Annotated in this window: 121 protein-coding genes, 1 tRNA gene and 4 pseudogenes; 42 read left to right on the top strand and 84 right to left on the bottom strand. The window is 57.4% G+C overall.

Going from position 1 to position 108,804, the window contains the following annotated elements; all coding sequences use genetic code 11:
* Window positions 1-10: 10 nt before the first annotated feature.
* From M5G20_RS22295 to M5G20_RS22275, 5 genes are all read right to left on the bottom strand, one after another.
* The gene (locus tag M5G20_RS22295; RefSeq protein ID WP_273920905.1) at window positions 11-1,000 is read right to left on the bottom strand and encodes an ABC transporter ATP-binding protein; all 990 of its coding nucleotides are present in this window, start codon (window positions 998-1,000) and stop codon (window positions 11-13) included.
* The gene (locus tag M5G20_RS22290) at window positions 997-1,797 is read right to left on the bottom strand and encodes an ABC transporter permease (RefSeq protein ID WP_075948774.1); all 801 of its coding nucleotides are present in this window, start codon (window positions 1,795-1,797) and stop codon (window positions 997-999) included. Before M5G20_RS22290 ends, M5G20_RS22295 begins: the two co-directional genes overlap by 4 nt.
* Window positions 1,784-2,629, bottom strand: a complete 846-nt coding sequence (locus M5G20_RS22285; protein ID WP_273920904.1) for an ABC transporter permease — start codon at window positions 2,627-2,629, stop codon at window positions 1,784-1,786. Before M5G20_RS22285 ends, M5G20_RS22290 begins: the two co-directional genes overlap by 14 nt.
* Window positions 2,626-3,432, bottom strand: a complete 807-nt coding sequence (locus M5G20_RS22280; protein ID WP_273920903.1) for an alkaline phosphatase family protein — start codon at window positions 3,430-3,432, stop codon at window positions 2,626-2,628. The genes M5G20_RS22285 and M5G20_RS22280 overlap by 4 nt, the downstream gene beginning before the upstream one ends.
* A gap of 127 nt (window positions 3,433-3,559) precedes the next feature.
* Window positions 3,560-4,624: an ABC transporter substrate-binding protein gene (locus tag M5G20_RS22275; protein ID WP_273920902.1), complete on the bottom strand. Its 1,065-nt coding sequence runs from the start codon at window positions 4,622-4,624 to the stop codon at window positions 3,560-3,562.
* Window positions 4,625-4,986: 362 nt separating this feature from the next.
* On the opposite strand from M5G20_RS22275, the gene M5G20_RS22270 reads away from it, so the two are divergent.
* Entirely contained in the window at window positions 4,987-5,700 is a 714-nt protein-coding gene (locus M5G20_RS22270; RefSeq protein WP_273920901.1) for a UTRA domain-containing protein, read from the top strand.
* Window positions 5,701-6,453: 753 nt separating this feature from the next.
* On the opposite strand, the gene M5G20_RS22265 is transcribed toward M5G20_RS22270, so the two are convergent.
* The 8 genes from M5G20_RS22265 to minC all read right to left on the bottom strand — a co-directional run bounded on the left by M5G20_RS22265 (window position 6,454) and on the right by minC (window position 14,243).
* Complete coding sequence (locus tag M5G20_RS22265) at window positions 6,454-8,610, bottom strand: mechanosensitive ion channel family protein (RefSeq protein ID WP_273920900.1); 2,157 nt, start codon at window positions 8,608-8,610, stop codon at window positions 6,454-6,456.
* A gap of 78 nt (window positions 8,611-8,688) precedes the next feature.
* A complete protein-coding gene (locus M5G20_RS22260; protein WP_273920899.1) occupies window positions 8,689-8,865 on the bottom strand; it encodes a hypothetical protein in 177 nt (58 codons plus the stop codon).
* Window positions 8,866-9,031: 166 nt separating this feature from the next.
* A complete protein-coding gene (locus M5G20_RS22255; protein WP_075948768.1) occupies window positions 9,032-10,321 on the bottom strand; it encodes a M18 family aminopeptidase in 1,290 nt (429 codons plus the stop codon).
* Between the two features lie 87 nt (window positions 10,322-10,408).
* On the bottom strand, window positions 10,409-11,251 hold the full coding sequence (locus M5G20_RS22250) for a lipopolysaccharide kinase InaA family protein (RefSeq protein ID WP_273920898.1): 843 nt from the start codon (window positions 11,249-11,251) through the stop codon (window positions 10,409-10,411).
* Window positions 11,252-11,406: 155 nt separating this feature from the next.
* On the bottom strand, window positions 11,407-12,042 hold the full coding sequence (locus tag M5G20_RS22245; protein WP_060541534.1) for an RluA family pseudouridine synthase: 636 nt from the start codon (window positions 12,040-12,042) through the stop codon (window positions 11,407-11,409).
* 191 nt (window positions 12,043-12,233) lie between these two features.
* Window positions 12,234-12,488, bottom strand: a complete 255-nt coding sequence (gene minE, locus M5G20_RS22240) for a cell division topological specificity factor MinE (protein WP_007974947.1) — start codon at window positions 12,486-12,488, stop codon at window positions 12,234-12,236.
* Window positions 12,489-12,491: 3 nt separating this feature from the next.
* Complete coding sequence (gene minD, locus M5G20_RS22235) at window positions 12,492-13,304, bottom strand: septum site-determining protein MinD (RefSeq protein WP_090453967.1); 813 nt, start codon at window positions 13,302-13,304, stop codon at window positions 12,492-12,494.
* A gap of 201 nt (window positions 13,305-13,505) precedes the next feature.
* Window positions 13,506-14,243, bottom strand: a complete 738-nt coding sequence (gene minC / locus M5G20_RS22230; RefSeq protein WP_075948782.1) for a septum site-determining protein MinC — start codon at window positions 14,241-14,243, stop codon at window positions 13,506-13,508.
* A 118-nt stretch (window positions 14,244-14,361) separates the two neighbouring features.
* Between minC and M5G20_RS22225 the strand changes: the two genes are divergently transcribed.
* Entirely contained in the window at window positions 14,362-15,294 is a 933-nt protein-coding gene (locus M5G20_RS22225) for a lipid A biosynthesis lauroyl acyltransferase (RefSeq protein ID WP_273920896.1), read from the top strand.
* A 35-nt stretch (window positions 15,295-15,329) separates the two neighbouring features.
* Window positions 15,330-16,484: a patatin-like phospholipase family protein gene (locus M5G20_RS22220; protein WP_273920895.1), complete on the top strand. Its 1,155-nt coding sequence runs from the start codon at window positions 15,330-15,332 to the stop codon at window positions 16,482-16,484.
* Between the two features lie 101 nt (window positions 16,485-16,585).
* Here M5G20_RS22220 and M5G20_RS22215 read toward each other — a convergent pair whose 3' ends face one another.
* The 9 genes from M5G20_RS22215 to puuE form a co-directional block, all read right to left on the bottom strand.
* Complete coding sequence (locus M5G20_RS22215; protein ID WP_273920894.1) at window positions 16,586-17,371, bottom strand: outer membrane protein OmpK; 786 nt, start codon at window positions 17,369-17,371, stop codon at window positions 16,586-16,588.
* A 39-nt stretch (window positions 17,372-17,410) separates the two neighbouring features.
* Window positions 17,411-17,746 (bottom strand): hypothetical protein, encoded by a 336-nt coding sequence (locus tag M5G20_RS22210; RefSeq protein WP_273920893.1) that lies wholly within the window; start codon window positions 17,744-17,746, stop codon window positions 17,411-17,413.
* A gap of 1 nt (window position 17,747) precedes the next feature.
* Window positions 17,748-18,533 (bottom strand): outer membrane protein OmpK, encoded by a 786-nt coding sequence (locus M5G20_RS22205; protein WP_273920892.1) that lies wholly within the window; start codon window positions 18,531-18,533, stop codon window positions 17,748-17,750.
* A gap of 158 nt (window positions 18,534-18,691) precedes the next feature.
* Window positions 18,692-20,050, bottom strand: a complete 1,359-nt coding sequence (locus M5G20_RS22200) for a nucleobase:cation symporter-2 family protein (protein ID WP_273920891.1) — start codon at window positions 20,048-20,050, stop codon at window positions 18,692-18,694.
* 150 nt (window positions 20,051-20,200) lie between these two features.
* Complete coding sequence (locus tag M5G20_RS22195) at window positions 20,201-21,505, bottom strand: urate hydroxylase PuuD (protein WP_273920890.1); 1,305 nt, start codon at window positions 21,503-21,505, stop codon at window positions 20,201-20,203.
* A gap of 50 nt (window positions 21,506-21,555) precedes the next feature.
* On the bottom strand, window positions 21,556-22,059 hold the full coding sequence (locus M5G20_RS22190) for an ureidoglycolate lyase (RefSeq protein ID WP_150735271.1): 504 nt from the start codon (window positions 22,057-22,059) through the stop codon (window positions 21,556-21,558).
* Between the two features lie 121 nt (window positions 22,060-22,180).
* Window positions 22,181-23,176, bottom strand: coding sequence for an allantoicase (alc, locus tag M5G20_RS22185; RefSeq protein WP_075948759.1), 996 nt, complete (start codon window positions 23,174-23,176; stop codon window positions 22,181-22,183).
* Window positions 23,177-23,264: 88 nt separating this feature from the next.
* Window positions 23,265-23,780 (bottom strand): 2-oxo-4-hydroxy-4-carboxy-5-ureidoimidazoline decarboxylase, encoded by a 516-nt coding sequence (gene uraD, locus M5G20_RS22180; protein ID WP_150735272.1) that lies wholly within the window; start codon window positions 23,778-23,780, stop codon window positions 23,265-23,267.
* Window positions 23,777-24,703, bottom strand: a complete 927-nt coding sequence (gene puuE, locus M5G20_RS22175; protein WP_273920889.1) for an allantoinase PuuE — start codon at window positions 24,701-24,703, stop codon at window positions 23,777-23,779. Before puuE ends, uraD begins: the two co-directional genes overlap by 4 nt.
* A gap of 435 nt (window positions 24,704-25,138) precedes the next feature.
* Here puuE and uraH point away from each other — a divergent pair, with 435 nt between their 5' ends.
* The gene (uraH, locus tag M5G20_RS22170) at window positions 25,139-25,492 is read left to right on the top strand and encodes a hydroxyisourate hydrolase (RefSeq protein WP_008031462.1); all 354 of its coding nucleotides are present in this window, start codon (window positions 25,139-25,141) and stop codon (window positions 25,490-25,492) included.
* A gap of 216 nt (window positions 25,493-25,708) precedes the next feature.
* On the opposite strand, the gene M5G20_RS22165 is transcribed toward uraH, so the two are convergent.
* From M5G20_RS22165 to M5G20_RS22155, 3 genes are all read right to left on the bottom strand, one after another.
* The gene (locus tag M5G20_RS22165; protein ID WP_273920888.1) at window positions 25,709-26,335 is read right to left on the bottom strand and encodes a LysE family translocator; all 627 of its coding nucleotides are present in this window, start codon (window positions 26,333-26,335) and stop codon (window positions 25,709-25,711) included.
* Window positions 26,336-26,407: 72 nt separating this feature from the next.
* Window positions 26,408-27,757, bottom strand: a complete 1,350-nt coding sequence (locus M5G20_RS22160) for an NCS2 family permease (protein ID WP_273920887.1) — start codon at window positions 27,755-27,757, stop codon at window positions 26,408-26,410.
* Between the two features lie 328 nt (window positions 27,758-28,085).
* A complete protein-coding gene (locus tag M5G20_RS22155) occupies window positions 28,086-28,520 on the bottom strand; it encodes a MarR family winged helix-turn-helix transcriptional regulator (protein WP_212626910.1) in 435 nt (144 codons plus the stop codon).
* Between the two features lie 82 nt (window positions 28,521-28,602).
* Between M5G20_RS22155 and M5G20_RS22150 the strand changes: the two genes are divergently transcribed.
* Window positions 28,603-29,769 carry an aminotransferase-like domain-containing protein gene (locus M5G20_RS22150; RefSeq protein WP_273920886.1) on the top strand — a complete coding sequence of 389 codons (1,167 nt, stop codon included), beginning with the start codon at window positions 28,603-28,605 and terminating at the stop codon, window positions 29,767-29,769.
* A gap of 181 nt (window positions 29,770-29,950) precedes the next feature.
* On the opposite strand, the gene M5G20_RS22145 is transcribed toward M5G20_RS22150, so the two are convergent.
* The 3 genes from M5G20_RS22145 to M5G20_RS22135 all read right to left on the bottom strand — a co-directional run bounded on the left by M5G20_RS22145 (window position 29,951) and on the right by M5G20_RS22135 (window position 31,414).
* On the bottom strand, window positions 29,951-30,322 hold the full coding sequence (locus M5G20_RS22145) for a glutathione S-transferase N-terminal domain-containing protein (protein ID WP_150735278.1): 372 nt from the start codon (window positions 30,320-30,322) through the stop codon (window positions 29,951-29,953).
* 104 nt (window positions 30,323-30,426) lie between these two features.
* Window positions 30,427-30,972, bottom strand: a complete 546-nt coding sequence (folE, locus tag M5G20_RS22140) for a GTP cyclohydrolase I FolE (protein ID WP_010456659.1) — start codon at window positions 30,970-30,972, stop codon at window positions 30,427-30,429.
* 22 nt (window positions 30,973-30,994) lie between these two features.
* Window positions 30,995-31,414 (bottom strand): hypothetical protein, encoded by a 420-nt coding sequence (locus tag M5G20_RS22135; RefSeq protein WP_443218318.1) that lies wholly within the window; start codon window positions 31,412-31,414, stop codon window positions 30,995-30,997.
* Here M5G20_RS22135 and M5G20_RS22130 point away from each other — a divergent pair.
* The 5 genes and pseudogenes from M5G20_RS22130 to M5G20_RS22110 form a co-directional block, all read left to right on the top strand.
* Window positions 31,407-31,772 (top strand): annotated as a pseudogene (locus tag M5G20_RS22130) (glycoside hydrolase family 19 protein); the annotation flags it as partial. The gene M5G20_RS22135 and the pseudogene M5G20_RS22130 sit on opposite strands and share 8 nt — an antisense overlap.
* The gene (locus tag M5G20_RS22125) at window positions 31,754-32,296 is read left to right on the top strand and encodes a lysis system i-spanin subunit Rz (RefSeq protein ID WP_273920885.1); all 543 of its coding nucleotides are present in this window, start codon (window positions 31,754-31,756) and stop codon (window positions 32,294-32,296) included. The pseudogene M5G20_RS22130 and the gene M5G20_RS22125, both read left to right, overlap by 19 nt.
* 149 nt (window positions 32,297-32,445) lie before the next feature.
* Window positions 32,446-33,240 carry a DNA adenine methylase gene (locus tag M5G20_RS22120; protein WP_273920884.1) on the top strand — a complete coding sequence of 265 codons (795 nt, stop codon included), beginning with the start codon at window positions 32,446-32,448 and terminating at the stop codon, window positions 33,238-33,240.
* Window positions 33,241-33,816: 576 nt separating this feature from the next.
* Window positions 33,817-34,032, top strand: a pseudogene (locus M5G20_RS22115) (Y-family DNA polymerase); the annotation flags it as partial.
* 666 nt (window positions 34,033-34,698) lie between these two features.
* A complete protein-coding gene (locus M5G20_RS22110) occupies window positions 34,699-35,544 on the top strand; it encodes a hypothetical protein (protein ID WP_273920883.1) in 846 nt (281 codons plus the stop codon).
* Window positions 35,545-35,965: 421 nt separating this feature from the next.
* Here M5G20_RS22110 and M5G20_RS22105 read toward each other — a convergent pair whose 3' ends face one another.
* The 8 genes and pseudogenes from M5G20_RS22105 to M5G20_RS22070 all read right to left on the bottom strand — a co-directional run bounded on the left by M5G20_RS22105 (window position 35,966) and on the right by M5G20_RS22070 (window position 42,589).
* Window positions 35,966-37,021, bottom strand: a complete 1,056-nt coding sequence (locus M5G20_RS22105) for a hypothetical protein (RefSeq protein WP_273920882.1) — start codon at window positions 37,019-37,021, stop codon at window positions 35,966-35,968.
* Window positions 37,022-37,611: 590 nt separating this feature from the next.
* Window positions 37,612-38,154, bottom strand: a complete 543-nt coding sequence (locus M5G20_RS22100; RefSeq protein WP_273920881.1) for a hypothetical protein — start codon at window positions 38,152-38,154, stop codon at window positions 37,612-37,614.
* A gap of 301 nt (window positions 38,155-38,455) precedes the next feature.
* The gene (locus M5G20_RS22095) at window positions 38,456-39,073 is read right to left on the bottom strand and encodes a hypothetical protein (RefSeq protein WP_273920880.1); all 618 of its coding nucleotides are present in this window, start codon (window positions 39,071-39,073) and stop codon (window positions 38,456-38,458) included.
* A gap of 60 nt (window positions 39,074-39,133) precedes the next feature.
* Window positions 39,134-39,336: pseudogene (locus M5G20_RS22090) on the bottom strand (hypothetical protein).
* 547 nt (window positions 39,337-39,883) lie between these two features.
* Window positions 39,884-40,591: a hypothetical protein gene (locus tag M5G20_RS22085; RefSeq protein ID WP_273920879.1), complete on the bottom strand. Its 708-nt coding sequence runs from the start codon at window positions 40,589-40,591 to the stop codon at window positions 39,884-39,886.
* A 323-nt stretch (window positions 40,592-40,914) separates the two neighbouring features.
* Complete coding sequence (locus M5G20_RS22080; protein ID WP_273920878.1) at window positions 40,915-41,472, bottom strand: Smr/MutS family protein; 558 nt, start codon at window positions 41,470-41,472, stop codon at window positions 40,915-40,917.
* A 76-nt stretch (window positions 41,473-41,548) separates the two neighbouring features.
* The gene (locus tag M5G20_RS22075) at window positions 41,549-41,869 is read right to left on the bottom strand and encodes a hypothetical protein (RefSeq protein ID WP_273920877.1); all 321 of its coding nucleotides are present in this window, start codon (window positions 41,867-41,869) and stop codon (window positions 41,549-41,551) included.
* Window positions 41,870-42,001: 132 nt separating this feature from the next.
* The gene (locus M5G20_RS22070) at window positions 42,002-42,589 is read right to left on the bottom strand and encodes a cysteine hydrolase family protein (protein WP_273920876.1); all 588 of its coding nucleotides are present in this window, start codon (window positions 42,587-42,589) and stop codon (window positions 42,002-42,004) included.
* A 239-nt stretch (window positions 42,590-42,828) separates the two neighbouring features.
* On the opposite strand from M5G20_RS22070, the gene prmB reads away from it, so the two are divergent.
* Complete coding sequence (gene prmB, locus M5G20_RS22065) at window positions 42,829-43,737, top strand: 50S ribosomal protein L3 N(5)-glutamine methyltransferase (RefSeq protein WP_273920875.1); 909 nt, start codon at window positions 42,829-42,831, stop codon at window positions 43,735-43,737.
* Between the two features lie 60 nt (window positions 43,738-43,797).
* Here the strand turns inward: prmB and M5G20_RS22060 are convergent, their stop codons facing one another.
* Together M5G20_RS22060 and M5G20_RS22055 are read right to left on the bottom strand one after the other, a co-directional pair.
* Window positions 43,798-44,589, bottom strand: coding sequence for a hypothetical protein (locus tag M5G20_RS22060; protein ID WP_273920874.1), 792 nt, complete (start codon window positions 44,587-44,589; stop codon window positions 43,798-43,800).
* A gap of 98 nt (window positions 44,590-44,687) precedes the next feature.
* Entirely contained in the window at window positions 44,688-45,641 is a 954-nt protein-coding gene (locus tag M5G20_RS22055) for an alpha/beta hydrolase (protein ID WP_273920873.1), read from the bottom strand.
* A 129-nt stretch (window positions 45,642-45,770) separates the two neighbouring features.
* Between M5G20_RS22055 and aroC the strand changes: the two genes are divergently transcribed.
* The 3 genes from aroC to M5G20_RS22040 all read left to right on the top strand — a co-directional run bounded on the left by aroC (window position 45,771) and on the right by M5G20_RS22040 (window position 48,690).
* Window positions 45,771-46,862, top strand: coding sequence for a chorismate synthase (gene aroC / locus M5G20_RS22050; protein WP_273920872.1), 1,092 nt, complete (start codon window positions 45,771-45,773; stop codon window positions 46,860-46,862).
* Between the two features lie 28 nt (window positions 46,863-46,890).
* The gene (locus M5G20_RS22045; RefSeq protein ID WP_273920871.1) at window positions 46,891-48,042 is read left to right on the top strand and encodes an MFS transporter; all 1,152 of its coding nucleotides are present in this window, start codon (window positions 46,891-46,893) and stop codon (window positions 48,040-48,042) included.
* A 102-nt stretch (window positions 48,043-48,144) separates the two neighbouring features.
* Window positions 48,145-48,690, top strand: a complete 546-nt coding sequence (locus M5G20_RS22040) for a 1,2-dihydroxy-3-keto-5-methylthiopentene dioxygenase (RefSeq protein ID WP_273920870.1) — start codon at window positions 48,145-48,147, stop codon at window positions 48,688-48,690.
* A 152-nt stretch (window positions 48,691-48,842) separates the two neighbouring features.
* Here the strand turns inward: M5G20_RS22040 and M5G20_RS22035 are convergent, their stop codons facing one another.
* On the bottom strand, window positions 48,843-49,121 hold the full coding sequence (locus M5G20_RS22035; RefSeq protein WP_075948703.1) for a DUF3509 domain-containing protein: 279 nt from the start codon (window positions 49,119-49,121) through the stop codon (window positions 48,843-48,845).
* 344 nt (window positions 49,122-49,465) lie between these two features.
* Between M5G20_RS22035 and M5G20_RS22030 the strand changes: the two genes are divergently transcribed.
* From M5G20_RS22030 to M5G20_RS21990, 9 genes are all read left to right on the top strand, one after another.
* Window positions 49,466-51,304 carry a long-chain-acyl-CoA synthetase gene (locus tag M5G20_RS22030; protein WP_273920869.1) on the top strand — a complete coding sequence of 613 codons (1,839 nt, stop codon included), beginning with the start codon at window positions 49,466-49,468 and terminating at the stop codon, window positions 51,302-51,304.
* A gap of 95 nt (window positions 51,305-51,399) precedes the next feature.
* Window positions 51,400-51,918: an ankyrin repeat domain-containing protein gene (locus tag M5G20_RS22025; RefSeq protein WP_150735339.1), complete on the top strand. Its 519-nt coding sequence runs from the start codon at window positions 51,400-51,402 to the stop codon at window positions 51,916-51,918.
* 122 nt (window positions 51,919-52,040) lie between these two features.
* Window positions 52,041-52,571, top strand: coding sequence for a hypothetical protein (locus M5G20_RS22020; RefSeq protein WP_273920868.1), 531 nt, complete (start codon window positions 52,041-52,043; stop codon window positions 52,569-52,571).
* Window positions 52,572-52,653: 82 nt separating this feature from the next.
* On the top strand, window positions 52,654-52,845 hold the full coding sequence (locus M5G20_RS22015; RefSeq protein ID WP_047531608.1) for a PLDc N-terminal domain-containing protein: 192 nt from the start codon (window positions 52,654-52,656) through the stop codon (window positions 52,843-52,845).
* Window positions 52,846-52,995: 150 nt separating this feature from the next.
* The gene (locus M5G20_RS22010; RefSeq protein WP_273920867.1) at window positions 52,996-53,229 is read left to right on the top strand and encodes a hypothetical protein; all 234 of its coding nucleotides are present in this window, start codon (window positions 52,996-52,998) and stop codon (window positions 53,227-53,229) included.
* A gap of 214 nt (window positions 53,230-53,443) precedes the next feature.
* A complete protein-coding gene (locus tag M5G20_RS22005; protein ID WP_273920866.1) occupies window positions 53,444-53,788 on the top strand; it encodes a ribonuclease E inhibitor RraB in 345 nt (114 codons plus the stop codon).
* 374 nt (window positions 53,789-54,162) lie between these two features.
* Window positions 54,163-55,572: a circularly permuted type 2 ATP-grasp protein gene (locus tag M5G20_RS22000; protein WP_075948696.1), complete on the top strand. Its 1,410-nt coding sequence runs from the start codon at window positions 54,163-54,165 to the stop codon at window positions 55,570-55,572.
* 12 nt (window positions 55,573-55,584) lie between these two features.
* On the top strand, window positions 55,585-56,535 hold the full coding sequence (locus M5G20_RS21995; RefSeq protein ID WP_075948695.1) for an alpha-E domain-containing protein: 951 nt from the start codon (window positions 55,585-55,587) through the stop codon (window positions 56,533-56,535).
* Window positions 56,532-57,341, top strand: a complete 810-nt coding sequence (locus tag M5G20_RS21990; RefSeq protein ID WP_150735342.1) for a transglutaminase family protein — start codon at window positions 56,532-56,534, stop codon at window positions 57,339-57,341. The genes M5G20_RS21995 and M5G20_RS21990 overlap by 4 nt, the downstream gene beginning before the upstream one ends.
* 123 nt (window positions 57,342-57,464) lie before the next feature.
* Here the strand turns inward: M5G20_RS21990 and M5G20_RS21985 are convergent, their stop codons facing one another.
* Both M5G20_RS21985 and M5G20_RS21980 read right to left on the bottom strand, forming a co-directional pair.
* Window positions 57,465-58,286, bottom strand: a complete 822-nt coding sequence (locus M5G20_RS21985; RefSeq protein WP_273920865.1) for a c-type cytochrome — start codon at window positions 58,284-58,286, stop codon at window positions 57,465-57,467.
* A gap of 97 nt (window positions 58,287-58,383) precedes the next feature.
* Window positions 58,384-58,587 carry a hypothetical protein gene (locus M5G20_RS21980; RefSeq protein ID WP_139315795.1) on the bottom strand — a complete coding sequence of 68 codons (204 nt, stop codon included), beginning with the start codon at window positions 58,585-58,587 and terminating at the stop codon, window positions 58,384-58,386.
* Window positions 58,588-58,880: 293 nt separating this feature from the next.
* On the opposite strand from M5G20_RS21980, the gene M5G20_RS21975 reads away from it, so the two are divergent.
* The 3 genes from M5G20_RS21975 (at window position 58,881) to M5G20_RS21965 (ending at window position 63,071) form a co-directional block, all read left to right on the top strand.
* Window positions 58,881-60,086 (top strand): acetyl-CoA C-acetyltransferase, encoded by a 1,206-nt coding sequence (locus M5G20_RS21975; RefSeq protein ID WP_273920864.1) that lies wholly within the window; start codon window positions 58,881-58,883, stop codon window positions 60,084-60,086.
* Window positions 60,087-60,109: 23 nt separating this feature from the next.
* On the top strand, window positions 60,110-62,254 hold the full coding sequence (locus tag M5G20_RS21970) for a 3-hydroxyacyl-CoA dehydrogenase NAD-binding domain-containing protein (RefSeq protein ID WP_273920863.1): 2,145 nt from the start codon (window positions 60,110-60,112) through the stop codon (window positions 62,252-62,254).
* Window positions 62,255-62,348: 94 nt separating this feature from the next.
* The gene (locus M5G20_RS21965) at window positions 62,349-63,071 is read left to right on the top strand and encodes an amidotransferase (RefSeq protein WP_273920862.1); all 723 of its coding nucleotides are present in this window, start codon (window positions 62,349-62,351) and stop codon (window positions 63,069-63,071) included.
* A gap of 84 nt (window positions 63,072-63,155) precedes the next feature.
* Here M5G20_RS21965 and M5G20_RS21960 read toward each other — a convergent pair whose 3' ends face one another.
* From M5G20_RS21960 to M5G20_RS21950, 3 genes are all read right to left on the bottom strand, one after another.
* Window positions 63,156-64,127 (bottom strand): magnesium and cobalt transport protein CorA, encoded by a 972-nt coding sequence (locus M5G20_RS21960; protein ID WP_273920861.1) that lies wholly within the window; start codon window positions 64,125-64,127, stop codon window positions 63,156-63,158.
* A gap of 173 nt (window positions 64,128-64,300) precedes the next feature.
* Complete coding sequence (locus M5G20_RS21955; protein WP_273920860.1) at window positions 64,301-65,023, bottom strand: lysophospholipid acyltransferase family protein; 723 nt, start codon at window positions 65,021-65,023, stop codon at window positions 64,301-64,303.
* A 214-nt stretch (window positions 65,024-65,237) separates the two neighbouring features.
* Complete coding sequence (locus M5G20_RS21950; protein WP_075948687.1) at window positions 65,238-65,927, bottom strand: crotonase/enoyl-CoA hydratase family protein; 690 nt, start codon at window positions 65,925-65,927, stop codon at window positions 65,238-65,240.
* Between the two features lie 308 nt (window positions 65,928-66,235).
* On the opposite strand from M5G20_RS21950, the gene M5G20_RS21945 reads away from it, so the two are divergent.
* The 3 genes from M5G20_RS21945 to M5G20_RS21935 all read left to right on the top strand — a co-directional run bounded on the left by M5G20_RS21945 (window position 66,236) and on the right by M5G20_RS21935 (window position 68,488).
* Window positions 66,236-66,325 (top strand) — tRNA-Ser (locus M5G20_RS21945).
* A 245-nt stretch (window positions 66,326-66,570) separates the two neighbouring features.
* Window positions 66,571-67,365 (top strand): endonuclease NucS domain-containing protein, encoded by a 795-nt coding sequence (locus tag M5G20_RS21940; RefSeq protein WP_273920859.1) that lies wholly within the window; start codon window positions 66,571-66,573, stop codon window positions 67,363-67,365.
* Window positions 67,366-67,426: 61 nt separating this feature from the next.
* Window positions 67,427-68,488: a hypothetical protein gene (locus M5G20_RS21935; protein ID WP_273920858.1), complete on the top strand. Its 1,062-nt coding sequence runs from the start codon at window positions 67,427-67,429 to the stop codon at window positions 68,486-68,488.
* A 47-nt stretch (window positions 68,489-68,535) separates the two neighbouring features.
* Here the strand turns inward: M5G20_RS21935 and M5G20_RS21930 are convergent, their stop codons facing one another.
* From M5G20_RS21930 to M5G20_RS21900, 7 genes are all read right to left on the bottom strand, one after another.
* The gene (locus M5G20_RS21930; RefSeq protein WP_273920918.1) at window positions 68,536-69,702 is read right to left on the bottom strand and encodes an Arm DNA-binding domain-containing protein; all 1,167 of its coding nucleotides are present in this window, start codon (window positions 69,700-69,702) and stop codon (window positions 68,536-68,538) included.
* Between the two features lie 442 nt (window positions 69,703-70,144).
* On the bottom strand, window positions 70,145-70,351 hold the full coding sequence (locus M5G20_RS21925) for a hypothetical protein (protein WP_273920857.1): 207 nt from the start codon (window positions 70,349-70,351) through the stop codon (window positions 70,145-70,147).
* On the bottom strand, window positions 70,348-70,686 hold the full coding sequence (locus M5G20_RS21920) for a DUF7673 family protein (protein WP_273920856.1): 339 nt from the start codon (window positions 70,684-70,686) through the stop codon (window positions 70,348-70,350). Before M5G20_RS21920 ends, M5G20_RS21925 begins: the two co-directional genes overlap by 4 nt.
* A gap of 48 nt (window positions 70,687-70,734) precedes the next feature.
* Window positions 70,735-73,449: a toprim domain-containing protein gene (locus M5G20_RS21915; protein ID WP_273920855.1), complete on the bottom strand. Its 2,715-nt coding sequence runs from the start codon at window positions 73,447-73,449 to the stop codon at window positions 70,735-70,737.
* A gap of 6 nt (window positions 73,450-73,455) precedes the next feature.
* Window positions 73,456-73,689, bottom strand: a complete 234-nt coding sequence (locus M5G20_RS21910) for a hypothetical protein (protein ID WP_273920854.1) — start codon at window positions 73,687-73,689, stop codon at window positions 73,456-73,458.
* Window positions 73,690-73,764: 75 nt separating this feature from the next.
* Window positions 73,765-74,136: a hypothetical protein gene (locus tag M5G20_RS21905; RefSeq protein WP_273920853.1), complete on the bottom strand. Its 372-nt coding sequence runs from the start codon at window positions 74,134-74,136 to the stop codon at window positions 73,765-73,767.
* A gap of 12 nt (window positions 74,137-74,148) precedes the next feature.
* Window positions 74,149-74,385, bottom strand: a complete 237-nt coding sequence (locus M5G20_RS21900; protein WP_273920852.1) for a hypothetical protein — start codon at window positions 74,383-74,385, stop codon at window positions 74,149-74,151.
* A gap of 22 nt (window positions 74,386-74,407) precedes the next feature.
* On the opposite strand from M5G20_RS21900, the gene M5G20_RS21895 reads away from it, so the two are divergent.
* On the top strand, window positions 74,408-74,665 hold the full coding sequence (locus tag M5G20_RS21895) for a hypothetical protein (RefSeq protein WP_273920850.1): 258 nt from the start codon (window positions 74,408-74,410) through the stop codon (window positions 74,663-74,665).
* 29 nt (window positions 74,666-74,694) lie between these two features.
* On the opposite strand, the gene M5G20_RS21890 is transcribed toward M5G20_RS21895, so the two are convergent.
* Genes M5G20_RS21890 through M5G20_RS21880 form a run of 3 tightly spaced genes read right to left on the bottom strand, consistent with a single transcriptional unit; the run spans window position 74,695 to window position 75,745 of the window.
* A complete protein-coding gene (locus M5G20_RS21890) occupies window positions 74,695-74,985 on the bottom strand; it encodes an ogr/Delta-like zinc finger family protein (RefSeq protein ID WP_273920849.1) in 291 nt (96 codons plus the stop codon).
* Complete coding sequence (locus tag M5G20_RS21885) at window positions 74,982-75,455, bottom strand: YmfL family putative regulatory protein (protein WP_273920848.1); 474 nt, start codon at window positions 75,453-75,455, stop codon at window positions 74,982-74,984. Before M5G20_RS21885 ends, M5G20_RS21890 begins: the two co-directional genes overlap by 4 nt.
* Window positions 75,456-75,484: 29 nt before the next feature.
* Complete coding sequence (locus tag M5G20_RS21880; protein WP_273920917.1) at window positions 75,485-75,745, bottom strand: hypothetical protein; 261 nt, start codon at window positions 75,743-75,745, stop codon at window positions 75,485-75,487.
* 100 nt (window positions 75,746-75,845) lie between these two features.
* Between M5G20_RS21880 and M5G20_RS21875 the strand changes: the two genes are divergently transcribed.
* The 3 genes from M5G20_RS21875 to M5G20_RS21865 all read left to right on the top strand — a co-directional run bounded on the left by M5G20_RS21875 (window position 75,846) and on the right by M5G20_RS21865 (window position 78,500).
* Window positions 75,846-76,253, top strand: coding sequence for a helix-turn-helix domain-containing protein (locus M5G20_RS21875; protein WP_273920847.1), 408 nt, complete (start codon window positions 75,846-75,848; stop codon window positions 76,251-76,253).
* 122 nt (window positions 76,254-76,375) lie between these two features.
* Window positions 76,376-77,494 carry a ParB N-terminal domain-containing protein gene (locus M5G20_RS21870; protein WP_273920844.1) on the top strand — a complete coding sequence of 373 codons (1,119 nt, stop codon included), beginning with the start codon at window positions 76,376-76,378 and terminating at the stop codon, window positions 77,492-77,494.
* Window positions 77,487-78,500, top strand: coding sequence for a hypothetical protein (locus tag M5G20_RS21865; protein WP_273920842.1), 1,014 nt, complete (start codon window positions 77,487-77,489; stop codon window positions 78,498-78,500). Before M5G20_RS21870 ends, M5G20_RS21865 begins: the two co-directional genes overlap by 8 nt.
* Here M5G20_RS21865 and M5G20_RS21860 read toward each other — a convergent pair.
* The 27 genes and pseudogenes from M5G20_RS21860 to M5G20_RS21730 all read right to left on the bottom strand — a co-directional run bounded on the left by M5G20_RS21860 (window position 78,497) and on the right by M5G20_RS21730 (window position 98,219).
* Window positions 78,497-79,438 carry a DNA cytosine methyltransferase gene (locus tag M5G20_RS21860; RefSeq protein ID WP_273920840.1) on the bottom strand — a complete coding sequence of 314 codons (942 nt, stop codon included), beginning with the start codon at window positions 79,436-79,438 and terminating at the stop codon, window positions 78,497-78,499. The two genes, M5G20_RS21865 and M5G20_RS21860, sit on opposite strands and share 4 nt — an antisense overlap.
* Window positions 79,439-79,523: 85 nt before the next feature.
* Entirely contained in the window at window positions 79,524-80,792 is a 1,269-nt protein-coding gene (locus M5G20_RS21855) for a phage late control D family protein (RefSeq protein ID WP_273920839.1), read from the bottom strand.
* The gene (locus M5G20_RS21850) at window positions 80,789-81,229 is read right to left on the bottom strand and encodes a phage tail protein (protein WP_273920837.1); all 441 of its coding nucleotides are present in this window, start codon (window positions 81,227-81,229) and stop codon (window positions 80,789-80,791) included. Before M5G20_RS21850 ends, M5G20_RS21855 begins: the two co-directional genes overlap by 4 nt.
* Window positions 81,230-81,235: 6 nt before the next feature.
* Window positions 81,236-83,959 (bottom strand): phage tail tape measure protein, encoded by a 2,724-nt coding sequence (locus M5G20_RS21845; protein ID WP_273920835.1) that lies wholly within the window; start codon window positions 83,957-83,959, stop codon window positions 81,236-81,238.
* Window positions 83,949-84,068 (bottom strand): GpE family phage tail protein, encoded by a 120-nt coding sequence (locus tag M5G20_RS21840; RefSeq protein WP_273920833.1) that lies wholly within the window; start codon window positions 84,066-84,068, stop codon window positions 83,949-83,951. The genes M5G20_RS21845 and M5G20_RS21840 overlap by 11 nt, the downstream gene beginning before the upstream one ends.
* Before the next feature lie 8 nt (window positions 84,069-84,076).
* A complete protein-coding gene (locus M5G20_RS21835; protein WP_273920831.1) occupies window positions 84,077-84,409 on the bottom strand; it encodes a phage tail assembly protein in 333 nt (110 codons plus the stop codon).
* Between the two features lie 35 nt (window positions 84,410-84,444).
* Complete coding sequence (locus tag M5G20_RS21830) at window positions 84,445-84,960, bottom strand: phage major tail tube protein (protein WP_095189078.1); 516 nt, start codon at window positions 84,958-84,960, stop codon at window positions 84,445-84,447.
* A gap of 46 nt (window positions 84,961-85,006) precedes the next feature.
* A complete protein-coding gene (locus M5G20_RS21825; protein WP_273920827.1) occupies window positions 85,007-86,176 on the bottom strand; it encodes a phage tail sheath protein in 1,170 nt (389 codons plus the stop codon).
* Window positions 86,177-86,285: 109 nt separating this feature from the next.
* Window positions 86,286-86,723, bottom strand: coding sequence for a phage tail assembly chaperone (locus M5G20_RS21820; protein WP_273920825.1), 438 nt, complete (start codon window positions 86,721-86,723; stop codon window positions 86,286-86,288).
* Between the two features lie 9 nt (window positions 86,724-86,732).
* A complete protein-coding gene (locus M5G20_RS21815) occupies window positions 86,733-88,322 on the bottom strand; it encodes a phage tail-collar fiber domain-containing protein (protein ID WP_273920823.1) in 1,590 nt (529 codons plus the stop codon).
* On the bottom strand, window positions 88,315-88,935 hold the full coding sequence (locus tag M5G20_RS21810; protein WP_273920822.1) for a phage tail protein I: 621 nt from the start codon (window positions 88,933-88,935) through the stop codon (window positions 88,315-88,317). The genes M5G20_RS21815 and M5G20_RS21810 overlap by 8 nt, the downstream gene beginning before the upstream one ends.
* Window positions 88,935-89,846 carry a baseplate J/gp47 family protein gene (locus M5G20_RS21805; protein WP_273920819.1) on the bottom strand — a complete coding sequence of 304 codons (912 nt, stop codon included), beginning with the start codon at window positions 89,844-89,846 and terminating at the stop codon, window positions 88,935-88,937. The genes M5G20_RS21810 and M5G20_RS21805 overlap by 1 nt, the downstream gene beginning before the upstream one ends.
* Window positions 89,843-90,187 (bottom strand): GPW/gp25 family protein, encoded by a 345-nt coding sequence (locus tag M5G20_RS21800; RefSeq protein WP_115989328.1) that lies wholly within the window; start codon window positions 90,185-90,187, stop codon window positions 89,843-89,845. The genes M5G20_RS21805 and M5G20_RS21800 overlap by 4 nt, the downstream gene beginning before the upstream one ends.
* Entirely contained in the window at window positions 90,184-90,756 is a 573-nt protein-coding gene (locus tag M5G20_RS21795; protein ID WP_273920816.1) for a phage baseplate assembly protein V, read from the bottom strand. The genes M5G20_RS21800 and M5G20_RS21795 overlap by 4 nt, the downstream gene beginning before the upstream one ends.
* 84 nt (window positions 90,757-90,840) lie before the next feature.
* Window positions 90,841-91,884 (bottom strand): restriction endonuclease, encoded by a 1,044-nt coding sequence (locus M5G20_RS21790; protein ID WP_273920814.1) that lies wholly within the window; start codon window positions 91,882-91,884, stop codon window positions 90,841-90,843.
* Window positions 91,885-91,951: 67 nt separating this feature from the next.
* Entirely contained in the window at window positions 91,952-92,413 is a 462-nt protein-coding gene (locus tag M5G20_RS21785; protein ID WP_273920813.1) for a phage virion morphogenesis protein, read from the bottom strand.
* Complete coding sequence (locus M5G20_RS21780; protein ID WP_273920812.1) at window positions 92,410-92,886, bottom strand: phage tail protein; 477 nt, start codon at window positions 92,884-92,886, stop codon at window positions 92,410-92,412. Before M5G20_RS21780 ends, M5G20_RS21785 begins: the two co-directional genes overlap by 4 nt.
* Window positions 92,883-93,068, bottom strand: a pseudogene (gene lysC / locus M5G20_RS21775) (Rz1-like lysis system protein LysC); the annotation flags it as partial. The gene M5G20_RS21780 and the pseudogene lysC, both read right to left, overlap by 4 nt.
* Window positions 92,983-93,426, bottom strand: a complete 444-nt coding sequence (gene lysB, locus M5G20_RS21770) for an Rz-like lysis system protein LysB (protein WP_273920809.1) — start codon at window positions 93,424-93,426, stop codon at window positions 92,983-92,985. The gene lysB and the pseudogene lysC, both read right to left, overlap by 86 nt.
* Window positions 93,423-93,629, bottom strand: a complete 207-nt coding sequence (locus tag M5G20_RS21765; protein WP_273920807.1) for a hypothetical protein — start codon at window positions 93,627-93,629, stop codon at window positions 93,423-93,425. Before M5G20_RS21765 ends, lysB begins: the two co-directional genes overlap by 4 nt.
* A complete protein-coding gene (locus M5G20_RS21760) occupies window positions 93,626-94,468 on the bottom strand; it encodes an N-acetylmuramidase family protein (RefSeq protein ID WP_273920806.1) in 843 nt (280 codons plus the stop codon). Before M5G20_RS21760 ends, M5G20_RS21765 begins: the two co-directional genes overlap by 4 nt.
* Window positions 94,465-94,788: a phage holin, lambda family gene (locus tag M5G20_RS21755; RefSeq protein WP_273920805.1), complete on the bottom strand. Its 324-nt coding sequence runs from the start codon at window positions 94,786-94,788 to the stop codon at window positions 94,465-94,467. The genes M5G20_RS21760 and M5G20_RS21755 overlap by 4 nt, the downstream gene beginning before the upstream one ends.
* Before the next feature lie 45 nt (window positions 94,789-94,833).
* The gene (locus tag M5G20_RS21750) at window positions 94,834-95,046 is read right to left on the bottom strand and encodes a tail protein X (RefSeq protein WP_257357923.1); all 213 of its coding nucleotides are present in this window, start codon (window positions 95,044-95,046) and stop codon (window positions 94,834-94,836) included.
* Entirely contained in the window at window positions 95,046-95,516 is a 471-nt protein-coding gene (locus tag M5G20_RS21745) for a head completion/stabilization protein (RefSeq protein WP_273920802.1), read from the bottom strand. Before M5G20_RS21745 ends, M5G20_RS21750 begins: the two co-directional genes overlap by 1 nt.
* A 104-nt stretch (window positions 95,517-95,620) precedes the next feature.
* Entirely contained in the window at window positions 95,621-96,322 is a 702-nt protein-coding gene (locus tag M5G20_RS21740; protein ID WP_273920801.1) for a phage terminase small subunit, read from the bottom strand.
* A 3-nt stretch (window positions 96,323-96,325) separates the two neighbouring features.
* Window positions 96,326-97,345, bottom strand: a complete 1,020-nt coding sequence (locus tag M5G20_RS21735) for a phage major capsid protein, P2 family (RefSeq protein ID WP_160769724.1) — start codon at window positions 97,343-97,345, stop codon at window positions 96,326-96,328.
* Window positions 97,346-97,388: 43 nt separating this feature from the next.
* Window positions 97,389-98,219, bottom strand: a complete 831-nt coding sequence (locus M5G20_RS21730; RefSeq protein WP_273920800.1) for a GPO family capsid scaffolding protein — start codon at window positions 98,217-98,219, stop codon at window positions 97,389-97,391.
* Between the two features lie 169 nt (window positions 98,220-98,388).
* Here M5G20_RS21730 and M5G20_RS21725 point away from each other — a divergent pair, with 169 nt between their 5' ends.
* Window positions 98,389-100,146: a terminase ATPase subunit family protein gene (locus M5G20_RS21725; RefSeq protein WP_273920798.1), complete on the top strand. Its 1,758-nt coding sequence runs from the start codon at window positions 98,389-98,391 to the stop codon at window positions 100,144-100,146.
* 11 nt (window positions 100,147-100,157) lie between these two features.
* On the top strand, window positions 100,158-101,168 hold the full coding sequence (locus M5G20_RS21720) for a phage portal protein (protein WP_273920916.1): 1,011 nt from the start codon (window positions 100,158-100,160) through the stop codon (window positions 101,166-101,168).
* Between the two features lie 24 nt (window positions 101,169-101,192).
* Here M5G20_RS21720 and M5G20_RS21715 read toward each other — a convergent pair whose 3' ends face one another.
* The gene (locus M5G20_RS21715) at window positions 101,193-101,582 is read right to left on the bottom strand and encodes a hypothetical protein (protein WP_273920796.1); all 390 of its coding nucleotides are present in this window, start codon (window positions 101,580-101,582) and stop codon (window positions 101,193-101,195) included.
* 1,304 nt (window positions 101,583-102,886) lie between these two features.
* Here M5G20_RS21715 and M5G20_RS21710 point away from each other — a divergent pair.
* The 7 genes from M5G20_RS21710 to M5G20_RS21680 all read left to right on the top strand — a co-directional run bounded on the left by M5G20_RS21710 (window position 102,887) and on the right by M5G20_RS21680 (window position 105,713).
* Window positions 102,887-103,069, top strand: a complete 183-nt coding sequence (locus tag M5G20_RS21710; RefSeq protein WP_083659350.1) for a hypothetical protein — start codon at window positions 102,887-102,889, stop codon at window positions 103,067-103,069.
* Window positions 103,070-103,157: 88 nt separating this feature from the next.
* Window positions 103,158-103,478 carry a YbjQ family protein gene (locus M5G20_RS21705; protein WP_273920794.1) on the top strand — a complete coding sequence of 107 codons (321 nt, stop codon included), beginning with the start codon at window positions 103,158-103,160 and terminating at the stop codon, window positions 103,476-103,478.
* A 145-nt stretch (window positions 103,479-103,623) separates the two neighbouring features.
* Window positions 103,624-103,812 carry a hypothetical protein gene (locus M5G20_RS21700; RefSeq protein ID WP_075948780.1) on the top strand — a complete coding sequence of 63 codons (189 nt, stop codon included), beginning with the start codon at window positions 103,624-103,626 and terminating at the stop codon, window positions 103,810-103,812.
* Window positions 103,813-104,124: 312 nt separating this feature from the next.
* A complete protein-coding gene (locus tag M5G20_RS21695; protein WP_273920793.1) occupies window positions 104,125-104,493 on the top strand; it encodes a bacteriocin in 369 nt (122 codons plus the stop codon).
* Window positions 104,494-104,605: 112 nt separating this feature from the next.
* The gene (locus M5G20_RS21690) at window positions 104,606-105,079 is read left to right on the top strand and encodes a glycine zipper domain-containing protein (protein WP_273920792.1); all 474 of its coding nucleotides are present in this window, start codon (window positions 104,606-104,608) and stop codon (window positions 105,077-105,079) included.
* A 125-nt stretch (window positions 105,080-105,204) separates the two neighbouring features.
* Window positions 105,205-105,393, top strand: coding sequence for a hypothetical protein (locus tag M5G20_RS21685; protein ID WP_056853803.1), 189 nt, complete (start codon window positions 105,205-105,207; stop codon window positions 105,391-105,393).
* A 101-nt stretch (window positions 105,394-105,494) separates the two neighbouring features.
* Window positions 105,495-105,713: a hypothetical protein gene (locus tag M5G20_RS21680; RefSeq protein WP_273920790.1), complete on the top strand. Its 219-nt coding sequence runs from the start codon at window positions 105,495-105,497 to the stop codon at window positions 105,711-105,713.
* Window positions 105,714-106,109: 396 nt separating this feature from the next.
* Here M5G20_RS21680 and M5G20_RS21675 read toward each other — a convergent pair whose 3' ends face one another.
* Window positions 106,110-106,502, bottom strand: a complete 393-nt coding sequence (locus tag M5G20_RS21675; protein WP_273920788.1) for a hypothetical protein — start codon at window positions 106,500-106,502, stop codon at window positions 106,110-106,112.
* On the bottom strand, window positions 106,503-108,804 hold a 2,302-nt coding region (locus M5G20_RS21670), incomplete at its 5' end, for an RHS repeat-associated core domain-containing protein (RefSeq protein ID WP_273920787.1).

Genomic DNA, 108,804 nt, shown 5'->3' with positions numbered 1-108,804 from the left:
AGCAAGGTTATCAGGCTACCTCACAGAGAGCCGTCGGATCGATGGAAAGTGCCAGGCGCTGACCATCGGGATGCAGATCGGAGGCCGAGCGGTTGAGTACATCCACCACGAGTTCCACGCCGCGGGCTTCGATGCGGTAGCGAATCACGTTGCCCAACAGGCTGTGGCTGCGTATTTGCGCGTCGAGTTCACCGTTGAGGCTCAGTTCGATGGCTTCCGGGCGAATTGCAATTCGATGATTGATCGGCCGCTGCAACAACTTGGTGGCGCTCTCGGCGTCCAGCAGATTGTAGTTACCGATGAACCCGGCAGCGAACACATCGACGGGCGCGGTGTAGAGGGTTTCAGCATCGCCGCTTTGTACGATTTTTCCCTGATTCATCAGGAAAATCCGGTCGGACATGGTCAGGGCTTCTTCCTGATCGTGTGTGACGAAAATCGTAGTCAGGCCCAGTTCGCGCTGGATCTGACGAATCTGTTCCCGCAGGTGTTTACGAATCCGCGCATCGAGTGCCGACAGCGGTTCATCCAGCAGCAGCAGGCGAGGCCGGGTCACCAGCGAGCGGGCAAGGGCCACCCGCTGGCATTGGCCGCCGGACAGTTGATGCGGATAGCGGGCGGCAAAATCATGCAGCTCTACCAGTTTCAAAACGTCGGCGACGCGCTTTTGGCTGTCGTCGGCATTGACCTTCTGCATGCGCAACCCGAAGGCGACGTTCTGTTCCACGGTCATGTTGGGGAACAGTGCGTAACTCTGGAACACCATGCCGATCCCGCGTTTTTGCGGGCTCAGCGGCACGATGTCGACCCCGTCGAGCAGGATCTTGCCGCCATCCACGGGCGTCAGCCCGGCGATGCAGCGCAGCAGGGTGGATTTACCGCAACCGGATGGTCCGAGCAGGGTGACGAATTCGCCTTTCTGGATTTCGCAGTTGATGTCGCTGAACACCGTGGTGCCCGCGTAGTTTTTCTGAAGATGTTGGACGCTGACATAGCTCATTCGCTTTTGTCCCTGTTCAAGATATTGGCGATCCAGGTCAAGACCAGCACAAAGAAGAAGTAGGAAATCACCAGCGCACTGGTGAAGTGACCGCTGCTGTTGCGCATGTTGTTGAGGTAGACCTGCAGGGTTTCGTAACGGGTGCCGACGAGGATGTTGGCGAACACGAACTCACCGAACAGGAATGAGAACGACAGCAGCAACGCCACCATCAAGCCCTTGCGCAGGTTCGGCAGCACCACGAGGAACGCAGCCTGAAAGGTGCTGGCGCCGAGCAGTTGGGCGGCGTCCATCAGGTCGCGCAGGTTGATCGCTTGCAGGTTGTTGGTGATCGCCCGGTACATGAAGGGCAGCGCCACGGTGAAGTAGCAACCGATCAGGATCCACGGTGTACCGACCATCGCGAACGGTCCGGAACCGTAGAGCTGCAAGAGCCCCACCGACGACACCACGGGCGGCACCGCAAAGGGCAGCAAGATCAGGATGTTCATCAACGCATCGAGTTTCGGGAAGTGGTAATGCACCACGAACAGCAGCGGCAGAATCAGCACCACCGCCAATACCAGGGCGCCGACGCACACCAGCAACGATTGACCGAATGCGCTCAGAAAGCGCGGATCGCTCCACAGCTGCGCATACCACTTGATGCTGAAACCGCTGGGCAAAATGGTTGCCGACCAACTGCTGGAAATCGAGTAGATAAACGTACCGAGCAGCGGCATCAACATAATCGCAAACAGCAGGTAAACCACCACGCGATGGTAGATGCCGGCAGGCCCCAATTCAGCGCGAGACATGGTAGCTCCTCTTCAGCAGCAGTTGATGGACGATGGTCACCAGGGTCATCAACGCCACCAGCACGACGGCCAGGGCACTGGCCAGGTTCGGGTCAAGGGAAATGTCACCCGAGACCATCGCCGCGATACGGATCGGAAGCACGTTGAAGTTGCCGGTGGTCAGGGCGTACACCGTGGCGTAGGCGCCGAGGGCGTTAGCCAGCAGGATCACGAAAGTACCGAGTAGTGCCGGGGTCAGCACCGGCAATCCGATGTGCCGCCAGAACTGCCAACCGTTGGCGCCGAGCAGCGCGGCGGACTCGCGCCAGTCTTCGCGCAGGGCATCGAAGGCGGGGTAGAGCAGCAGTACGCCCAATGGAATCTGGAAGTAGGTGTAGAGAATGATCAGCCCGGTTTTCGAGTACAGGTTGAAATCCTCAATGATCCCGGCCTGCTTGAGCATGATGGTGAAGCTGCCGTTGAAACCCAGCAAAATGATGAAAGCAAAGGCCAGGGGTACGCCGGAGAAGTTGCTGGTCATGTTGGCGAATGCGTTGACGAAGTTGCGCAGTTTCGAGTCCACCCGACGCAGGGAATAGGCGCCGAGTACCGCGATGATGATGCCGAAGAAGCTGGACCAGAAACTGATCTCGAGGCTGTACTGGATCGCCTGCAAGTAAAACTTCGAATTGAATATCTTGGTGAAGTTGGCCAGGCCCCAGCCGAACTCTTCAGACTCCAGGCTGTTGATCATGACCCACATCAGCGGGGCAATTTCGAACACGATAAAGAACAGTGCGAAGGGCACCAGGCACAAGGCCGCCAGCCATTTCCCGCGAGTGATGGAATTCACTTGAGCAGCTCCCTGCACACTGGTTTGTCGTGAGGGACGCCCAGCAGCTGGCAGACGGTGCCGCAAATTTCCGTCTGTTTCGGCGCGGCATGGGCATCGAAACTGAAGGCATCGCCGAGCACGAACAGCGGTACTTCGCGTTCCTCGGGCAGCAGGCCGTTGTGGGAGCGGTCGTTATTCATGCCGTGATCGGCGGTCACCAGCACCTGATAACCGGCGTCGAGCCAGCCTTGCAGACAGTCGGCGAGGTAAATGTCGGCAAAGCGTGCGCTGTTGCGATACTGCGGGGTATCCAGGCCATGCTTGTGCCCGGCGTCATCGATGTTCATCGGGTGGACCAGCAGGAAATTCGGCGCATGGCGCAGACGCAGGTTTTCGGCGTCGGCAAACAGATGCGAATCCGGGTAGTGATCGCTCCAGTAGAAATGCCCGTACTGGATGGGTAACTCGGGGTTGTCGGTGTGACGATCCCGGGCGTCCACGAACGGCGAACGGTTGTATAGCTCGCTGACCCAGTGATAGGCCGCCGCGGCGGTTTTCAGACCGGCATCCCTGGCGTAGTGGTAGATGCTGCGCTGGTTCGACAGGCGTGAGACGTTGTTGTGAACGATGCCGCTTTCGATGGGCGTGACGCCGGTCAGGATGCATTCGTAGAGTGGGCGGGACAGGGCGGGTAACTCGCACTCCAGTTTGTAGAGCGCTGCGCGTCCTGCGCCAACGTACGCCTGCAGGTGCCCCATGGCGTGTCGGGCGACTTCGTAGTTGAGGCCGTCGAGCACGACAAGGATGACGTTGTGTTTCATAGAGGAGGAACTCCGTGGGTTCTCTCAAACCTGCAGGAGCCGGCTTGCTGGCGATTGGATCACCATGGTGCCCAGTGGGACCGAGGTGTCTGAGATCGCCAGCAAGCCGGCTCCTACAGATGAAGCATCACTTCATTTCGACAAGGACTTCTTCGTTCCACTTCTGCGGCAAGGCCTTGGAAGTTTTCTCCCACGCATCCGCATCCTTGATCGGCGTGACCTTTTTGTACTGCTCGTTCGGCAGCAGTTTGGCTTTTACGTCATCTGGCAGCGTGATGTGCTCGGCACGGATCGGACGGGCGTTACCTTTGGCCAGGTTGATCTGGCCGGCGTCGCTGAAGATGTACTCGCGGGTCAGCTTGGCGGCGTTCGGGTTCTTGGCGTATTTATTGATGATGGTGGTGTAACCGGAGATCACCGAGCCATCGGACGGAATCAACACTACGTAGTCATCCGGGTTGGCCATCTTCGCTTTGTAGCTCAAGCCGTTGAAGTCCCAAACCACACCGACTTCGATCTCGCCTTTTTCCATGGTGGCGATGGTCGGGTTAGCCATCGACAGACGACCCTGTTTGGCGATATCGGCAAACAACAGCAACGCAGGTTGCAGGTTTTTCTCGTCGCCGCCATTGGCCAGTGCTGCTGCCAGGACACCGTTGGCCGCCTGGGCCGCGGTGCTCACGTCACCGATGGACACTTTGTATTTGCCGGACTTGAGGTCAGCCCACTTGGTTGGCACTTCGGAGCCGTGCAGCAGCTTTTTGTTGACGATGAAAGCGATGGTGCCGGTGTAAGCCAGCGCCCAGTTGCCGTCCTTGTCTTTGGCCCAGTCCGGTACTTGATCCCAGGTGGACGGTTTGTACGGTTGCACCACACCTTGCTTGACCGCGATCGGGCCGAAGGCGGCACCGACGTCGCCGATGTCGGCACTGGCGTTGTCTTTTTCCGCGGCGAACTTGGCGATTTCCTGAGCCGAGCTCATGTCGGTGTCGATGTGTTTCAGGCCGTATTTCTTGGCCAGGTCGTCCCAGGTGCCTTTCCAGTTGGCCCAGTCATCGGGCATGCCGACGCTGTTGACTGCGCCTTCCGCTTTCGCAGCGGCTTCCAGGGTTTTCAAATCATCAGCCGCCATGGCGGCGGTGCAAATGGCAATGGTCGAGCCTAACAGTGATGCCAGGAAAAACTGTTTCATTCCGAAGCTCCTTGGGTCGTGTTCAACGCTGCGATTGCGGTTTGTGTTGGTCTAGGTCAGCAATACCTGAGCCAATTTAAGGGGGCTGGATGACACTTTGATGTCGTTCGTCGCCCGACTGGCGTTTTATTTGCCCGGTACTGACGGCTGCCAAGTAAGCGTAGACCATAGGTAAAGGCCCGCAGAGCAAGGACTTGGCCGATGTATTGCAGCGTTTTTAGTGCACTGCCGAGTTGACCGTCTGGAGACTTGTCATCTATCAGTCATCTGCACTGCCTACGCTTGCAGAACGTAGATTGAGTCGATTTTCAGTGCGGCTCTGCCCTGAAACAGTGCTGGTCTAGTCCAGATAGGTAACGTTGATGCGCGACGAGGCAACAAAAGCGGTGACGGCGATTGGCCAGGTTCTTCAGGAGCAGCTCGACCATGGGTTGCTGGCCCCAGGGAGCAAGCTGCCGGCCGAGCGCAAGCTCAGTGAGTTGTTTGGAACGACGCGCATCACTGTGCGCGAGGCGTTATTGCAGTTGGAGGCTCAGGGGCAGATTTATCGCGAAGAGCGCCGGGGCTGGTTCGTGTCGCCGCCGCGACTGGCCTACAACCTGATGCAGCGCAGCCACTTTCACGCGATGGTCGGCGCGCAGGGGCGGGTGCCGTCCACTGAGGTGATTTCTGCGCGTTTGCAGCCGGCGTCGGCGGCGGTCTGTGCCTGGTTGCAGCTGCCGGCGCTGTCGAGCGTGATTCAGATCTGCCGGTCGCGGCGTATCGACGGGCGCCTGGTGTTGTATGTGGAGCATTATCTGAACCCGCAGTATTTTCCGGGGATTCTGGCGTTTGATCTGAATCAGTCGATTACCGAGTTGTATGCGCGACATTACGATTTGCACTACGGGCGGGTGCGGTTCGAGATTGTGCCGACGGCGTTGTCGGTGGATGCGGCGGCGGCTTTGCGGGTGTCGGTGGGGAGTCCGGGGTTACGGATTGCTCGGGTTAATTATGATCAGTATGAGCGGTTGATTGACTGTGATTTGGAGTTTTGGCGGCATGATGCGATTCATGTCGGGGTTGATGTGGTTTGAGCTTTTGACCTTTTGACCTTTTGACCTTTTGAGCTTTTGAGCTTTTGACCTTGGCGGCCTCTGGGCCGACCATGCGCTTGGGTGGTTGAGTACATATCCGTTGCTGCGGTAACGGCGGCTTATGGTTTCGCCCTTACGGCGACTCACTTTTTTACAAGCGCCTAAAAAAGTAAGCAAAAAACGCTCGCCCCTTTCGTACGGCCCCTCGCTGGGGCTCGGGGTTCCTTCGCTCCGGCATTCATCCGGGGGCATCGCCTCCGGTCTGCTTCGCGACGACCTCCTCTCGATGTGTGCGGCTTCGCCGCACGGCGCTGCGCGCCCACCCCCGGATAAACGCCTCCACTCAGCCTGCCGAGGGGGCGGGTGAATCAAGATCAAAAGCTGCAGGCGAGCTAACGCTCGGCCTGTTGAGTGGGGGAAAGCGGTGGGTGTGCGCCGATCATCTGTGGGAGCCGGCTTGCTGGCGATGGCGGCCTGACAGCCGACCAATTTCCCGAGTGTATGTATTCCAGCTGTAGGAGCCGGCTTGCTGGCGATGGCGGCCTGACAGCCGACCCATTTCCCGGGTGTATGTAATCCAACTGTAGGAGCCGGCTTGCTGGCGATGGCGGCCTGACAGCCGACCAATTTCCGGGGTGTATGTATTCCAGTTGTAGGAGCCGGCTTGCTGGCGATTACGCCCTCCCAACCAGTACCCACGCCTTAGGAACTGCCGAAGGCTGCGAGAGCTCCTGCAGGTAACCAGGCCGGCGCTTATTCCTTCTGCTCCCCACCCCCGGCGGTTATCACCTGCACACTCATTCGCGGCATTGCTAAATCCATCCCGGCCTCATCCAGATGCCGTTTCAGCGATAGATTGAACGCTCGGGAAACTTCCCACTGCTTGATCGGCGCGGTCTTGAAACGGGCGCGCAGGATCGCATTGCCTGACTCGAAACTTTCCACACCCTGGAATTCCAGCGGCGACCAGATATTGCGTCGTTGCAGTGGGTCGGTGCGCATTTTCTGGCCGACTTCGCGCATCAGTTTGATCGCGCTATCAATGTCCATGTTGGCGGGGACCGCGACGCGGAAGATGGCGTAGCCGAATTCCCGGGAGTAGTTCTTGATGCTTTTGATTTCACTGAACGGGATGGTGTGGACGATGCCGTCGATGTCCCGCAGGCGCACGGTACGGATGGTCAGGCCTTCGACGGTGCCGAGGTGGCCGCCGACGTCGACGTAGTCGTCGATGGCCAGGGAGTCTTCGATGATGATGAACAACCCGGTGATCAAATCGGCCACCAGCGATTGCGCGCCGAAGCCGATGGCCAGGCCGATCACGCCCGCACCGGCCAGCAGTGGCGTGACGTTCATGCCCATGTTCGCCAGCGCGACGATCAGCGCGATGATGAAAATCGTCACAAACAGCACGTTGCGGATCAGCGGCATCATCGTTTGCGCGCGGGCGTTGGCCACGCCTTTGCGGGAGCGGGTGAGGGCGTGGTGCACGGCGGTGTCGCTGAGGATCCAGATCAGCCAGGCAAAGATCAGTGTCCCCGCGAGGCTGAACAGTTTGACGCTGACTTCATGGCCTTCGCCTTCGGTGAACGCAATCAACGACATGCCCCAGACCCGCAGGCCGAGTTCGATGAAGGCCAGCCATACCAGCAGGTGGGCGAGGGTGTAGAAGAAGCTCTTCAGGCGTTCGGAATACAGCGCGTGGCGTTTGATCCCGCGTTGTGGTTTGAGTGAATGGCGGCGTACCAGTCCGTTGATCACCATACACAACACCAGCAACACCGTGCAGATCAGCGACTGGCGCAGGGCCGTGCTGGTATCGCCTGCCGAAACAAAAGTGGCGAACAGTGAAATGCCCACCAGCACCAGTGCCGGGACGTACCAGAAGGTGCCGAGGATTTCGATGGTGTCGCTGAGCGCGCGGCGGGTCAGGCGGCGGGACAATGGCTGGTTGCGAATCAGGTGGGCTATCGGGCGACGGAATCGCAGGATGAATAAGCCGGTGGACAGCGCCGCCAAGACGTTGGCCACCGTCGCGGCGGTGTGTGCCAGATGTGCACCGAGGCTTTCGATCAGGCGCGGATCGTTGAGGGCTTCACCGAAAGCGGCGAAGCTGCCGATCAGCCACAGTGGCCGAAACGCCTGATGCCGCAAGATGTACAAGGCGCGGTGGCGGTGCGGGCCGTCGAGCAGGGAGAAGGCGATCACGCAGATTGCGGAGAAGCAGGTGCCGACCACCAGCGCATAGGCCAGCACCATGGCCAGGCTTTTGCCTAATGACGACGGCAGGACGTAGCTCATGTAGACGGTGATGACCAAGGCAATCAGCCATGGCCCGAGCTTGCGCAGTGCGAAGCGCAGCATGTCCACGGCTCTGGGATGTTGTGGCAGTTCTTCGGTCAGTCCGAAGCGCATACGCACCCGGTGGCTGATCCAGATCAGCGCCGCCGCCAGCAGGCTCCAGAGCATCAGAATCACGGCGAACGCGAAGATGATCGGCAGCCATTCGTTGGCCGGCAATATCAGCGCAGTGAATTCGTCCTTGGCCTGGTCGAACTCGTTGGACCAGCGCGTGATCGGGCTGTCGGCTCCGGTAAACTGTTTTTCGAAGCTGGCGAGCGTGCCGCCAATCAAGCCCAGAACACCTTCCTCGGTGACGGGTTGCGCCTTTTTCGTGGCGTCGCGCAGCTTCTTCAGGTCCGCCAGCAACTTGGTTCGTTGCTGATCGTTTTCCAGGGACTTGATCACTTCATCCAGCGATTGCCCCAGTGGCTCTTGCGCCTCTGGTTGGGTTTTCGATGAGCTGTTGAGCAGGCTTGGCAAACCGACTGCCTGGGCAGACGCCATCGGCAGCAGCGTCATCAGGCAGACAAGGAGAAAGTACGGCAGAGCGAAAAGACGAGCGGACACTAGGCGGTCAACCTCGGAGTGAGCGGGTCGACCGAGTGTACGAGCCCGTCAAATTCAAAGCGAGTCAGGGTGAGGGATTTATTCGTTGAGTTTGGCGAGGATCTTGAAAATCACCGTGGCGAGGATCAGCAGCATGCCGAGCCACATGGCGAGTACGCCGGCGTTTTTGTCACGAAAGTTAAAGCCGACTGCCAGCATGAACATCCCGATAAGAATGGGGATCAGCATGGCGTGGAATGAGGACATCGTGATCATGGCGACTGCCTTGTCGAAAGGGATAATTAAAGTCTAGTGCGCTTTTGGACGAACGGTGGTCAGGGGGCGAAACCGTTGCAGGAGCCGACTTGCTGGCGATTGCATCAGCGCAGTATTCAGTAAAGACCGCGGTGTACCGATCGCCAGCAAGCCGGCTCCTACAGGTTTATGGCAGCTCGCGGCAGGCGTAGAACGCGCTCAGTACTTTGACCAGATGCGCCAGGTCATGGCTGCCGCACAGTTCGCGGATCGAGTGCATGGCGAACGTCGGCAGGCCGATGTCCACGGTACGCACACCCAGATGGCTGGCGGTGATCGGGCCGATGGTCGAGCCGCAGCCCATGTCGCTGCGCACCACGAAGCTCTGCACTGGCACTTCTTCGGCCATGCACAGGTGGCGGAAGAACCCGGCGGTTTCGCTGTTGGTGGCGTAGCGCTGGTTGCTGTTGACCTTGATCACCGGGCCGGCGTTGAGTTTCGGGCCGTGGTTGGCATCGTGCTTGTCGGCGTAGTTCGGGTGTACGCCGTGGGCATTGTCGGCCGAGACCAGCAGGGATTTCTGAATGGTGCGTACGAATTCATCACCCTCGGGCAGCAGGCGACGCAGGGTTTGTTCCAGCATCGGGCCGTCGGCGCCGCAGGCCGAGCACGAACCTACTTCTTCGTGATCGTTGCAAACCAGTACGCAGGTTTCATCGGTGTCGGCAGTCAGCAGCGCTTGCAGCCCGGCGTAGCACGACAGCAGGTTATCCAGGCGTGCGCCGGCGATGAAATCACCGTGCAGGCCGATGACGGCGGCGCTTTGGGTGTCGTAGAAACTCAGCTCGTAGTCGAGCACCACATCGGCGTTCAAACCGTGCTCGCGGGCGAGTTGGTCGGTGATCACGGCGCGGAAGTCCACGCGCTCGTCACCGGCAAATTGTGCCAGGACGGGCGGCAACTCGGTCTGGGCATTGATCGCCCAGCCCATGTTGGCTTCACGATTGAGGTGGATGGCAAGGTTCGGAATGATCGCGATCGGTGCCTTGAAATCGATCAGCTGGCTCTCGACCTTGCCGTCACGGCGGAAGGTCACGCGACCGGCCAGGGACAGGTCACGGTCGAACCACGGTGCCAGCAGCGCGCCGCCATAGACTTCGACACCCAACTGCCAGAAACCCTGGCGTTGCAATTCCGGTTGCGGCTTGACCCGCAGGCACGGGCTGTCGGTGTGGGCGCCGACCAGACGAATGCCGCCGTGCAGCGGCGAGTGGCGGCCCATTTTGATGGCGACGATCGAAGAGTCGTTACGGGTGACGTAGTAGCGCCCGTTGGCTTCGGTGGTCCAGGGCTCGCGCTCGTCGAGGCGCTGATAGCCCGCCGCTTCCAGTCGCTGAACAAGGCTGGCGGTGGCATGGAACGGGGTAGGGGAGGCCTTGAGGAAGTCGATCAGGCCTTGGTTCAACTCTTCGCGCATAAGTAGCTCCAGACAGCAATGGCGCCAGTTTAACGTATTGGCCCACGGCATTGCAGACACAATGCCGTTTGGCGCGCGCGTGTGGAGTCAACCGGTGATCAGTGTGCCGTTGAGAAACACTTCGCGACGTTGCTTGCGGCCAACATATTCATGCTTGCTCGCAATATAGACAGCGTCGAATTTTGCACGGGAGATGCCGCAAAGCCGTTCGACATACTCATACACCAGTCGATCGTAATCGGCTTCGGTGATGAGTTTGTAGATGTCCCGGCGGTAGAAAAAACCCAACTGGAATCCAAGGGTTTCGCTCATGTGAGCGGTTTTCCCGGCGAAGCAGTTTTCGAAGTCGATGGCTTTGAGCGGCTCGTGCGAGGCTTGCGGGATCATGATGTTGCCGATCCAGAAATCCATGTGCGTGATGTTCTTGCGGGCCAGTGAACTCAGCAGTTCGAACGCATCGAGAATGAAGGCTTCGACCTTGTCGGGATTGCGTTTGAGCCAGTGCACGCCGTCGATATGATCATCGAGCAACTGCGTGATGATGAAATATTCCTGGGTCAGCCCCAGCCGATCTCGCGTGTAGCCGAAGCCTTGCAGCGGCGGCATCTGTACGCCTCGACGTTGCGCTTCAAGGGTGTTTTTCAGCTCTTCGAGTGGCCAGTCGAATCGACCGTTGCGCTGGGGTTTGCCCAGGGTCACCCGCACTTTTGCCTTGAATGTATCCAGTGGCTGGACTTTGGCAAACAGTGGGGTAGATCCCGAGGCCAGGGGTGCGCTGGCACGGGTGAGTTTGCTCGAGCGGCGTTTCTCGATCAGCTGTTCCAGGGCCCGACGCGCTTCGACGCTTGGCTGCTCCGTCAGGTACAGGGTGGTATTGCCGACAACAAAGGTGATGGGGTAGTCGCATTGGAGCGCTTTACTGCTGAGCACGAGGGCATCCTGCCTACTATCAAAGTGCTAGCATTTTACGTTTTTTTACAAAATTGTGACAATATTTTCACGCCATTTATATGTCACATTATTTGTAACAGGAAATAAAGAGAGCCCTTCAATCGAAGGGCTTTTTGATGCAAGCCGCACGCTTATCAAAAGGGTGCAGGGCACTCGAAGCGCAGGCGCTCGCCACTTTGCGGGTGGGTGAAGCTGAGCATGCTGGCGTGCAGGCACAGGCGTGGCCAGGCGGCCAGGGCTTGCTCGTGAGCGTACAGCCCGTCGCCCAGCAGAGGATGGCCGATCGAAAGCATATGCACGCGCAACTGGTGCGAGCGTCCGGTGATCGGCGTGAGCTCGACGCGGCACCAGTCGCCGCAGCGTTCCAGTACACGCCAGAAGGTCAGGGCATTTTTGCCGAACTCATGGTCAACTACATGGCGCGGCTTGGTCGGCGGGTCATAGCGCAACGGCAAATCGATGCTGCCGCTGTCCAGCTCGGGTTGGCCCCAGCACAGTGCGGTGTAGGCTTTTTCGGTTTCGCGGTCGTGAAACTGGCGGGACAGTTCGCGGTGCGTATCGGGATCGCGGGCCAGCAGGATGATGCCGGAGGTTTCCCAGTCCAGGCGATGGACGATGCGGGCTTCCGGGTAACCGTTTTCCTGCAGGCGGGTAATCAGGCAGTCCTTGTTGTCATCGGCCCGGCCCGGGACGGAGAGCAGCAAGGTGGGTTTGTTCACCACCAGTACGGCGGCGTCCTGATGGATGATGTGGACGTTGGACAGCGGCATTAAAACAGCCTCGTAACAAACGCCAACGGCGACTCGATCACTTGATTCCCTACCTGTAGGAGCCGGCTTGCTGGTGATGTCATCAGCGCGTTGTAACAGATACAACGCGTTGCCTGCATCGCCAGCAAGCCGGCTCCTACAAAAATAGGGCGCTCAAGTGATCGAGCCGCCGTGGCTCCAGCCGGATCGACTCAGCGATCTGGCAGGGTGATATTGAGTTCCAGAATCGAGCAGCTGCCCTGGCTTTCCAGTGCGACGTGCACGTCATCGGACCCGATATTGACGTACTTGCGAATCACCTCGACCAGTTCCTTCTGCAAGGCTGGCAGGTAGTCCGGGGTACTGCGTTGGCCGCGTTCGTGCGCCACGATGATCTGTAGACGCTCTTTCGCTACCGACGCGGTGCTTTGCTTTTTGTTGGCACGAAAGAAGTCAAAAAGGTTCATTGCTTAGTTGCCTCCAAACAGGCGCTCGAAGAATCCCTTCTTCTGTACATCGAGGAATCGATGATCCACGGTCTTGCCCAGCAGGCGATCTACGGTGTCGCTGTAGGCCTGGCCGGCATCGCTCTGGTCGTCGAGGATCACGGGAACGCCCTGGTTGGATGCCTTGAGCACCGCCTGGGATTCCGGGATCACGCCGAGCAGGGTCACCGAAAGGATATCCTTGACGTCTTCTACGCCGAGCATTTCGCCTTTGCTCACACGTTCCGGGTGATAACGGGTAATCAGCAAGTGTTCCTTGATCGGGTCTTCGCCACGTTCTGCGCGACGGGACTTGCTGGCCAGCAGGCCGAGCATGCGGTCAGAATCTCGAACCGAGGACACTTCCGGGTTGGTCACGACGATCGCTTCGTCAGCGAAGTACATGGCCAGATGGGCACCTTTCTCGATGCCGGCCGGGGAGTCGCAGACCACGAACTCAAAGTCTTCCTTGAGTTGCATCAGGACTTTTTCCACGCCTTCGACGGTCAGCGCGTCTTTGTCGCGGGTCTGGCTGGCTGCCAGCACGTAGAGGTTTTCCAGGCGCTTGTCTTTGATCAGGGCCTGTTGCAGGTTGGCTTCGCCGTTGACCACGTTGACGAAGTCATACACCACGCGGCGCTCGCAACCCATGATCAGGTCAAGGTTACGCAAACCCACGTCGAAGTCGACGATCACTGTTTTGTGGCCGCGCAGAGCGAGGCCGGTACCGATAGCGGCGCTGGTGGTGGTCTTACCCACACCACCCTTGCCGGATGTAACCACGAGAATCTTGGCCAAGGTGTTTCACCCCTAAGGAAAAAGGACTTTTAGCCCCTGAAAAACATCTCTTGAAAAACTACTGCAGTCGGACAGCCTTGGCTGGAGTTCGGTTTTGAGCGGCGTTTACCCCCGGTAAACACTGCTTTCGGCCTGTTTCCTACTTCGTTTGAGCCGTATTCGCTACGTTTTAGAGATGCTTGGAAAATGCGGCAGTATCCGTTAAAGCCGAATGATGTTCAACACATCGCCCGACAGGCTGACCTGGACGCCCGAACCCCACAAAGGGTCGCGGCGCAGATCTTCGGAAACCTTGTAATGTCCTGCGATGGAGACCAGTTCAGCGCTCATTTGCTGACAGAAAATCCTGGCTTTCGTGTCGCCTTTGACCCCGGCCAACACTCGACCACGCATGGGGCCGTATACATGGATGTTGCCATCGGCGAGAAGTTCCGCCCCCGGGCTGACCGAGGAGATCACCACCAGGTCGCTGCCTTGTGCATAGATCTGCTGGCCACCACGTACTGGCGAAGTGATGATTTTCGTCGGTTTGATCGTCGGCTCCGGTGGTTTCTCCGGTTTTTTGGCGACGACGCCTTCGTTCAGATCCAGCGCGCGCTCACGGGCGCCAGACGGCGGCAGCACCGGCAGATCGACCGCAATGGCAGCGGCGATGTCTTCAATACGGCTGGCGCGGATCGCCAGGGTGCGCAGGCCATGCTGGCGGCAGACACGCATCAGGCCCGGCAGATCGACCGCGCCTTCGCTGGCCGGAAGTTTGTCCAGGGCCAGGACCAACGGCGCATTGCTGAAAAAACCAGGCGCCTGGGCGACCTTGGCGGCCAATTGCCGGTCGAGGCCTTCGAGGTCGTTACGGGCCAGTTCCAGCACCGTAATGGCGAGCATGCTGCCCTTCAGCTGGAACACGGGATCTTGGTCTAGCGGTTCGGTTTGGCTCATGGTCGGCATACAACGACTTGTCACTAAAAGTGCCGAGACTTATAACGAGAACGCCCGCAGGCCGCAAGCCGGGTCGAACGATGTAGAATGCGCGGCCATTGTCTTTACGGATGTATTAATGGATCGCCCGCGTTTTCAAAAAACCTTTCTATCTCCACGTTTCTGGCCGCTGTGGTGTGGCTTGGGGCTGTTGTGGCTGATTGTGCAGCTGCCATATCCGGCATTGCTGCGCCTTGGTCGCGTGCTCGGGGCCTTGATGTATCGCGTGGCGGGCGACCGACGGCGCATTGCCAGGCGCAATCTGGAGCTGTGTTTCCCTGAAAAGTCCGCGGCTGAGCGTAAACGCCTGCTCAAGGAAAACTTCGCCTCCACCGGTATTGCGTTTTTCGAAATGGCGATGAGCTGGTGGTGGTCCCGTGAGCGATTGGCGAAGCTGGCCCATATTGAAGGGCTCGAGCATTTGCAGCAGGCCCAGCGCGAAGGCAAGGGCGTGATCCTGATGGCGGTGCATTTCACCACCCTGGAAATCGGTGCGGCGCTGCTGGGCCAACAACACACCATCGACGGCATGTACCGCGAGCACAAGAATCCGTTGTTCGACTACGTCCAGCGCCAGGGGCGCGAGCGGCACAACCTCGATTCGCTGGCGGTGGAGCGTGAAGACGTACGCGGCATGCTCAAGTTGCTGCGTTCAGGCCGCGCGATCTGGTACGCGCCGGATCAGGACTACGGCGCCAAGCAAAGCATTTTCGTGCCGCTGTTCGGCATTCCGGCCGCGACCGTCACCGCCACCAGCAAGTTTGCACGGCTAGGCAAGGCGCTGGTGGTGCCGTTCACCCAGGAGCGTCTGGCGGACGGCAGCGGTTATCGCCTGGTGATTCATGCGCCGCTCGAAGGCTTCCCCGGCGAAACCGAAGAGGCCGACTGCCTGCGTATCAACCAGTGGATCGAAGGCGTGCTGCGCGATTGTCCGGAGCAATACCTGTGGGCGCATCGCCGTTTCAAGAGTCGTCCGCCCGGTGAGCCGAAGCTGTACGCAAAACGCGGCTGAACGGCCGATACCGACATGCACCATGGAGCGTTGCGATGAGTCCTGCTGAACCGGTAACAGGTTTGATTCTTTCCGGTGGCGGGGCTCGGGCGGCCTATCAGGTGGGCGTGCTGGCGGCGATCGCCGAGCTCTTGCCCTTGGGCGCGGACAATCCGTTTCCGGTGATTGTCGGCACCTCGGCCGGGGCGATCAACGCAGTCAGCCTCGCCAGCGGAGCCACGGACTTTCGCGCTGCCATCGAGCGGTTGACCGCTTTCTGGCAAGGCTTTCGCAGTCATCTGGTGCTGCGCAGTGACTGGCCTGGCGTGATCCGTCAGGCCAGCCGCTTTGTCAGCCACAGCTTGCTGGGCCTGGGTGCTCAAGTGCCGGTGGCGCTGCTCAACAGTTCGCCACTGCGCGGTTTGCTCAACGACAAGTTGCACATGAACGGTATCGCCGAAGCCATCGCGCAAAAGCAGTTGCAGGCGGTGGCGGTGACGGCGTTCGGTTACGACTCGGGACAGGCCGTGACCTTCTATCAGGGCGGCGGCACCATCGATGCCTGGTTGCGCCATCGCCGGATTGGCGTGCCGACGCAATTGTCCGTTGATCACCTGCTCGCCAGTTCGGCGATTCCGCTGTTGTTTGCCCCGGTAAAGATCGGCGAAGAATATTTCGGCGATGGCGCGGTGCGGCAGTCAGCACCGATCAGCCCGGCGCTGCACCTGGGCGCCAGTCGTGTGCTGGTGGTGGGCGTCAGTGGCAACCCGCGCGGCGTCGACCCCGAGCAACCGCTGCAACGCGCCTACACCGGGCAACAACCGACCCTGGCGCAAATCGGTGGGCATATGCTCAACAGTACGTTCATCGACAGCCTGGAAAGCGATATCGAATTGTTGCGACGCTTGAATCAGTTCAGCCACCTGATGCCCGACGGTACTCCGACACGCGCCTTGGGCGTGGCGCCTGTGGAGGTGTTGGTGATTTCGCCGAGTCAGCCGATCGACGAGATCGCTGCACGCCATCGCCAGGAACTGCCGGCGGCACTGCGCCTGTTCCTGCGCGGACCGGGAGCGACCAAGACCAGTGGGGCGGGGGTATTGAGTTATCTGCTGTTCGAGGCGGGGTATTGCAGCGAATTGATTGATTTGGGGCGGCGGGATGCGTTGGCCAAGAAGGAAGAGTTGAGTCGGTTTTTAGGGTTGCTGTAACAGGAGCGAGCCTGCTCGCGATGGACTCAAGGGCAACGCGTGAAATCAGGAAACACGCGTTATCGTTAACGTCCATCGCGAGCAAGCTCGCTCCTGCTAAATCAGAAGTGAACCTTGACCAGGAAGCTGGTCACGCTCTGATCAGTCTTGAAGCCCTGGCTGTCTTCGATACCGTACTTGTTTTTCCAGTAGTCATACTCGACACCGACGTACAACTGCTTGGCGCCCAGGTTCAGCGCCTTGCCCAAGTCGTATTTGATCTGCGGGTTGAAGTGCAGGTTGGCGTGGTATTCGCCTTTGTCGTTCACGTCGTTGTCGACAACCCAATCCATGAATCCGTCGATCAGCACGTCCGAGTCACCCACCGGGATGGTGTAGGACCAGGCCGGAGTGATCTGCCAGACATCGTCACCCGCGCGGCTGCCTTCGGTGTGACGGTTGTAGAAGTTGAGCTGGAAGTAGTCGAAGCCAGGAATGGCCAGGTCGAAACCCGGACCGATCAAGTAAGACTCGGTATCGTTTTCACCGAATTCATAGGTCATGGCCAGCAACACGTCTTTGATTGGGCCGAATTCCAGCTTCTGATCGAAGATCTTGTTGAACGACAAACGCGGGCTGAACTCGCCGTAGTGGGTGTTCTCCCCTGCGAAAGAGTCTTCCTTGCCGTTGTAGAAGATCTTGTCGATGAAGAAGAAGTTGTCGCCGTATTTCCAGCCATCGGCGTGTTCGAAGGTCACCGTCTGCTGAATGCGCGGATTGACCTGGAAGTCCTTGCCATAGAGGTAGGTCAGGCTGTTGTCTTGCCATAGCAGCAGATCGCCCGCCATGGCCTGGCCCCCAGCCAGCATCGAACCTGCCAGCATCAGGCTAGTGCACGTACGTTTCATTCGGTTGCTCCCAAAAAGTAGGTGTTCCACGTGTTTTTTTTAAGGTCGGCGCTCTGGTGTGGCGCCTTTTTCTGTAGCTGCAAAAAAATCATCCATTCGGTCAGCTTTCATGCTGTTAGCAAAAGCTGCGCCAAGGCATTCGAAAAACAAAAAAACTCCCGCTCGGCTGCTCAAAAACAGTCGATTGAGAGTGGTTTGGAGATGCCTTGATACCGTCCAGAGCCGGGATAAGTTGGCTTTCTGGTCAGGAATTAAATCCGGGCTTTTTTTTAAAGCGGATTCAGGCGGTCGCGGAGAATACTGACTCCTCGGCCAGGTCTCAAGTGCCCCGCAACAGCGCACCGACGACAGGTTTGGGGCACGGTTGCGGGTCATCTTAGAAATGCACCTTCACCAGCAGGCTGGTGGTGTTTTCATTGGTGTCGAGGTTGCCGTTGTTTTCAATGCCGTATTTGTCCTTCCAGTAGCTGTACTCGGCGCCGACGTACACCTGCTTCTCCCGCCAGCCGAGGGCTTTGCCCAGGTCGTATTTGATCTGCGGATTGACGTGTACGTTGGCGTGGTAGGTGCCGCGCGAATTCTCGTCGTTATCCACAACCCAGTCGATGTAGCCGTCGATCAACAGGCTCGAATTGCCCAACGGGAGGGTGTAGGACCAGGCCGGGGTGATCTGCCAGACATCGTCGCCCGGGCGCGAGCCTTCGGTCTGGCGGTTATAGAAGTTCAGGGTGAAAAAGTTGAAGCCGGGGATCGCGAGGTCGAAACCCGGGCCGATCAGGTAGGCCTCGGTGTCGTCTTCGCCATTCTCGTAGGTCATGGCCAGCAGCACGTCCTTGATCGGGCCGAATTCGAAACGGCGGTCGAGGATCTTGCCGAAGGAGAGGCGCGGGCTGAACTCGCCGTAGTAGGCGTGAGAGCCTTTGTTGCGGTCTTTGTCGCCGTTGTAGTAGGTGCTGTCGACGAACAGGAAGTTGTCGCCGTACTTCCAGCGGTCGGCGTGTTCGAAGGTTATCGTCTGCTGGATCGACGGGTTGACCGCGAAATCCTTGCCGTACAGATAGCTCAGGCTGTTGGTCTGCCACAGCAGTAAATCGCCGGCCATGGCCTGGCTCGCCGCCAGAAGTCCACCGCCCAACAGCATGCTGGTTTGTGTACGAATCATCTGTTGCTCCCTCTTGTTGTTATTTTAAAGGCGCAGGAAACCCCAACCCTTGCAGGAGCCAGCTTGCTGGCGAAGAAGCCAGAACATCCAACATGGATGTCGTCTGACACTCCGCTTCGCCAGCAAGACGGCTCCTGCAGGGGGTATGTGTTTCCGGGTTAATGTGTGTGGGCGTGGCAGTCGTTGATGGCCGCGCGTTCGGCGCCGCCAAGGATGTTGAACAGCAGGTTCAAAGTCAGCGCACTGAGGGTGGCCATGGCGATCCCGCTGTGGGTGATCGGGCTCATCCACAGGGGCAGATGGGCGAAAAACTCCGGACGCACCACCGGGATCAGGCCCATGCCGATGCTCACCGCCACCAGCAACTGGTTGCGACGGTCACCGATGTCGGCTTCCTGAAGAATCTTGATGCCGGTGGCGGCAACCATGCCGAACATCGCAATGGCTGCGCCGCCGAGTACTGCTGGCGGAATCGACGCCACCAGGAATGCAGCTTTCGGCAACAGGCTCAGGACGATCAGCAAACCACCGGCGACGATGGTCACCGAGCGGCAGCGCACGCCCGTCATCTGCACCAGACCGATGTTCTGGGCGAAGGAGGAATGAGTGAAGGTGTTGAAGAACCCGGCAAAAAACGAGGCGCCGGCATCGCACAGCAAACCGCGACGCAGCATCCGTGGGCAGACTTCCTGGCCGGTGATTTTACCGAGCGCGAGAAACATCCCGGTGGACTCGACAAAAATGATCACCACCACCAGGCACATCGAAAGGATCGGTGCGAGTTCGAACTTCGGCATGCCGAAGTGCAGCGGGGTGACGAACTGAACCCACGGTGCGTTGGCCATGCCGCTCAGGTCAACCATGCCGATAATGCCGCAGAGCACGTAGCCCAGGCACATGCCGATCAGCACGGAAATGTTGACCCAGAAGCCGCGCATGAAACGATGGACCAACAGGATGGTACCCAGCACCAGCGCGGCAATGATCAGGTAAATCGGTGAGCCGAATTGAGTGGCAGTCGCGCCGCCGCCGGCCCAGTTCACGGCCACGGGGAACAGCGACAAACCGATCGAGGTGATGACCGTGCCGGTCACCAGAGGCGGGAAGAAACGCACGACCTTGGACATGAACGGGGCGATGATCATGCCAAAAAACCCGGCGGCGATGGTTGCACCGAAGATCCCTTGCAGGCCGATGCCAGGCATTCCGGCCATGGCGACCATGCTGCCGACCGCAGCAAAACTGGCGCCCATCATCACCGGCATGCGGATGCCCATGGGGCCGATGCCGAGCGACTGAACGATGGTGGCGATGCCGGCGACCAGCAGGTCGGCGTTGATCAGGAAAGCGATTTCTTCACGACTCAGGCCAGCGGCCTGTCCGATGATCAGCGGCACCGCGATGGCGCCACCGTACATCAGCAGAACATGTTGCAGACCGACCAGGATCAGTTGCAAAAGGGGCAAACGCTGAATGGCGGGTGCGTCGGGGATGCGTGCTGGGGAGAGCTCGGACATGCAACACCTCGGATCTTTTTTATTCTTGTGATTTTGTGCATCAGGTAGACCGCGGCGCGGCCAATCGCGAGCAGGCTCGCCCCCACATTGATTTTGTGTCGATCACAAATCCCCTGTGGGAGCGAGCCTGCTCGCGATGCTTTTCAACAATTAATTGGTCTGGGCTCCCTGAACAATCCAGGCACCGATCAGGTCACGTTCCTGCTGGGTCATCTGCGTGATGTTGCCCAGTGGCATGATCTGACTGGCGACAGCTTGCGCCTGGATCCGCGCGGCGTTCTGGCGGATCTGCTCGGGGGTGTCGAGCATCACACCGGCCGGGGCTGCGCTGAACAGCGGGCTGGTCGGTTTCGCCGAGTGGCAAACCGTGCAGCGTTCCTGAATCACGTTGTGGACCTTGTCGAAACCCGGGCCTGCATTCGATGCTTGCGCCGGGGCGGCGGCAGGCGCTTGTGCAGGTTTGGCTTCGGCCGGTTTCAAGCCACCGCCCACTGCTGTTTCCGGCAGTGGCTGGTACTCGATGGCGGCAGGAGCCTTGGCTACTTCAGGGGCGCTGGACATCGGCTTCGGACCGGACACATACGCCAGGCAAATCATGCCCACCGCTGCCACCGGCAGGGTCCAGGCATACTTGTGGCTGTCGTGACGGGTGTTGAAGTAGTGACGCACCAACACCGCCAGCACCGCGATCCCGGCCAGGATCAACCAGTTGTACTGGCTGCCATAGGTGCTCGGGAAGTGGTTGCTGATCATGATGAACAGCACTGGCAAGGTGAAGTAGTTGTTGTGACGCGAACGCAGCAACCCTTTGGCTGGCAGCGCCGGATCCGGCGTGCGGTTCTCGGCAATTGCCGCCACCAGTGCACGTTGTGCCGGCATGATGATGCGGAACACGTTGCCGACCATGATGGTGCCGATGATCGCGCCGACGTGCAGGTACGCACCACGACCGCTGAACACTTTGCTGAAGCCGTAGGCCGCGCCGATGATCAGGACGAACAGGATGAAGCCGAGCAGGGCAGGGCGTTTGCCCAGGGCCGAGTCGCAGAGGAAGGAGTAGACGAACCATCCGATGAACAGCGAGCCGATACCGATGGCCACGCCTTCAGGGCCGCTCAGGGTGCTGCCCGGAGCCAGCAGGTAGAGCGTCGGGTTGGAGTAGAACACCACGCACAGCAGCGCGATCCCCGACAACCAGGTGAAGTAGGCTTCCCATTTGAACCAGTGCAGGTTGTCCGGCATGGTCGGTGGAGCCAGTTTGTATTTTTCCAGGTGGTAGATACCGCCGCCATGGATCGCCCACAAATCACCGGCCAGACCGCTTTTCGGGTTGACCCGATTGAGGTTGTTTTCCAGCCAGACGAAGTAGAACGAAGCGCCGATCCAGGCCACGCCAGTAATCATGTGAACCCAGCGCACGCTCAGGTTCAGCCATTCCAACAGATGTGCTTCCACAGTCTTTACCTCTCGCCTGTCACTCTGTTGTCGAGTGATCAGACCTTCTCTTATTGGTGGGGGGCGAGGATCAAACGCTCATCCTCTTTGAAAAAATGCTCATCGCAGTTATTGCCTGTGCCACTGCGATCAACCACCAGGAAGTCATCCCGCTTTTCGATCGTCAGCACCGGATGGTGCCAAACGCCGCGATGGTAATTAATGCCCTGCCTGCCGTTGGTGACGAAGGCGCGGACCAAGCCTGATACAGGTTCATCGCCAAGTGGCGCGACCACGATCAGAAAGGGGTTGCCGAGCAGCGGAATGAAAGCCTGGCTGCCCAGCGGGTGACGCTCCAGCATGCTCACGGTCAGCGGCATGTCCTGCGCGTCGGCGCGGAAAATGCTGATGATCGCGTTGTCTTCTGGCTTGGCGGTTTCCACCGTCGCCAGTTTATGGAAGCGCATGGTCGAACCGTTGTTGATCATGAAGTGATCGCTGCCGTCGGTTTCGATCACGTCACCGAAAGGGGCGAAGGCTTCTTTGGTCAGCGGTTCAATCTGTAGTGTGCGCATGCTGTTCTTCTTAATCTCAAATGTGTTGGTGTGTTGCTTTTGTAGGAGCCCGGCTTGCCGGCGATGGCGTCGGTGAGGGCGCCATCGCCGGCAAGCCGGCTCCTACAGGTTTCATCAACCCTTATTTAGCGACCTTGCCCAGTACGCGCAGGCGACTCACACCACCATCCGGGAACACGTTCAGGCGGATGTGGGTGATCGGGCCCAGCGCCTTGATCTGCTCGGCGAAGGTGTGTTCGGCGTGCATTTCCAGCTTCTGGCTTGGCAGCAGTTCGCGCCAGAACAGCGACTGGGTTTCGATCTGGCTGTCGGTGCCGCCCTTGACGAATGCGCCCTGGATCGAGCAAGTGTCCGGGTAGTTGCCTTTGAAGTGCAGGGTGTCGACGATGATTTTCTCGATCTCGCCCGGGTGACCCAGCGCGACGATGACCCAGTCATTGCCCGGCGTACGACGACGCGCGGTTTCCCAGCCGTCGCCCATGTTGATGCCACGACCCGGGTTGAGGATGTTGCTCATACGGCCGAAGTGTTCGTCGGAGCAGGCGAGGGCGCGGCCGCCGTTGAGGGCTGCGGCCAGGTCGACTTGCTCGTTGTCGCCAACAGCCGACCAGTCGCGGAACGGAATGCCGTACACGCGCAGACGGGCAACACCACCGTCCGGATAGATGTTGAAGCGCAGGTGGCTGAACGCCTGGTCGTTGCTGATTTCGTGGTAGTGGTGGCTGTTGCCTTGCAACTCGACGGCAGACAGTACTTCAGTCCACTGGGTGTTTTCGTTCGGTTCGCCTTCGGCCAGGAAGCAGGCTTCCAGCGAGGCCGACGGCGGGAAGTTGCCGGTGAAGAATGAAGTGTCGATGTCGACGCCCTTGATCGAGCCCGGTACGCCCAGGCGGATCACAGCGCTGTCGTAGCCTTCGAAGCGCTTGCGGCGCGACTCCCAGCCGTCCATCCACTTGCCGTTGTCATCGAACACGCCCTCCTTCCACACGGCCGGGGTCGGTTGGAACAGACGGTTGGCGTCTGCGAACCAGTCATCGGTGACCGAGATGATTTTGGTGCCCAGGCGGGCGTCGGCCAGGTTGACGAACTTCTCGAAAGGTACGGCGTAAGCTTTCATTCTTCTTGTCTGCCTTTAAATAAGTGGCTTGGGATGCTCTCAGGGCCCTGGGTGTTTTTCGCGTTCAAGGACACTCGGGCCAGGATCGCTATAGGGTCAGTAAACGGAACAGGGCGATCTTGTTGATCTCTGCCAGCGCGCATTTGAATTCGGTGTCTGCCGAGTTGTGAATGCGCGTTTCGAACGCTGCGAGGATCTGATGCCGGTTGCTGCCTTTTACCGCCATGATGAAGGGAAACTTGAACTTGGCTTTGTAGGCGTCGTTCAGCTCGGTGAAGCGCTGGAACTCTTCGGCCGTGCATTGGTGAATACCGGCGCCAGCCTGTTCATGGGTGCTGGCTTCGGTCAGTTGGCCCTGGACGGCGGCTTTGCCGGCCAGGTCCGGGTGAGCGTTGATCAGGGCCAGTTGGCTTTCATGATCGGCGCTCAACAGGATGTCGCTCATGCGCTGGTGCAGGGTTTCGATCTCGTCGATCGAAGCGTCCTGGCCCAGGTCGAAGGCCTTTTCGGCGACCCATGGCGAATGTTCATAGATGTCGGCGAAGGCTTTGACGAAGGCGTCGCGGCTCAATGTCGAGGGTTTCAATGTTTGAAAGGCGCTCATTTTGCGGCCCCTTGGTGCGGGTGGGTTTCTTGCCAGTGGCGTGCGATGTCGACGCGACGGCTGAACCACACCTGTTCGTGACTTTTAGCGTATTCGATAAAGCGCTTGAGCGAAGCCAGACGCGCCGGACGGCCGATCAAGCGGCAGTGCAGGCCGATCGACAGCATTTTCGGCGCGTCGGCGCCTTCGGCATACAGCACGTCGAACGCATCCTTGAGGTATTCGAAGAAATCGTCGCCCTTGTTGAAACCCTGGACCTGGGTGAAGCGCATGTCGTTGGTGTCCAGGGTGTACGGGATCACCAGGTGCGGCTTGCCGGTCGGGTTGTTCGGTTCCCAGTAGGGCAGGTCGTCGTCGTAGGTGTCGCTGTCGTAGAGGAAACCACCTTCTTCCATCACCAGGCGACGGGTGTTCGGGCCGGTGCGGCCGGTGTACCAGCCCAGCGGACGTTCACCGGTGATTTCGGTGAGGATGCGGATCGCTTCGAGCATGTGCTCGCGTTCCTGCGCTTCGTCCATGTACTGGTAGTCGATCCAGCGGTAGCCGTGGCTGCAGATCTCGTGGCCGGCATCGACCATCGCACGGATCACGTCCGGGTGGCGCTGGGCGGCCATGGCGACGGCGAAGACGGTCAGGGGGATGTCGAATTCCTTGAACAGCTTCAGAATCCGCCAGACGCCGGCGCGGCTGCCATACTCGTAAAGGGATTCCATGCTCATGTTGCGCGCGCCTTGCAGCGGCTGGGCGGACACCATTTCCGAGAGGAATGCTTCGGACTCTTTATCGCCATGCAGGATATTGCGCTCGCCGCCTTCTTCGTAATTGAGTACGAACGACAGGGCGATGCGGGCATTGCCCGGCCAGTGTGGGTGCGGAGGGTTACTGCCGTAACCGATCAGGTCGCGAGGGTAGTCAGCGCTCACTGCAGTCTTCCTTCTTATATGCGTGGTGACAGAGGGTGTGACGCGACTAAAAGATGGATCACTGGCTGGCGTCACAGCGATGGGATGATTGTATACAACTTTATATTCAATTTGTAAGCCTGATTTTTTGCATTTTTCGTTAACGGTCATCTTTGCGTGGTATTGACACGCACCTGCAAGAAACCTGCCTGACTGGTCAGTTAATGATTACAAGGTCCAGAGAGCATAAGGTTGCGCAGGAAACCGGCGGGATTTACTGCGATGGCGTTGTCAGTCGCAAAAATGTCGTTTTTATTGTGTACAATTTTTTTGAAAAGTGTCTTAATCAATCGCTCGCCGCAGCTTTTCGTGCTCCGAATCGGTGCGGTCTCCTTTTCACCTGACTTCGGGAGGCGCGAAGTCTGACTGCTCCACGCAGGCAGGCGCGCAGAATCAATGGGACGTTTGACTACACACGTTTTGGACGCTGCACATGGTTGCCCGGGCAGCTCGATCAAGGTCGAGCTGTACCGCGTTGAAGGCTCGCAACTGGAATTGGTCGCCAGTGCGATAACCAACAGCGATGGCCGTGTCGATGCACCGCTGCTGCAGGGCGATGATTACCGTACCGGGGTTTACCAGGTGCAGTTCCATGCGGGCGACTACTACCGTGCCCGTGGCGTTCAGCTGCCGGAGCCTGCGTTCCTCGATGTGGTGGTGCTGCGTTTTGGCATCTCCGCCGAGCAGGATCACTACCATGTTCCGCTGCTGATCTCGCCTTACAGCTACTCCACGTACCGCGGCAGCTGATCCCCCAAGCAGCTGCCACCCCCTGGAAGCGACTGCGCATATAGCTTCTTTGGTCTTTCGCCCGCTCACACTGCGGGCTTTTTTTCGTCTGGAGACAAGGGGGGCCTGTGATGACGCCATCGCTGGCAAGCGGGCTCCCGCAGGTTCAGGGTGTTCACATGTTCTGTGTACGACCCGGACACCGTGGGAGCTGGCTTGCCAGCGATGCTTTTGCTCTTAGCGGCTCAGCAGGGATGCCGCGCCCGCGCCACTGAACAACCCGGCACTGATCCGGTTAAACCAGCTCTGCCCCTTGCCACTGCGCAGATACCGCGCCGCACCATGGGCGCCGAGGCCGTAGGCCAATTTGCACAGCAGGTCCAGCACGGTCCAGGTCACAATCATCACCAGCAACTGTGGCAGGAACGGTTGTTCGGCACTCAAGAACTGCGGCAGAAACGCGGCGAAGAACAGGATGTCTTTCGGGTTGCTGGCACCGAGCATGAACGCACGACCGAACAGTGCACGAAAGCGGGGCACAGGCGCTGCCAGCGGCACTTCAGCGCCATGGGACGGTTGGCGCGATTGCTGCCAGCTCTGCCAGGCGAGGTAGAACAGGTACAGCGCGCCGACGATTTTCAAGGCGCTGAACAGCTGTTCCGATGCCAGCAACAAGGCGCCCAGACCCAGTGCCGAGGCACTCAACAGGCAGATCGAGGCAATCACGCCACCGAGAAACGCCGGGTAGGAACGGCGCAGGCCGTAGTTCAGGCTGTTGCTGATCATCAACAGCGACAGTGGCCCCGGGATCAGGATCACTACCAGCGCAGCGCCGCTGAACAGCAGCCAGGTTTCCAGACTCATCACTTTCCTCCATTTGCACAAAAGCCTCACCCGACGGGGTGAGGCTGTTTTGAAACGTGTCCCGCCTAAGGCTTACAAGAAGATGAACTTGGCGATGAAGATCGCGCAGAGCACCCACAGGCTGACGGAAATTTCCTTGTACTTGCCGGTACCGGCCTTCAGCGCCACGTAGGTGATGAAGCCCAGTGCGATGCCGTCGGCGACCGAAAAGGTCAGCGGCATCATGATGGCGGTGACGATCGCCGGAATGCTGTCAGTGGCTTCGTCCCATTCGATGTGGGCCATGCCGCCCATCATCAACATCGCTACATAAATCAGCGCGCCGGCGGTGGCATAGGCAGGGATCATGCCAGCCAGCGGAGCGAAGAACATGGCTGCAATAAATAGCACACCTACGGTCAATGCGGTAAGACCAGTCCGACCACCCGCTGCAACACCGGCAGCACTTTCCACGTAGCTGGTGACGGGTGGCACGCCGACCACGGCACCGAACACGCTGGATGCACTGTCAGCTTTCATGGCGCGGGAGAGGTTTTCGATCTTGCCATCAGCACCGACCAGATTGGCGCGTTGAGCCACGCCCATCAGGGTGCCGGCGGTGTCGAACATGTGCACGAAGAGGAACGCCAGGACCACGCTGATCATGCTCACGTTGAACACGCCGGCCACATTCATGGCCATCCAGGTCGGGGCCAGGCTCGGCGGCGCCGACATGATCCCTTCGTAATGCACCAGGCCCAGGCCCCAACCGGCGAGGGTGACGGTGACGATGCTGATGAGAATCGCGCCGAACACTCGGTGGTAGCTGAGAATGGCGATCATCAGGAAGCAGACGGCCGCCAACAGCGGGCCAGGCTCGTGCAAGGAGCCGAGTTTGATCAGGGTAGCCGGGCTATCGACAACGATGCCGGCAGTTTTCAAGCCAATCAGGCCCAGAAACAGGCCCACGCCCGCGTCCATGGCGTAGCGCAGGCTCACCGGAATGCTGTTGAGCAGCCATTCACGAATCCGGGAAAACGTCAGGATCATGAACAGAACACCGGAAACAAACACCGCGCCGAGCGCAGTTTCCCAGTTGTAGCCCATGGTGCCGACGACGGTGTAAGTGAAGAAAGCGTTCAATCCCATGCCCGGTGCCAGACCCACCGGCCAGTTGGCGTAAAGGCCCATCAGCAGGCAGCCCAGGGCGGCGGCGATGCAGGTGGCGACGAAGGCTGCGCCGTGGTCAATCCCGGCGTCGGCCATGATGTTCGGGTTGACGAAGATGATGTAGGCCATCGTGATGAAGGTAGTCAGACCGGCAATCAGCTCTGTCTTCACCGTGGTGCCATGCAAGCTGAGTTTGAACAGGCGTTCCAGCAAGCCATTACGTAGTGGCGGCGAGAGATCCAGCGTCGATGCTTCGGATTTGCGGCTTTCCACAGCGAGTACTCCTCAAGAGTTTTATTTTTATTTCCAGGGCCGGACCCATGAGGGTGGCAGCGGCCCTTTGAGGCACTTGCGAATTTGTTGACCGTATGGTCAGGAACTCGCACGAAGTGGATTATGCTTTTGTATACAAATAAAGCAAATAATGTTTTTGGTTTTGTCGACGAAAAAATTGGCTTTAGGGATATATCGCCTGTTAAGGCGCTATCGCGGGCAAGCCACGCTCCCACAGGTTCTGTGTCGTTCTCCGACACTGTGAACGACGAAGAACCTGTCGGAGCGTGGCTTGCCCGCGATGACTGACTTGAGGACAGCTAGGTTCTTACTGACTTTTCCCCAGCGCCAGATTCACCGCCAACCACCCATTCACCGCCGTCTCCCCAGCCTCGGCAAACACCCGCTCCAGCAATTTCACCTGCTCTCGCCGTAGCGACTGCTCGAACCGCGCCCCGTCATCGGTCAGCTCCAGCAAGCGTTTACGCTTGTCCGTTTCGGAAGCAACGCTGTTCACCAAATGCATTTCCACCAATTGCCGCAGCGGCATGTTCAGCGCCTGCTTGCTCACGCCGAGCAACGCCAGCAGCTCCTTGACGCTGAGGTTCGGGTACCGGGCGATGAAAAAAACGATGCGCTGATGGACCCGACTCAAGCCTCGCCGCTCAAGCATTTCATCAGCCTTGGCCGTGAACGCCTGGTAACCAAAGAAAAACGCTTCCATGGCCTGTTGCTGGGAAATCGGGTTTTTAAGGTCAATCATGTTGACGTATCCGCTTGGGCTGTCGTAATTTCGGTCAATAAGTTTGACTCATTTTCCTCAAGCCTCGCTACCGGTGACCTCCATGGCTTTTTCCGAACGTGTCTCGCGCCTTAAAAGTTCTTTGATCCGTGAAATCCTCGCTGCTGCTCAGCGTCCGCAGGTGATGTCGTTCGCCGGAGGCCTGCCGGCCGAAGCCATGCTGCCCAAGGTCGATTGGGCTGACATGCCGGTGTCTATTGGCCAATACGGCATGAGCGAAGGTGAGCCTGCGTTGCGCGAAGCGTTGGCGATGGAGGCCCGGAAGTTGGGCGTGCAGTGTGAGGCGAGCCAGGTGTTGGTGGTCAGCGGTTCCCAGCAGACGCTGGACCTGGCCGCCAAGCTGTACATCGACAAAGGCACCGAGGTGTTTCTCGAGGCGCCGACTTACCTGGCGGCCCTGCAAATCTTCCAGTTGTTCGGCGCGAACTGCATTACTGTGCCGCTGGAGGCCGATGGCCCGGACGTGGTGCAGTTGCGTACTCGCCTGGAGGCACATCGTCCGGCGTTCATCTACCTGATCCCGACTTTCCAGAATCCATCGGCCGTGCGTTACAGCGAGGCCAAGCGCGATGCCGTGGCGGCACTGCTGGATGAATTCGGTGTGACCTTGATTGAAGACGAGCCCTACCGCGAACTGACTTTCGATGGCGGCAGCGCCACGCCCATCGTCAGCCGCTTGAAAAAATCCAGCTGGATCTACACCGGTACCGTGTCAAAAACCCTGATGCCCGGTTTACGTGTCGGCTACCTGATCGCCAGCCCGGATTTGTTCCCGCATTTGCTCAAGCTCAAGCAGTCGGCGGACTTGCACACCAATCGCATCGGCCAGTGGCAAGCCTTGCAATGGATCGGCAGCGAGCGGTATCAGCAACATCGCAGTGACTTGCGGGATTTTTACCGGGTGCGTCGGGATGCGTTCCAGGTGGCGCTGCACACTCATTTTGCTGATCTGGCGGATTGGACCGAGCCGCAGGGCGGGCTGTTTTTCTGGTTGAAGCTCAAGCAGCCGCTGGACACGCGAACCTTGCTCAACGCGGCATTGGCCAATGATGTGGCATTCATGCCGGGCGAACCGTTTTTCCCTGAGCCGGACAAGCATCATGGGTATCTGCGGCTGAACTTCAGCCACATCGACCCGGCGCGACTGGATGAGGGGCTTGGGCGATTGGCAGCGGTAGTGCGAGAGGCTCAGGCGGCGCAAGCGGCCTGAAACGAATAAACCGGCTCATGGGCCGGTTTATTTTGGTCTGGGCTTTGTAGTGTCTGGACGGAGCCTATCGCCAGCAAGCCGGCTCCTACAAATAGGCAGCGCAAACAAGATCTGTTCACGCCGCACAACCTGTAGGAGCCGGCTTCTGGCGATGGCGTCCGTCAGAACGCCACAAAAAACATCAGGCTGCCGCGAACCGCTTATCCAGATAATCAATAATCACCTTGGACTCGTACATCCAGGTGGTCTCGCCATTCTCTTCAATCCGCAGGCACGGCACTTTGATCTTGCCGCCTTGCTCCAGCAAAGCCTGGCGGTCCTGCTCGTTGTTCTTCGCGTCACGCAACGCCACCGGCACATTCAGGCGGCGCAGGGTGCGGCGGGTTTTCACGCAGAACGGGCAGGCGTGGAATTGATACAGGGTCAGGCCCTTGGCGGCGGATTCGACCTGAGCCTGAGCAGCGGCGGGGCGCTTCTTTTTGCTGGGGCGGGTGATGAAGTCGATGAAGATGATCAGTTGGCCAAGGCCGACACGAAGCGCTTTTACGAACACGTTGAAAGCCTCACGGTGTGAACAAAGAAAGGCGCGCAGCTTACCTGATTTTTTTCAGGCGAAAAAAAACCGGCGATGAACGCCGGTTTTCTTTGTGTTGCCAATTACTTGATGAGGCTGAGGAATTCGCTGCGGGTCGCGGCGTTCTCGCGGAACTCACCGAGCATCACCGACGTGATCATCGACGAATTCTGCTTTTCCACACCGCGCATCATCATGCACATGTGCTTGGCCTCGATCACCACCGCAACGCCCAGGGCGCCGGTGACCTGCTGGACCGCATCGGCGATCTGGCGGCTGAGGTTTTCCTGGATCTGCAGGCGGCGAGCGTACATATCGACGATTCGCGCGACCTTCGACAGGCCCAGCACCTTGCCGCTTGGGATGTAGGCAACATGCGCCTTGCCGATGAACGGCAGCAGGTGGTGTTCGCACAACGAGTACAGCTCGATGTCCTTGACCAGCACCATTTCGCTGTTGTCGGAGCTGAACAAGGCACCGTTGGTGACTTCCTCGAGCGTCTGTTCATAACCGCGGCAGAGATACTGCATGGCTTTGGCGGCACGTTTTGGCGTGTCGAGCAGGCCTTCGCGGGACACGTCCTCGCCCAATTGGCCGAGAATCGCGGTGTAATTCTGTTCCAGTGTCACAGGGGCTGATTCCATAAGGGTTTCAGAGGGGTACTGTTTCAGTCTGTACCAATTTTGTACCAATCAGGCTGTTTTCGAGCTTCCCGAGTTCGCCCCAGTCGGTGCTGGAGTTAATCCATCGGGCGTAGGTCGATAGCAGCATCTGAACGCTATGACCGAGCTGAGTGGCAATAAATGCAGGGTTCATACCCGCCATGAGGCACATGGTAGCGTAAGTGTGCCGGCAGTTGTATTGCCGACGGGCGCGAATCTTCAGGGCGGTCAGCGCGGCCCGGAAATGTTTGTCGGTGACGCTCGATTGTTGAATGAACTCGAAGTTCTTCGTTGGTGGGAATACGTAGGTTGATTCGGTGCGTTTGCGCCGGCTCTGTGCGGCACGTTGTTGCGCCAGCAGCTCGGCCTGTTCGATAGCGTGCAAGGCGCGACTGTTGAGCATGAGCAAGTACGACACCGGGTCGCTGGCTGCAAAACTGGGCAACACCCCGGCGGCAGATGGCGATGGCCAGCGCTATCGCGGTCGCGGTCTGATCCAGGTCACCGGCCACGACAATTATCTGCGCTGCAGCTTGGCGTTGTTCGGCGACGAGCGATTGCTGCGCACCCCTGAGCTGCTGGAGCTACCGCAGTGGGCCGCTGAATCGGCCGCGTGGTTCTGGTCTGTGAATGGGCTGAACGCGCTGGCCGATCAAAACGAGTTCAACACGATCACCCGCAGGATCAATGGTGGTCTCAATGGCCTGCAGGACCGACTCGAACTATGGGAGCGGGCGAGGGCGGTGCTATGCGTATCGACGAACTGATCCCGGCACCGTATCGGCTGCTGGCAAAAGGCGTGCTGATGGTCGTCTTGGTCGGTGGTTGTGCAGCCATTACCTGGCAAGTCCAGGACTGGCGATATGGCAACCAGCTAGCCGAACAGGGCCGCCTGCACACCGAAGCGCTCAATCAGATAACCCTTGCTTCGGCCGCGCAGCAGCGTGCTGAACGAGACAAACGCCTCGCGCTCGAGCAGCGCCTGGCAACCAGTGAACAATCCCATTACCGAGCCTTGAGCGATGTCCAACGTGATCAAGGTCGCTTGCGCGACCGCCTTGCCACTGCTGATCTGCGCCTGTCAGTCCTACTCGACGCCTCCACCGGCGCCGGCAACGGATCGGTGTCAGCCACCACCGCCACCGGCCGCGTGGTTCATGGCCCCACAAGAGCCGAACTTGACCCAGCGCATGCTCAACGAATTATCGGCGTCACCGATGACGGGGACCGGGGGCTGATTGCCCTCGCGGCCTGTCAGGCCTACGCCAAAGAAGTCTCAACACCAAAGTGAAAAGAGCGGCCGGGGTGGATGCGTCAACATCCAATCCGGTCGCCGTCCCCGCAGATTGCCCCTGCAAGTCCAGCCAAGGCTCTTACTCCGTGCACGAAGCGCGGCGAGCCTAGCACCTGTCTATATATACAGTAAAGGTCTTGCTCTCTATGTCCACACCCATCATTCCTTGGATGGGCGGCAAACGCCGCCTGGCCGATCGCCTGATCCCGCTTTTTCCGCCACACGAATGCTACGTTGAAGTCTTTGCCAGCGGTGCCGCGCTCTACTTCATGAAGCCCCAGCCATCGCCGGTCGAAGTCCTCAACGACATCAACGGCGACCTGGTCACGCTTTACCGCGTCGTGCAGAACCACCTCGAAGAGTTCGTGCGCCAATTCAAATGGGCACTCAGCTCGCGGCAGGTGTTCGAATGGCAGAAAATGACCCGCCCCGAAACCCTCACCGACATCCAGCGCGCCGCCCGATTCTTCTACCTGCAGCATCATGCATTCGCCGGCAAGGTTACCGGGCAAACATTTGGCACTGCCACCACCGGCCCGGCCATCAACCTGCTGCGGATCGAGGAAAACCTCTCGGCCGCCTGGCAGCGCCTGTCCGGCACCTACGTCGAAAACCTCCCCTGGCTTGAATGCGCCGAGCGCTACGACCGGGCCCATACCTTCCACTACATGGACGCGCCGTATTGGCAGACCGCTGGTTACGGCGTGGATTTTCCGTTCGAGAACTACGAGCGCATGGCTGACTTCATGCGACGTTGCAAAGGCAAGGTGATGGTTAGCATCAATGACCATCCCGACATCCGCCGCGTGTTCGAAGGCTTTCACTTTGAGATGCTGGACATCCGCTACAGCAACACCAATCAGCGGCAAGGGAAAGCTGAGGTGAGCAGCGAGTTGGTGATCATGAATTGGATACCATCCGCCTTGGGAGGATTGTTCTGATTACCATGGAGTAAAGCCAGGACAGCCAATACCCCAGAGCTGCAATAGCTCAGTGACTTTGATAAGGAACTCTACTGTCGTCATTAGAAGAATGATCACGTTCATTTTTGTTCTCGCAAAGAAAGCTGCCGCGCTTAATGGCGCGGTAACGTGGGGTGAAGAGTAGATCTAGTTTTAAGCTGGTTGTTTGATACGGTATTCGTCAATAGTTAGTTTTGGGTAAAGCAGAAAATATGAAGGGCACTATTCGTGTGTTGCTCGAGGGCTGAATGTGTATGCCGTATGCGAACCTACTTTGTTATAGGGCTATAGGTGTATATGAAAAGAAGGGAGTAGGGCAATGGGTGTATGCGGCGGGCTCGTATTGAGCGATTTTTTGGCAGTTTCTGGTCGGTGTTATTTACACGAAAAGTGAAAGTTACGTACTTACGTGATTAATTAAGTGTGTAGGCGTTTCCTCTGGTTTTGAGCGGAGATGATTGTTCTTGATAGGTCGCCGAATTTGTAGATAGACGAACATTTAAAATGTTTGCTACACGGAAAGTGTAAGCCATACGTTAGCTGCTCAATCAGATTGAGCGTTTAATGACCATCATTGAGTCGATGGTCCCGGCAGTTGAGGTTTACAGCATCCATGAGGCGTTTGCCGATCTCACAGGTATACAAGGGCTGGACCTCCTCGGCCGGTACATTCGCAGCCAGGCGCTGCATTGCACCGATTTCCCGATCAGCTTGGGTATCGCTCCGACCAAGACTTTGGCCAAGCTTGTAAACCACACCGCAAAACGCGTCGTGCTGCGACTGTGCCGTGGGGCATGCGTCGGGAGATGATGAGTCAAAGTCACACGACCAAGCTTGATCTGCTTTGGGAGGTGGCGTGCAGGTGGGGGCTACTACTTGCCGTTAGTATGGCGTTGGGACGAATGGATTTTTGGAGGCTGACTTAGCTGTGGTGTCTGTTTCAATTGGTAGGCAGCCTATGAAAACTAGAAACAGACACCTTGACAGACACCTTGTTGAAGCGGGATAGGCTGGAGGCCTTGAAAATAGTGGAACGGGTGAAGGGAATCGAACCCTCGTTATCCGCTTGGGAAGCAGGGTGCGCGGTCGCTGGGGCGAGGCACTGTTCCTGCGTACTCATATGCGACCAACCTTGCAGGGCGGTGAGATCAATTAAGAGGCGTTCAAGTGAAGGGTAAGTCGGTCGAGCCGTGCGCATAATCAATGTACGCCATTCGACATACAGTATATCGCTACTATTCACGAATATAGCGTTGCTATTGTACAAGTGGGTGCCAGAGTAGTGAGGGCCTTACTGCGGTCGCTTTAGCGCGCAAATTTTATGGAAAATCTCTGTCAGTAGGCTATATTCTTTTTAATTAATGTGTCCTCACGCGCTCCTTTGAGAAAAAAATATGTGCGATCATTCAGGTTCGTCAGGATTAAGGGGTACTAATAATGAAGTACTTTTTCAGGCGGGGAGCTATAAGGCGAAAACTGAAGGAAATTACATTAGCTTTAATGATTTTTCTAACATTTATGTTGGTTGTAAATTACTTCGTTCCACCTAAGGCGGAATGGTATATTTACGATGATAATAATGCTGATATGTGGCCTGGCCTAGGCAGTATTGGTTATCCGCAACTTTCGAAACTTGAGGAGCCCCGCTCCGATCTGCTTTCTTACTTTCCTACTTTTCTCTTCGAGTCCGAAGCGGGTGATATGGATTTATTTTTTGATTATACTGATGAGTTGGTGATAATTGCTTACAATCCTTCATATATAGAATTGGGTAGTTCCCGTTCTTTTAGAGCGGAGGTTTATAGCCGTTCTAAGTTTAGGGAGGAGAGTGAAAAGCCTAAAGCTACGTTGAAAAAAGAAAAAGCCGCGATCGAAAAAAATAAAAGATCAACAAAAAAAGACGAAACTATAGTCGATAAAGAAATAGCGCAAATGCAAGTGAATCTTAAGAGTGGCTGGTTTCAAATCGAAGCACTTTTGCCGGAAACACAAGGACTGGATTTGGAAAGCTACTATACCAAGTGGAAGTGGGAGATAAAGCCAAGTCATCTAGGTAGTAACAAGATCAGTTTGGCGGTTAGTCGGATGCAAGCTGTCGCGGGTGGATATACTCCGGTGATCGCTTTCTCGGATGAATTTGACGTTGATGTTGGTATATCATCTTGGGCAGGAGTATGGGGGGCAATTGAAGCTTACTGGAATTACCTTGCTGCCACTATTTGTGCGATCTGGGCAGTAATTATTTCAGGGTTGTTTAAACAAGGAAAAAACAAAGTTAATTAAAGCCTAAGATAAAAATTAAGTATCGATTAAGTCTGAGGAAAGTATGCGGCAAGAAAATGTAGCGCACAGGTCGCTACCGGCAGCTATTGGTTAAAACGGCCTCATATTGGCAATCATTAGGCTTTCCGAAAGCCACCAGAAATCTCTGAAGCGGGTACGGCTCAGCGCTGCAAATGCGGGAAAGGCTTAGGGCATATTTAGGGCAAGATCAGGGCCGCCACAGGCCGCAGCATACCTACGACAGATTGCTATAACGCCGTTTTTTACGGTTTGTAGCGGACCGGCTGGAAACTTGAAGGGGTTCGAATCCCTATCCATATTGCGCAAGGCCGTACTTCCTTAACGGCCTTCGCCCAGTGGGGAGATCAGTCTATGTGAGCAAGTAGCCTATTAGTTTCCAGCAATCCTGGTAACATTTCCGCTAGAAGAGATCGGAATTATTTCGAATCGCTGTGAAAACAGCTCCATCCATTCCTTTATTCTTCGACGCGCCAAAACCCAGGTCAGACGGATTTGCGGGCCCTCCATGACGACCCGAGTGTCCCCCTTCCACACATTCAAAGGGTTTAGATCCGCCTCCACCTTCTTGTCCCCCCCCGCCTGCTGAACCTGGAAATCCTGGTGTTCCTGGAGGGGCGCTGGTCAGAATCATTTCAATCTTATCGATATCTTTCTGTTCGCTTGCTGGACCAATGAAAAACAAAGAAGCGCCGTTCCCGCCTCTGCCGGCATCTCCGCCTCTTCCTCCTGAGCCACCACGACCGCCATTCCCTCCTCTGCCTGGTCCTGAGGCACAAGAGCATATTCCAAACACGCAGTCTCGGTCCCCCGGAGTACCTCTAGATCCTTGGCCGCCTGGTCCCCCGTCTCCACCACGGCCACCATCCCCGCCTTGTACCCCCGTGCCTTCAATCCTCAAAGCCGTGACAATCGAAGGGAGGGTATTATTCAAAACGATTTCATTGTAGAAAATATAAATGTTCGGATAACTATAAGTTCTTCCATTTTGCCCCGGGTTTCCGTCTCCTCCAGTTCCCCCATCTTTGCCATCATCCTGGCCGGATGTCGTACCGGTTGCTCCAGTCGCTCCTTTAACTCCATCAATTCGATGAGCAGAGTCATCCGCTATAATCTTCAAGTTAGCCATCTCGGAGGCTTTATTTGGAAAATTTAGAACGAGGCGCTGGGCTGCAATTGCAACAAAATCACCGGTATTTTCAGTCTCAGGTAGCGTCCAATTTAGAGTGGAAAGAGGGTTGAAGACCAAGTTTTTGCATCTAATTATTTGAGTTTCAATGTTTACAGTCTGGGAAATTGGTATTACGTCCTTTAGTGGAGTTAATAGTATTTGCTCTACTATATCGTTTGGAATTAGTTGTGGGGATATTTGATAGGCTATAGTCTCTGTCAGGTTGGTGAGTTTTTGATAGTCAATTTTGTTCGCGTCAAGAATTTGTATTACCGAGCTTTTCTCCATGACAACTCCCATTCGATCGTTTGCCTAAAATGCGATCAGTATGGAGTTGGAGTTAAGACGGAGTGTGTTGGAAAGTTAGATTTTTTTGCTATAAAGGTAATTCGGATTTGGTTTTGCGTTATTTAAATAATTGGGGCTACTTGAGTGTGTTGCACAGTCGTGCGCGGTTCAGATGCAAGTTGTTATTTTGAAATTCGCCCTGGTACGTTAGGCAAAGGGCACGGCTTCTCAAGTCCCGTTTAAAGGTTTGAATGATCGAGAAAATAAATTTTCTGGTACAGGATAGGTAACGAAAAATGTAAGTGTTGAGGATAGCCATTATTTACGGGCTTGTTGAGATTGGTAGGTCGAATCCATACTCGGGTGGCCTGCCCATAGACGTGAAATGGGGCAAAAATGGGGAAGCCCGTACGCCATTCCATGCCATTTGATGCCAAGTGATCAAAAAATCCGAGATGTCAAAACAACCGTATAACCTTTTTTGGGGGGGCTATAGTACTTTTTTGCGCTAGTACTCCGACACAATCGGCGTATGTTTATAGCTGGATACGATGCGTGAAGAAAGTATGCCGGTAAGGATGACGTGGAGGCTAGTCCACACCATCATCGAAGTCATAACCACCTTCAGCGGTGCATAGGTGATCAGACTCGTGATAATCGAATAGCCCGCCGAGATAGGTCATCAGAATTCGAAATTGATCAGCTGAATCCAGAAGCCACTGAGAAGTTATTCCCTCCATGTAGCTAGGCTTCAATGTCCGATTCTTCTCACTGTGGGATCCATCGGGTTTTCCTTGCACCCATTCCCCGCAGACCCGTTCTGGTTTTCCATGAGCTAATCCATCGCGAAATTTAAAAATTTTTCCAGCAAACTGTAGCGGGCCTTGACCCCAGTTTGGCTGTGCTCCTGCGACTTTGTGTAAGATTTCTAGCTTGGTACGCCATGAAAGCCGTTCGATGTCATCCCAAAAGGCGATATTCCTAGGACCCAACGTATTCAGATAGGCCTCCAGTGAGAAAGCCATGAAGACTATAACTGTCGGATATTCCCCTTCAGATAAGTCGCCTTTTTTAAATCGACCGATCATGAGATAGAACGCTTGCAGCGCTGTCGATTGCGCTGTGAAATTCATATATGGCCGCCACTGAATTGTTCCCATAACCACTGACCTTGGTATTAAAAGGAGAAGGATAGCTGGAGCGAGGCTGGCCAGGTACTGGGCGGTGTTGGATAAGTGGGTTTATGGCAAAATTAGGGCAGATTCAGGGCAGCCATAGACCGTAGGACGCCACGTGCAAGGAGGAAAGAGCCGTAATTTGTGGCCTTAAGCGGTCTACAAAGACGCTAGAAGGGATTCGCATCGCTATCCAAATGCCCACGGAGCGCGCAAGCCGTAGGAAGTCTACTCAACGGCGGAGTCAGGCAACGCATTGTCAGACTTCTACAGAGAATAAGAATGGAAACTCTGATTGGCTCCCATTCTTTAATTTTATGAAAAGAGTGTCAGCTTCTTCTCTTAGGCCTTCCTCATGAGTGGCTAAGTCTAAATAATAGTTACTATTTTCGTATTTTGCATATATTAGCCAATCGCCTGTTAGACCTCTTTCAGCGCGGTCTGTGAAACCTCCGATGATCAGTCGGTGAGCTAGATAGCTTGGCCAAGAATTCGGATCTTCGCCATATTGAATGACAACATCACGAATCATCTTGTCTAAGTCTTTGTTGCCGCCATCTGACATATTCCAACGAATGCCAACGTTTTTTATTAAATGTTGTGCAGAAGAAAAATGCTTATGCCAAAAAGGGAAAAGTGGTGGTTTTTTGAATTGAGCCTCTGACTTCGTTCTTGAGACTTTTGATATGCCTTCTAGATAGTCAATTTCATCAAGAACGGCAAAAGGGTTAAATCTAGGGTCTGATGAATCTAGAAGCCGGCATGCTAGAGCAATACTAACTCGCTCGACATAAGGTTTTCCTCGGACTGCCTCAGCCTTTAGATTGCTTATCTGCTCTTTATCAAGACTGATTTTTACGAGCTCTGGATCGGTCATATGAGTAACCTAACGATTAAGCTAAGGGGGGCGGTATTCAGATACGGCATGCGGTCTTGCTCACTCAGGTGTAAGAAATACCGCGAGTGTCATCTTAATAAACTCTTCATTCTTGTCGATCGTCTGCAGCGCGCCGCGTACGTTTCCACCAACCTCGATCGCTCCTCTACCCAAAGCGTAAGCTCCAGGATGGCGGCCTCAAGGGCCAATTGGTTTTCGTTGATCTTGTAGAGCAGGGAAGGGAATAGGTCTGAATTTGGCATCGTGAATCCTCCGTGAAGAGTTCAGCGTAGCAGTTGTGTGGAGAGGGTACTGCAACCTTTTCCTGAGCATTGCCCGAGTCTCCACGACCAAAAGGAACCCGTAGTGCCCGTGACAGGCATGTATTAAAACTTGCTTAAAAATTGCTACAAGGTGGAGAGATAAAGCAGGGCGGGCTAGACGAGTGGGGCTGCGGTGGATTGCTACATCCAATCCATCATTGGGGGCAGCGTGTCCGGTTGAATCCACAGCTCCTAGTTGCCTTTCACGACGGGTTGCCACCGTCCGATAGCTGACGTTTGCTCAGTCACAAGAGGCCAAGGTCGACGCGTCCTAGTAATTAGCAGCTTATCGCTGAAAAAACACCGTGGGGCGGACGAGCTACGTCGAGCATAATAGGTAGTGAACTACTATCTATGCCAAGTTCTCCTAGGTCATACTCCAGATTTGCAGTTTACTGTTACGTTTCTCTGGTATTTTCGCCGTATTAAGCTGTGGAGTTTGCATTCGAATTTATTGTGATTTTGCAATTGAAAATGTGTGGTTTAATTACGCTGCGCAGTCGCGACCAAGTTCAAACTTATTCCAAATATTGTCTTCATCAGTATGGCTGTGTGGCAAGGTGTAAGCTGTGCCTTCAGCAGAAAAGATCTCGAATTCCAAGCCTGTAACATCATCTTTTTCGAGTCCTTCGCGTCGTGATTCATATCGCTCTGTCGCAAACGAAACCAAGACAAGAATTATCTCTCCGGGTTTTATAATCGCTGGTAACGTATCGGTCTCTCCAATCTTGCCATAAGTTTCGAAGGATAATACGGCTTCCTTGATAGCAAATTGCACGTTTCCGGTATTGCAAAAAACGTACTGATATTCGTCCTTCAAGCGATCTTCACTTATTCCCATAGAAATCATAGAGCCGCAAAGAGCTTCGCGCGGAACGTATTGATGATCATGAGCTCTTGTGCTTAAATTTAAATCTGCTTGAGTTACTTTCACAAGCTCCTTCTGCTGCTCTACTGAAAGATTAAGCTCTTTAACTTGAAGTTTTATGGCCTCGGTATTGAGTCTTAGCTCCTCGCCCTGTTGGTAATACCCAAAAACCAGCCACATTAAAGCGACAGGTGAAAAAAAACCTGCGAGAAAATCACCAACTTCGTTCGGTGACATTGGGCTGCTTGACTGAAAATTGAATCTAAAAAAAACCGCACTAGCTAAAACCCAGAGCAAAGTTAACGCAAGCGGTATTGTGTTTTTCATATGCGCTCAGACTTTTTATTATCGCGAGTGTAGGATGCTAATACGCTTGCTGCAGAAAAAGCCCCACGTCATGACGATTGAAGCGGAGGCTCGATGTAAAAAACTTCGTACCAATTTCCGTACCAATCCTTGCGTTTTAGTGAGAAAAATCAGGTAGCTCTGAGCGCGAAATCCTTGATTTCATTACCTCTTAGCACCAAGCAGAACCCACCCTACATAGCGGTGTAATTCTGTTCCAGGGACATGAAACTACCTGTGGGATTTTACGCAAAGGGCAAGGGTACGGTGGTGGACACGGCGCTGCAAGCGTGATGCATCAGCTTTTATTCGTCGCGACCTTCCATCATGGTGCGTTTGAGCATCACATAAACGGCTCCGGCACCGCCGTGTTTCGCCTGGCACGAAGTGAAGCCAAGCACCTGCGGATGCTGGCGCAGCCAGGTGTTGACGTGGCTTTTGATCATCGGCCGCTTGCCGTCCAGGCGCACGGCCTTGCCGTGGGTGACGCGCACGCAGCGGATTTCGAATCTGGTCGCTTCAGCGAGGAAAGCCCAGAGGGTTTCCCGGGCCTTTTCCACATTCATGCCGTGCAGGTCGAGGCTGCCTTCGAACGGAATCTGGCCAACCTTGAGCTTGCGCATCTGGCTTTCCTGCACGCCGTCACGCGCCCACATCAGTTCGTCTTCCGGGCCGACGTCGATCACGAACTGATCAGACAGCCCGTCGACGGTGGTGGCATCGGTACGCACGGTGGCGGCCTGGCGCAGCTTGGCGATCTGTGCGCGGTCAGCTTTGGGTTTGCCGGTTTCGGCGCGATCGTGCTTGATCGGCTTGACGCCTTGGATCGCGCTTTTGAACAGGGAAAAATCGTCGTCTTGCATGTCAGCCTCCGCGAAGGGCGGCCAGTTTACCCAACTCGAAGCGAATGGGCGCGCGACAAAGTGCGCAGCATTGGGCTCAGTCGTGTTTTTTCATCAGATGCGGAGACATGTTCAGCGCCCGCGACTGTCGCGAACGGCGCCGGCAGCGGCGCCACATCCACACGCCGAGGTACAGCACGAGCAGGCCAATCACCAGAATCACGGCCGCACCGACCCGGTTGGTATTCATCTCACCCAGGGCCGGGGCGTGGCCGAGCAGACTGGCGACGCCGGCCATGGCGAGCAGTACACCGCTCATTGCCAGCAGCGCAGCGAATGCTGCGCCGATTCGAAAACGCCAGTTGCTTTGGCCTTTGGGCCGCAAGCGGCGAGCGTCAAAACCATCGGATAACTTCATTCCGACCTTCCTCAATGGGTATCGGCCCTTCGACCGGGAGTTGACCGGGATGTTCCTGAGGCTAAGACAATTACGGCTAATGAGAGACTTTTGCGGATGAGCGGCGGTGCAGACCGCTCATGGACGTATTGATCAGACCAGATCGCTGGTCTGGGCGATGGCGGCAAAGTTGTCTGCCATGATCGCCATTTCGGTCTGCTGAACATGCTCGGCGCTCAGGACACCGTCTTTGTAGGGCAGATCGCGGGTAGCACAGGCGTCTTCCACCAGCGTGCAACGGAACCCCAGGTTTTTCGCGGCACGCACCGTGGTGCTGACACTGGAGTGACTCATGAAGCCGCACACCACCAGGTCCAGGCCCAGCCCTTCCAGGCGGTTTTTCAGGTCTGTACCGTGAAAGGCGCTCGGCAGCAGTTTGCCAATCACAGCTTCGTCGCCTTGCGGCTCGAGGCCCGGGATGAATTCTCCGCGCTCGCCTTGTGGGTCGAACAACCCACCGACGGTGCCGAGGTGGCGGACATGTATGACCGGCCTGCCCGCCGCACGGGCAGCAGTCACCAGTTTCTTGATGTTCGCGACAGCCGCATCCATGCCGCTCAGGGCCAGGGGACCGCTGAGGTATTCTTTCTGGGCATCGATGATGATCAGGGTCGCTTGACTCAGTCTGGCTGCTGCATAACCGCGGCCGCTGAGTTGAAACATCGTTTGTGGAACGGACATTCTGGGGCTCCTTTGAGTGGGGCTTTTGCGACATTGTCCTCTGGCTGAGCGCTTCTGTGAATCGCTACTATTGTAGGCACCGTCGTTACTGGCGTGCAGCGTTGTCAAGTGCCCCGTTTTGTTCAATACCCAGCTGATAAAAGAGATTAGTCCTACATTTGCTCCGGCGTTTTTCCCGCGTCGTCGTGGCGTCGTTTGGCTGGTAGAATCGCCAGTCGATTTTTCTGGAGTTTGCCGTCGTGATCACTTCCCGCCTTCGTACCCTGCGTGACCATATCCGTTGGGCCGTCAGCCACTTCCATGGGGAGGATCTGTTTTTCGGCCATGGGACCGACAATGCCTGGGACGAAGCCCGCCAACTGGTGTTGGGTGCGTTGCACTTGCCGTGGGAAATCGCCGACAGCTACCTCGATTGCAACCTGGAAGAAGACGAACTGGTCCACGTGCAGCGGTTGCTCAAACGCCGCATCGAAGAACGCGTGCCGACCGCTTACCTGCTGGGCGAGGCCTGGTTCTGTGGCATGTCGTTCATTGTCGACGAGCGTGTGTTAATCCCGCGTTCACCGATTGGCGAGCTGATCGAAAACCGTTTCACGCCATGGCTGGGCACCGAGCCTGCAAGGATTCTCGACCTGTGCACCGGTTCCGGTTGCATCGGTATCGCCTGCGCCTACGAGTTCCAGAACGCCGAGGTCGTGCTCGCGGATCTGTCGTTCGAGGCGCTGGAAGTGGCCAACCAGAACATCGAGCGTCACGGCGTTGATGAGCGGGTCTACGCCGTGCAGGGCGATGGATTTGATGGTTTGCCGGGCCAGCGTTTCGACCTGATCGTGTCGAACCCGCCGTATGTCGATGCCGAAGACTTCGCCGACATGCCGGATGAATACCAGCACGAACCGGAACTGGGCCTGGCCTGCGGTGACGATGGTTTGAACCTGGTGCGACGCATGCTCGCCGAAGCGGCGGACCATCTGACCGAGAAGGGCTTGCTGATTGTCGAAGTGGGCAACAGCCAGGTTCACGTCGAGGCGTTGTACCCGGAAGTGGACTTCGCCTGGCTGGAGTTCGAGCGTGGCGGGCATGGCGTGTTCATGCTGACGGCCGAGCAGTGCCGCGACCATCAGGCTCTATTCGCTTCCCGCGTCTGACCTCAAATAGTGTGGCGAGGGAGCAAGCTCCCTCACCACAGATGGGTCACTACCGGCCTATCAGCGGTGCGTAGCAATCCAGATCAACAGCCCCGCCTGAAACACCGCAAACGCCACCAGACACGTGATGGTGAACCGCAGCCCGGCGTCTTCACGCTTGTACTTGCTGACTTTCTCTTCGTGTTTCTTGAGCTTCACTTCCTGCTCGGCCAGGTTCTGTTCGGCCTGCTGGAGCATCTGCGCCGCTTCAAGAATTTCCACGATCTGCAGTTTTTCCGTGTTCCAGTCACTCAACAGGTCGCCGACCCGCACTTCTTTGACGCTACCCTTCAAATGCTGGGCGTCGGCGTAGACCACATCAAACCCGTGCACCCGTAAAAAATGATCGCGGCGCAGGCGCGTGTCTTCGTTCAGCGCGTCCTTATTGTTCAGGTCAACGCCATCGACGGTGTAGCCGGGCCAGCGTTTTTTCGCCCAAGCGATGCCTTGGGCGGCCATGAAGCGGCCGATGCCGCGGTTCATCGGCTCGATCTGCAAGCCGCTGTCCGGGCCGAAATGCACGCTTTTTTCGGTGTGATCGACCCACACGTCCAGATGATTCTGTTCCTTGCGCACACGCTGGCCGGGCAGGGTGATGCTCATGCGCATCAGGCTGCGCTGCTTGTCATTGCGTTCGGCATAGCCGAATTCGACAAAGCGCAGGGGACGGCCACCCGTACTGCGATCGGTCTGCAATGGCGCCAGACGGAGCATTTTATGGTGCTCGACGTTGACGTCCGCCCATGGCAGCTCAACCGCTGGCGGTGCGTCTTTTTCAGCGGTGTCGTCGGGTGAAGTCTGGGTATCAGTCATAACGGCGCGATCCTGTCCAAGCTCAACGTGTCACCAGTCATTGCGCTGGCGACAAAGGCTTATCGGCCGTTTTTTTCAGGACTGGAGTGCAACATCGCTCAACTGGAGCGAAGTCCGTCAATAAACTCGAGGATTTTCGCGCCCAACTCGGCCGCCAGTGGCAAATTCGGATCCTTATAGGAAGCCAATTGCCGTTTGACGTCGTTGGGCACGATGCGCAGGACGTGGTTCATGCCTTCGATCAGCGCCAGTTCGGCGTCCGGTTTGGCGGCCTTGAGCAGACGGGCGTCGTTGACGCCGACCTGAATGTCATTACTGCCCTGAATGATCAACGCCGGCATTTTTAGTTTCGCGAACGCAGCGGCCGGGTCCTGGCGGAACAGGGAAATCAGGTAGGGTTGCACACTTGGACGGAAAATCACCTGGAGTTGCGGCGGCACGTTGTCGTCGGTCTTGCCGGCCTTGAGGCTGTCGAGCAGTTCATTGCTGCGCAGCATCAGCGCTGGCGGCAGGCGATTGCTCAATTGTTGGCGAATGACCTGATCAACCGGCCGGGCGCTGCCGGACATGGAAATCACCGCCGTCGCATCGATGCTCGGCGCGGCGAGGCTGGCAATCAATGCGCCTTCGCTATGACCGAGCAGAATCAGTTTGCCGAAACGCGGATCGGACTTGAGCTTGCGGCCCCAGGCTTCGGCGTCGGAAACATAGGCATCCAGCGTCAGATTGCGCTCATCCGGCGTGGCTGCCAGGCTCGCCGCCACGCCGCGTTTGTCGTAACGCACGCTGGCGATGTTGTGTTTGGCCAGCACCCACGCCAACCGTTTAAGGCTGTCGTTGCGCCCGCCATCGGGGTTGTTTCCGTCACGATCCGTAGGACCGGAGCCGGAAATGATCAGGACAACCGGTACCGGCGTGTCGGATTTTGGCAGCAACAGCGAGCCGAAAAGCTCTCCGGTGCCGGTGTCCAACGAGATCGGCCGTTGCAGGACGCTGGCCTGGACGAAGCCTGTAAACAAGGTAAGGGTCAAGAGCAAAACTCGCAGCATCATCACGCCATCATCAACAAGATGCCGGTTGGACTAGCAGACACCCATAAGGTTCGAGGATGAACTACTTGGGTAGCCTGCGTATACTGGCGCGCATTACGTATTTGGGTTCGATTTCACGGAGCGTCCTGCATGTCCGGCAATACCTACGGCAAGCTGTTCACTGTCACCACCGCGGGCGAAAGCCATGGTCCGGCGTTGGTCGCCATTGTCGATGGCTGCCCGCCGGGCCTGGAGATCTCCCTTGAAGATCTGCAGCGCGACCTGGACCGCCGCAAGCCCGGCACCAGCCGCCACACCACCCAGCGCCAGGAAGCCGACGAAGTCGAAATCCTCTCCGGCGTGTTCGAAGGCCGCACCACCGGTTGCGCCATCGGCCTGTTGATCCGCAACACCGACCAGAAGTCCAAGGACTACTCGGCGATCAAGGACCTGTTCCGCCCGGCCCACGCCGACTACACCTACCACCACAAATACGGCGAGCGCGATTATCGCGGCGGCGGTCGCAGCTCGGCGCGGGAAACTGCGATGCGCGTGGCGGCCGGAGCGATTGCCAAGAAATACCTGGCGTCCCAAGGCATCGTCATTCGTGGCTACATGAGCCAGCTCGGCCCGATTGAAATCCCGTTCAAGACCTGGGATTCGGTCGAAGAAAACGCCTTCTTCAGCGCCGACCCGGACAAAGTGCCGGAGCTGGAAGCGTATATGGATCAGCTGCGCCGCGACCAGGATTCGGTCGGCGCGAAGATCACCGTGGTCGCCGAAGGCGTGATGCCGGGCCTCGGCGAGCCGATCTTCGACCGCCTCGACGCTGAACTGGCCCATGCGCTGATGAGCATCAACGCGGTCAAAGGCGTGGAAATCGGCGCCGGTTTCGCCAGCGTCGCCCAGCGTGGCACCGAGCATCGCGACGAAATGACCCCGCAAGGCTTCCTCAGCAACAATGCGGGCGGCATTCTCGGCGGTATTTCGTCCGGTCAGCCGATCGTTGCGCATCTGGCATTGAAGCCGACATCCAGCATCACCACGCCGGGCCGATCCATCGACATTCATGGCAACCCGGTGGACGTGATCACCAAGGGCCGGCACGACCCGTGCGTCGGCATCCGCGCCACACCAATCGCCGAAGCGATGATGGCCATTGTGCTGATGGACCATCTGCTGCGTCACCGCGGGCAGAACGCCGACGTGCGCGTGAGCACGCCGGTGCTGGGTCAGCTTTAATGGTTGACCTCACGGCCGCTGCAATCTGATGGTTGCGGCGGCGCTCCCGTACTGGCGGCTCTCCAGTTTCTATCTGTTCTATTTCGCCTTGCTCGGTTCGACAGCGCCGTTTCTGGCGCTGTACTTCGATCACCTGGGGTTTTCCGCTGCGCGCATCGGCGAACTGGTGGCGATCCCGATGCTGATGCGCTGCGTAGCGCCGAACATCTGGGGCTGGCTGGGTGACTACACCGGTCGGCGGCTGGCCATCGTGCGTTTCGGCGCGGTGTGCACATTGCTCACCTTCTCACTGATCTTCGTCAGCAAGACCTACGCCTGGCTGGCGATGGTCATGGCGCTGCACGCATTCTTCTGGCACGCGGTGCTGCCGCAGTTTGAAGTCATCACCCTGGCGCATCTGCAGGGGCAGACTTCGCGCTATAGCCAGATTCGCCTGTGGGGCTCCATCGGGTTCATCATTACGGTGGTTGCGCTGGGGCGTCTGTTCGAATGGCTGAGCCTGGACATCTACCCGGCGGCGCTGGTGTTGATCATGGCCGGCATCGTCCTGAGCAGCCTGTGGGTGCCTAACGCCCAGCCGGCACCAGGCAATCGGGTGGCGGGGGAAGGGTTTCTCAAGCAACTGCGCAGCCCCGGCGTGCTGGCCTTTTACGGCAGCGTAGCGTTGATGCAGATGAGTCACGGGCCGTATTACACCTTTTTGACCCTTCACCTTGAGCGTCTGGGCTACAGCCGCGGCGTGATCGGCATGCTGTGGGCCGTTGGTGTGGTGGCAGAAGTGTTGATGTTCATGGCCATGAGCAGAATTCTTGCGCGTTTCTCGCTGCGCCGGGTATTGCTGGCGAGTTTTCTGCTGGCGGCGCTGCGTTGGTTGCTGCTCGGCTCGCTGGCCGAGTTTCTCTGGGTGCTGCTGTTTGCCCAGGTCTTGCACGCGGCGACGTTCGGCAGCTTTCACGCCGCCGCCATTGCCTTCGTGCAACGCAGTTTCGGTGCGCGCCAGCAAGGGCAGGGCCAAGCGTTATATGCCGCGCTCGCCGGTACGGGCGGCGCCATGGGCGCGTTGTATTCCGGCTACAGCTGGAATGCCCTCGGCGCGGCATGGACCTTTAGTATTGCCAGCCTCGCCGCCGTCGCGGCAGCCGTTATCATTGCCACACGGATGCAAGAGGACAGGCCTTGAGCCGTCCTTGTGAACAGCTTGCCCGGCAAACGAGGCTTTTGAATTTTTGTTCGAGTGCGAGTTGAAGACACGCTCGCTCATAACCGTTAAGGAGTTGCCCTGATGAGCAGCCTGTCCGTCTATCACGTCTCCAGCCCCGAGATTCCCAACAAGGTGCTGACCCATCTCGAAGACATTCAGTCAACCCTGGCCGCGCACGGCGTGCATTTCGACCGCTGGCAAGCCGCTGCGAAAATCCAGCCCGGTGCGAGCCAGGAAGAGCTGATCGGCGCCTACCAGCAACCCATCGACAAGCTGATGACCGAGCGCGGCTACATCAACGTCGATGTGCTCAGCGTCAACAGCGATCACCCGCAAGTGGAAGAGCTGCGCGTGCAGTTACTCGAAGAACATCGCCTTGAGGAAGACGACGTACGATTTTTCGTCGCCGGCCGTGGCCTGTTTACTCTGCACATCGACGATTACATCTACGCCGTGCTCTGCGAGAAAAACGATCTGATTTCGGTGCCGGCCGGTACCAAGCAATGGTTCGACATGGGCGAACGCCCGCATTTCATCACGATCCACCTGTTCAACAACCCGCAAGGCCGTGTGGCCAACTTCACCGGCGACAAGATTGCCGGGCAGTTTCCGCGTCTTGAGGATTGAGACGATTCAAAGCGTGGGTGAATCCCGCTACCTTCCAGGCACCGTATAAACCTGTGGGAGCGAGCTTGCTCGCGATTGCATCGGATCAGACCACATCAATGTGTCTGACAGACCGCTATCGCGAGCAAACTCGCTCCCACAGTGTTTGATATTTACAGCGAATGATAAGTCGGCAGCGCAAACCGTTGCTGGCTCTGCAACATGGAAATTTGCGGCAGCTCACTGGCTTGTTCGGCAAGGTCACGGCGAATGGCGCTGATGACCCACGACAGTTGATCGCCATTGTGCAATTGCTGGTAGGAAATCGAGCGTTTGAACTCTCTGCCTTCACCCCCGCGCAGGGTCAGCAGAATTCCACCGTCAGGGCGAGGCTGGGTGGCGACTTCGAAGTTGGAGAACAAAGACGAAAATTTTTCTTGGATCAGGCTCATGTCTATCAGCTCCGTTAGCTCTTGAATGGCAAGCATGTACAGAGAGTTGCAGTGATTGTGCCAGTATCCGCCGCTTTATAAATTCCTTTAAAAACATATAGTTAGATATTTTCTGTTTTTTCACTTCCGTGCAATTTGCATGAAGGGCCATCGTGCATCCTGCATTTTGCAGGTTCCTCGGCAATCGGATGGAACCATTGCCCAGGCAGGTGCTCCCGCATTCGCCCGGTACGGGTGCGGATACAAAACATTTCAAAAACCGCGTGTACAGCTCAAGAACCGTTGACGTATTTTCGGGCTCAATCAACGCCGCCCGACAATAAAAAGATCGAACGGGAGCAGACATGAGCCGCACGCCAAGCGACACGATTACCTGGGGCATGATGCTCCGCAAACTGCCCTCCATAGCCAAAGCCATTCCGCGCGTGGTGAAGGGGATGAAGGTGGCCAACGTCAAGGACCCGACCCAACCGTGTGGCCTGGGGTGGAGTTTCGAGCAAGCCACCTTGCGCAACCCTGATGGCCCGGCATTGCTGCATGGCGACGTTGCGCTGACTTATGCACAGGTCAATCAATGGGCCAATCGCATTGCCCACCACCTGATCGAGCAAGGCATCGTCAAGGGCGACGTGGTGGCGGTGTTCATCGAGAATCGCCCGGAATTGCTGGTGACGATCCTGGCAGTGGCCAAGGTTGGCGCGATCACGGCATTGCTCAATACCTCGCAAACCCGTGACACCCTCGTGCACAGCATAAACCTGGTGAAACCGGCCGCCATCGTCGTTGGTGGAGAGTTGGTCCCCGCGTTCCTGACAGTGCGCGAGCAGGTGTCGATCGATTCGGCGCGCACCTGGTTTGTCGCCGATCAAGACACTTGGAGTCATCCGGGAATCGCCCCGTCGGGGTTCATCAATCTGATGGCCGCCAGCATCGACGCCAACAGTCAAAACCCCGCCAGCAGCCAGCAGATTTTTTTCGACGACCCTTGTTTCTATATCTACACCTCCGGCACCACGGGGTTGCCCAAGGCCGGGGTGTTCAAGCATGGGCGCTGGATGCGCAGTTCCGCCAGCTTCGGGATGATCGCGCTGGATATGCGTCCCGAGGATGTCGTCTATTGCACCTTGCCGCTGTATCACGCCACCGGTTTATGCGTGTGCTGGGGCTCGGCCGTCAGCGGCGCTTCGGGTTTCGCCATCCGCCGCAAATTCAGCGCCAGCCAGTTCTGGAGCGACGTGCACAAGTACCGGGCGACGACCATCGGTTACGTGGGCGAGTTGTGCCGTTACCTGGTCGATCAACCGCCCAGTGCCGACGACGGTAAACACGGGGTCAGGAAAATGATCGGCAACGGTCTGCGCCCCGGCGCATGGACCGAGTTCAAGACACGCTTCGCCGTGGATCACATCTGCGAACTGTATGCCGCCAGTGACGGCAATATCGGTTTCACCAACATTCTGAACTTCGACAACACCGTCGGTTTTTCCCTGATGTCGTGGGAATTGGCGGCGTATGACCACGACAGTGGTGCGCCGACCCGTGGCTCCAACGGCTTCATGCGCAAGGTCGGCAAGGGCGAGCAGGGCCTGTTGCTGGCCAAAATCGACGACAAGGCACCGCTGGACGGCTACACCGATCCGCAGAAAACCGAGAAAGTCGTCCTTCACGATGTGTTCGAGAAAGGCGACCGATACTTCAACACCGGAGATCTGCTGCGCAACATCGGTTTCGGGCACGCCCAGTTTGTTGATCGGTTGGGTGACACCTACCGCTGGAAGGGCGAGAACGTCTCAACCACCGAGGTCGAGAACATCCTCCTGCAGTACCCGCCTATTTCCGAAGCGGTCGCCTACGGCGTAGAAATCCGCAACACCAACGGCCGCGCCGGGATGGCCGCAATTACGCCGGCGGAGTCATTGGCAACCCTGGACTTCAGTGAACTGCTGGCTTTTGTCCGCCAACACATGCCGGCCTATGCGGTGCCGTTGTTCCTGCGGGTGAAAGTGAAAATGGAGACCACCGGGACTTTCAAGTACCAGAAAACCCGGCTCAAGGACGAAGCGTTCGACCCGGGCAGAACCGGCGATGACCCGATTTACGCCTGGCTGCCCGGCACCGACACTTACGTGCAGGTCACCGAGCAGGTGCTAGCGGACATTCAGGCTGGCAAGTATCGTTATTGAATGTGGCTATAGGCTCGCATCAGAAAAAAGAAGTGACAGTGTCGGGGCTGCTCGGGAAACTGTCGGCTTTTACGAATGACACAATGGAGTGCCCAATGTCCGACAAAAGCCGCCAGATGACCCCCGAAGAAGCTGCCGAGTTTGCCGAACAGGTATTCAACAAGGCGCGCGAGGGGGATGCGGCCATGATGGCTGCGCTGCTGAGCAAAGGCCTGCCGCCGAACCTGCGCAACCACAAGGGCGACACCTTGCTGATGCTGGCCGCGTATCACGGCCATGTCGATACCGTGAAAGTCTTGCTCGAACACAAGGCCGATCCGGAAATCCGCAATGACAACGGCCAAAGCCCGATTGCCGGCGCCGCGTTCAAGGGTGACCTGGCGGTGATCAAGGCGTTGGTTGAAGGCGGCGCGCAGGTGGAAGGCTCGTCATTCGATGGCCGCACGGCGTTGATGATGGCCGCGATGTTCAACCGCGTTGAAGTCGTCGATTACCTGATCAGCAAAGGTGCCGACCCGAAAGCCAAGGACGCCAATGGCATTACCGCGCTTGATGCCGCCAAGACATTGGGCGCAACCGACACCATCGCGCAGCTGGAAAAACTGCTGGGCTGATGTGCCTGCGAAAGATCGCAACCTTCGACAGCACCCTGTAGGCGCTGTCGAAGGCTGCGATCTTTTTGGTTTTTGCGGTTATCCTTCGCACCTCAAAATTCCCTCGCTACAGGATCTACCCAATGAAAGCCGCACTCGTCGAACTCATCAGCAAAATCAGCTCCGGGTGCATGGGCGATGACGAAATCCAGAAAGTCGCTGACGAAGCGGCCCAGGCCTACGCGGATCCAGAGGGTTTTCTGACAGCCAACCCGGACATCAACTACGATGAAACCTTCCCGATTCCGTTGGGCGAGTGGGTCGTCGTCGGCAGTCTGCCGGAAACCGTGCTGTTCCAGGCCGACACCTACGCGGACCTGTTCGCACAGATCGTCGCCTCGTTTGGCCCAGGGGTCGATTTCAACCTCAAGCCCAAGCAATTGGCCAAGACCGAAGCGCTGACCGCGCTCAATCGCATCCAGGTGCAGATGAGCAGCCTGAACAAGGAAAACGGCGGTTACACGCTGATGAACTTCAGCCAACTGCTGGACGACGAGTTGCAAGTGGTGCTGGTCTACGGCAATGACCTGCCACGGGTGCTGGAGCTGTGCGCCGAAGTCGGCATCGCAGCGGCGCCATCCCTCGAAGCGTTGAAAGTGGCCATCCACGTCTGAGGCCACAAAGCTGTCAATAAAAGGGAACCCTGGCCATGGCCGGCTATCCTAAGGGGGCATACCACTCTTCAGGAGCGTCACCATGGGTTCCACCTTTAACAGCCTGGTAGGCCTGATCATTCTTGCCCTGGATATCTGGGCCATCATCAATGTACTGAAAAGTGGCGCCGAGACCGGGATGAAAGTCCTCTGGGTGCTATTGATCCTGTTGTTGCCGGTTTTGGGCCTGATCATTTGGGCGATTGCCGGGCCGCGGGGGAATGTCAGAATCTGACCGGATTCTCAAGCCCGACGCATTTCCCCGGCAGGAGCGAGCAGGCTCGCTCCTGCATTCTGGACGCCAACTGATCCAGTGGAACGATTAGCCAGCTACCCAGGTCGAGATAGTTGTAAGCCCATTGCAGGTTTGATCGAGGAGACTCCGATGTCCAACTGGAAAGTCACTTTCGTGGATGATCACGGTGAAACCGTCGACGAAATCTTCGAGTGCGAGGAATGCCCGAGCCATGAGCAGGTTGCCAAGCTCATCAAGGAACGTTTCCTTCCTGTCGCCGCGAAGCTGGATCTGAACGATTTCGAAGGGCGAACCGCTGACGCCAGCGTGAAAAACCTGAAAGCCCAGAACAGCATTCAAATCCTCGGCATCACGCCAATCTGAACACCTCCTGTCTCATTCACAACCAGGCCTTGGCAGCAGCTCTATCTTGGGGCTAATCTGCAATCGAGATCAGCGAATGGATCGCTAAGGTCTGGTCTTGTCAGCTCCATGCTTGTTTCCCGTCGGCACATCGGTTGCCGAATCGCTCGCACCAGCGGGTCGCGTGCGTCAGGGAGTACGGAAAGTCTATCCATCAGTTTGAGGAGGACGTTTCATGAGCACAGCCCATCAAGAAGACATCAGCAGCAGTGTGCTGCGCCGCATGAAAGAAGGCGGTTTTGATTTTTCACGGTTCCATCCCATCGAGTTCTACGCCATTTTCCCGGACGAGGAGCGGGCACGCAGGGCGGCACGTCATTTTCATCATGGTGAATCGCTGAATGCGCAGATCAGTGTGCGCGACGACGGCGCATGGGCGCTCGAACTGAGCAAAGTGATGTACGCCACTTACGATGACATCGGCGATTTCGAACAGGGTTTCGAAGCGGTGGTCGAGCCATTGGGCGGCATCATTGAAGGCTGGGGTGTCAAGCAGGAGGTACGAGGGCGACTCGCATAACGCTATGAACAGTAACAAGCATCAGCAACGGCTGACCTTTGGGTTGGCCGTTTTTGTTTTTGATTCACAACATTTCAAAAAGGCAAAAAAAAGCCGCCCAAAACGGGCGGCTAAAGGGAAGTTCGGTGAGCTTTTCAGCGAATGCACGGATTATCCCCAGCGTTAACCGGGCAGTGAAATCAACTCTGACTATGCTGGTGATAGGCGACAACAACGCCTTGCAATGAAGCGGGGGCGATCAGGTTGGGGCGTTTGCCGCACAGGATTGGTGCGGTGTGTCCGCGTTGAATATCCAACCGATTGAAATCAAAGCGTTTATGCCGATGGCACGGGCCTTGCGAAGGCCTGCATGTCCGGGTGACAAGGAGTACGGCATGATCCGCACCTATTTTGATGAGATGTACGATGCCGGCGGCCAGGTCCGCCCGCATTATCGGGAGTTTGCCCGTTGGCTGGCCGAAACGCCTGACGAGCTTTTGGCACAACGGCGACGCGAGGCCGATCTGTTATTTCATCGCGCCGGGATTACATTCACGCTCTACGGTGATGAGCAGGGGACAGAGCGCCTGATTCCCTTCGACACCATCCCCCGCAGCATCCCCGCCAGCGAATGGCGAGTGGTCGAGCGCGGTTGCATCCAGCGGGTCAAGGCGTTGAACATGTTCCTCGCCGACCTTTACCACGAGCAACGCATCATCAAGGCCGGAATCATTCCAGCCGAACAGGTGCTGGCCAACGAGCAATACCAGTTGGCGATGCAGGGCCTGGATCTGCACCGCGATATCTATTCGCACATCTCCGGCGTCGATCTGGTGCGCGACGGCGACGGCACGTACTACGTGCTCGAAGACAACCTGCGGACCCCGAGCGGCGTCAGCTACATGCTCGAAGACCGCAAGATGATGATGCGCCTGTTCCCCGAGCTCTTCGCGGCGCAACGCATTGCCCCCATCGACCACTACCCGAACCTGTTGCTCGACACCCTGAAAAGCTCAAGCCCGATCGACAACCCGAGCGTGGTGGTACTGACCCCGGGACGGTTCAACAGCGCGTTCTTCGAACATGCATTCCTGGCACGGGAAATGGGTGTGGAACTGGTGGAAGGCGCGGATTTGTTCGTGCGTGACGACAAGGTCTACATGCGCACCACCGACGGCCCCAAAGCCGTCGACGTGATCTACCGTCGCCTCGACGATGCGTTCCTCGATCCGCTGGCGTTCAATCCGGATTCGATGCTCGGCGTACCGGGGCTGCTGTCGTCCTACCGTTCCGGCAATGTGGTGCTGGCCAATGCCATCGGCACGGGGGTGGCGGACGACAAATCGGTGTATCCGTTCGTGACTGACATGATTCGCTTCTACCTGGATGAAGAGCCGATTCTCAAGAACGTTCCTACGTGGCAGTGCCGTAATCCGTCTGAACTTTCTCACGTGCTGGCCAATCTTCCAGAACTGGTAGTCAAGGAAACCCAAGGCTCAGGCGGTTACGGAATGCTGGTAGGGCCGGCGGCGACGGCAGCGGAAATCGAATCCTTTCGCGCACGGATCATTGCCAAGCCACACGCCTATATCGCGCAACCGACGCTGTCGCTGTCGACCTGTCCGACGTTTGTCGAAAACGGTATCGCACCGCGGCATATCGATCTGCGTCCGTTTGTATTGTCAGGCCGTGAAACCCGGGTCGTGCCCGGCGGTTTGACCCGTGTCGCCCTGCGCGAAGGCTCCCTGGTGGTGAATTCCTCCCAGGGTGGCGGAACCAAGGACACCTGGGTGGTCGAGGATTGAAGGAAGCCTGTCATGCTAAGTAGAACTGCCTCGGATTTGTATTGGATGTCGCGTTACCTGGAGCGGGCGGAAAACCTCGCACGGATGCTCGACATCAGTTACTCGCTGTCACTGATGCCACAGGATGGCCGTGGCAACGGCTTGCACGAACTGGCCATGCCGCTGTTGATTACCGGCACGCTGGACGATTACCTCGAACGCCACGGCGAATTGCACGCCGAGCGGTTGCTGCATTTCTTCGCCCTGGACGCGGCCAACCCGGCCAGCATCTACAGTTGTCTCGGCGCGGCGCGGGCCAGTGCTCATGCGGTGCGTGGGCGAATCACCGCCGACATGTGGGAAAACATCAACGCCACCTGGCTGGAAATTCGCGGCATCGCCGAACAGGGCCTCAGCCGCTATGGCATGAGTCGTTTCTGCGAGTGGATCAAGGAACGTTCCCACCTGTTCCGGGGCGCGTCCTACGGCACCATCATGCGTAACGACGCCTTTCGCTTCATTCGTCTGGGCACGTTCATCGAAAGGGCCGACAACACGTTGCGCCTGCTCGACGCCCGTTACGAAATGGCCGGTGATCAGGCCGAAGCGGTCAGCGACGGCACGGCGCACGCCTATTACCAGTGGAGTGCGCTGCTGCGGGCCCTCTCATCCTTCGAGGCCTACACCGAGATCTACCGTGACGCTCCCGGCGCGCGGCATGTAGCGGAATTACTGTTGTTGCGGGCAGATGTCCCGCGTTCCCTGCGCGCCTGCACCGAAGAAATCGACCAGATCCTCGCCCAGTTGCCGGGGGCCAACGGCCGTCCCGCGCAACGTATGGCGGCGGAAATAGACGCGCGTCTGCGCTACACCGGCATCAACGAAATTCTCGACGAAGGCCTGCACGCCTGGCTGACCGAGTTCATCCCGCTGGTGCGCCAGTTGGGCAACGCGATTCACAGTTCTTACCTGGAGGCTGCATGAGACTTTCCATAAGCCACGAGACCACCTATCACTACGAAGATCAGGTGCGGGCGAGCATCCAGTATTTGCGACTGACGCCCCACGACAGCGAGCGCCAACATGTACTCAGCTGGCAGCTCGACCTGCCGCGTCCGGTGCGCGCGCAACTCGATCCGTTCGGCAACATTCTGCATGTGCTGACCATGGACGAGCCTCACGAGGCGATCATCATCGGCGCCCGTGGTCAGGTCGATATCGATGAGCTGCGCGAAGCCGAGCACGAGAGTCAGTCGGCGCTGCCGTTTTTGCGATTTACCCGTCTGACCGAGGCTGACCAGGCTTTGCGCGCGTTCGCCGAAAAGGAATGCAAGCAACGCCGGGACCGTACGGCGCTGATCGACTTGATGCACGGCCTCAACCAGCACATGACCTACACGCCGGGTTCCACCGAAGTGGACACCAGCGCCGCACAAGCCTTTGCCGGGCGCTCTGGCGTGTGCCAGGACCACACCCATGCATTCCTCGCCTGCACCCGCAGCCTGGGCATTCCGGCGCGGTATGTGTCGGGGTATCTGTACAGCGAGAACAGTGAACACCTGGCCAGTCACGCCTGGGCTGAAGCCTGGCTCGATGACGCCTGGTACAGCTTCGACGTGACCAACGAACTGGCGCGCCCCGAACGACACTTGAAACTGGCAGTAGGGCTTGATTACCTCGATGCCTGTCCGGTACGTGGCATGCGTCGGGGCGGCGGGTGTGAGCAGATGCACGCCAAGGTCCTGGTGACCCCGACGCCGGCACCGGTGATTTCCGTTCAGCAGCAGTAGTAACGATCACCGCACATCTCTTGTAGGAGCTGGCTTGCCAGCGATGAGGTCATCACAGTCGACATCAATGTTGGATGTCAGACCGCTATCGCTGGCAAGCCAGCTCCTACAGAGCGGAGTGTCTCAGGGCTTAACCTTGCGTCCGGCCATGTGTTTCAAATAGCCCACCAACATCCCCAGGTCCTCATCCGGCAAGACCTCGGCCGAAAACCCCGGCATCTTCGCTTGCGGCCACTGGCGCAAACTCTGCGGATCGCGGATGTAGCGCTTGAGGAAGTCCGCGCCAAAATATTCGGTCGGGTTGTACGGAATGTTCAGGTCAGGCCCGAACTGCGCGTCTCCGGCACCGTTCAATCGATGGCAGGCCAGACAGTTCTTCTGAAACAACGCGAAGCCCTTGTTGACCGGATCGTCGGCCTTTAACGCCGGGTCCGGCAGCAGGGTCGGGAAGCGCTCGGCCACCGGTGCCATGCGCTTGATGCTGGCGACTTCGAACGGCCATTGTTCCGGGCTGATGTTGCCCGCCCGTGGGTTGGTCCAGACCAGATAAAACGGCCCGGCGCTGTGCTTGCCTGCGGAGAGGGGCGGCCACGGCTTGGCGGGGTCTTCAATCGCCAGCCAGGCGCGAGCCCCCTCGGTATTAAGCAGAGGCGCAGCCGCCAGTTCAGCGGCAAAGCCATCAAGCGCCACGGCTTGCAGGTGATCGTCAGGCTTGATGCCGGTCAGCAACGCCGCCAAAGGCACGGCGCGATAGCTCATGTCACGTTTGTAGGAAACGTCATTGGCAATATTGATGGTCTGGGCTTGAGGATGCTTGAGCAACTCCTCGGTCTGCCAGGTGCGGCTGTCCGCGCCCAGCTCCAGGTTGAGCTGTGCGGCATACAGAGGCGTGCTGAGCAGCAAGGCCCCGAACAGAAGGAGCGTTTTCAAAGGATCGCCGTCCATGTCGTGGAAGTGCCGCAAAGATTGGCACAGCCACGCTGGCCCGGGTAGCGAGCCAGTCACATTTTTGATGTGGCGATAATCAACTCTGGCGCGTGAGTCAGCCGATCACCTTGGTCAGGTTCGGCACGATTAACAACAATGTGGTGGCGAAGAGAATGAGCCCGGCTTGACGAACTTTCGAATGTTTGAACATGGCTTGACCGCCTTTTTTGTTATTTCCTGATGCCTGCCTGCATATCTCCATGACGGCAGCGCGATGCACTTCCTGTAGGACGAGCGCCTCGGCAAAACCCGACGACAACTTCGTACACCTTCACCTTAGAGCCCGCGTCACGCTTGGTTTAGATCCATTTAGTATGGTGCTCTTTAAAAGAGCTATCAAAAAGGCATGAGGCCTATTGCCAGCTTCTTGGGCGGCCTTTTGCTAGACACCTGCGTGTCCTGAACCGGTTCACCCAGCCCTGGATGACCGTCCGTCTGAGCGTGTGCGTCAACGCCACTGAGCGTTGCGGTCATTGAATCCGTGCCAGCACGGAATAAGGTGGGAGCTCCTTCAAAAGATCAAAAATCGACAACAACAAGATCGAGGACGCCATGACCCAAGCTTTGATTTTCGACGCATTACGCACGCCCCGAGGCAAGGGCAAGGCCGATGGCGCCTTGCACAGCGTCAAACCGGTCAACCTGGTGGCGGGGCTGCTCACGGCGCTGCAACAGCGGACGGCCCTCGATACCCGTCAGGTCGATGACGTGGTGCTGGGCTGCGTGACGCCCATCGGCGATCAAGGCTCCGATATCGCCAAAACCGCCGCTCAAGTCGCTGATTGGGATGTCAGCGTGGCCGGTGTGCAGATCAATCGATTCTGTGCCTCCGGATTGGAAGCGGTGAACCTGGGGGCGATGAAAGTGCGTTCCGGTTTCGAAGATCTGGTGGTCGTTGGCGGTGTCGAGTCGATGTCGCGGGTGCCGATGGGCAGCGACGGCGGGGCCTGGGCGCTGGATCCTGCCACCAATCTGCACAGCCATTTCACTCCGCAAGGCGTGGGCGCCGACCTGATCGCCACCCTCGAAGGCTTCAGCCGTCAGGACGTCGATGCCTACGCTCTGCACTCGCAGCAGAAAGCCGCGCGGGCGCGGGCCGATGGTTCGTTCAACAAATCACTGGTACCGGTGCAGGACCAGAACGGCATCATCCTGCTCGATCATGATGAATTCATCCGTGCCGAATCGACCCTCGAAGGTCTGGCCAAGCTCAAGCCGAGTTTCGAGATGATCGGCCAGATGGGCTTCGACGCCACGGCGCTGCGGGTCTACAGCCATGTGGAACGGATCAACCATGTTCACACGCCGGGCAACAGCTCCGGGATCGTCGACGGCGCAGCCTTGATGCTGATCGGCTCCGAAGCCAAGGGCCGGGCGCTCGGCTTGCAGCCCCGGGCGCGGATCGTCGCCACGGCGGTCACCAGCACCGACCCGACCATCATGCTCACCGGCCCCGCGCCGGCGACGCGCAAGGCCTTGGCCAAGGCCGGGTTGCGGGTCGAAGACATCGACCTGTTCGAAGTCAACGAGGCCTTCGCCTCGGTGGTGTTGAAGTTCATCAAGGACATGGCCGTCGACCCGGACAAGGTCAACGTCAACGGCGGCTCTATCGCCATGGGTCACCCGCTGGGCGCTACCGGTTGCGCGATTCTCGGCACCTTGCTCGATGAACTGGAAACCCGGCGCCTGCGTTATGGCCTCGCGACCTTGTGTGTCGGCGGCGGCATGGGCATTGCCACCATCATCGAACGCCTCTGAGCCTGCCTTCAAGGAACCTGTTTATGAGCCAAGCCATTCGTTACGAAAAGGGTCAGGACCAGATCGTTGTCCTGACCATCGACATGCCGGGCCAGAGCGCCAACACCATGAACGCGGTGTATCGCGAAGCCATGGCCGATTGTGTCGCCCGTCTGGTGAGCGACAAGGACAACATCGCCGGTGTGATCATCACGTCCGCCAAGAAAACCTTCTTCGCCGGCGGCGACCTCAATGAGCTGATCAAGGTCGGCAAACCCGAAGCCAAAGCCTTTTACGACATGGTGCTGACCCTCAAGGGCCAGCTGCGCACCCTTGAAACCCTCGGTAAACCGGTGGTCGCCGCCATTAACGGCGCGGCGCTCGGCGGTGGTTGGGAAATCTGCCTGGCCTGCCATCACCGGGTGGCGCTGGACAATCCGGCGGTGCAACTCGGCCTGCCGGAAGTGACCCTCGGCCTATTGCCGGGTGGTGGCGGGGTGGTGCGCATGGTGCGCATGCTCGGCCTGGAAAAAGCCCTGCCGTACTTGCTTGAAGGCAAAAAAGTTCGGCCACAACAGGCGTTGCAAGCGGGGCTGATCGATGAGCTGGCCGCGGACCATGATGAACTGTTGGCCAAGGCACGGGCATGGATTGTTGCCAATCCCGGCGCGGTGCAACGCTGGGATGTGAAGGGCTATCAGATTCCCGGAGGTACGCCGTCGAACCCGAAAGTTGCGCAGATGCTGGCGATTGCGCCGTCGATCCTGCGCAGCAAAACCCAGGGCACGATGCCTGCGCCGGAGAAAATCCTCTGTGCGGCGGTTGAAGGTGCACAAGTGGATTTCGACACGGCTCACCTGATCGAGACCCGCTACTTCACCGAACTGACCACCGGCCAGGTCTCGAAAAACCTGATTGGCACCTTCTGGTTCCAGCTCAATGAAATCAATGCCGGCGGTTCCCGACCTCAGGGTTTCGCGCCCTATGCAACCAGGAAGGTCGGCGTGCTCGGCGCCGGGATGATGGGCGCCGGCATTGCGTTTGTCAGCGCGTCGGCGGGTATCGACGTGGTGCTCAAGGACATCAACCTCGCGGCCGCCGAAAAGGGCAAGGCGCACTCGGCTGCGCTGCTGGACAAGAAAGTGGCGCGCGGGCAGATGAGCGTCGAGCAACGTGAAACCGTGCTGGCGCGCATCCATCCCACTGAAAACGATGCCGACCTGGCGGGCTGCGACCTGATCATTGAAGCGGTGTTTGAAGACCGTGAACTGAAAGCCAAGGTCTCGTTGGCCGCGCAGAATGTCGTCGGCGCGGATTCGGTGATCGCGTCCAATACCTCAACCCTGCCGATCAGCGGCCTCGCCACGGCAGTGCCGGACCAGAGTAAGTTCATCGGTCTGCATTTCTTCAGCCCCGTGGAAAAAATGCCGTTGGTGGAAATCATCAAGGGCGCCAATACCAGTGACGAAACCCTGGCGCGCGGCTTCGATTTCGTCCTGCAAATCAAGAAAACCCCGATTGTGGTCAACGACAGTCGTGGTTTCTTCACGTCGCGGGTGTTCGGCACTTTCACCAATGAAGGTATCGCCATGCTTGGCGAAGGCGTCAGTGCGCCGATGATCGAGACCGAGGCGCGCAAGGCGGGCATGCCTGTCGGACCACTGGCGATCTCTGACGAAGTTTCCCTCAGCCTGATGAGCCATATCCGTCAGCAAACCGCCAAAGACCTTCAAGCAGAAGGGAAACCGCTGATTGAGCACCCGGCGTTCGCCGTGATTGACTTGCTGCTCAACGAATACAAGCGGCCAGGCAAGGCGGCCGGAGGCGGTTTCTACGAATATCCGGCCGGGGGCCAGAAACATCTGTGGCCTGAACTGAAAACACGCTTTGAAAAAACCGATGGGCAGATTTCGCCGAAGGACGTACGCGATCGCCTGCTGTTCGTGCAAGCCATCGAAACCGTGCGCTGCGTGGAGGAGGGCGTGCTGACCTCGACGGCGGATGCCAACGTCGGATCGATCTTCGGCATCGGCTTTGCCGCCTGGACCGGCGGCGCGCTGCAGTTTATCAATCAGTACGGGGTCAAGGACTTCGTTGCGCGCGCCCAGTACCTGGCCGGGCAGTACGGCGAGCGTTTCGCACCACCGGCGCTGCTGTTGGAAAAGGCTGCCAAAGGGGAGACGTTCTAAGGGGCAAGTGACGCACCGGGGGCTTGCCTTGATACCGTGTTTCAAGGCAGGCTCTGAGGTGTGCATTATTCCCATCACGTGTCAGGTATTTTTTATGTCGTTACGCATCTGCATTCTGGAAACCGACAACCTGCGTCCGGAATTGGTCGACCAGTACCAGGGCTACGGGCAGATGTTCAAGCGCCTGTTTTCGCAGCAACCGATTGCCGCTGATTTCACCATCTACAACGTGGTGCAGGGTGAATACCCGAGCGATGACCTGACCTTCGACGCTTATCTGGTCACCGGCAGCAAAGCCGATTCCTTCGGCACCGACCCGTGGATTCAAACCCTCAGGGACTATCTGCTGACCCGCTACAAGCGCGGCGACAAACTGTTGGGCGTGTGTTTCGGCCACCAGTTGCTGGCCTTGTTGCTCGGCGGCAAGAGCGAACGCGCGAGCCAGGGCTGGGGCGTCGGCACGCACAACTACAAACTCGCCGCCAAGGCCCCGTGGATGAGCCCGGTGCGTGAAGAGTTGACCCTGTTGATCAGCCATCAGGACCAGGTCACCTCATTGCCGGAGAACGCCACGGTGATCGCTTCCAGCGATTTCTGCCCGTTTGCCGCGTACCACATCAACGATCAGGTACTGTGCTTCCAGGGCCATCCGGAGTTCATTCATGATTATTCCCGAGCCTTGCTGGAGATTCGTCAGCAAGCGCTGGGTGAGCAGGTGTATTCGCAAGGCATCGCCAGCCTCGACAGCGAGCATCACGGCACCACGGTAGCCGAGTGGATGATGCGGTTTGTGGCGCACAAGCCAGAAACCGTTTAATCAGCGGCTACCTCGCTCCCACAGGCGCAAAACCTGTAGGAGCGTGGCTTGCCCGCGATCGAGTGCGAAGCACTCGCCGACGATCTAAAGCCAACCCGATTTCTTGAAACTCGCCCACAAACTCACGCAACCCACCGTAATAAACCCCAGTACGGCGAAGTACCCGTAATGCCAGGTCAGCTCGGGCATGTTCTGGAAGTTCATCCCGTAAATCCCTGCCACCGCCGTCGGGAACGCCAGAATCGCCGCCCACGCGGCAAACTTGCGCTGCACCACACTTTGCCGTGACGCCTCCAGCAACACCCCGACCTCGATGGTCTGACTGGCGATATCGGCCAGGGTCGTCAGGTCTTCCATTTGCCGTGTCACATGAATCTGCACATCGCGGAAGTACGGACGCATGTTCTTGTCGATGAACGGAAAGCTGAGCCTTTGCAGTTCCTCGCCAATTTCCACCATCGGCGCTGCATATCGGCGCAAGCGCAACACATCGCGGCGCAGGGTGTGGAGTCTTTGAATGTCGCGCTCGTTCAGCGAACCGCACATCACATTGCGTTCCAGCTCATCGATCTCGTCATGGATCGCTTCGCCCACTGGCTGATAGTTCTCAATCACGAAATCGAGGATGGCATAGAGTACGAAATCTTCCCCATGCTCCAGCAACAACGGACGCGCCTCACAACGTTGGCGGACGTAGGCGTAGGACGCCGAGTGACCATTGCGTGCGGTAATGATGTAGCCATTGCCGGCAAAAATATGGGTTTCGATGAACTTGAGTTTGCCGTCTTCGCGAATCGGCGAATAGGTGACGATGAACAGCGCATCACCAAAGGTTTCAAGTTTTGGCCGGCTGTGTTTTTCAAGGGCATCTTCAATGGCCAGTTCGTGCAGGTTGAACTGTCGTTGCAGATTGAACAGCTCTTCTGCATTCGGCTCTTCAAGGCCGATCCAGACAAAGTGACCAGGCTTTGCTGCCCAGGCCGCGCCTTCGTCGAGGGTGATGTTGGTGACTTTTTTTCCAGCGCTGTAAACCGCAGCAGCAACAACTCTACCCATGGTCTTGGTTCACTTATCGGCAGCTTTTATTGATCGCTTTCTAAAACTAAAGAAGGCCGTGGCAGGCAGTCTCCAGCTTAGCCTTGTCTACAGACTGAGAGTCAGTGAAATCTGCGGAGTTCGCCGGTAAAAATCCACAGGCAAAAGAAAACCCGCACACGGCGGGTTTTGTTTTAAGCGGCTTGCAGTTGCCGGTCCATCGAGTCGATGCACTCACGCATCTGTTCGCGACACTGGGCAATCAGCATCGGCATGTCATCAAGGCTCAAACCCGCGGTTGGAATCGCCGGCAGCGAACGGATCAGAATTTTCCCACTGCGCCAGCGGTTCAATCGCATGTGCTTGACGTAACTGCTGACACACACCGGCACGATCGGCACACCGGCGGCAATGGCCATCTGGAACGCGCCTTTCTTGAACGGCAACAACTCTTCGCCCAAATTACGTGTGCCTTCCGGGAACACCCAGATCGAGGTGTCTTCGTTTTGCAGGGTGTGGGTGGTGGTCAACATCGACTGGCGCGCCTTCTGCGCATTGCCACGGTCGATCAACACGTTACCGGCCAGCCAGAACAACTGACCGAACAGCGGCACCCATTTGAGGCTCTTCTTGCCGATGCACACGGTCCGGCGAGGCACGACGTTGCCGAAGACGAACAGGTCGTAGTTGGACTGGTGGTTGGCGATGATCACGCAGCTGGCGGGTTTATCCATCAACGGGCCGACATCGGCCTTCACTCGCAAACGCAGAATGCACATTGCCGGCCACGCATAGAGGCGTGCGCACAGTCGGCTGTTGTCCGGATTGAAGGGGCGACACAGGCCGAGAATCACACCCAGCACACCCGCCACAATAAAGTGCAGGCCCATCAATGACATACGTAAAACAAACAGCATTTTCAGGCCCCACCGGGACAAAAGGTGGCGCAGTGTACGGATGTGCACTGTTTTCGGCAATTGCCGCTATATAGGCGGAAGATGGCCGATGTTTGTGCACATGTTTCTGAATCTCGGGTAAGACGTGTTCTAGAGCGCTCGCAGGCTTTTCGCTAGCGCCTGTACGAAAAAGCCCGACACGACGGTCGGGCTTTTCGCTATCGCAGGTTTGGGCTTAACCCAGATGCTCCTGATCCTGGATGATCGCATTGTCCAGGGCCTCCAGCAAAGCTTTGCGAACTTTCAACTTGGTGTTCTTGTGGGCCGTCATGTTGATCTTCTTCAATTGACGGGCCGCCGCCAGCGCAGCGCCTTGCAATTCGTCAGCCGCAACCACCGCGTCGAGGAAACCGGCCACCACGGCTGTCTGGGGATTGAACATCTCACCATTGACCACCGAACGTTGCAGCGCTGCTTTGCTCAAGCGGTCGCGAGCAATCTCGATCCCGGCATGGTGCATGGTCATGCCGATCTGCACTTCATTCAGGCCAATGCTGAACGGACCCTCGACACCGATGCGATAGTCGGCCGACAGTAGCAGGAACGCACCCTTGGCCACAGCATGCCCAGGGCACGCCACGATCACCGGGAACGGATGCGACAACAGGCGCCGGGCCAGCGTCGAGCCGGACGTTACCAACGCCACTGCTTCTTTAGGGCCGGTCGTCATCACCTTCAAGTCGTAGCCACCGGACAGAATCCCTGGCTGACCGGTAATGATCACCACCGCACGATCAGTCACCGCCTGATCCAGCGCAGCGTTGAAGGCAGTAATCACGTCTGGAGAGATGGCATTGACCTTGCCATTGCTCAAGGTCAGGGTCGCGATACCGTCTTCGAGATGGTAGGAAATCAACTCACTCATGACGCTATTCCTTTCAATAAAGTAGGGCAGAAGTTACCCACCGCCACCGGCCAGGTAAAGCGCCGTGACTGACCCGCCAGTCACCCTTTACCCGCCCGGCAAGCGTAGCCCGCCACGCCGGCCACGCATTGCCCTCTATATAGAGGAGGGCGCGAAGCCGGAGATTGGCCGGTTTGCCCTGTCCCTGAACGATCGCAATCAACCAATCGCGTTAACCGCATGAAAATTCTGAAAAAAATGTTTGCCATCAGAAATGCTTTCGACTACATTAGCGCGCCTCGACAGACAGAACATGTTTGAAGAGATACGGTGAAGTGTCCGAGTGGCTTAAGGAGCACGCCTGGAAAGTGTGTATACAGGAAACTGTATCGAGAGTTCGAATCTCTCCTTCACCGCCACATTTAGTAAACACAAACCCCTGATTTTCCTAGAGAAAGTCGGGGGTTTGTGGTTTTTGGCGTCTGAAAAAGGGCCATATGGGAACAATATGGGAACGCGGGAAGCTTTGTCGGCCGTATCGAGAGGATAGAAATTGAATTTTGCACCGCTTTGAAGGGGTACTGGGGCAGGCCGTGTTGATGTCAGTGCGCCAGTGTTGGAGTATGCAGCGCAAACCTTCAACCTAATGCTGCAAGGACGTCTCATGGCTCGGACCATTTACGACAAACCCACTCGTGTCTTGCTTAAGGACATGCTGGTGAGCTGGAACCTCCAGCCCGGCGAAGTATTCACTGCCGCTCGTGCAATCAAGTGGTTTGAGTCGAACTATCCAAAACTGAAGCCAGGCAGTATTCGTGCTCACTTGGTTCAAGCGGCTACGAACGACCCTAGTCGCTTACATCATCCCTCAACGAATACCACTGACGATATTTTGTTCAAAGTTGCCCCTGGCGAATTCCGGCGGTATGAGGCGAGTACAGATCCGGCACCCATTCGTGAGATGGTCAAGGGCGATGTTGCTGCACAAGAAATCGAAGAGATTGAAAGCAATCGCGACGACCCTGAATTAACTAATCTTCCTGGCTCTACTGAGTTTCTGCTCGAGAAAGACCTGCAGCGTTATTTGGCGGAAAACCTAGAGTGCATCGAGCCAGGTTTGAAACTGTATGAAGACGAAGATTTACGAGGTATCGAATACGAGGCCGGTGGAGGCAGACGTATCGATATTCTCGCTGTTGACCGCAATGGTGCTTTCGTTGTGATTGAGCTCAAGGTTTCTCGCGGTTACGACCGCGTGATTGGTCAACTGCTGCGCTACATGAACTGGGTGCGTCGTGATCTCGCGGAACCAGGTCAAAAAGTGCGCGGTATCATTGTGTGTCGCAGTATGTCCGAGGATTTGCGGCTAGCCTGCTCGAGCATGACGGACGTGGAGTTGTTCGAATACAAACTTTCCGTAGAAGTATCTAAAGTGCCTACGCTTCAGCTACCGGATTGAAGTGAGCCGCCGCTTGTCCGCCTCACGCCCTGAGCATTGCCCTGCAAACAAGGAAGATTCGATGTTCGAAGTAATCACCGATCCGACCAAAATAGCCAAGCTCAACACCAAGCTAGCAAGGATTATGCGCAAGGCTTTCCCTCATGAAGAGTCACGCGAGCTGACTTACCCTGCTGGACACCACACCGGCAGCGTCCATTTTGAAGAGGACCATGGCCAGCGGGTCCGTGGTTGGTCGCCGAGGGAACACGATCCCGCCAAGCACGTGAACCAACTGCTATTTGGCGCTCCGAACAACTCAAGTTGGTTGGAGATGGCGGTGCAGTTGAACTTCCCCAAGAAAACCTACAATCGATCCTATGCGGGTGCATTCGTCCGTGACACTTCCGGAGAGGTCTTCCTTGCCCACAGAGGAAAACTCACCAAAGGCAAAGCGGGATTGCAGAAAAATCTGGTTCTTTCTCAATTCAGCACCTGCACTGAGGTTCAGGATGGCAACCAGGTGAATCGAGTGATTTTGATAGCTGGTCTAGAGCAGCCAGACATGATCGACAAGCTCTTTGCATTCGCCCAGGAGGCGCGAGAAGTCGCAACGCGAATTGCAGGTGGCATCGATGAGGATGAGAGTGAAGGCGACACAGGTAGCAGCCAAGCTACAGGTGAAACTCATAGAAAGGGCGCGGCAGCCGAAAGCGACCCCATGATGGGGTTATCTGAATATTTCGATGAGTTTTCGGGTGAGGTCAAAACCAAACCGCCTGTCTTCAATGGTATTCGCGTTGTCGAGCATGGAGCCATTGTGGCCGCGCTAGCCAAGGCATTGGGAGGTGGTGGCAATCTGAGAAAAAGCCAGGCGATTGATCTGGCGGCAATTCGCAGAGGAAAGGTAGATCTGTTCGAGGTGAAGACCTCAGCGAGTACACAGAATGTCTACACCGCTGTCGGCCAATTACTGATCCATGGAGAAGGCATCAGAGCCCGCTTGAATAAGCCGGTTCGGCGTTTTCTGGTTCTGCCTGAAATGCCCCGTAAGGACTTTCTCGAACCCATCGCCAAGACGCTTGAGGGCGCGATCATCACTTATCGGCCCGACGGTGACGGCTATTGCTTCAGCGGGCTGTAACCGCTACAGAAAGTCTGCATCAGAGCCAGGGGATTCCTTGGCTCTGGCTACAGCTTCAACACAACCTCCAACATCCCCACAACATCCGGTCCATCCTCATTAATCCACGTCCCATAATGCTGCCGGATCATATTCCCATTCGTATGCCCCATCTGCTCCGCAATCCAGTCAATCGAAGCCACCCCCGTCGTCAGCAACTGACTGGCATACGTATGCCGACACTGCCCCGGCCCGCGATACCGCACCCCAGCCGCATTCAAGTGCGCCTTAAAAAACCGATCCCGCACCACAAAATCGCTCACATGCGGCAGCCCGCTTTTACTGTTCAAAAAAACAAAGTGCAGAGTGTGCTGCCGCACTGTCTTGTTATCCCGCTCAACGACATCCACCGTATCTACGTTCTTCTTTCGATTGATCGCATCAATCTTGCGCAACGCATCCCAGGCAGGCGCCAATAGCCGCACCTTCCGCGTCGATCGCCGGGTCTTCGTTACCCGATAAGCTCCACGAACCTTCGACCTCCGAAAAATCACCGTCCCTCGCTCCAGGTCAACATCCTCCCAAGCCAGCGCAATCGCTTCTGAAACCCGTGGCCCAGCCCAAATCATGAACTGCACCATCAACAACTCTTGCGTGCGGCTGGTCGGCGTTTCCAGGATCTGCTTGATCTCCGCCCTGGTGAACGGGTCCGGCGCTTCAGGATCCGGCAGCCGCACAAACAACCCTTCGGTCGGATCATGAGCCACCTTCTTCCGCGTGCGATACAACCTAAACACCTGTCGCACATTGCTGATGATGTCGCGAATGGTCTTGTTCTTGAGCCGCTTCGACAGCGTGTCCTGCACCCATTCCTGTAAATCCAGGTGATCGATCTGGTCGATCTGCACCTTGCCCCATCGCGGCCGCACATGCACCTCAGCCTTATTGGCATACCCCCGGTAGGAGGTGGCCGCTACGCTGTTGCTCTTGATCTTCAGCCAGAGATCCAAGTAATGGCCAAAAGTGTTCTCGACCAATTTGGGCGAATTGGGAAAGTGCCGGCTGTACTCAAAAGTACCGGCCTGAATCTCGTACTCGATGATACTCACCAGGCGCGCTGCATGCTCCCGGTTGGCCGCTGTGTTGCCGCCCGGCACGAGCTCTCGGCACAACTCGCCATTGAAACGAAAATACACCCGTACCGAATTGCCCCGGGCTTCTACGCCATCTGCCATGTGCGTCCCCACGCGATGAATTGAAAAACCGAACAACCTCCGGATAGAAGAAAGGCCCGTTGCCGGGCCTTTCAGGGTCAAGTGTTGCCGATCATTCCTGGCGAAGTAACCAGAACAATCCTGCGCTTTTTCTAGGGTGCGGAGTTATCCCGGCCCTTTCTTCTTCAGCCCTGCGCCGCGCGTTGATTGCCTGGCGCGCTTTGCTGCACCGGCGGTGGTTGCCATGAGCGCGGGATCTACCGCATTGATCGCAAGTACCTGATAGCTCCAGGTTCCATGGGAAGGATTTGCCATTGTTCATGCAGCCTCCCGTTTTTCATCGCCGACCACAAAGGCGATCGTGATAGCCTCTGCCGTGCTACCGCTTCGGTGTTGTGCTTGCATGGTGCTTCTCCTTGGGGTGGTAGGTGTCGGGGAGGTGCAACTCCTCGACACCGTCTTTTCAGGCCTGTTTGGCCAAGTCCTTCTGAATGATCTCGATGACTTCATCCCGGTCTTTCGCATACGCGAAGGGCAGGGTGCCGTCGGGCCGAGTGATGGGGTATCGCATGTCCGGTAACCGGCATTCGGCAACGGTATAGCCGCCGTCAGTCACCCAGCAGTGCGGGATGATTTGTCCGTCACGGTTACGCTTCGAAGCCCACTTCATGCCCAATTCCTGCGCAAGTTCTCCCAGATGGCATCGCCGTTATGGACGTAGGTGTGCACCTCCTGCTCTGGACTGTTATCCAGCCGCAGGACCGCAATGCAGTCGTCGAACAGCCCCGCGTCCAGACTGCGCAACTCGGTCAGGTCAAACGGATGCGCCGGGCCGTTGTACAAGCCCAACAGGAAGCGGGCGACGACACCGCTTTGGCCGGTATCGCGCTGGGCAACCGGCACCAAACGCAGCAAGGCATCGATGCCTATTGCGCGAATGGCAGGGCGTTCTGCCCGGCACTGAAACAACTCATCGAAAAACTCTCGTGCAGCAGGATTGGGCATGGTGCTTCTCCTTGAAGTGCAGAATTCAGGCGTTACCGCCCTTGGTTGTTACGCGCCCTGGAACACCCAGCAGCGCACGGTTAAGGGTTTGTTGAACATCGCATTGCCCGCACCCTGCGACGCGCGAACGGCGCTGTAGGTGGGCTTGTTGGTATCCAGCAGCTTGCGGCTGCGACACTCGGTCAGCAGCGTGCGCAAGGTCTTGAGGTCAGCCAGGTTCTGCCGGTGCTCGCTGGCCTTTTCGGCGAACTCGTTGAGGTTGATCGCGATAAGTTTCGGGTCGGTGCTGTGGTTGACCTGCGGGCCTTCGCCCAGGCTTTCGAGGTACTCGTAGACTTCCCAAAACTCGGCAACCAGCGGGTGATCAGCGCTGATCGCGGCTTGCCGTTCCAGGGCCATGACCATCAACGCCTGCTGAGTCGTGGCGATATGGTTTTCATCGAGCGGGCATACCAAGCGCAGACAATCCACCAGGGCCATCAACTGGCTGTGGTTCTTGATGATCCGTTCCACGCGGATTTCTTTGAGCTTGCGCAGCTGCTGTTCGTGAACAAGCACGCGCTGGGCAAACTTCGCCATCACCTGCGCTTCCGATCGCACGGCCAGCAACAGAAAATGGCTCAGGTGTTCGACCGGGATCAGGTTCAGGTTGTCGGCCGCTGCGCGGCTCTCGGTGGTGACCTCCGGGCGCGCAAAGTGCGATTTGATAATCCGCGTAAGGATTGCCTCAGACGCGTTGACATCGGCGTTCTGGCTAATCGCAATAGCGCCGCGAAACGGCGGCTCATAGGTCTCGTTACCGCTGGTTTTCATGCCCTTGGTGCCGAGCGTGCCGCCGCCGTAGAAGTCCTTCAGCTCGTCCCAGTCAAAGCCCTTGGCGTGCGCCTTGTCCGGTTCGTTGCGGTCGCCCTCGATCAACACCACCGGCATGTTGGAGACCTGGCCCATGGCCCGCTGGCGGCCGGCGCGAGTTGATTTCGACGGGTCAAAGCCTTCGTGTTCGCGACCCAGCAGTTTCCACAGGAACATCAACAGAGTGGTCTTGCCGGCACCGGCTTCCCCGGTGACCTCAAGGAACGGAAACGACTTGTACTGCGCCCGGATCTGCTCGGCGAACAGCGCACCAAACCAGAACGCCAGGGCAACGATGCCCTTGGCGCCAAAGCACAACCACAGCATCGGCAGCCAGTCACTGCGGTACACCTTGCTGTCGCGCTGAATGTGCATGGCAATCGACTTCTGAAGCGTCTTCAGCCGCAGCTTGCCGAACTCGAAAAAGTCCTCTTGGTTCACCTGGCTGACAATGCCGTTGCGCACTGCAATGTCACCAAACACGTAGCACGTGTGCTGCTTGCTGTAGCCGATGAAGTCGATGGTCTCCACGGTTTTCAGGCCGAAGAGCTGGTCTTTCATGATCTTGTCGAGCTGCTGGCCACTGCCGGTGAATACCGCGCCGGCAGCCATGCTGAGCAGGCGTTTTTTGAATTCGCTGGCAGCAGCGACCTGGCCACCGGTGAAGGTGTTTTTGACGCTGCCGCCGTCGTGCGGGAAGTCGACGCGGAAGTAGTACCAGGATTCGTCGGTGACTTCGTTGCGCTGGAAATAGAGCGCCTGTGGATAGCAGTTGGCGATTTCCACCACGCCGCCGCATTGGCGCAGGGCTTTTTGGCGGCGCTGTTTGTCATTGAGCAGCTGGTCTTCGTGGCTGGTGGATGTCTCCAGCGACAGCATCGCCTTGTTGAATTTCTCCAGGTCCATCTTGAACCAGTACAAGCGGCTGTCGAAGCCGAAGTGAAATTCATGGCGCTCACGCCAGTCGTACATCAGCACGCCTTTCTCTGAGGCGCTTTCAGCAATCAGCAACGAGCCGTGGTATCGAGCGATGGCCAGGTCTTTTTTGACCTGATCGGTGCGCAAGTTTTCGTCATCGATAAAGGCCCAGCGCTGGTGCAGATCATTCCAGTCAACCTTGCGGCTATCGGGCTGAGGAATCTGCGCCGCCTCGCACTCATAGCCTAGGGCGCGCGCCTGGCGCACCCAACGCTTGGTGTACTTGTGCGCACCCGGCTCGTTATCCAGAGCCCACACCAGCTTGGGCAACTTGCCGCCGCGCAACCGTGACAGCTCCTTCAACGACTCTTCAGGGAAGGCGCCGGACGACATCGCCGACACCGCCGCAATGCCGTTATGCACCATGGCAATGGCGTCAAAGATGCCCTCGACAATCCACAGCTCTTTGACGTCCAGCAGCTCGACGCAGGGCGGGCACCACCACACGCCACGCGGGCTATCACCGGGTTTGAACCGCGCTTTCATCTTGCCGAAGCGGTGCGGTCGATCGATCAACCGCTCCCAGTACCCACCCTTGTCCAGGGCGAAACGCACCGTCGCGCTGCCGGCATTCAATTTGTCGTTGAAGTACGAGTCCTGAGTAAACCAGCCCTGAATCAAATCCAGGCGAAAGCCGCGCGCAAACTCCAGATACGCCCGGGCCGTCGCGTTGGGATGCTGCTCAGTCGCCGGCGCGCGCTTGCTCCAGTCGTCGAACAGGTCTTCGTAGATCTCCTTCACATGCCAGGTCTGGCCACACTTGCCCCGGCCGCAACGGATAACCCAAGGGGAATCGTGGAACGCGTACAGCTCCTTCTTCTTGCACGCCGGACATTCGCCTTCGCGCATGTATCGGCCGGCCTTGTGCTTGAGACCGTAGTCGGCCTGGAGCCGTTGCAGAATGTCGGCGCGTAAGTCGTCTTTCATGTTCATCGGGGCTTACTTCACTTCGCCGAGGCAGTGTTTGAGGGCGCCAATCAGGCGTTTTTGCGCGGCCATCACCGGGAAGGCCGTTAGCAGCGAGCCATGCCGTAAACCCTCGGGGACCAGTCGGAATCGATCGTCATACCAGTACTCGTTGAACTGCATCGCGTACTGGCTACGCAGCGTTTCGAGCAACGCCTCAGCCTGCGAACGGCTCAGTCTTGCGGTGATGGCGACATCGACTTCCATGGTCCACCTCGGATTTCGGGCAAAGTTCACCCAAACCCATGGGGTGCAGGGCAGGGCGGGCGTTTTAGAAAGGGCTTACTGAGGGTGTTGCTTGAGGACGGACTCGCGCTGGGCAAGCAAGGTTTGCGGAAGCAGCCTCGCCGGTACCGGGTAGCGCAGATCGGCGCGGGTGTCGATCAAGTGCACGACCGTGCAGCCGGGGCTGTTGCCCCAGTCCACACCGATCCACTTGCGCTGATTGATCACCTGCAATTCAGTCCAGGCGTTGTGCACTAGGCGTTCCGCCATGAAGACAGGCACTTCCAGCGACGTGGCCAAGTGGCGAACGCAGTTTTCATAGAGCAGGTCCGAGTCCACCAGGTACTGCGCTTCATGCCGTTGCAGGTAGGCAAATGCTGCTTGCTGCATGCTGCTGCGGTAGTCAGAAGTCAGGTATTGAGTATCCATTTTGTAAAGCCCTCACTGATCGAGTGAATCTGCTGGTTCTTTTTGGAGAAACAACTGACAGGCATCACTTAGCGTGTCCTGTGCTGAAAAAAGGTGCGCTCGGACTTGTGTGTAGTCCTGTGAGTCCCATGCTCTTTCCATGGCATGCTTAAGGTCGACCCGGTGATGGTCGAGTGCAATCAGCAACTCAAATACCTGCATGGCGTCGTCCCTTTTCAGGGTAATGGCGGCTTGCTGTTCAATGGACATAGAAAACCTCGGAGTTAATGGAATGGCGATTTACTACAAGCACGACATCGAAAAGCGCTTGAAGGAGTTGGAGGTGCACTACGAAAAGCTGCGCACCGTTTTGCAGGGAAAGAAGCCATCGGAGGCCTTTGCGGACCAGTTCGGAATGGACCGAAAGGTGTTTGTTGAAAGCCGAGTCTTTGTCGACTTCCCTGAAGTTCAGATTCAACTCGACCACTTCAAGTCGGAACTGGCCGGCATCAAGGCCCTTAAAACCTCCGCTGAAAAACCAATTAAATAGATCGTCGGCGATACTGGATGGAGTGAGGTTCATAACACTTGCTCCATCCCCAGCGACTCCAAAAGATCAGGCTGATCGCTGGCTGTTTTCATCGCAGCGCGGCGCAGGGCGATGTCGGCAATGGGCAAACGCACCGATGGGTTGGCCATGCCGCTGGGGCTCATTTCGTGAGTCATTTCGAACTCAGCGCGCACCGACCAGCCGCAGGCCTCGTTGGTGCATTGCAGGTAGGCCACGCGCAGGAAGATGTGTGTGCCTTCGCTGGTGCGGATGCGCATGCGGCCGAGGCAGTGCGGGCAAACCAGTTTGTATGTACTCACCCAGCGATCCCCCGACCGTGCAGTTGAATGGTTGCCAGCACTTCGGCGTAGCGGGCCGACATGTAATGCATCAGGGCGTTGATGATGGCCTGGGCTTCGCAGGACTCGATGACGCCGTCGTCCAATGCCTTGGCAATGATCTGATCCACCATGCCGCGCTTGGCAGCGGCTTTGACCGACCGGCTGTACAGCTCGACGTTGTCCAACTCGGCCAGTGCTGTGAGCGGGACAAACATGCCGCCGTATTTGGCGGCGATATAGCTCGGCAAATAGGCGGTGCCTGCAATCTGCTCAAGCCTATGAATGTGGTCGTCACTCAAGGGGCGGCTACCAGCACTCTCATAAGCCTGGTTATCAAACTTCTTCACCGGCATACCCAGTTCGGTAGCGGCATAGAGGCGACCGCCTGGGAAAGCGCAGATAACGGCGCTGACAACATCTTTCCGGCTGGCTAGAACTGGACGTTTCATCTTCTGGTTTCTCCTTGGCGCCACCGCCTCTACAGTTGATTCACAGCCTCAGTTTCATCAGTTAGCCCAGCGCAATCCACAAGGATCCCGGGCAGCACTTCTTTCCCAATCAACCTTGAAATATCGCGCAGGATGCGGAACGAGAGCCGCCCTCGTGGCAGAGAGTCGTGACCGGCCCAGCGCTGAACCACTTGCGTCACCGTGCGCGGTTCGTAGCCGTGGCTGATCGCAAACTGGCGAAAGTTGCTGCCGTTCTCGATCAGCCGCGCTTGAATCTGGCGCTTTTCCATGGCTTGGCTCATGGTTGATGTGTTCCTAGTTGGTTAATATGTACCTGTTTGTTCGCAGTATACGCACCAAAATAGGTGCGTCAACCGGATCTATGAAAAAATGAGTATAGCCACGCGTCTGCGCAGTGTTCTCGATCTGAAAGGCCTTTCGATCAAGGAGGCGTCTGAAATTGTAGGAATTCCTTACCGGACCCTACAGAACTATCTCCTAGATGAGAGGGAACCGAACGCCAAAGCAATGGGTGCGATACGCACCAATTTAGGTGTGAGTGTCGATTGGCTGCTCACGGGCGAAGGCTCAATGTTTCACGGTGTGTCGTCTGAAGGTTCAGATCCAGCAACTGAAAACATGCAGGAAAAGGCCATGCTTGAGCTGTTCCGTTCCCTGGGCGATGCGGGCAAGCGAGAGATACAAAGCGCTGCTGAGGAAAAGAAACGCTTAATGGATGTCGAGCAGCGCCTCAAGGATTTGACTGAAGCCCTTGCCGATACCAAACGGCCAGCATAATCTGTACCCATTAAGTACAAAGCGGTTTTTAAGACATCTTTCTTCATCTGATGTTGTAAGCAAAAATATAGAAAAAGCTCTAGATATTGAATGTGTCTGAGGAAATCTAAGAGGGTAGTTGTATGACCAAGGATGTAGTTAAAAGGGATATTGTCAGGGTTCCGCTTGATGAGTTGCATTTTGACCCGAATAACCCTAGGTTTTCTCGTTACTTTTCGGAGGGTGATCAACCTGTTGACAAAGTAATAGAGCGAATGATTAAAGCGGAAAATGTTCAAGAGTTAATGGGATCAATTGGCGAACAGGGTTATTTTTCCGGTGAGCCGCTTCTCGTTTCAAGAACTAATGGTGCTTTATATGTTGTGGAAGGGAATCGACGGCTTGCAGCATTAAAGTTGCTTTCCGGATTAATTAAACCTAGCCCGCCGCTGCCATCAATTGAGGCCCTAAAAGCTGATGCGAAGGAAACACCTTCGGAAGTTGAGTGCATAATCTTCGAAGATCGCAAGGATATCTTGCGTTATTTAGGTTATAGGCATATTACGGGGCCAAAGCGATGGGATTCGCTCTCCAAAGCTAGATATTTGAAACAATTGAAAGATACTTTTTACAAGGATCTTCCAGATGACGAGCAACTTAGGGCCATTGCGAAGGAAATAGGTAGCAGGAAGGATTATGTTGCTCAGATGCTAACTGGTCTGACGGTTTTTGATAAAGCAAGTCAAGCTGGTTTTTACGGTCTTCAGCGTGTACAAGAGAATGATGTAGATTTTTCGGTTTTGACTACTGCTTTGTCGTACACGAATATTTCTAAATACTTGGGTTTGGAAAGTCGTACCGACATAGATGCGCATGGCCTGAGAGAAGATCATGCACATGATGTTTTTTCTTGGATGTTTGCCCAAGATCAACAGGGCGACACTATCTTGGGAGAATCCAGGAATCTAAGGAAATTATCTTCTGTTGTTGCTAATCAAGCATCAGTGGAGGTTTTAAAGCGCGAGAAAAACCTTGCAATCGCATATCTTCATACCGAAGGACCTGCGAACGCTTTTAGCAAAACTCTTGATGGGGCGCTGAAAAAGTTGAATGAGGCGTATGATCTTCTGCCCACGGTCGATCGCTTCTCTGAAGAAAACAAAGCTGCCCTCGCCAAGATTGAGGATCAAGCTAGTGATATTAGCCTCCTCGTCACTAAAGCCCTCAGAAAGCAGAAAATGGGGGGTGACACCGATGCCTGAGGAATTGCTCCATACACTTGATGTTCCACCGAGAGAGACCAAAGGATTTCTTTGGGCCGATTATGTTGAGCTTAGATGTCTGACTAGTCAGGATGGCCTATATGGAGAAGGGCACGTAGTTGACTTGGAAACTGAGTCTGAAGAGCTAATGGTGGATGTTGATCTCGACATCGAAGAGTTTGTTAGTGCTGAGGATGGTGGTGAAAAAGGCAGTGAGGATAACGTTTTTTTTCGGAATAATGAGTCGGTTGCTCGAAAGTGGGCCGATATCTGCTCTCGATTAAATTCACGAATGATTTCCATGGAAGGTTATTGGCCATTCGAATTTCGAGAGGGCATATTATACAGAACCTTTGACTCGGGAAATTCTAAGCATGTCTTGTATGTCGCTCTTTTGATCGCATCCGCGCTTCGTTACTGTAATAAGAAACGACAAGGCGAAGTCGCCGCAAGTTTAGAAGAAATCGGCTACCATATTTTTCGTGCGATCATGCCTAAGGGGTGGGAAGTTCGACCGTTTGGGGCGCATCAGAATATTGCTAATGGGTTTGAGGGTACTCTTGCGCAAAAGTTGGCAAGTTTGGGAGAACAAATTTATCCAACGTACCTTAAACCTGCTGATGAGTTCGACGATAGGAATACTGGTGATGGCGGGCTAGACGTGGTCGCATGGCACCCATTGGGCGATGCATCCAGAGGTCATATTCCCGTTGTTTTTGCTCAGTGTGGGTGCTCTCCTGGTGACTGGGAGCATAAACAGTTTGAATCGACTCCGGTGAACATGGAGCTGAAGATATTGCCTCAGCATCCTGCGTCCAGTTTTTATATTATGCCGCATGATATGCGAAGTTTGACTGGTGGGTGGGAGCGGGGTGATCATCTGGGCAGAGTGATATTGCTGGATAGGCTTAGAATTATAAAATTAGCCGAGCAATATGAGCTTCCTGATACTTTTCCAGGCTGGCCCTTTGTGAAAGAAGCCAGCGAGTTGCGATTGGTTATTTAATCCCAGATATCTGGCAGCGCGGTCGCCACCGCCTCAAATAGCGGTGGTGGTACTGCATTTCCAACTACAGTGTAACGCTGAGTTAACGAGGCGTATTTTGTTTCTGGGAAGTTCAAATCACCAAAGCCTTGTAATCTTGCTGCCTCGCGATAGCTGAAGCGGCGAGCCGGCCCATCATGCTCAAACTTCCACACGTTGTGCTCCAGCTTAATCATTGGTGGACTCATAGGGTGCAAGGGCATGTGTCTTGGATTAGCAACTATCGTTCTAGACGTCTCATTCCAAGCGTTTCGTCTATCTCTCGACAAATAATACCAATGGAACGGTAAGTCATAGAACTCCCCGTCTGGCCAAGTGGGCATATCAGAGATTGCGTGCTCCATTGTTACAGTCGGAAAAGCGCGACTCTCTCCATGTGTCGGACTTGGAAATTCATACTCTATTCCGAAGTCGTTTCTAATGCCTACTATGAATATTCTTCGCCGTTCCTGTGCTACTCCGAACTCGGCTGCATTTAGGACGCTTGCCTTGACATTATATCCGGCCTCTTTGAATACTCTAAGTTGATCTTCAAGTAGGTGGCGAAAATTCTTACGTATCATTCCTGAAACATTTTCAACTATGAATGCTTTCGGTCGAATTTGTACGAGAGCGCGAGCGAACTCAAGATAGAGGGTATTAATCTTTTTGTCGGGATTTCTCAATCCACCTTGGCTGAAGCCTTGGCAGGGATAACATCCAACTAGAAGCTCCGCTGCTGGAAAGTGCTCAATCGTAGCAATGTTAGCGCGGATGTAGTCCGTTTCAGGGTGGTTTGCGAGGTAGACCTCGCGAGCGTAGTGCATGATGTCGTTAGCCATGAGCACGTCAAAGCCCGCGCGCAGGATTCCTGCGTCGGATCCACCACATCCCGAAAATAAAGATACTGCTGTTGGCATTCGTATTCCCCTTGAGCGCCGGCGATTATACGGATTCACGGCAGTTAATACAGGGCGCACGTCGATTATCCGTAACGGATCTCGGTTAGGTCGAACCTATTTCCAGCCTCCGCCACTCTCGGTTTACCGCGCGTTTAGCCGCTCTCTCAGACGCATACAGCCATCGCAATCGTCGTGGCTTGCTCTGATCGCCAGCCGTAACAGGCTTCTCTTGACCTGTCTTCTTGTCGCGGTAGTACGCGATGATCCCAGTGAAATCTCCCCTGTTCTCTTCCGCGAGATCTTCAACGGTAGCCTCCGGTAGCTTGCTTTCCAGCTCCAACCTCACTATGTATCCGATGTCAGCACTGAGCGTGTGCTGCACATTCACCCCATACCAGACGATCTCGTCAATCTCTTGCTTCACTCCTTCCATCGTGTAGCTCAGCTCCGGTATCAAATCCGGCCGGCCCATGGCCAGGGTGTAACTGAGCGTCGCACTCCCACGTTGCAACCGGTTGAACTCAGCCCGGGCAGCACGCAGGGCAGACTGTCGGTCGCTGTAGGTGTGGCGCAGGTCCTTGAGATTTTCCCCGCCGCCGGCAATGGCTTCTTGTTTCTTGGCGCTGTTCACATCGTAGAAGTAAGCGCGCACGCCGTCGTAGCTGTCTCGGTCTGCTTGCAGATAGCGGTGCTGGTCGCCGTCGGCTCGGGTAAGCGTGATGTGGGGCAGCTCGGCGCCGCTGGCGGTCTTGCCACCGCCGGCGGGCAGGCACAGCAGGCAACCAGCTTTGACAGTGACCACGGCGTCGAACTCTTCGCCGACGCGGCTGATCAGGTTGGCGTCGGATTCATTCGCCTGGTCTAGCTGCAGGATGGGCAGCCCGTCGAGGGCGCCGGCAATGGTGGCGGTCAGGCCGTTGCCCAAGGCGATATCGCCCAGCACGTCGCCGAGCGTGGTATTGCTCCAACTGCGTTCGCGCTTGGTCTTCAAGCCTTTGCGCAGGTCGGCCGAGCGGGCGCGGATGCTCAGCACGTCGGGCGCCCCGGAATGCTCGGTTTCATCAACGGTGTAAGTGCCCTTGTCGACCAGTCCGGTATCACTCCAGCCGAGCCACAACCGAACCACCGCGCCCTTGGGCGGGATGGCGAGCAGCCCGTCGTGGTCGCTGAGGGTGATGCTCAGTTGATCGGCCTCGATGCCGCGATTGTCGGTCAGGTCGAGGCTCATCAGGCGCGGGCTGATCAGTTGGGCTATGTCGTTGCCGTCCACTGTGATGCGGAACGCTGGCACCGGATAAGCAGCCTCGCGCTTGTAGCGCTCGATGGTTTTGTCCAGAAAACCGGTGACGCGGGAAAGGGCGGCATCAATCACAGCAGCGCCCTCATGATGCTGACGCCGGCGCTGGTACCGGCGCCGATCAGGTCGATACGGTCGTCATCGATGCGCTTGAGGCTGAGGGTGAATTCGATGCGCCGTGGTGTACCGTCGCGGAAGAAAATCGTCTTAGTTTCACTGAGGCTTTCGATGATCCACAGGCCGTAGATTCGGCCGCTGCCTTCGACTATCGGCCACGCCTTGCCGGTGTTGGCCATCAAGCGCAAAGCGTCGAGGCTGAGGGCGCTGCCGGCGAGTTCTGGCAGGATGATGCCGGGCAGGGTGATGGAGTCATCACCACGGCCAACGAACTGGCGAGCCGGCGCGGCGCCGACGCGGTTACTGCTGGCGTGGCGCCATTCGGTCTGGCGTTGCAGCTCCTGGTAGGCGGCGGTGGAAAGGCTGAAAACGAACATGCCCAGGGCAAGCATCATGGCGGGTTACTCCAGGTCGGACAGTTTGCTGCGCTGGCGGGCGCTTTTTTCGCGGGAGACGCGGGCCAGCTCGGCGCGCACGGCGCGAGCGATGGCGCGCTCATCCATGCCGGGCGTGGTGTGAATGTTGATTTCGTAGGTGTCGTGGCTGTCGTAGGCTGCGGCCGGCGCCGGGCTGATGGGCGCGCGATTGTCGATCGACACTGAAGAGGATGCGGCGGCGCCGGTCGGCAATTGCGGCAGTCCGATGGCGCCGAGCGGGCCAGCCACGGCGCCGAGCGCGCGTTGCCCGGCAGACATGAGTTGTTTGCCCATGTCAGTGATGGCGCCCAGCGGACCATCCTGGCCACCTTGCAGACCTTGGGTCAGCCCGGCCATGGTGAAGCCGCCGAGCGCGGTGAACACACGGGACGGGCTGTGGATACCGAGCTTTTCCTTGAACATGTTGATGGCGGAATCAGCAATAGAGCTGACGGCGTTCTTGATTTGCCCCAACCCCGCGAGCAGTCCGTTGACCAGGCCGTTGACCAGCATGTTGCCGAACTCGGTAAAGCGGCTCGGCAGATCCACGCCGAGGTAGCTCAGTACGCCAGCGAAGGCCTGGTAGATCAGGCCGATGGGGCTGAAGTTGGCGAGCGTGGTGAGGATGCCGCCGATACCGCCGCTGAAACCGGCTTTGATCTCAGTCCAGGCGTTGCTGAAGTAGAGTTTCACCGCGTCCCAGTTGCTGTAGATCAGGTACGCCGCACCGGCGAGCGCGGCAACGACGGCAGCGATGGCCAGCGCCACCGGGTTGGTGGCGAGGCCCCACAGGGCAATGCTGACGGTTCGCAGGGCGGTTACCAGTGCGCCGCTGAGGGTGCTGGCCAGCGTGCGAAGGCCTTGGCCCAGCATGGGGAGTGCATTGCGGGCCAGCCCCGAGATTGTCGGGGAAAGCTTCTGCATCGAACGTTGGGTACCAGCGCCTTCCTTGCTGAACATCGCCATGCCATAACGCATCACGGCGAAAGGGCCAAGAATGCCGGCCATTCCGATTGCCAGGCCACCGAATACGAACGACAGTCCGGCGACCAGCGCTACGACTTTGACCAGGCCTCCCGCCAGTTTCGGGTTCTCCCGCGCCCAGGCACCGACCTTGTTAGCCATGGCGCCCAGGCTGTCGATCAGTTCTTTCAGCTCCGGTGCGATAGCGGCGCCGAATTCTGCGAGGGCATTTGTGAAGCTACCTTCTGCCGCATCCATGACGTTGGTCAGGGTGCGAAGTTGTTCATTGACGCGTTGGCGCAGATCGGCTTGTTGTTGCAGCTTCTCCTGCACTTCCTGATAACCCGCCAATCCCTTGGTGCGCATCATGTCCAAGGCGATCATCGTTTCAGCGTCATCACCGAATAACTCTTTGGTGATTGTTCTGCGGTCTTCGTCGTTGAAGGCCTTGAGCTTTTCGACTTGGGCGTAGAGGTTTTCCAGGCCGGCGAAATTGCCTTTGTCATCGGTGAATTTGAACGACACGTCCTTGCCGGTTGCCTTTGCAACGTCGTTGGCTTTGCTGACTTTGTCCTTATTGAGTCCAGCCTGAAAGATTTTGCGGAACGCGTTGCCGGCGGCACCACCTTCCATGCTCATCTGATCCATCATGATCAGCAGCGGGGCCAGTTCCTTTGCTGCGTCCAGACCGTTCTTCTTGATGGTATCCATCACCGGGGCGATTTTGCTGAACCCTTGGAGCATGTTGTCAGGGTCTACCCCCGCATAAACGCCGCGCTGAATGGTGTCCATCAGCGACATCATGTCCTTCTCGGATGTCTGCGTGGCGTCCTGCATTTTGGCCGCGAATTCAGCAGCCGCTTCGGCGGGCATCTTGAGCTGCACGCCCAGATAAGCGGCGGCTTCACCCGTGCCGCCTAGGATGCTTTGTGCGCTGATGCCCTGGCGCCGCAGCATGGTCATCATGTTCTGAAAGTCGGCCGTGGTGCCGGGTAGCCGGTCGCCGAGTTGCGTCGCCAAATCGGTGATCTTCTGGTAGTCCTCCGCCACTTTGCCGGTGTTGTCCATCATCGACACTTTCAGCTGCGTGGCGGAGTCTTCGTTCGGCGCAAATGCGCCTACGATCTTCGCGAGCGGGCGACTTGCGGCGTAGCCCACGCCCAATCCGGCGGCACCATTGACCGCCATGTCACTGGCAAGGCTTTGCGTCTTCACCAGTTTGATGCGTTCGGCGGCCATGCGTTTTTGCTGGGCATTCAGCGCGATCAACCGTTTGCCTTGTTCGCTGATCGTGGTGTTGGTGGCGCCAATCTGCTCGCGCAGCTGGCGTTCGTGGGTACCGAGGTCTTTCGTGCTGATCCCTGCGCTGTACAGCTTCGAACGCAGGGCCTGCAACTGTTCCGACTGCTGCTGGTGTTGTGCCTTGAGCCGCTGGGCCTCACGCACGGCGGTGCGGAAGTCCTTGGCCAGTGCCTCGGTCGGAACGCCCGTGGCGGCAAACTGTTGGCTGAGCGCGCGCACTTTGTCGCGGGCCGAGGTGAGGGCGGTTTCGGTCTGTTCAGCGGCGGCGCGCTGTGTGCGCCAGGCGCTGACGTCTTTCTGCTGGGCGTTGAGTTCCTTGAGGCGGTCGCGCGCTTCCTTGAGTGCGCGGGCAGCGCCGATGCTGCCCTTGTCGATGGCCTTCAGGGGGCCGCTCGCCCGGTCAATTGCGTTGAGCAGTACCTGAAGTTTTAAGTCATTCGCCATCGGTGGAACTCCGCAACCTGGCGCGCTCGCGCCAGTCCATCAGTTCTTGCAGGCCGAGCTGGTCCATGTCAGCCGGCGCCCAATGAAAGACCACGGCCAGATCGGCCATGGCGTCCTCTACGCAACGAGGGAGGCGTCCATCTTCACCGACCTCTGCAACAAAAAATGCGCAACCTTGTTGCCGCAGGCGAGTAGATCGGCCGGGTCCATGCCCGCGGCTTCGGTGGCGGTGATGCTCGGCGAGGTGATGCGCGGCAGCACCTTGAGCAGGGCGGCGACGTCGAGGTTCAGCAGGTCCACCAGGTGCACGCCGCGCAGTTCGCCGGATGACGGTTTGCGCAAGGTGACGCTGGTGAAATACGACTTGCCGCGCACAATGGGAGTGTCGAGGTTGACGGTGTTGTCATCGGCAGCTGGCAGGGCTTCGATCGTGGTTTTTTCGGTACTCATAGGATGCTCCGGGCGGTGGGTTGACGGTGAGCGGATTAAAGGCCGATGGCGGAACGCTGCTTCTCCAGCATGTCCACGCCATTGACCTTCTCGATGAAGTTGAGCAAGTCGATTTCGATGATGTCTTCGTTGTCGACGATCAGCTTGTAGTAGCTGCAGGTGGTGGTGATGCTGTGTTCGGTGTCTTCACCAGGCGCCGCGTCGCCCATCTCGATGGTTTCGTGACGACCGCGCACAATGATTTCCACGGCGCTGATTTCACCAGTGTCGTCTTGCTGGAACGAGCCGGCGAAACGCAGTTGCACACCGGACGCGTTGACGCTGCCGAACTGCCGCAGCGCAATCAGGTCCAGCCCGCCGGTTTTCCATTCGAACTGGATACCGTCATCGGAGAAGCCGAGGTCAGCCTTGACCGGGCCGTTCATGCCGCCGCCGCGATAGCTTTCCATCTTGCGACCGAGCGGCGGTGGGGTGACGCTTTTGGCAACGCCCTGGTAGGTGTTGCCGTCGTTGAACAGGTTCATGTTTTTGAGTTTGCGAGGCATGGCCATGGCGTTGGTCTCCGGGGTACGGACTCCCCCGCAGGGGAGCGCCGATTCAGGCGTTCACTTTGCTGGCGAACTGGATCAGGTAGCGGTCGGTGATGCGCTGGCGAAGAGTCAGGTCTTCCAGCGGCGGCACGGGCGTGTAGTCGTAATCGAGGTAGAGCTTGCCGGCCTTGAGCGTGTCCTTGTCGTTGATGTCTTCCGGATACCAGCAGTCGCCGCCGATCAGGTAACCGCTGCCGACCATCTCGCGGAACTTGGCCTTGATGCTTTCGATCATGTCGCGCACCAGGGACGGGTGCATTGGCTTATCCACGGCCCACATCTGCGCTTCGGCCATGGTGTCGGCGAGGATCTGCGCGGTGCGGGTGTAGTTCTCGAAGGCAAACAGCGGATCGTCGCTGCACGTGCGGCTACCCCAGAAGCGGAAACCGCCCTCGTTGATCAGGGTGGTGACTTCGTTGCCGTTGAGGTAGTTGGCATCGGTGGCCGGGTTTTGCAGATCCCAGAACACGTCGGCGCTGATGCCGGTAACGCCGTTGACCGCGACGTTGGACAGGGTTTTGTGCCAGCCCACTTCCTGATCGATCTTGGCGCGCAGGCCAAGGGCACGGGCGACGGCCGAGGCTCTCACCGTGGCGCTGGTGACGGTGTCCCAGTTCTGGAAGTCTGGCCAGATCACCATGACTTCGCGGGCGCCGAAGTTCTCGCGATAGGCGACGGCTTCTTCCTTGGTTTTGCAGTCCCAGGCACTGACGTAGGAGAAGGCGCGCAACTGCTGGGCAATGCTCGCCAGCGCCGTGGCTACTGGTTGGCTGTCGAGACCAGGCACGCCGAGGATGCGCGGTACCATGCCGACTTTGGCCTTGGCGGATAGCAAGGCTTTCATGCCGGTGTATTTGCCGTCGGCGGTAGTGGTGCCAATCAACGCGCTGGCGGTTTCCGCCTCGGTGGCGCCTGCTTTGACACGCACGACGATGGTGTAGGGCTTGGTCTGATCGGCGATGGCTTGCAGGCTGGCGGCGAGGGTGCCGGTGGTGCCGGCCTTGCCGACGGCGGTTTGCACGTTGGTGAGCAGTACCGGCGTGTCGAGCGGGAACACGGTAGCGTCGGCATCGTCGGCCGTGCAGACCATGCCGATGACGGCGGTGGGGATGGTGCGAATGGGGCGGGTGCCGTCGTTGAGTTCGAGCACCCGCACGCCGTGAAGATAATCGGCCATGGTTTTGCCTGCGCAGTAAATGGGATGACAGTGCACAGGCTGCCGCGCGCGCGCCGGATGGGCGAGCGCATGGACTTGTAGGGCGATTGTTTACAGCGAGAGCATCAAGTTACTGCGGGTAATTGGCGATCCAGTCTGGGGCCGATGGCCGTCCAGGTTCGTCAGGGAATAACGGTGATGCCGGCCAATCGCGCAAGGCCTGAATGTACATCAGCAGCTCGCTGAATTGCTCGGGCGTCAGCGTCGTTTGCTCGCCAATGTCGAGCTGGTCGCGGTGCCGCTCACGCAGCCACTTAACACGCTCGATCTCTGCATCACGCCATGACCGCTCTCGCACCGAAAGCGCCTCGGCCGTTAGTGGTAAGGGATCGATCAGAATCGGCAGTCCCTGCGCATCGTGGCCGCGAATCTTTCCTTCGGCCGGGTTGCCAATCACCGACAGAAAACGCCCTTCATCGATCGGGACCACATCCGCCGGCATATTGTCGCCATGCAAGCTGGTTAGGTAGGTGCAGCCCGTGGTTTTACTGTAATAACGAGTGTCCATGACGAGCCCCTAGGTACCGATAGAGAGATAAGTGACTTTGGCGTTCTGGACAACCGCTGACCATTCAGTCGCCGCCCATGAGAAGCCCAGCAAAGTTTTGCTGATGAGGAACGCATTCCAATTCCCCTGGCCCGTTTCTCCACAGGACAGCAATGTCTGATAGTGAGCATTGGGAAATGCCAGCGGCAGCGAGTAGGGCACTGCGGCGTTACTGGAAATATCGCCGACCTGAATTTGACCCCACTGAATAATCAGGCTGCCCAGCCAGGTCGGAAAAGTGATGTAACCATTGGCGGCGAGGCTAATCCCGAAGCCCCAGCGCATCTTTTTCGGGGTGACGATCGTGGTGTCATCCACACCGGCATTCGTCAGCGTTTGGGTGGCGATTTTGGCTGTGCCCTGATTGATTTCCGTCGCCTGAGCGGCCAGCGTTACCAGCGCGGCAATATCAATGTTTCCCTGATTGATCGGCGCGTTCCAGGCCTTGATGCACCACATCACGGCCAAGCTACGTGGTCGGTTCTCGGCAGCAGTTGGCACTACGTCCGAAGCATCAAATTTGACATTAATGCTTATCCCCGCGATTTCCGTAGTAGTCGCCGGCTGGCCTGGACCAACGACACTGTCGACGAACGCACCTGTCGGCGCTCCGGAATCAACCCGCCTGTACACATTGGCCAAGGTACCTGTGATGTTTTGAATTGCATCACCCTGGTAGGAGCCAATAGCGCGTCCTGCATCTACGCCACGTCCATGATCCCAGCCACGCAGGAACTCGGCGCGCGATTCCGGCAGACGGAAGTTGCCCGCGCCCTCATCGCCTTTGTTGAAGGCCGTGCCCAGGAACGCGGCCAGATCCGGATACGCCGCAGTACTCTTAACGCTGCCGTCAACTTCCAGAAACCCCGGCGCGATCTTGTCGACTGGGAACGCCACCATCGTGCCGACCGGCAACGCCGAGGCCTGGGCAATCATCGACTCGATTTGCGGCTTGGTGTATGCGTCGGTGATCCCCATCCCGGCCAGCGTGCTGGGGTTATCCCCCGACACCACTACACCGCGATTGTTGACCTTAACCCGGGTGAACTCACCGGCCGTTTTATTCGCCGGCAGCACTTCCAGAATCGCCGCATCGACGTAGGCCCGTGACGCCAGCACAATCGACGGATCGATCTTGAGCGTGATATTGCCGGTGTTGGTGACAATGAAGTTCATCCGCACAATCTGCGTGCGGCCAGAGCCTTGCGACAGAATCGGCTTGAAACTCGGCGCGCAGTTGGCCACCGCCACCAGATCGCCGTCGATGTCGTACAGACCGATTTCGCGAATCCACTTTCCGCCCTCATCGGCCGGAATAATCTGCTCGGCGATGATCACCGCCTGGTTGACCGGGTCAATCTTGAGTTGATTCAACGGTCGGCGCCGCCATTCGTTGATCAGTTTGGTCTGTGCGGCATCGGGAATGGGGTCGGTGCCATTGGCATCTCCGACACCCATGTCGGTGATCTTCCAAGGCACGCCGAGCGCGTCGGCGTTCGCTTGCTTGACCATCCCCACGTTGGTGAGGATCGCGAAAAACTGCGAATTCGAATCAATCATAATAAACGTCCAGGGTGTCTATGGAGTGTTCGCGGCCGACCACACCGAAGCGTCCCGTGACCTCGATGTCACGCATTACCGGCGGGTACACGTCGACTTCGTCCCCTTCGTAGAGGGTGACGCTGATGTTCAAGTCGCCGTGAGTTTCCAGACTGATTGCCAGCCCGGTCAGATGGCGGGTGAGGGGCTTGGCGTCGTCGATCAGCCAGGTCAGTTCCTGATACATCTCTTCGGTAATACCGGTGTCCAGCACGCCGACCTTGAGTGCGAAAGTGGCGCGAGGGCCGTGCGGAACCGTCTGCCACCATTCGATGATCTCGATCAGATAGCCCAGCGGCTCGACCACACGCCGCAGGGAGCCGATGGTGCCTTTGCGCGAATGGATGTAGTACGCGGCGCGGATGGCCGAGCGCTTGGCGCCTTCCGTCCATTTGCTATCCCAGCGATCGACCGAAAACGCCCAGGCCAGGTACGGCAGCAGGGGCGGGGGGCATTGGTCCGGGTTGTAAAGCGTGCGCAGCGGAATCGGCACGCGCTGAATCTGTGCCAGGGCCTGAGCAGCTTGGCGTTCCAGTAGTGTCGCGTTACCTGGCAACAAGGGGTGGTCAGCCATCACTCAATCCCCAGTACCAATTCAACGCTTGTGCAATACGGCGCCTGGTATTTGGTCGCGACGATATCGACCCAGTCTTCCAACACCACTTTTCGTATGCCTTCGACGTGCAACGAAGCGTGGACAATTGATTCTGAAACTTCCAACCCAAGGCGACGACGCTGGTGTACGAATTGGAGCAGCCGAGCTTCAGCGGCGGCGAGGATCAGTTCGGTTTCGGGACCGGTAGTCAACGGATAGAGCCTGGCTTTGATCTGGTAATTGATGATCTCCGCCCCCTGAACGGTCAGACGATCTGCCACCGGGCGGCGGTCGTCGTCGCTGAGATAGGTGTTGACCTTGTTGAGCAAGGCTTGTGAGGCAGTGCCATCCCCCAATGCCGATTGCACGGTAACGACAGCCTCGGCCGGCGCGGGGCTTTCGGCAGTGGCATCGGCAACCTGACCGTCCGCGGATCGGGCGTGGAAGATGTAACTGTTGCGCGGCCCGGCTGTGCTCAGACCTTCCCACGCCATTTGTGCGCGTTCACGCAGGCTGTCTTCACTTTCCATCAGCTGTGGAATCGGCGGCACGGCCGAAGGATTGGCGACCTGAATGACCAGCCGTTTGACGTTGACGTTGGCGGCCAGATTTTCCAGGTCGGTGCCTTTGGCCAGGGCCAGCATGTTGGCAACCGACGCTTCGTTGACTCGCTGACGCCAAACGGTTTCGCGGTAGGCGTTTTCCTCGAGCAATTTGGTCAGCGGCTCCGACTCCATATTTAGGCGAGCGGCAATCTCGGCCTGTTCCTCGACCGGCCACAGACTGATGGCGAAGGCCTTGCGCTCGGCGAGGATCTGCTCATAGTCGATCTGTTCGACGACTTGCGGCGCCGGCAGTTGGCCGAGATCGATGGCGACGAAAGTGTTCATACGCTGCCCCCCAGTTGCAGAGGCACGCTCAGGCTCAGCGGCTGGTTGTTGTCGACGATAGTGCCTTCGAACTCCAGCGAAGCCTGGCCCTGAAGATTCGCGCCGATGAACTGGATACGGCTGAGGCTGATGCGGGTTTCCCAGCGCATCAGGGCCATAACGGTGGCGGCGTAGACCTGCAAACGGGTGAAGTCGTTGAACGGCTGATCCACCAGTTCGGGGAGCAGGCTGCCGTACTCGCGGCGCATCACGCGGGTGCCGATACGAGTGGTCAGGATGTCGGTGATGGACTGGGCGATGTGTTCGACCAGGCCGAGGGCTGCGCCGGTTTCTCGGTTCATTGAGGTTTCCCCGTTTTAGCGCCGCCGGCCATGACGTCGCCGTGCAGATGCTTCACCAGACTGATGTCGGCCGCGATGACATCTTTGGACACGGTGACCATACCGGTGACGTTCTGGTTGCCGGTCTGGGTGTAGTCGCCTTCATGGGTGATCGGGCCGACGATGTGGATGCCGCCGGTGCTGACCAGGTTGGTGGTACCGCCTTCGGCCAGCGTTGCGTTGAGGTGGTGGGCAACACTGTCGTACTCGATGACGGTTCCGTCGCGGTACGTGGTTCGGTGCAGGCCTTCGCGGTCGCCGTTGGCCGGGATGTTGTCGCTGAACAGGCCGGTCAGGACCACGCCGTTGCCGAGTTGGCCGGATGGGCTGAAGAGGATGACCTGTTCGCCTACGGTGGGTGGGTTCCATTCCCGGTCGGCGCCGGCTCGGACGGCGACCCATGGGAGCCAGGCGGTGGTGAGCGTTCCGGTCTCGACTTGCACGCGCGGGGGCTTCATCTGGACGGCAGCGATGGTGCCGAGGCGGATGAGGTTTTCGATGAGGCGGGCGAGGGTGGCTAAGTTGTCCATGGCGCCAATATTGGCGCTATGGATGTGAAAACGCAGCGAAGACGGGTTGTAATGTTCCACATTACAATGGAAGGATTAACTAACTCAGCGGGGTAGGGAAAGAAGAAAGTTGTCAGTGAGTTCAAAAAGCAGGTCTGTTGGATCACTTCCTTTTTCTTTCATATGAAGCATTTTTATAATCTGATCGTCGTCTAAGACAATTATCAACTTGCCTGATTCGCGCATAGCTCCTTGGGCCATTTTTGTCGCACTGGCATGCGCACCTTTTCGGGTGAGCATGATCGCGACTCGTCTAAGTCCTTTTTCCAAAAGGTACTTTTCTGTGGTAAGCACCTGGCCTTGTCTGATTGGTTCTTCATAGTTTTTAAATTCAAATATTATATATCTGCTTTGTAAATGCTGAATTAGGAAATTCCAAAAATCCGTAGATGGCTTAATTCGGCAGACGTAATCGAACCGGTTGAGCTCATCATCCGTTCTGTGTTGAGGATTCCAGCCAGCCAAATGGTCCGCGAAAAGGTATTTTAGTATTTTTTCACAAGTCGTTTCAAAGTCGCTCCACTGTGCTCTACCAGGCGCGATTGCGCGCAACTCTTCTGATAGGTCAGAACCTCTGGTGTCTATGGCTTCTGATGGTTCAGCATCTAAATCTGGAGGCAGATTTAATATCGCGTTTTCTTGTTCTCCAAATTCGGAGCCATAAAAATCTTCAAGGGTTGCGGCGTGATCGGTAGGGTCAATTTCTAAGTTGGCATACAGTTCTTCAGTGAGCTCGGGAGACGCGGACGCAAGATGAAATAGTTGCTGTCGGTCTAAGACGGTAATTGCATAACTGCGGCGTAAGTGTTCTCTCTGCTCTGCCGAGATAATGCATGAAGCAATCAGCATCCCACGTGCATTATTTTTTGCCATTGCTAAGCGAATCTGATTTGCAGCATTGCTTAATAGCTTAAGTTGTGGTCGTTGTGTTTTGTAGAATTTTGCTTCTACTACCCATGTGTTATTTCCTTTTTTTATTAGAAGATCTGCGTTTGTAGGTCGAGTCTCACTGATAGTGTATTCGTTGTGTTTGAGCAGCTTTTCTACTATTTTTTCGAAACTCCGACCTGCTTCTAATAAATCTTCCATGTGGTTCGCCATGAGTTGCTGTACGGGTAATGCGCATGATATTTACTTTGTTAGTTTTGCTCAAGCCTTATTGTCTGGTAAGGTTCGACAGTAAATAGGCTTTGATAAAGTCAGAATTCTGCTTTGTTAATCCAAGGACTTCACGCTGGAAATACTTCACTTCCGTGACACCACGTCCAGCACGATCTTTCAATCCATACTGATGCACCCGAGCGATGCGAGCTATGCGACCGGTGAATCCGACGCTAATCGTATTTGAGTCACACTGAACCTTTATATAGCGGGATGTGCGCAGTTTCTGAAACATCTTCCCCTTCTGCTTCACCCTCCCTTGCTTATTCCGCAGATTGCGCCGCTTACGCGGTGTGTACTTGCTGCCGTCTGGGTTCTCTTGGGCAATGATTCGTTGCTGCTGACTGCGTCGTAACGCCTGGCCGATGCTGCGCGCCAGCTTATTGCGCGATGCCGGCTCAAGCTGCCCGAGCAATCCCGCCGCCCAATCCTCCAACGTCTCCAGTCGATTGGTCATTTCGGCAGCACCCATTCGCTACCGGTACCCTGCGCGCCAGGTATCCAGTTCGGATCAAGAAAGTCAGCAGCCCGTTGCGGCTCGCCGGGATGTCGAATCGTGGTATTGCCCTGGTCATCCTTGCCCACAACCACACGCTCCGTCAGCGGCAGCGTCAGGCTCATATCTACTTTGCTGTTGTCGAGAATGTCAGCCTCGAACTGAATGCCGTCAGCGGCCTTGTTCAGATTCTCCAGCAGCTCGGACTGGTGAACGCTCAGCCAACCCAGCAGCGGCAACATAACGCTGTCGGGATGGCCGGCGAAATCGGTGAGGATGACTTGCAGGTCGAAGCTGTATTCAAACGAGAGGGTTGCGGCAGCGGTGCAGCGGATCTTGCCGTTGTCGATGAAGATCAACAGTCGGTCGGGGTTGTGCTTGAGTTCGGCCACCGTGGCGAGCAGGTGGGCTTTCAGGCTGTCGGGCTTGTTCATGGTTGGGCCTGCTGGTGTTGGTAAACCATGTCCACTTGGCTCGCACAGTCTGCCCAAGCGGCCTCGACACGATCCTGGTCGGTGAGCTGATCGCCGTTACTGCGCGGGCTGGTCGCCGGTAGCGTGCACGGCACCACGGCCGGACAGCCACTGACGATAAGCGTCGGCGCCAGTGAAGGCGGGGCGCTCGCGCAGCCGGCGAGCAGCATCAGGCAAAAGCTGTGCAGCCCAAGTGCGTAGGTCGGCGTTTTCACGTTTCAGAGCCTCGATGGTGAGTTCGCGCTTTGCCAGGCCTTGGCGCAGATGATCCTGTTGCGCGCGCAGGGTGGTCTGGGCGTTGCGTTCCTGTTGCAGGGTGGCGTGCAACTCGTTGGCGTTAGCGAGATTGCGCTCGGCTTGTTCTCGGGCGCGGCTGGCATCCAGCTCGGCCAGTCGGGTGACCTTGTTCGCCCCACTGATTCGCAGCTCCTGGCTCCAGATCAGCAATCCCAGGGCCGCGAGCAGCGCGATTCCAAGCAGGGCTTGGCGCAGGGTGCTCACGCCCGGAACCAGCCAAGTTTGTTCATGTCCGCGACGTCTAGCTGCTGCACCGGGCCGCGAATGATGATGACTTTGCGCGCTGGCATCTGGACGTAGAGCGCGTCGCACAGCAGTTCAATGTCGTGCTGATCACTGTCCTCTGGCACCACCAGCAGATCACCGTCCTGCACGTTCAATCGTTGCACCGCGTCGAAGTCGATCATGCCGCCACCGCCTGACCGCAACCGCAGTCGTCGTGCCGCTCGTAGGCCCGCTGGAGTTTGATGTCGTACAGGTTTCGCTGGTAATCCGGACCGTTGTAGAGCTTGGCGAACTCGGCCCATTTTCGCCCCTTCAGTGCCTTGTGCAGCACTGGGTCGGTTTCGATGAAGCGAACGAAGGCGTCGAACTGCTGCGACTCGCCCGCGCTCATGGCGGTGACGAAATCCTGCACGTTGCTGTAGCCCAAGCGCTGCCAGTGAAAACCCATGATCTGGAAGGCGCCCCAAGAAGCAGACTCCAATGCGGCGGTGTCGTCGATCAGGCGAGCGGTGGCCAAGCGCTGGTGTTCGGCACTGCCGCCGGCATAGCCACCGGATTTCGGATTGACGACGGCCGGGTTGGCTGCGGCCAGGTGATCGGCGTGGCGCTTGAGTTCGTTGGCGTCGTCGTCCTCGTCGCGGACCTTCTTTAACTGCCGGTACATGATGTGTCGTTCGAAGAGGATCACTGGCTTGCCGTTGTCGAGGAAACCGCTACCTTTCGATTCCACTTCGTTGATTGCGTAGACGCTGGCCAGCGGTACGCCGAGACGTTCGGCGGCGTTGACCAGGTCGATGTTTTTCAGCAATCGGTGGCAGTTGGTACCGGCGAGTGCCGCTTGCGTTTTTTTGCCGGCGACACCATCGGCGACCAGTCCGACACTGAGTTGGTAGGCGCGCACGGCGGATTCAGTGGCGTTGCCGTAATCACCATCGACATCCATTTTGGCGCCGTACTGATTGAGGTTCTTTTGCAGGATGCGCACCGCTTGCGAGCGGTCGCCATGGCGAAGTGTGGTCATAGCTGTTCTACCTTGCGGTTGAAAATCTTCTTGGCGGCAGCGCGGGTACCCTCGACGCCGAGCAGCCCGATGACACCGCCGAAGAACGGTGCGGTCGAGGCCGGAATTCCCAGCAGCGACAACCCGTGACTGGCGGACAGGGCGAGCGCGCCGCAGAGTGGGGCCTCGATCATCATGCGGCGCACCGTACCGCCGCCGTAGATCACCCGCAGGCTTGCGATGACCAGGGCCAGTAGTCCGGCATAAATGGCGGGCCAGTTCTGTTCGAGCCAGGCGGCGAGCCAGGCCCAGGTGTCGGGACGGTCAGGCATGCGTTTCATTCCATGATCCAGAGTGGTTGGGTTCAAGGGCGCGGTGCGGGCGGTTCAGTCCCATAGGTTCACCATCTGCCGTTGCGGGGCGGCGGCTTGGGCTTCTGGCATTTGCACCAGTAGACCTTGCGGCAAGGTCGGGCCGTGGTCGGCAAGGCCGGGGTTGGCTTCGAGTACTGCTTCGGTGACACCAGCGGTACGGCCGTAGTGACGCCAACACAGGGCATCGACGGTGTCGTTTTGTTGGGCGCGGATGCTGACGGGCATCAGATCAACTCCACGGTGGTGCGGCCGAGGCCGAGAAAGTCGCGCACGGCCCAACGTTGGTCGCGGCGCAGTTCGTCGATGCTCGGGGTCAGCTCTTCGGCATTCTGGCTGCCGCTGTTGGTACTGTCGTAGGAGCGGTAACGCTCGCAAATCTCCGCGCCGGTCGCGGCGTAGATCGCCCGTTGGTAGAGGTGAACGAGTTCAGATTTGTCCTCGATTTGTTCGGCCGGGATGTCCGCGAGGGTGGCGTAGCCTTCTGCCTGTTTGGCGCGGCGCCATGCGGCGAACTCACGATTCACGCTGATGGCGGCGGCGATGGTCGCGGTTTCCAGACGGATCGGCGTGACACTGGAGTCGATGCGCAAAGTGCCGCGCACGTCGTCGAGGTCGATCGACGGCCAGAAGGGGTCGGTGTTGATGTGGCCGCTGGGGGCCGGAGTACCGCTGCCGCCCGCTACGAATCCGCTCATGAATCTGCGCTCTGTTGTAGGTCGCCGGTGGTCGGGGCTTCACGTTCAGGAGGAGCGGCCTGGCCGATCCGCCCCGAGCCGGCGGGGTGCGTGGGGACGCTCGATTAGCTGCCAGCGGCAGCAAGTTTGTTGAGCAGGCGTTCGGCCCGCTCCAGATCCTTTTTGCCACCGCAGGCGTCGTGCAGGTCGATGGCTTTCTTCAGCAAGTCGATGCCGGCTTGCACCTGACCCGGTTGGTCGGGCTTTTCGTCGGTGATGCCTTCGAGCGTTGCGCGCCCCATGGCGAGGAACAGCTTGGCGCGTGCCTGGTCGGGCATGTCTTCGGCGTCGGTCAGTTCGGCGGTGCGGTGCAGGACGGCCAAGTCGAACGGCTCGCCGACCTTCTGTGCTTTGAACGCGGCGGTCGCGACTTCTTCGGCGACCAGACAGCCCAACGTGCGGGCGAAGCGATCCGGCATGACCATCTTGTGTTGCAGAACGTACTGCGCGATATCGAGGCCACCGGTGAAGTCGCCGGCATCGAAGCGCCAGACCATGATGGTGGTCAGCACTTCGTCTTGGGCGCCTTGCCCGGCGTCCAGCACGCCTTGCACGTAGGGGATGTACGCGGGCAGCAGCTGTCGTTTGAGTTCGGCTTTACCCTGGTTCGATTGCACCTGTTTCAGGCGCAGGCGGTCTTGCAGCAGTTGGTTGAGCTGATGTTCATAGGCCGTGGCGCCGGCCATGGTCTGCGTGGGTTCGGTCGCTGCCGCCTCAATGGCGGCAGTGACTCGCTGGAAATGTTGCTTGGCGAGGCTGCTGGCCATGGCTTATGCCCCTTCAAGCTCGATGTTCTCGACCAGGCAGCCGAGGCCGTAATCCTCAACGACATAAGCGTCGTTGCTGGATTCGTAGTTCTCGACGCGGTTCTTTTCCGGCGCTTCCTTCACATAGCGGCGGCGCCCACCGATCTGCCAGTAGATGGCGAGATTGCTCAGCGTGGTGATCAGTGCAGCACCGTCGGGCACGTACGGCACTTCGACCGGCTGCTTACCGCCCATGCGCTTTTGCGACAGGATCATGTCGGTTGCCAATTTCTCGGTGGCCGGCTGTTCCTTGTTGATTAGCGGGAAGTATTTGTCGTGCACCAGGTTGCTGCCGAGGATGACCACAATGCCCGGGTCCTTGCGGTGCCACGGGTCGATGAGGTTGGCGATTGCGTCATAGACCAACGCGTCGAGGTTGTTGTAGTCCGCTTCTGCACCCGTGCCGATGACGATCTTGCCGGCGGTTTTGCCATCCTTGAGCACGCGCGCCGAGGCGTTGTTGCGGTACTGCTGAAGCCAGCCGATGTTGACGTCCTGCAACAACGGGTTGGCTTGGCGGTCGGTGGTGGCGGCAGCGCTGACGCCATTGAAGCCGACCATGATGCGGTCAAGGGCCTGGCGCTTGAGGATCGCGTCGCGCAGGCGTGCCTGGAAGTCTGGAAACTTCGCCCAGGCGTCGAGCTGCGCGTAGCGGATCGCGGTATCAAAGTCGGTGTGCTTGGCTTCGTAGCCTTTCTTGTCCAGCGACGACACGTCGCGAGGTTGGCGCACGCCGTTGCCGGTGGTGTCGGTGCGGCCAGCAATGGTGCTGCTGACGCCAAGGCCGACCTTTTCGCCTTGCAGCTCATCGACCCCAATGATGCCGATTTGGCCGAGGAATTCGCTGGATTCCTGCATGCGGGTTTCCAGCGTTTGCTGCACGGTCGGATCGACCGCGAAAGTGGCGGCGGTCGAGGACACGCCATTGAGGCGCGCCAACTGGCTCAGGTAAGCGTTGAAGTGTTCGCGAGTGTCGTTACGCATGAATATCGTCCTTCGAGGGTCGGGGCTGTGGGTGGGCCGGCTGTCAGCAGTCGGTCATGACCTGGTTGTCGCCACCGGTGACCGGAGGGCGCTTCTTCTGGTTGTGGTCTTGGGTGTTCGAGAGCTTTGCCTTCAACTCGGTGAAGTCCTTGCTCAGTTGATCCAGCCGGGTGTTCAGGCCGGCAGAGAATTTTTTCTCGGCGGCCAGCTGGTCTGGCAGGTCCTTGACGTGCTCGGCGACGGCTTCGACGGCTTGGCTGATCTGCGAAAACTCGGCGTCATCCTTGGCCTGTTTGCCGCCGAGCAGGATTTGCACCTTGCTGAACAGCTGAGCGCCGAGGCTTGGTTTGTCCTCGATTTCTTCAAAGGTCAGCTCGGTTTCCAGCGCTTCGGTGAACATCGAGGTCGCGGAGTAGTGGCGATCCTTAAACGGGTTGGCGTCTGGTTTCTGGGCTGAGAACGCCAAGACATCAGTGCCGAGGCTGGCCGGGGAGTCGGTGACCGCGAGCCCGACGATGTACGCCTCGCCGGTATCGGCAAAGCTGTCGTCGATTTCGATCGATGTGTAAATCTTCTGCTTCGCCTTGTTCATGGCGATCAGATCGGACGTCGGCTCGACCTGGGCGAACAGCGCCAGTTTCTTCTGGCCGTTGATGTCCACTTCTTCGGTCTTCACGGCCAGCACGTCGCCGTAAGCCTTGAATGGGCTGTCCGGCATCACGCTACGATAATGCTCCAGCCAGATGCGGGCACCGTAAGTGGACGGGTTGAAGTTCTTCGCGGCCTGTTCCAGCCAGCTGCGTTTGATGGTGCGCTTGTCCGAGGTGGCGCCCTCGACGGCGACGCGGAACCAGTTGCTGCGAAACTTCTTCATGCCGGGAATCCTCATTGCTAGGGGCGCCTGCTTTTGGGTGAGCAGTGCGTTGCGATGAAGGGCATGGTCGTGACGCGCGCGAGTTGCGGCAATGAGGCAGGACTGTAGGCCAGGGCGGTACAAGGGGCAGCGCTATTGAGTCGCGGTCGCGGGCGGCAGCATCGCGGCCATGACTACGACCGCACTGCTGCCCATCGACCCCCGCCGCCAATCCAAGTTTCTCTACTGGATGGGTTGGCGCATCTGCGAGATTGCCGAGGCTACGGGCGAAAAGGAAAAAACGCTACACAGCTGGAAGGCTCGCGATGAGTGGGACCGGGCGGACAACGTCGAACGCATCGGCGGGGCACTGGAAGCGCGGTTGGTGCAACTGATCCTCAAGGAGGGGAAGAGCGGGGGCGATTTCAAAGAGATTGATTTGCTGCACCGGCAGTTGGAGCGGCAGGCGCGCATCCAGCGCTTTCAAGGTGGCGGTACCGAAACCGACCTCAACCCAAATCTGGCGAAACGCAACGCCGAGCCGAAGAAAAAGGCCGTTAAGAACGAGATTGACGAAGATCAGATCGAACTGCTGCGCGAGGCCTTCATTGATGGCTGTTTCGACTATCAGAAAGACTGGTACCGCGCCGGCAATCAGCGCACCCGCGTCATCCTCAAAAGCCGGCAGATCGGCGCCACTTACTACTTCGCCCGTGAGGCGTTCATTGATGCGCTGGAGACCGGGCGCAACCAGATTTTCCTGTCGGCTTCGAAGAACCAAGCCTACCTGTTCCGGGGCTACATTCAGGCGTTCTGCCGCGAGGTGATCGGTGTCGAGCTGACCGGTGACCCCATCGTGTTGCCCAACGGCGCCGAGCTGTTCTTTCTCGGTACCAACGCCCGTACCGCCCAGGGCTATCACGGCAATTTCTACTTCGATGAGTTCTTCTGGACATTCAAGTTCGAGGAGCTGAACAAGGTTGCCTCGGGTATGGCGATGCACAAAAAGTGGCGCAAGACCTACTTTTCCACGCCGTCGAGCATGGCCCATGAGGCGTACACCTTCTGGACGGGCGAGCGCTTCAACAAGGGCAAGCCCGCCGCGCAGCATACGAAGGTGGATGTGTCCCACGGCGCGCTCCAGCAGGGCCGGTTCTGTGAGGATCGGTTGTGGCGGCAGATCGTCACGATTCTCGACGCGGAGCGGGGCGGTTGCGACCTGTTCGACATCGAAGAACTGCGCCGCGAGTACAGCCCCGAGGCGTTCGCCAACCTGCTGATGTGTGAGTTCGTCGACGACGGCGCGAGCATTTTCCCGTTGACCTTGTTGCAGTTGTGCATGGTGGACAGCTGGGTCGAGTGGGCCGAGGACTACAAGCCCTTCGCCATGCGCCCGTTCGGCGACCGTCAGGTCTGGATCGGTTACGACCCGGCCGAGACAGGCGACTGTTCCGGCATGGTGGTGGTCGCGCCCCCGCTGGTACCGGGCGGCAAGTTCCGCATCCTTGAGCGCCACCAATTCCGGGGCATGGATTTCGCCGCGCAGGCCGCGTTCATCAAGAGCGTCTGCCACCGCTACTGGGTGACCTACATCGGCATCGACGTGACAGGTCTGGGCAGCGGCGTGGCCCAGCTGGTGCGCCAGTTCTTCCCGGCGGTGACCACCTTCAGCTATTCCCCCGAAGTCAAAACGCGCCTGGTACTCAAGGCCTACGACGTAATCCACAAGGGCCGGCTCGAATTCGACGCCGGCTGGACCGACATGGCTCAGTCGCTAATGGCGATCCGCAAAACCGTCACCGCCGGCGGACGCCAGTACACCTACACCGCCGGCCGCAACGACAACACCGGCCACGCCGACCTGGCCTGGGCGCTCTTTCACGCATTGCACCACGAACCGCTTGAGGGGCAGACCACTGCCAACACTGGGCGTATGGAGATTTATTGATGACCGAACAAATGGCCAACCAGACGTTGCCCGCGACTACACCCGCCATAGGCGCCGGGACGCAGGTTTTTTCCTTCGGCGAGCCGACGCCGGTGCTGGGTGGTCGGGAGGTTTTCGACTATCTGGAATGCTGGTTCAACGGGCGGTGGTATGAGCCGCCGTTGTCGCTGGATGGGCTGGCCCGGTCGGTGGGCGCGAGTGTGCATTTGCATTCCGGGTTGATGTTCAAGCGCAACCTTTTGAGCAAGACGTTCATCCCACATCCACTGTTGTCCCGCGCTTCGTTTGAGCAGTTTGCGTTGGACTTCCTGTGTCTGGGCAACGGCTACCTTGAGGGGCGTCGCTCGCGGTTGGGCGGGGTACACAAACTGGAAACGCCGTTGGCCAAGTACATGCGTGCCGGGCCGGACGGGCAGTTTTACCAGGTGCGGGGGTGGAAGGATGAGCACGCGTTTGAGCCGGATAGCATTTTTCATTTGCGTGAGGCGGATCTGCATCAGGAGATCTATGGGTTGCCGGAGTGGATCAGCGCTTTGCAGTCGGCGTTGTTGAACGAGTCGGCGACGTTGTTTCGGCGCAAGTATTACGAGAATGGCAGTCATGCCGGGTTCATTCTGTATATGACGGATGCGGCGCAGACCGAGGCTGATATTGATGCGTTGCGCAAGGCACTGAAGGAGTCGAAAGGGCCGGGGAATTTCCGGAATCTATTTGTTTACTCACCGACCGGCAAAAAGGACGGGATTCAGCTGATCCCGGTGAGTGAGGTCGCTGCGAAGGATGAGTTCAACTCGATCAAGAATCAGACACGGGATGACGTGTTGGCCAGCCTGCGCATTCCGCCGCAGTTGATGGGGATTGTGCCGCAGAACGCGGGTGGGTTTGGATCAATCAGAGAGGCCGCGCAGATCTATGCAGCCAACGAGCTGGAACCTATCCAGACGCGGATGCTGCAGTTGAATGATTGGCTGGGTGAAGAAGTGATGCGGTTCAGACCTTATGAACTGGCCCCGGCCATTTAGGCCAGGGCGCTGAGTTGATCAACGTCAGTCGTCGAAAATGATGTCGCGTTGATCAATCATTCCATGGCTGGAGATTGATATCTCGAACCGTTTGAAGAGGCTGAAAAAGTCTACAAGGGGCATATCAAATCGGATCTTGCGAACCTTGAGCGGGTTACCAGAATCAACTGCCGCCTGGACATCATCATATCCTTCGTATTTCGTTACCAGAGCGGTGACGCTAACGTCCGTTACCTGAGCCTTACCCATCAACTCAGATGAGTACGCCTCTATACCCACCAGAAACTCTCCCTCGTTTACCAGACCCTGATTTTCAAGGTACTTGGAGATACTGTCGTGATCACGGCGGTCAGCTGCTGCTGTGCCTTTGAAGTCACCGTACTGAACACTGGCGTGAAAGTTTTCCTGCCCCATCATTCTTTTCCTTAAGTGAGAGTTGCTTCGAGCTGCTCTGTTCCGAATTGGAGGGGCTTAGGCCGCGTGCCGACATGTTAATTAAGGGGGAATTTCGGCCTTCGCTCAGTGTGAAATGCCCTAGAAGACCCTACCATTGACAGCGCGTGCTAGCAAGCGTTGAAGTTGCTTAGGCCCAATAAATACGGGCCTTTTAGCTTGGTTGAAACCGGCTGAGAGCTATTTGTGTGGCAGGTCATTCGAAGTTTTTGAATCTCGCTAATCCTTGCCTCACACCTTCGGTGCTACTGACGTGCCACACGAGGTGAGTGGCGTGCTTATAGCCTGGCGCGCGCCGTCGTCCCCCCACCTCGCCTACGGGCTAAATGGGTCTTTTTTTCTGCACTTCTGCGCATTGCTCGATGGTAGCCAGGCCGGGCGTTCGATTCGAATTTTGGACGGTGTCGTTCCCTGCGAAACCCTGCATGGCTCAATACTGGGCGCATAGCTTGGAAAGCGGGGAGGGGCTTTTTCAGGAATGCCATCGGAAAAAGGTAATTTTGTAATTTGGGACGTTCACGCGGCTCAAGGCCGCGCATTTACTGGGTTCTACGGATTACTTGGATAAGTAATTTTTAGTAATCCAAAAGGTAATTATTACGTAACTCATTGATTTATAAGAGCTGGTGCCTCAAAGAAGATTACCTTCAAGAAGAGTAATTTCATTACCTTTTAATTACTTGGATATTACCTTTCCGGTTTCATCTGAAAGCCTTGAAAACTGAGGCTTGGAGCCCAGAGTCTCGTCGGCCTTACTAAAATTACTCATTTCCGATGCCTCACCCGAAAAACGCATTCAGTCCTATGCGGCGGTGGTGGATTCGCTTGCCGCAGAAATCCATGGGAACGCCGTGGGAATGCTTGCGCGCTAACTATCGCCGCGAAACCCTTATAAACCGGGGCCTCATTGCCCGAAAAGTGCGATCGGGTGCTTTCGAATCTCTCCTTCACCGCCAAATTCGATGTAAACAAAACCCCTGGTTTCGAAAGAAACCAGGGGTTTTGTTGTTTCAGGTGCCTGAATTTCAGGCGGCAGAAACCAGACCGCTTCTGAAATTGATGTAGGACGTTGGATCGGCGTGTGGGAACGCCTGCTGCAAACCCGCACGTTTAGACGTTTTAGGAGGTTTCAGCACTTGATAACCCCGTTCTTGCCGGGGATTCGTTTTGCGCCTTCGATGAGGTACAAAGTGAATCAAAGGGCAACGCACTCTGACAGGCCCATCCATCAGCACGGGTACGCGCACGTTATGCAGGAACTCACCATGAAGCAGGCGGAGCTGGAGAAGATTCATGTGGAGATCGTCAAGCTGATGGCTGAGCAGCGCAAGTTGAACGCTGAAGCTGGCAAGATGACGCGGGAGACGTTCTGGTACCCGGTGGCGGTAGCCACTGGTTTGATTGGCACGGTGGCGACTGTCACGGCGGTGTTGGTCAAGTTTCTCTGATTCGTCGTTTGCCCAAATCCCCTGATCAGAATGAGCGACGCGGCGTAGCGTTTAATACACTTCATTCTTTGAGCAACAAGGAAATTAAATGATCACCACCACAACCCATTCCATCGAAGGTCGGCAAATCACCGCGTACCTCGACATCGTCAGTGCCGAGTCGGTGCAAGGCGTCAACGTTATCCGCGATATGTTTGCCGGGATGCGGGATATTTTTGGTGGGCGTTCGCAGACGTTGGAGCGGGCGTTGAAGGAGGCGCGCGAGCAGGCCACTGACGAGATCAAGGCGCGGGCGCGGGCACTGCAGGCGGATGCGGTGGTGGGGCTCGATTATGAGATCAGCATGCCGGCCGGGAAGGGCGGGATGGTGGTGGTTTTCGTTACGGGTACGGCGGTCAAGCTTCGGTGATGCGAAAGGGGCCATTCGTCGGGCGTTGGGCTATCTGAACAGCAAGTCCAGTAATGACCGGCTAGTCTCAAAATCCTTGGTGGTCGATATTTTTCAGGCAATAGGGCTTGCCGGTGTCGATCCCGTTTTTGAGAGGGGCGAAGAGATGGCTGATCCGTATATTGAAGACGACGGCGCGGAGTTTCCGATCAACAATTTTGTACAGTGCGGCCAGACGCAGTATGTAGCCAGCTTCGGTGAAGATCAGACCGAGGTCGACAAGATCAAAACCCGGGCTTGCCGAGTGCTGAAGGGAAAATTCCTACCCAAGGTTACGGCACCGGCCAGGAAATAATGGACATTGAACAGACCCCGTCATCGAGCGGGGTTTTTTGTATCTGGAAGATTGTGTGAACATTTATTTAATGCGGATTTTTTTCACAAAGTTTTCACACGGACCTACGTAGGCTCAGCTCATCCGTTAGAAGCAACACCCTGCCCGTTCCCCAGCGGGCTTTTTTTTGCCTGTCATAAAACCTTTTCCAAAAATGCTGTCCAACCGTCGCCAACAACGAGGTTGGGCGCGCGCGTGGCTGGACTTTTTCTCCTCTAAAGCATTCAATCTCGCCCCCTTTCGTTTACACCCCTATTTTTTGAGGTTTTTGTCATGCGTTTCACTCTGCCTGCTCTGGTTCTGGGTCTTCTGGTTGCTCAAGGTGCAATGGCTGGTGACGGCACGGCCGCCATCGGTGGCGGTTTGGGCGGTGCACTGGGTAACGTTGTAGGCCAGAGCATGGGCGGCAGCACTGGCGCGGCTATCGGCGCAGGTGTAGCGGGCGCAGCGGGCAGTGCCGTAGCGGCTAAAAAAGGCCGTCGTACCAGCGCTGCCATCGGCGGCGGCGTTGGCGCTGCGGGTGGTTCGGTGATCGGCAATAGCCTGGGCGGCAAGACCGGTTCGACCATCGGCGCAGGCCTGGGTGGTGCACTGGGCGGTGGCGTAGGCAGCAACCTGGCCAAAGGTCACAAGCGTCACTGAGCAAATCTGCTCGCCTGAAAGAGCCCGGCTATATGCCGGGCTTCTTGGTTTTGAACGTTTCTCGGTGCAACGCCTCAAACCCTGCATACCCCTGAAGAATAAGAGGCTGGCCATGAACCCGAAAACCAAAGGCAAATCAGTTGCAAGGCTGAGTACTCGACGTACCACGTTGCCCGCGATTGTTTTTGGATTGCTCCTCTCGCAAGCGGCAATGGCGGCCGGTGACGGTACGGCGGCGGTAGGTGGTGGTCTTGGTGGTGCGTTGGGCAACGTTGTGGGTGGGCAGATGGGCGGCAGCACCGGAGCTGCGATTGGTGCCGGTGTCGGCGGTGCAGCCGGTAGTGCGGTTGGCGCGCAAAAAGGCAACCGCACTGAAGCCGCGATCGGTGGTGGTTTAGGCTCAGCGGGTGGTTCGGTGATTGGTAACAGCCTGGGCGGCTCTACCGGTTCGACCATCGGTGCAGGCCTGGGCGGGGCCGCAGGTGGGGCCGTCGGCAATAATCTCGGGGACGACAACCACAGCTCCCATTCCGGTGGTGGTCATAAACACAAAAACAAGAACAAGCACAAAAACAAACACCACTGATTCAGTCGTGATCAACAGACAAACCCGGCCAAGCGCCGGGTTTTGCTTTTCTGGCTACCTCTCAGGAACGTTTTGGCTGTGGCTCACCTCGAACTTCATACACCCCTGAACAAATGAGGCCCGCCATGACCCCGGAAACCGAAGGTAACGAAGAGAAAGGCCCAAGTGGTTTGCCATTTATCAACGACCCCGGCAATGAAGATCCAGGTTCCTTGATGGACGATGCTACGGTCCCGCTCAACGATTCCGATGACGCCGGCGACGTTGGAAATCTCGAATTTGAAGATGAGGATGAAGACGGCGAAGAGGATTGATTGAGCCGGCGTTGACCGGTTGTCTTGCCGATCGAACCCCGTGCACGGTGGAAATCTCGAACGTTCAGGGCCTGCATTTCAGGCTCTTTGCGAGGTGCACCATGAACGCTGACACGAAAGACACCGACACGGACGATACCCCGGAGTATCCGTTGCCTTCACCGACCGATCCCTTGAGCCGCGACCAGCGTCCGCCCGACGAGGATGCCGGCGTCGAGCAGGTTCCCAATGAAGAGGTGAAGCGTACGGATACGGATGTTGAGGCAACGCCTGAAGACCCGGATATCGCTGGCGAGGATTACTCTGGCGAACCGAGTTAAGCAACTTTTGAAGGAGGTTCGTCATGAACAGGTCAACAGTGACTGCCCTGACGGTAGCCGGGTTGTTGTCGTTGGGTGCTTTGTCGGTATATGCCGGTAACGACGCCCCAGTCGATAAGGGCGGAATGCCGCCGTCTACGGAAATGAATGCTGGCTCCGGTCCGGAAAATGCCTTGCCACCCGGCACGATTGAAGGCGGGAATGGTGGGGATGCTGATGGGAGTAGTACTAGCCCTGGGACGGGTGGGGGGAGTTCGGCGGGGAGTGGGGCTGAGTCAGGAAAAGCAGATAGTTCGGGGAGTTCAGGCACTGAGAAGAAGGAATAGTTTGAATTAAATATGGATTTCTAAGCCCAGTTATTTACTGGGCTTCTTGCGTGCGGGATGCGTATAACCTCTATTTTTTTAGGGATTCCAGCCAGCGGAAAAAGTAATCGGTCTGCATTTGTGGATCATTGACGATCTGTTCGTCGTCATAGTCAAAAATGTTAACGATATCTTTTCTAGAAGCTTTCACGCCAAGTTTGTGTTCGTAAGCCATGATTCCAGCTCCCATTTGAGATGACATACTGGATGGTCGAACATTTAACTTTGCACCTTTACACAAAAACTTAGCATTGGGGAGTTCTTTGATTATTTTCCCAAGGCATTCGTATATGTCAGCTCCCGAGGTTTGGGTTGTCCAACCATTCTCAAGCATTACCTTCATGGTCGGCGTTCGCTCGTCGTAGGTGAGTACGGCTGTTTCCAGTTTGTCAGCGATTAAGACAGGGATTTTTTGGGTTTTCATTTATCGCTTCCTATCAGGGTTTGGAATGGAATATCCCACGTAGCTGCCATCTTTCTTCAACGGGGTAGCGCCTAAAATGTCATCACTTTTGATTCTGTCCGGAATTGCTATTTCATCTTCGTAGCTATAGGGGACATCATTAGGGTGAAGCTCTTTGTTGATGTCGTGTCCATCTATTTTTTTTAGTGTGTATAAGAAACCTTTTTTGGTTCTGTAATGTGTTCCGAAATCGATGGCAACCTCTGGGTCGGTTGATGTGCTTACAAAATTACTCGGAGGATTTCTGTTATCCCAAACATGTAGCTTTAAGTCTGTGCTTTTTCCTAAGCTAACGAAGCCAGTATCAAAGATTTCGTTCGGGCTACGGAGATCTCCACGGTATAGATATTCACCCTGATTTTGCGAGGAAGGAAGCGCAACATCCCCCTCATCAACCTTAGCCCCAACACCACCATCCGGCGCCGAGCAACCCGGCTTATTCCCCCCCGGACAATTCCCGCTCAACCCCAACGGATCCACCCACCCCGTCGGATTCGGCGTGTACCGATACGCGTTCAACCCACCCGCCAGTTTCACCGGATCCGGCGTCAGGTAGCGCCCCGTATCCGGGTGGTAATAGCGGTGGCGGTTGTAGTGCAGCCCGCTTTCGGCGTCGAAGTACTGGCCCTGGAAACGTAGCGGTTGTTCCAGTTGTTCGCCGCCGCCATGGGTGATTTGGTTGACCTTGCCGTAGCCGGTGTACCTCGCCGACCAGACGATCTCGCCGCTGTAGTCGGTCAGTTCCTGCGGGGTGCCGAGGTGGTCGAGGTGGTAGTAGAACGGGCAGGCGTGTTTCGGGCCTTTGCCGTCGAGCAGGGCCAGCGGGCGGAAGCTGCCGGGTTCGTAGAGGTAGCTGCGGTAGTGCCTGGGGCTGCTTTCGGCGATGAGGTGGTCGCCTTGCCAGAAAAACTGTGTGGTCTGGCCGTCGACGGTCTTGGCGATGCGTCGGCCGAAGGCGTCGTAGCGGTAGGCCGTTTCGCGGCCGTCGGGTGCGGTGAAGCCGGTCAGGCGGTGCTGGCTGTCGTAGGTGTAGGTCGTGACGGCCTGGCCACGGCGTTCGCGGATCAGGTTGCCGTAGGCGTCGTAGTCGTAATGCCGGTCGGCGTGGCGCAGCAGGCGGTTGCCCTTGAGGTGCCAGGGGCCGGGGCGATCGTGGATCAGCAGGTTGCCGGCCGGGTCGTGGCTGAAGTTTTCCGGGTCTTGATCGCGGGCGTGGCGAACACCGGTCAGGCGGTCGAGCGGGTCGTACTGGTAGTGGCGCTCGCCGTGACGGGTGTCGTTGACCTGTGCGAGGTTGCCGTTGGCGCTGTAGGCATAATCGCGGCGGTACAGCGGACGCTCGGCTTGCCGGACGGCGTGGGCGTGCAAACGGCCCTGCTCGTCGTAGGCAAAGTCGCTGTGCAGCAGGCCTTGTTGGCGCTGGCGTTCCCTTCCGAACTCAAATTGATGACTGCTCAGCCGCGAACCGTTGAGGTCAATGGCCGTCAACGCCCCGCCTTGCGCGCGGTGATATTCAAGACGACTGTTGTCCGGCAGCCGCAAGTGCTGGAGCTGGCCGCAGGCGTCGTAGCCATAACGCAACGTGCCCCAGCCCTGGTGCTCGGTGATCAGCCGGTCATGGGCGTCGTACTCGAACTCCAGCGGGTGATCCTGCCCGTCGTCGACGCTGACCAGTCGCCCCAGCCCGTCATAGCGATACTCGACCTTGCTGCCGTCCGGCAGGGTTTTGACCAATAACCGCCCGGCGCTGTCGCGCTGATAACCGCTGACCAGCTGCGAGCCGTCATCACCGAACTCGGTTTTCTCCAGCAACTGGCCGTTGAGGTCGTAGGCGTACGCCGTGCGTCGCCCGTCGAAGCCGGTTTCCTGACGGATCAAGCCGCTGGGCGTGTAGTCCAGCCGATAGCGGTCGCCGACTTCGTTTTCAATCTCGGTGAGCAACAGTTGAGCGTGGTCGTAGCGGTACTTCAGCTCGCTGCCGTCGGGGTTGATCCGCCGGCTGACCAGGTGCAGGTCGTCGGCGTACTCAAAACGCGTGACCCGCCCCAGTTCATCGGTTTCGGCGGTGACCTGGCCGTAGGCGTTGTAGCTGAAACGGCGACGGCCCCCCGTCGGAAAGGTCGTCTGCAGCAGTCGGCCAAGCGCATCCCACTCATAACCCGTGACCGCGCCGTGTTCGTCCTGAACCGTCGTCCGTCGCCCCAACGCATCGTAGGAAAACTGCCGCCGTCCGCCGTCGGGCAAGGTTTCCGCGAGCAGGTGG

The organism is Pseudomonas sp. TNT2022 ID1044 (assembly GCF_028656895.1).
GTDB classification, from domain to species: Bacteria; Pseudomonadota; Gammaproteobacteria; order Pseudomonadales; family Pseudomonadaceae; genus Aquipseudomonas; species Aquipseudomonas reinekei.
This window is presented reverse-complemented; position numbering and strand designations above follow the sequence as displayed.

Excerpts from the sequence above, each read along its gene's own strand:
- M5G20_RS22295 (WP_273920905.1), bottom strand. The coding sequence starts at position 1,000 with ATGAGCTATGTCAGCGTCCAACATCTTCAGAAAAACTACGCGGGCACC.
- M5G20_RS22290 (WP_075948774.1), bottom strand. The coding sequence starts at position 1,797 with ATGTCTCGCGCTGAATTGGGGCCTGCCGGCATCTACCATCGCGTGGTG.
- M5G20_RS22280 (WP_273920903.1), bottom strand. The coding sequence starts at position 3,432 with ATGAAACACAACGTCATCCTTGTCGTGCTCGACGGCCTCAACTACGAA.
- M5G20_RS22275 (WP_273920902.1), bottom strand. The coding sequence starts at position 4,624 with ATGAAACAGTTTTTCCTGGCATCACTGTTAGGCTCGACCATTGCCATT.
- M5G20_RS22270 (WP_273920901.1), top strand. The coding sequence starts at position 4,987 with ATGCGCGACGAGGCAACAAAAGCGGTGACGGCGATTGGCCAGGTTCTT.
- M5G20_RS22260 (WP_273920899.1), bottom strand. The coding sequence starts at position 8,865 with ATGATCACGATGTCCTCATTCCACGCCATGCTGATCCCCATTCTTATC.
- M5G20_RS22255 (WP_075948768.1), bottom strand. The coding sequence starts at position 10,321 with ATGCGCGAAGAGTTGAACCAAGGCCTGATCGACTTCCTCAAGGCCTCC.
- M5G20_RS22245 (WP_060541534.1), bottom strand. The coding sequence starts at position 12,042 with ATGCCGCTGTCCAACGTCCACATCATCCATCAGGACGCCGCCGTACTG.
- minE (WP_007974947.1), bottom strand. The coding sequence starts at position 12,488 with ATGAACCTTTTTGACTTCTTTCGTGCCAACAAAAAGCAAAGCACCGCG.
- minC (WP_075948782.1), bottom strand. The coding sequence starts at position 14,243 with ATGAGCCAAACCGAACCGCTAGACCAAGATCCCGTGTTCCAGCTGAAG.
- M5G20_RS22225 (WP_273920896.1), top strand. The coding sequence starts at position 14,362 with ATGGATCGCCCGCGTTTTCAAAAAACCTTTCTATCTCCACGTTTCTGG.
- M5G20_RS22220 (WP_273920895.1), top strand. The coding sequence starts at position 15,330 with ATGAGTCCTGCTGAACCGGTAACAGGTTTGATTCTTTCCGGTGGCGGG.
- M5G20_RS22215 (WP_273920894.1), bottom strand. The coding sequence starts at position 17,371 with ATGAAACGTACGTGCACTAGCCTGATGCTGGCAGGTTCGATGCTGGCT.
- M5G20_RS22210 (WP_273920893.1), bottom strand. The coding sequence starts at position 17,746 with ATGACCCGCAACCGTGCCCCAAACCTGTCGTCGGTGCGCTGTTGCGGG.
- M5G20_RS22205 (WP_273920892.1), bottom strand. The coding sequence starts at position 18,533 with ATGATTCGTACACAAACCAGCATGCTGTTGGGCGGTGGACTTCTGGCG.
- M5G20_RS22200 (WP_273920891.1), bottom strand. The coding sequence starts at position 20,050 with ATGTCCGAGCTCTCCCCAGCACGCATCCCCGACGCACCCGCCATTCAG.
- M5G20_RS22190 (WP_150735271.1), bottom strand. The coding sequence starts at position 22,059 with ATGCGCACACTACAGATTGAACCGCTGACCAAAGAAGCCTTCGCCCCT.
- alc (WP_075948759.1), bottom strand. The coding sequence starts at position 23,176 with ATGAAAGCTTACGCCGTACCTTTCGAGAAGTTCGTCAACCTGGCCGAC.
- uraD (WP_150735272.1), bottom strand. The coding sequence starts at position 23,780 with ATGAGCGCCTTTCAAACATTGAAACCCTCGACATTGAGCCGCGACGCC.
- uraH (WP_008031462.1), top strand. The coding sequence starts at position 25,139 with ATGGGACGTTTGACTACACACGTTTTGGACGCTGCACATGGTTGCCCG.
- M5G20_RS22165 (WP_273920888.1), bottom strand. The coding sequence starts at position 26,335 with ATGAGTCTGGAAACCTGGCTGCTGTTCAGCGGCGCTGCGCTGGTAGTG.
- M5G20_RS22155 (WP_212626910.1), bottom strand. The coding sequence starts at position 28,520 with ATGATTGACCTTAAAAACCCGATTTCCCAGCAACAGGCCATGGAAGCG.
- M5G20_RS22150 (WP_273920886.1), top strand. The coding sequence starts at position 28,603 with ATGGCTTTTTCCGAACGTGTCTCGCGCCTTAAAAGTTCTTTGATCCGT.
- M5G20_RS22125 (WP_273920885.1), top strand. The coding sequence starts at position 31,754 with ATGCGTATCGACGAACTGATCCCGGCACCGTATCGGCTGCTGGCAAAA.
- M5G20_RS22120 (WP_273920884.1), top strand. The coding sequence starts at position 32,446 with ATGTCCACACCCATCATTCCTTGGATGGGCGGCAAACGCCGCCTGGCC.
- M5G20_RS22110 (WP_273920883.1), top strand. The coding sequence starts at position 34,699 with ATGAAGTACTTTTTCAGGCGGGGAGCTATAAGGCGAAAACTGAAGGAA.
- M5G20_RS22105 (WP_273920882.1), bottom strand. The coding sequence starts at position 37,021 with ATGGAGAAAAGCTCGGTAATACAAATTCTTGACGCGAACAAAATTGAC.
- M5G20_RS22100 (WP_273920881.1), bottom strand. The coding sequence starts at position 38,154 with ATGAATTTCACAGCGCAATCGACAGCGCTGCAAGCGTTCTATCTCATG.
- M5G20_RS22095 (WP_273920880.1), bottom strand. The coding sequence starts at position 39,073 with ATGACCGATCCAGAGCTCGTAAAAATCAGTCTTGATAAAGAGCAGATA.
- M5G20_RS22085 (WP_273920879.1), bottom strand. The coding sequence starts at position 40,591 with ATGAAAAACACAATACCGCTTGCGTTAACTTTGCTCTGGGTTTTAGCT.
- M5G20_RS22080 (WP_273920878.1), bottom strand. The coding sequence starts at position 41,472 with ATGCAAGACGACGATTTTTCCCTGTTCAAAAGCGCGATCCAAGGCGTC.
- M5G20_RS22075 (WP_273920877.1), bottom strand. The coding sequence starts at position 41,869 with ATGAAGTTATCCGATGGTTTTGACGCTCGCCGCTTGCGGCCCAAAGGC.
- M5G20_RS22070 (WP_273920876.1), bottom strand. The coding sequence starts at position 42,589 with ATGTCCGTTCCACAAACGATGTTTCAACTCAGCGGCCGCGGTTATGCA.
- M5G20_RS22060 (WP_273920874.1), bottom strand. The coding sequence starts at position 44,589 with ATGACTGATACCCAGACTTCACCCGACGACACCGCTGAAAAAGACGCA.
- M5G20_RS22055 (WP_273920873.1), bottom strand. The coding sequence starts at position 45,641 with ATGATGCTGCGAGTTTTGCTCTTGACCCTTACCTTGTTTACAGGCTTC.
- aroC (WP_273920872.1), top strand. The coding sequence starts at position 45,771 with ATGTCCGGCAATACCTACGGCAAGCTGTTCACTGTCACCACCGCGGGC.
- M5G20_RS22045 (WP_273920871.1), top strand. The coding sequence starts at position 46,891 with ATGGTTGCGGCGGCGCTCCCGTACTGGCGGCTCTCCAGTTTCTATCTG.
- M5G20_RS22040 (WP_273920870.1), top strand. The coding sequence starts at position 48,145 with ATGAGCAGCCTGTCCGTCTATCACGTCTCCAGCCCCGAGATTCCCAAC.
- M5G20_RS22035 (WP_075948703.1), bottom strand. The coding sequence starts at position 49,121 with ATGAGCCTGATCCAAGAAAAATTTTCGTCTTTGTTCTCCAACTTCGAA.
- M5G20_RS22030 (WP_273920869.1), top strand. The coding sequence starts at position 49,466 with ATGAGCCGCACGCCAAGCGACACGATTACCTGGGGCATGATGCTCCGC.
- M5G20_RS22025 (WP_150735339.1), top strand. The coding sequence starts at position 51,400 with ATGTCCGACAAAAGCCGCCAGATGACCCCCGAAGAAGCTGCCGAGTTT.
- M5G20_RS22020 (WP_273920868.1), top strand. The coding sequence starts at position 52,041 with ATGAAAGCCGCACTCGTCGAACTCATCAGCAAAATCAGCTCCGGGTGC.
- M5G20_RS22015 (WP_047531608.1), top strand. The coding sequence starts at position 52,654 with ATGGGTTCCACCTTTAACAGCCTGGTAGGCCTGATCATTCTTGCCCTG.
- M5G20_RS22010 (WP_273920867.1), top strand. The coding sequence starts at position 52,996 with ATGTCCAACTGGAAAGTCACTTTCGTGGATGATCACGGTGAAACCGTC.
- M5G20_RS22005 (WP_273920866.1), top strand. The coding sequence starts at position 53,444 with ATGAGCACAGCCCATCAAGAAGACATCAGCAGCAGTGTGCTGCGCCGC.
- M5G20_RS22000 (WP_075948696.1), top strand. The coding sequence starts at position 54,163 with ATGATCCGCACCTATTTTGATGAGATGTACGATGCCGGCGGCCAGGTC.
- M5G20_RS21995 (WP_075948695.1), top strand. The coding sequence starts at position 55,585 with ATGCTAAGTAGAACTGCCTCGGATTTGTATTGGATGTCGCGTTACCTG.
- M5G20_RS21990 (WP_150735342.1), top strand. The coding sequence starts at position 56,532 with ATGAGACTTTCCATAAGCCACGAGACCACCTATCACTACGAAGATCAG.
- M5G20_RS21985 (WP_273920865.1), bottom strand. The coding sequence starts at position 58,286 with ATGGACGGCGATCCTTTGAAAACGCTCCTTCTGTTCGGGGCCTTGCTG.
- M5G20_RS21975 (WP_273920864.1), top strand. The coding sequence starts at position 58,881 with ATGACCCAAGCTTTGATTTTCGACGCATTACGCACGCCCCGAGGCAAG.
- M5G20_RS21970 (WP_273920863.1), top strand. The coding sequence starts at position 60,110 with ATGAGCCAAGCCATTCGTTACGAAAAGGGTCAGGACCAGATCGTTGTC.
- M5G20_RS21965 (WP_273920862.1), top strand. The coding sequence starts at position 62,349 with ATGTCGTTACGCATCTGCATTCTGGAAACCGACAACCTGCGTCCGGAA.
- M5G20_RS21960 (WP_273920861.1), bottom strand. The coding sequence starts at position 64,127 with ATGGGTAGAGTTGTTGCTGCTGCGGTTTACAGCGCTGGAAAAAAAGTC.
- M5G20_RS21955 (WP_273920860.1), bottom strand. The coding sequence starts at position 65,023 with ATGCTGTTTGTTTTACGTATGTCATTGATGGGCCTGCACTTTATTGTG.
- M5G20_RS21950 (WP_075948687.1), bottom strand. The coding sequence starts at position 65,927 with ATGAGTGAGTTGATTTCCTACCATCTCGAAGACGGTATCGCGACCCTG.
- M5G20_RS21940 (WP_273920859.1), top strand. The coding sequence starts at position 66,571 with ATGGCTCGGACCATTTACGACAAACCCACTCGTGTCTTGCTTAAGGAC.
- M5G20_RS21935 (WP_273920858.1), top strand. The coding sequence starts at position 67,427 with ATGTTCGAAGTAATCACCGATCCGACCAAAATAGCCAAGCTCAACACC.
- M5G20_RS21930 (WP_273920918.1), bottom strand. The coding sequence starts at position 69,702 with ATGGCAGATGGCGTAGAAGCCCGGGGCAATTCGGTACGGGTGTATTTT.
- M5G20_RS21925 (WP_273920857.1), bottom strand. The coding sequence starts at position 70,351 with ATGAAGTGGGCTTCGAAGCGTAACCGTGACGGACAAATCATCCCGCAC.
- M5G20_RS21920 (WP_273920856.1), bottom strand. The coding sequence starts at position 70,686 with ATGCCCAATCCTGCTGCACGAGAGTTTTTCGATGAGTTGTTTCAGTGC.
- M5G20_RS21915 (WP_273920855.1), bottom strand. The coding sequence starts at position 73,449 with ATGAACATGAAAGACGACTTACGCGCCGACATTCTGCAACGGCTCCAG.
- M5G20_RS21910 (WP_273920854.1), bottom strand. The coding sequence starts at position 73,689 with ATGGAAGTCGATGTCGCCATCACCGCAAGACTGAGCCGTTCGCAGGCT.
- M5G20_RS21905 (WP_273920853.1), bottom strand. The coding sequence starts at position 74,136 with ATGGATACTCAATACCTGACTTCTGACTACCGCAGCAGCATGCAGCAA.
- M5G20_RS21900 (WP_273920852.1), bottom strand. The coding sequence starts at position 74,385 with ATGTCCATTGAACAGCAAGCCGCCATTACCCTGAAAAGGGACGACGCC.
- M5G20_RS21895 (WP_273920850.1), top strand. The coding sequence starts at position 74,408 with ATGGCGATTTACTACAAGCACGACATCGAAAAGCGCTTGAAGGAGTTG.
- M5G20_RS21885 (WP_273920848.1), bottom strand. The coding sequence starts at position 75,455 with ATGAAACGTCCAGTTCTAGCCAGCCGGAAAGATGTTGTCAGCGCCGTT.
- M5G20_RS21880 (WP_273920917.1), bottom strand. The coding sequence starts at position 75,745 with ATGGAAAAGCGCCAGATTCAAGCGCGGCTGATCGAGAACGGCAGCAAC.
- M5G20_RS21875 (WP_273920847.1), top strand. The coding sequence starts at position 75,846 with ATGAGTATAGCCACGCGTCTGCGCAGTGTTCTCGATCTGAAAGGCCTT.
- M5G20_RS21870 (WP_273920844.1), top strand. The coding sequence starts at position 76,376 with ATGACCAAGGATGTAGTTAAAAGGGATATTGTCAGGGTTCCGCTTGAT.
- M5G20_RS21865 (WP_273920842.1), top strand. The coding sequence starts at position 77,487 with ATGCCTGAGGAATTGCTCCATACACTTGATGTTCCACCGAGAGAGACC.
- M5G20_RS21860 (WP_273920840.1), bottom strand. The coding sequence starts at position 79,438 with ATGCCAACAGCAGTATCTTTATTTTCGGGATGTGGTGGATCCGACGCA.
- M5G20_RS21850 (WP_273920837.1), bottom strand. The coding sequence starts at position 81,229 with ATGATGCTTGCCCTGGGCATGTTCGTTTTCAGCCTTTCCACCGCCGCC.
- M5G20_RS21845 (WP_273920835.1), bottom strand. The coding sequence starts at position 83,959 with ATGGCGAATGACTTAAAACTTCAGGTACTGCTCAACGCAATTGACCGG.
- M5G20_RS21840 (WP_273920833.1), bottom strand. The coding sequence starts at position 84,068 with ATGGCCGATCTGGCCGTGGTCTTTCATTGGGCGCCGGCTGACATGGAC.
- M5G20_RS21835 (WP_273920831.1), bottom strand. The coding sequence starts at position 84,409 with ATGAGTACCGAAAAAACCACGATCGAAGCCCTGCCAGCTGCCGATGAC.
- M5G20_RS21830 (WP_095189078.1), bottom strand. The coding sequence starts at position 84,960 with ATGGCCATGCCTCGCAAACTCAAAAACATGAACCTGTTCAACGACGGC.
- M5G20_RS21825 (WP_273920827.1), bottom strand. The coding sequence starts at position 86,176 with ATGGCCGATTATCTTCACGGCGTGCGGGTGCTCGAACTCAACGACGGC.
- M5G20_RS21820 (WP_273920825.1), bottom strand. The coding sequence starts at position 86,723 with ATGGACACTCGTTATTACAGTAAAACCACGGGCTGCACCTACCTAACC.
- M5G20_RS21815 (WP_273920823.1), bottom strand. The coding sequence starts at position 88,322 with ATGATTGATTCGAATTCGCAGTTTTTCGCGATCCTCACCAACGTGGGG.
- M5G20_RS21810 (WP_273920822.1), bottom strand. The coding sequence starts at position 88,935 with ATGGCTGACCACCCCTTGTTGCCAGGTAACGCGACACTACTGGAACGC.
- M5G20_RS21805 (WP_273920819.1), bottom strand. The coding sequence starts at position 89,846 with ATGAACACTTTCGTCGCCATCGATCTCGGCCAACTGCCGGCGCCGCAA.
- M5G20_RS21800 (WP_115989328.1), bottom strand. The coding sequence starts at position 90,187 with ATGAACCGAGAAACCGGCGCAGCCCTCGGCCTGGTCGAACACATCGCC.
- M5G20_RS21795 (WP_273920816.1), bottom strand. The coding sequence starts at position 90,756 with ATGGACAACTTAGCCACCCTCGCCCGCCTCATCGAAAACCTCATCCGC.
- M5G20_RS21790 (WP_273920814.1), bottom strand. The coding sequence starts at position 91,884 with ATGGAAGATTTATTAGAAGCAGGTCGGAGTTTCGAAAAAATAGTAGAA.
- M5G20_RS21785 (WP_273920813.1), bottom strand. The coding sequence starts at position 92,413 with ATGACCAATCGACTGGAGACGTTGGAGGATTGGGCGGCGGGATTGCTC.
- M5G20_RS21780 (WP_273920812.1), bottom strand. The coding sequence starts at position 92,886 with ATGAACAAGCCCGACAGCCTGAAAGCCCACCTGCTCGCCACGGTGGCC.
- M5G20_RS21765 (WP_273920807.1), bottom strand. The coding sequence starts at position 93,629 with ATGATCGACTTCGACGCGGTGCAACGATTGAACGTGCAGGACGGTGAT.
- M5G20_RS21760 (WP_273920806.1), bottom strand. The coding sequence starts at position 94,468 with ATGACCACACTTCGCCATGGCGACCGCTCGCAAGCGGTGCGCATCCTG.
- M5G20_RS21755 (WP_273920805.1), bottom strand. The coding sequence starts at position 94,788 with ATGAAACGCATGCCTGACCGTCCCGACACCTGGGCCTGGCTCGCCGCC.
- M5G20_RS21750 (WP_257357923.1), bottom strand. The coding sequence starts at position 95,046 with ATGCCCGTCAGCATCCGCGCCCAACAAAACGACACCGTCGATGCCCTG.
- M5G20_RS21745 (WP_273920802.1), bottom strand. The coding sequence starts at position 95,516 with ATGAGCGGATTCGTAGCGGGCGGCAGCGGTACTCCGGCCCCCAGCGGC.
- M5G20_RS21740 (WP_273920801.1), bottom strand. The coding sequence starts at position 96,322 with ATGGCCAGCAGCCTCGCCAAGCAACATTTCCAGCGAGTCACTGCCGCC.
- M5G20_RS21735 (WP_160769724.1), bottom strand. The coding sequence starts at position 97,345 with ATGCGTAACGACACTCGCGAACACTTCAACGCTTACCTGAGCCAGTTG.
- M5G20_RS21730 (WP_273920800.1), bottom strand. The coding sequence starts at position 98,219 with ATGAAGAAGTTTCGCAGCAACTGGTTCCGCGTCGCCGTCGAGGGCGCC.
- M5G20_RS21725 (WP_273920798.1), top strand. The coding sequence starts at position 98,389 with ATGACTACGACCGCACTGCTGCCCATCGACCCCCGCCGCCAATCCAAG.
- M5G20_RS21720 (WP_273920916.1), top strand. The coding sequence starts at position 100,158 with ATGGCCAACCAGACGTTGCCCGCGACTACACCCGCCATAGGCGCCGGG.
- M5G20_RS21715 (WP_273920796.1), bottom strand. The coding sequence starts at position 101,582 with ATGGGGCAGGAAAACTTTCACGCCAGTGTTCAGTACGGTGACTTCAAA.
- M5G20_RS21710 (WP_083659350.1), top strand. The coding sequence starts at position 102,887 with ATGAAGCAGGCGGAGCTGGAGAAGATTCATGTGGAGATCGTCAAGCTG.
- M5G20_RS21705 (WP_273920794.1), top strand. The coding sequence starts at position 103,158 with ATGATCACCACCACAACCCATTCCATCGAAGGTCGGCAAATCACCGCG.
- M5G20_RS21700 (WP_075948780.1), top strand. The coding sequence starts at position 103,624 with ATGGCTGATCCGTATATTGAAGACGACGGCGCGGAGTTTCCGATCAAC.
- M5G20_RS21695 (WP_273920793.1), top strand. The coding sequence starts at position 104,125 with ATGCGTTTCACTCTGCCTGCTCTGGTTCTGGGTCTTCTGGTTGCTCAA.
- M5G20_RS21690 (WP_273920792.1), top strand. The coding sequence starts at position 104,606 with ATGAACCCGAAAACCAAAGGCAAATCAGTTGCAAGGCTGAGTACTCGA.
- M5G20_RS21685 (WP_056853803.1), top strand. The coding sequence starts at position 105,205 with ATGACCCCGGAAACCGAAGGTAACGAAGAGAAAGGCCCAAGTGGTTTG.
- M5G20_RS21680 (WP_273920790.1), top strand. The coding sequence starts at position 105,495 with ATGAACGCTGACACGAAAGACACCGACACGGACGATACCCCGGAGTAT.
- M5G20_RS21675 (WP_273920788.1), bottom strand. The coding sequence starts at position 106,502 with ATGAAAACCCAAAAAATCCCTGTCTTAATCGCTGACAAACTGGAAACA.